General features: G+C 64.6%; 102 protein-coding genes and 2 pseudogenes (1 of these 104 running past the window's edge). 52 read left to right on the plus strand and 52 right to left on the minus strand.

The annotated features are described in order from the left end of the window. Nucleotides 1-158: 158 nt before the first annotated feature. From SPO_RS08035 to dmmC, 4 genes are read left to right on the plus strand one after another with little or no spacing between them, the layout of a single operon-like run. Nucleotides 159-1304, plus strand: a complete 1146-nt coding sequence (locus SPO_RS08035; protein WP_011047316.1) for an aminomethyltransferase family protein — start codon at nt 159-161, stop codon at nt 1302-1304. 44 nt (nt 1305-1348) lie between these two features. Beyond that, nucleotides 1349-1990, plus strand: coding sequence for a dimethylamine monooxygenase subunit DmmA (gene dmmA / locus SPO_RS08040; RefSeq protein ID WP_011047317.1), 642 nt, complete (start codon nt 1349-1351; stop codon nt 1988-1990). Beyond that, a complete protein-coding gene (locus SPO_RS08045) occupies nt 1987-2973 on the plus strand; it encodes a PDR/VanB family oxidoreductase (RefSeq protein ID WP_011047318.1) in 987 nt (328 codons plus the stop codon). The genes dmmA and SPO_RS08045 overlap by 4 nt, the downstream gene beginning before the upstream one ends. 11 nt (nt 2974-2984) lie before the next feature. After that, nucleotides 2985-4052 carry a dimethylamine monooxygenase subunit DmmC gene (gene dmmC, locus SPO_RS08050; protein WP_011047319.1) on the plus strand — a complete coding sequence of 356 codons (1068 nt, stop codon included), beginning with the start codon at nt 2985-2987 and terminating at the stop codon, nt 4050-4052. Between the two features lie 51 nt (nt 4053-4103). Here dmmC and SPO_RS08055 read toward each other — a convergent pair whose 3' ends face one another. Further along, nucleotides 4104-4733, minus strand: coding sequence for a helix-turn-helix domain-containing protein (locus tag SPO_RS08055; RefSeq protein WP_193385774.1), 630 nt, complete (start codon nt 4731-4733; stop codon nt 4104-4106). Nucleotides 4734-4894: 161 nt separating this feature from the next. On the opposite strand from SPO_RS08055, the gene SPO_RS08060 reads away from it, so the two are divergent. Next, nucleotides 4895-5884, plus strand: a complete 990-nt coding sequence (locus SPO_RS08060; protein ID WP_011047321.1) for a GlxA family transcriptional regulator — start codon at nt 4895-4897, stop codon at nt 5882-5884. Here SPO_RS08060 and SPO_RS08065 read toward each other — a convergent pair whose 3' ends face one another. From SPO_RS08065 to SPO_RS08095, 7 genes are all read right to left on the minus strand, one after another. Beyond that, nucleotides 5885-6445 (minus strand): sarcosine oxidase subunit gamma, encoded by a 561-nt coding sequence (locus SPO_RS08065; RefSeq protein ID WP_011047322.1) that lies wholly within the window; start codon nt 6443-6445, stop codon nt 5885-5887. Further along, on the minus strand, nt 6438-9389 hold the full coding sequence (locus tag SPO_RS08070) for a sarcosine oxidase subunit alpha family protein (protein ID WP_011047323.1): 2952 nt from the start codon (nt 9387-9389) through the stop codon (nt 6438-6440). The genes SPO_RS08065 and SPO_RS08070 overlap by 8 nt, the downstream gene beginning before the upstream one ends. After that, nucleotides 9386-9673 carry a sarcosine oxidase subunit delta gene (locus SPO_RS08075; RefSeq protein WP_011047324.1) on the minus strand — a complete coding sequence of 96 codons (288 nt, stop codon included), beginning with the start codon at nt 9671-9673 and terminating at the stop codon, nt 9386-9388. The genes SPO_RS08070 and SPO_RS08075 overlap by 4 nt, the downstream gene beginning before the upstream one ends. 13 nt (nt 9674-9686) lie before the next feature. After that, nucleotides 9687-10937 (minus strand): sarcosine oxidase subunit beta family protein, encoded by a 1251-nt coding sequence (locus SPO_RS08080; protein ID WP_011047325.1) that lies wholly within the window; start codon nt 10935-10937, stop codon nt 9687-9689. A gap of 118 nt (nt 10938-11055) precedes the next feature. Next, the gene (locus SPO_RS08085) at nt 11056-11439 is read right to left on the minus strand and encodes a carboxymuconolactone decarboxylase family protein (RefSeq protein WP_011047326.1); all 384 of its coding nucleotides are present in this window, start codon (nt 11437-11439) and stop codon (nt 11056-11058) included. Between the two features lie 64 nt (nt 11440-11503). After that, nucleotides 11504-12595: an aromatic ring-hydroxylating oxygenase subunit alpha gene (locus SPO_RS08090; protein ID WP_011047327.1), complete on the minus strand. Its 1092-nt coding sequence runs from the start codon at nt 12593-12595 to the stop codon at nt 11504-11506. A gap of 5 nt (nt 12596-12600) precedes the next feature. Beyond that, the gene (locus tag SPO_RS08095; RefSeq protein ID WP_011047328.1) at nt 12601-13488 is read right to left on the minus strand and encodes a MurR/RpiR family transcriptional regulator; all 888 of its coding nucleotides are present in this window, start codon (nt 13486-13488) and stop codon (nt 12601-12603) included. 71 nt (nt 13489-13559) lie between these two features. Here SPO_RS08095 and SPO_RS08100 point away from each other — a divergent pair, with 71 nt between their 5' ends. From SPO_RS08100 to SPO_RS08125, 6 genes are read left to right on the plus strand one after another with little or no spacing between them, the layout of a single operon-like run. Next, nucleotides 13560-16016, plus strand: a complete 2457-nt coding sequence (locus tag SPO_RS08100; RefSeq protein ID WP_011047329.1) for an FAD-dependent oxidoreductase — start codon at nt 13560-13562, stop codon at nt 16014-16016. Further along, nucleotides 16013-17095: an alcohol dehydrogenase family protein gene (locus tag SPO_RS08105; protein WP_044028113.1), complete on the plus strand. Its 1083-nt coding sequence runs from the start codon at nt 16013-16015 to the stop codon at nt 17093-17095. The genes SPO_RS08100 and SPO_RS08105 overlap by 4 nt, the downstream gene beginning before the upstream one ends. Continuing rightward, complete coding sequence (locus SPO_RS08110; RefSeq protein ID WP_011047331.1) at nt 17092-18198, plus strand: mandelate racemase/muconate lactonizing enzyme family protein; 1107 nt, start codon at nt 17092-17094, stop codon at nt 18196-18198. Before SPO_RS08105 ends, SPO_RS08110 begins: the two co-directional genes overlap by 4 nt. Further along, nucleotides 18195-19298, plus strand: a complete 1104-nt coding sequence (locus tag SPO_RS08115) for a mandelate racemase/muconate lactonizing enzyme family protein (protein WP_011047332.1) — start codon at nt 18195-18197, stop codon at nt 19296-19298. Before SPO_RS08110 ends, SPO_RS08115 begins: the two co-directional genes overlap by 4 nt. Nucleotides 19299-19302: 4 nt before the next feature. Further along, complete coding sequence (dddQ, locus tag SPO_RS22175) at nt 19303-19908, plus strand: dimethylsulfonioproprionate lyase DddQ (RefSeq protein ID WP_011047333.1); 606 nt, start codon at nt 19303-19305, stop codon at nt 19906-19908. Continuing rightward, on the plus strand, nt 19905-21179 hold the full coding sequence (locus SPO_RS08125; RefSeq protein ID WP_011047334.1) for an aspartate aminotransferase family protein: 1275 nt from the start codon (nt 19905-19907) through the stop codon (nt 21177-21179). The genes dddQ and SPO_RS08125 overlap by 4 nt, the downstream gene beginning before the upstream one ends. A gap of 184 nt (nt 21180-21363) precedes the next feature. Here the strand turns inward: SPO_RS08125 and SPO_RS08130 are convergent, their stop codons facing one another. The 6 genes from SPO_RS08130 to SPO_RS08155 are packed head-to-tail and all read right to left on the minus strand — an operon-like array spanning nt 21364 to nt 27888. Next, the gene (locus SPO_RS08130; RefSeq protein WP_011047335.1) at nt 21364-22197 is read right to left on the minus strand and encodes an FAS1-like dehydratase domain-containing protein; all 834 of its coding nucleotides are present in this window, start codon (nt 22195-22197) and stop codon (nt 21364-21366) included. Nucleotides 22198-22222: 25 nt separating this feature from the next. Further along, the gene (locus SPO_RS22180; protein ID WP_011047336.1) at nt 22223-23560 is read right to left on the minus strand and encodes an MmgE/PrpD family protein; all 1338 of its coding nucleotides are present in this window, start codon (nt 23558-23560) and stop codon (nt 22223-22225) included. Then, nucleotides 23557-24402, minus strand: coding sequence for a fumarylacetoacetate hydrolase family protein (locus SPO_RS08140; RefSeq protein WP_011047337.1), 846 nt, complete (start codon nt 24400-24402; stop codon nt 23557-23559). Before SPO_RS08140 ends, SPO_RS22180 begins: the two co-directional genes overlap by 4 nt. Continuing rightward, nucleotides 24399-25334, minus strand: a complete 936-nt coding sequence (locus SPO_RS08145) for a ketopantoate reductase family protein (RefSeq protein WP_011047338.1) — start codon at nt 25332-25334, stop codon at nt 24399-24401. The genes SPO_RS08140 and SPO_RS08145 overlap by 4 nt, the downstream gene beginning before the upstream one ends. Then, the gene (locus tag SPO_RS08150) at nt 25331-26839 is read right to left on the minus strand and encodes a trimethylamine methyltransferase family protein (protein WP_011047339.1); all 1509 of its coding nucleotides are present in this window, start codon (nt 26837-26839) and stop codon (nt 25331-25333) included. Before SPO_RS08150 ends, SPO_RS08145 begins: the two co-directional genes overlap by 4 nt. Continuing rightward, nucleotides 26836-27888: an Ldh family oxidoreductase gene (locus tag SPO_RS08155; protein ID WP_011047340.1), complete on the minus strand. Its 1053-nt coding sequence runs from the start codon at nt 27886-27888 to the stop codon at nt 26836-26838. The genes SPO_RS08150 and SPO_RS08155 overlap by 4 nt, the downstream gene beginning before the upstream one ends. Before the next feature lie 114 nt (nt 27889-28002). Here SPO_RS08155 and SPO_RS08160 point away from each other — a divergent pair, with 114 nt between their 5' ends. After that, on the plus strand, nt 28003-28929 hold the full coding sequence (locus SPO_RS08160; RefSeq protein WP_158454165.1) for a LysR substrate-binding domain-containing protein: 927 nt from the start codon (nt 28003-28005) through the stop codon (nt 28927-28929). On the opposite strand, the gene SPO_RS08165 is transcribed toward SPO_RS08160, so the two are convergent. From SPO_RS08165 to SPO_RS08185, 5 genes are read right to left on the minus strand one after another with little or no spacing between them, the layout of a single operon-like run. Further along, complete coding sequence (locus SPO_RS08165; protein ID WP_011047342.1) at nt 28892-30574, minus strand: amidohydrolase; 1683 nt, start codon at nt 30572-30574, stop codon at nt 28892-28894. The two genes, SPO_RS08160 and SPO_RS08165, sit on opposite strands and share 38 nt — an antisense overlap. Before the next feature lie 56 nt (nt 30575-30630). Further along, nucleotides 30631-31650, minus strand: a complete 1020-nt coding sequence (locus tag SPO_RS08170; RefSeq protein WP_011047343.1) for an extracellular solute-binding protein — start codon at nt 31648-31650, stop codon at nt 30631-30633. A gap of 18 nt (nt 31651-31668) precedes the next feature. Further along, on the minus strand, nt 31669-32472 hold the full coding sequence (locus SPO_RS08175) for an ABC transporter permease (RefSeq protein ID WP_011047344.1): 804 nt from the start codon (nt 32470-32472) through the stop codon (nt 31669-31671). After that, entirely contained in the window at nt 32465-33376 is a 912-nt protein-coding gene (locus SPO_RS08180) for an ABC transporter permease (protein WP_011047345.1), read from the minus strand. The genes SPO_RS08175 and SPO_RS08180 overlap by 8 nt, the downstream gene beginning before the upstream one ends. Before the next feature lie 3 nt (nt 33377-33379). After that, nucleotides 33380-34480, minus strand: a complete 1101-nt coding sequence (locus SPO_RS08185) for an ABC transporter ATP-binding protein (RefSeq protein ID WP_011047346.1) — start codon at nt 34478-34480, stop codon at nt 33380-33382. Between the two features lie 162 nt (nt 34481-34642). On the opposite strand from SPO_RS08185, the gene SPO_RS08190 reads away from it, so the two are divergent. The 6 genes from SPO_RS08190 (at nt 34643) to SPO_RS08215 (ending at nt 39818) form a co-directional block, all read left to right on the plus strand. After that, a complete protein-coding gene (locus SPO_RS08190; protein ID WP_230981786.1) occupies nt 34643-35392 on the plus strand; it encodes a helix-turn-helix transcriptional regulator in 750 nt (249 codons plus the stop codon). An 83-nt stretch (nt 35393-35475) separates the two neighbouring features. Further along, nucleotides 35476-36690 (plus strand): TsoY family (seleno)protein, encoded by a 1215-nt coding sequence (locus SPO_RS08195; protein ID WP_044028114.1) that lies wholly within the window; start codon nt 35476-35478, stop codon nt 36688-36690. Nucleotides 36691-36729: 39 nt separating this feature from the next. Beyond that, on the plus strand, nt 36730-38019 hold the full coding sequence (locus tag SPO_RS08200; RefSeq protein WP_011047349.1) for an NAD(P)/FAD-dependent oxidoreductase: 1290 nt from the start codon (nt 36730-36732) through the stop codon (nt 38017-38019). A gap of 12 nt (nt 38020-38031) precedes the next feature. Next, nucleotides 38032-38406 (plus strand): DUF5368 domain-containing protein, encoded by a 375-nt coding sequence (locus SPO_RS08205; protein ID WP_011047350.1) that lies wholly within the window; start codon nt 38032-38034, stop codon nt 38404-38406. 173 nt (nt 38407-38579) lie between these two features. Beyond that, the gene (locus tag SPO_RS08210) at nt 38580-39014 is read left to right on the plus strand and encodes a hypothetical protein (protein WP_011047351.1); all 435 of its coding nucleotides are present in this window, start codon (nt 38580-38582) and stop codon (nt 39012-39014) included. Between the two features lie 129 nt (nt 39015-39143). Then, on the plus strand, nt 39144-39818 hold the full coding sequence (locus tag SPO_RS08215; RefSeq protein ID WP_011047352.1) for a Crp/Fnr family transcriptional regulator: 675 nt from the start codon (nt 39144-39146) through the stop codon (nt 39816-39818). 32 nt (nt 39819-39850) lie between these two features. On the opposite strand, the gene SPO_RS08220 is transcribed toward SPO_RS08215, so the two are convergent. Further along, entirely contained in the window at nt 39851-40741 is an 891-nt protein-coding gene (locus tag SPO_RS08220) for a LytTR family DNA-binding domain-containing protein (RefSeq protein ID WP_011047353.1), read from the minus strand. 431 nt (nt 40742-41172) lie between these two features. On the opposite strand from SPO_RS08220, the gene SPO_RS08225 reads away from it, so the two are divergent. From SPO_RS08225 to SPO_RS08235, 3 genes are read left to right on the plus strand one after another with little or no spacing between them, the layout of a single operon-like run. Beyond that, the gene (locus tag SPO_RS08225) at nt 41173-44184 is read left to right on the plus strand and encodes a Hint domain-containing protein (protein WP_011047354.1); all 3012 of its coding nucleotides are present in this window, start codon (nt 41173-41175) and stop codon (nt 44182-44184) included. Further along, nucleotides 44178-44774 carry a hypothetical protein gene (locus SPO_RS08230; protein ID WP_011047355.1) on the plus strand — a complete coding sequence of 199 codons (597 nt, stop codon included), beginning with the start codon at nt 44178-44180 and terminating at the stop codon, nt 44772-44774. Before SPO_RS08225 ends, SPO_RS08230 begins: the two co-directional genes overlap by 7 nt. Then, nucleotides 44768-45151, plus strand: coding sequence for a hypothetical protein (locus tag SPO_RS08235; protein WP_011047356.1), 384 nt, complete (start codon nt 44768-44770; stop codon nt 45149-45151). The genes SPO_RS08230 and SPO_RS08235 overlap by 7 nt, the downstream gene beginning before the upstream one ends. Before the next feature lie 41 nt (nt 45152-45192). Here the strand turns inward: SPO_RS08235 and SPO_RS08240 are convergent, their stop codons facing one another. Together SPO_RS08240 and SPO_RS08245 are read right to left on the minus strand one after the other, a co-directional pair. Continuing rightward, the gene (locus SPO_RS08240; RefSeq protein ID WP_044028118.1) at nt 45193-45582 is read right to left on the minus strand and encodes a VOC family protein; all 390 of its coding nucleotides are present in this window, start codon (nt 45580-45582) and stop codon (nt 45193-45195) included. A gap of 344 nt (nt 45583-45926) precedes the next feature. After that, nucleotides 45927-46277, minus strand: a complete 351-nt coding sequence (locus SPO_RS08245) for a TfoX/Sxy family DNA transformation protein (protein WP_011047358.1) — start codon at nt 46275-46277, stop codon at nt 45927-45929. Between the two features lie 212 nt (nt 46278-46489). Here SPO_RS08245 and SPO_RS08250 point away from each other — a divergent pair, with 212 nt between their 5' ends. Next, entirely contained in the window at nt 46490-47713 is a 1224-nt protein-coding gene (locus tag SPO_RS08250; RefSeq protein ID WP_044028120.1) for a cytochrome P450, read from the plus strand. Nucleotides 47714-47728: 15 nt separating this feature from the next. Here the strand turns inward: SPO_RS08250 and SPO_RS08255 are convergent, their stop codons facing one another. The 3 genes from SPO_RS08255 to SPO_RS08265 all read right to left on the minus strand — a co-directional run bounded on the left by SPO_RS08255 (nt 47729) and on the right by SPO_RS08265 (nt 51373). After that, the gene (locus SPO_RS08255) at nt 47729-49099 is read right to left on the minus strand and encodes a HAMP domain-containing sensor histidine kinase (RefSeq protein WP_011047360.1); all 1371 of its coding nucleotides are present in this window, start codon (nt 49097-49099) and stop codon (nt 47729-47731) included. Further along, nucleotides 49092-49772, minus strand: coding sequence for a response regulator transcription factor (locus SPO_RS08260; RefSeq protein WP_011047361.1), 681 nt, complete (start codon nt 49770-49772; stop codon nt 49092-49094). The genes SPO_RS08255 and SPO_RS08260 overlap by 8 nt, the downstream gene beginning before the upstream one ends. A gap of 164 nt (nt 49773-49936) precedes the next feature. After that, nucleotides 49937-51373: a DegQ family serine endoprotease gene (locus SPO_RS08265; protein WP_011047362.1), complete on the minus strand. Its 1437-nt coding sequence runs from the start codon at nt 51371-51373 to the stop codon at nt 49937-49939. 851 nt (nt 51374-52224) lie between these two features. On the opposite strand from SPO_RS08265, the gene SPO_RS08270 reads away from it, so the two are divergent. Beyond that, the gene (locus tag SPO_RS08270) at nt 52225-56040 is read left to right on the plus strand and encodes a Hint domain-containing protein (RefSeq protein WP_011047363.1); all 3816 of its coding nucleotides are present in this window, start codon (nt 52225-52227) and stop codon (nt 56038-56040) included. Nucleotides 56041-56129: 89 nt separating this feature from the next. Here the strand turns inward: SPO_RS08270 and SPO_RS08275 are convergent, their stop codons facing one another. Together SPO_RS08275 and SPO_RS08280 are read right to left on the minus strand one after the other, a co-directional pair. After that, a complete protein-coding gene (locus SPO_RS08275) occupies nt 56130-56726 on the minus strand; it encodes a nucleotidyltransferase family protein (protein WP_011047364.1) in 597 nt (198 codons plus the stop codon). 31 nt (nt 56727-56757) lie between these two features. Next, on the minus strand, nt 56758-59166 hold the full coding sequence (locus SPO_RS08280; RefSeq protein WP_011047365.1) for a GcvT family protein: 2409 nt from the start codon (nt 59164-59166) through the stop codon (nt 56758-56760). A 157-nt stretch (nt 59167-59323) separates the two neighbouring features. On the opposite strand from SPO_RS08280, the gene SPO_RS08285 reads away from it, so the two are divergent. Next, nucleotides 59324-60541 carry a DUF2254 domain-containing protein gene (locus tag SPO_RS08285; protein ID WP_051420337.1) on the plus strand — a complete coding sequence of 406 codons (1218 nt, stop codon included), beginning with the start codon at nt 59324-59326 and terminating at the stop codon, nt 60539-60541. Here the strand turns inward: SPO_RS08285 and SPO_RS08290 are convergent. From SPO_RS08290 to SPO_RS23195, 5 genes are all read right to left on the minus strand, one after another. Then, nucleotides 60525-62156, minus strand: coding sequence for a membrane protein (locus SPO_RS08290; protein WP_011047367.1), 1632 nt, complete (start codon nt 62154-62156; stop codon nt 60525-60527). The two genes, SPO_RS08285 and SPO_RS08290, sit on opposite strands and share 17 nt — an antisense overlap. After that, on the minus strand, nt 62153-63460 hold the full coding sequence (locus SPO_RS08295; protein ID WP_011047368.1) for an HlyC/CorC family transporter: 1308 nt from the start codon (nt 63458-63460) through the stop codon (nt 62153-62155). The genes SPO_RS08290 and SPO_RS08295 overlap by 4 nt, the downstream gene beginning before the upstream one ends. Nucleotides 63461-63523: 63 nt before the next feature. After that, nucleotides 63524-64483: a tyrosine recombinase gene (locus SPO_RS08300; RefSeq protein ID WP_011047369.1), complete on the minus strand. Its 960-nt coding sequence runs from the start codon at nt 64481-64483 to the stop codon at nt 63524-63526. A 3-nt stretch (nt 64484-64486) separates the two neighbouring features. Further along, the gene (locus tag SPO_RS08305; RefSeq protein WP_051420338.1) at nt 64487-66037 is read right to left on the minus strand and encodes a hypothetical protein; all 1551 of its coding nucleotides are present in this window, start codon (nt 66035-66037) and stop codon (nt 64487-64489) included. Next, the gene (locus SPO_RS23195; RefSeq protein WP_193385775.1) at nt 66027-66176 is read right to left on the minus strand and encodes a hypothetical protein; all 150 of its coding nucleotides are present in this window, start codon (nt 66174-66176) and stop codon (nt 66027-66029) included. The genes SPO_RS08305 and SPO_RS23195 overlap by 11 nt, the downstream gene beginning before the upstream one ends. Before the next feature lie 78 nt (nt 66177-66254). Here SPO_RS23195 and SPO_RS08310 point away from each other — a divergent pair, with 78 nt between their 5' ends. Together SPO_RS08310 and aroB are read left to right on the plus strand one after the other, a co-directional pair. Further along, complete coding sequence (locus tag SPO_RS08310; RefSeq protein WP_011047371.1) at nt 66255-66842, plus strand: shikimate kinase; 588 nt, start codon at nt 66255-66257, stop codon at nt 66840-66842. Between the two features lies 1 nt (nt 66843). Continuing rightward, nucleotides 66844-67956, plus strand: coding sequence for a 3-dehydroquinate synthase (gene aroB / locus SPO_RS08315; RefSeq protein ID WP_011047372.1), 1113 nt, complete (start codon nt 66844-66846; stop codon nt 67954-67956). 10 nt (nt 67957-67966) lie between these two features. Here the strand turns inward: aroB and SPO_RS08320 are convergent, their stop codons facing one another. Both SPO_RS08320 and ssb read right to left on the minus strand, forming a co-directional pair. Next, the gene (locus SPO_RS08320; protein ID WP_011047373.1) at nt 67967-69037 is read right to left on the minus strand and encodes a site-2 protease family protein; all 1071 of its coding nucleotides are present in this window, start codon (nt 69035-69037) and stop codon (nt 67967-67969) included. 15 nt (nt 69038-69052) lie between these two features. After that, entirely contained in the window at nt 69053-69595 is a 543-nt protein-coding gene (gene ssb, locus SPO_RS08325; RefSeq protein WP_011047374.1) for a single-stranded DNA-binding protein, read from the minus strand. A 209-nt stretch (nt 69596-69804) separates the two neighbouring features. Here ssb and SPO_RS08330 point away from each other — a divergent pair, with 209 nt between their 5' ends. Both SPO_RS08330 and SPO_RS08335 read left to right on the plus strand, forming a co-directional pair. Then, entirely contained in the window at nt 69805-70383 is a 579-nt protein-coding gene (locus SPO_RS08330; RefSeq protein ID WP_011047375.1) for a lytic transglycosylase domain-containing protein, read from the plus strand. A gap of 203 nt (nt 70384-70586) precedes the next feature. Further along, nucleotides 70587-71048: an SDR family NAD(P)-dependent oxidoreductase gene (locus tag SPO_RS08335; RefSeq protein WP_011047376.1), complete on the plus strand. Its 462-nt coding sequence runs from the start codon at nt 70587-70589 to the stop codon at nt 71046-71048. Here SPO_RS08335 and gcvA read toward each other — a convergent pair. Next, a complete protein-coding gene (gcvA, locus tag SPO_RS08340) occupies nt 71036-71965 on the minus strand; it encodes a transcriptional regulator GcvA (RefSeq protein WP_011047377.1) in 930 nt (309 codons plus the stop codon). The genes SPO_RS08335 and gcvA overlap by 13 nt on opposite strands. 108 nt (nt 71966-72073) lie before the next feature. Here gcvA and SPO_RS08345 point away from each other — a divergent pair, with 108 nt between their 5' ends. After that, a complete protein-coding gene (locus SPO_RS08345; protein WP_011047378.1) occupies nt 72074-73270 on the plus strand; it encodes a serine hydrolase domain-containing protein in 1197 nt (398 codons plus the stop codon). Nucleotides 73271-73286: 16 nt separating this feature from the next. On the opposite strand, the gene SPO_RS08350 is transcribed toward SPO_RS08345, so the two are convergent. The 5 genes from SPO_RS08350 to SPO_RS08370 form a co-directional block, all read right to left on the minus strand. Continuing rightward, nucleotides 73287-73865 carry a hypothetical protein gene (locus SPO_RS08350; RefSeq protein WP_011047379.1) on the minus strand — a complete coding sequence of 193 codons (579 nt, stop codon included), beginning with the start codon at nt 73863-73865 and terminating at the stop codon, nt 73287-73289. An 81-nt stretch (nt 73866-73946) separates the two neighbouring features. Beyond that, nucleotides 73947-75347: a selenium-binding protein SBP56-related protein gene (locus tag SPO_RS08355; protein ID WP_011047380.1), complete on the minus strand. Its 1401-nt coding sequence runs from the start codon at nt 75345-75347 to the stop codon at nt 73947-73949. 151 nt (nt 75348-75498) lie between these two features. Beyond that, nucleotides 75499-77280 carry an ABC transporter ATP-binding protein gene (locus SPO_RS08360; protein ID WP_011047381.1) on the minus strand — a complete coding sequence of 594 codons (1782 nt, stop codon included), beginning with the start codon at nt 77278-77280 and terminating at the stop codon, nt 75499-75501. Beyond that, on the minus strand, nt 77277-78152 hold the full coding sequence (locus SPO_RS08365) for an ABC transporter permease (RefSeq protein WP_011047382.1): 876 nt from the start codon (nt 78150-78152) through the stop codon (nt 77277-77279). Before SPO_RS08365 ends, SPO_RS08360 begins: the two co-directional genes overlap by 4 nt. After that, entirely contained in the window at nt 78149-79096 is a 948-nt protein-coding gene (locus SPO_RS08370) for an ABC transporter permease (RefSeq protein WP_011047383.1), read from the minus strand. Before SPO_RS08370 ends, SPO_RS08365 begins: the two co-directional genes overlap by 4 nt. 273 nt (nt 79097-79369) lie before the next feature. Between SPO_RS08370 and SPO_RS08375 the strand changes: the two genes are divergently transcribed. The 5 genes from SPO_RS08375 to SPO_RS23485 all read left to right on the plus strand — a co-directional run bounded on the left by SPO_RS08375 (nt 79370) and on the right by SPO_RS23485 (nt 84740). Continuing rightward, nucleotides 79370-80947 (plus strand): ABC transporter substrate-binding protein, encoded by a 1578-nt coding sequence (locus SPO_RS08375; RefSeq protein WP_044028124.1) that lies wholly within the window; start codon nt 79370-79372, stop codon nt 80945-80947. A gap of 105 nt (nt 80948-81052) precedes the next feature. Beyond that, entirely contained in the window at nt 81053-82156 is a 1104-nt protein-coding gene (locus SPO_RS08380) for a glycine cleavage T C-terminal barrel domain-containing protein (RefSeq protein WP_011047385.1), read from the plus strand. Between the two features lie 7 nt (nt 82157-82163). Continuing rightward, on the plus strand, nt 82164-83525 hold the full coding sequence (locus tag SPO_RS08385; RefSeq protein WP_011047386.1) for an FAD-dependent oxidoreductase: 1362 nt from the start codon (nt 82164-82166) through the stop codon (nt 83523-83525). A 252-nt stretch (nt 83526-83777) separates the two neighbouring features. Beyond that, on the plus strand, nt 83778-84134 hold the full coding sequence (locus SPO_RS08390; RefSeq protein ID WP_011047388.1) for an FAD-dependent oxidoreductase: 357 nt from the start codon (nt 83778-83780) through the stop codon (nt 84132-84134). A 33-nt stretch (nt 84135-84167) separates the two neighbouring features. Then, nucleotides 84168-84740, plus strand: a complete 573-nt coding sequence (locus SPO_RS23485; RefSeq protein WP_011047389.1) for a hypothetical protein — start codon at nt 84168-84170, stop codon at nt 84738-84740. Between the two features lie 4 nt (nt 84741-84744). Here the strand turns inward: SPO_RS23485 and SPO_RS08395 are convergent, their stop codons facing one another. The 3 genes and pseudogenes from SPO_RS08395 to SPO_RS22475 all read right to left on the minus strand — a co-directional run bounded on the left by SPO_RS08395 (nt 84745) and on the right by SPO_RS22475 (nt 87138). Further along, nucleotides 84745-85317, minus strand: a complete 573-nt coding sequence (locus tag SPO_RS08395) for a hypothetical protein (protein ID WP_044028126.1) — start codon at nt 85315-85317, stop codon at nt 84745-84747. Between the two features lie 24 nt (nt 85318-85341). Then, on the minus strand, nt 85342-85563 hold the full coding sequence (locus SPO_RS23490) for a recombinase family protein (RefSeq protein WP_084790959.1): 222 nt from the start codon (nt 85561-85563) through the stop codon (nt 85342-85344). Nucleotides 85564-86350: 787 nt separating this feature from the next. Further along, nucleotides 86351-87138 (minus strand): annotated as a pseudogene (locus SPO_RS22475) (IS5 family transposase). 183 nt (nt 87139-87321) lie between these two features. Here SPO_RS22475 and SPO_RS22840 point away from each other — a divergent pair. Beyond that, complete coding sequence (locus tag SPO_RS22840) at nt 87322-87729, plus strand: hypothetical protein (RefSeq protein WP_144083981.1); 408 nt, start codon at nt 87322-87324, stop codon at nt 87727-87729. Nucleotides 87730-87852: 123 nt separating this feature from the next. Here SPO_RS22840 and SPO_RS08410 read toward each other — a convergent pair. The 7 genes and pseudogenes from SPO_RS08410 to miaA all read right to left on the minus strand — a co-directional run bounded on the left by SPO_RS08410 (nt 87853) and on the right by miaA (nt 97951). Continuing rightward, nucleotides 87853-88833, minus strand: a pseudogene (locus tag SPO_RS08410) (IS5 family transposase). An 870-nt stretch (nt 88834-89703) separates the two neighbouring features. Beyond that, nucleotides 89704-91791 (minus strand): dipeptide ABC transporter ATP-binding protein, encoded by a 2088-nt coding sequence (locus SPO_RS08415; RefSeq protein ID WP_044028130.1) that lies wholly within the window; start codon nt 91789-91791, stop codon nt 89704-89706. A gap of 133 nt (nt 91792-91924) precedes the next feature. Continuing rightward, nucleotides 91925-93127: an ABC transporter permease gene (locus tag SPO_RS08420; RefSeq protein ID WP_011047392.1), complete on the minus strand. Its 1203-nt coding sequence runs from the start codon at nt 93125-93127 to the stop codon at nt 91925-91927. 14 nt (nt 93128-93141) lie between these two features. Next, the gene (locus SPO_RS08425) at nt 93142-94188 is read right to left on the minus strand and encodes an ABC transporter permease (protein WP_011047393.1); all 1047 of its coding nucleotides are present in this window, start codon (nt 94186-94188) and stop codon (nt 93142-93144) included. 143 nt (nt 94189-94331) lie between these two features. After that, entirely contained in the window at nt 94332-95999 is a 1668-nt protein-coding gene (locus SPO_RS08430) for an ABC transporter substrate-binding protein (RefSeq protein WP_044028132.1), read from the minus strand. Nucleotides 96000-96227: 228 nt separating this feature from the next. Further along, the gene (locus SPO_RS08435) at nt 96228-97034 is read right to left on the minus strand and encodes a helix-turn-helix transcriptional regulator (RefSeq protein WP_011047395.1); all 807 of its coding nucleotides are present in this window, start codon (nt 97032-97034) and stop codon (nt 96228-96230) included. Between the two features lie 41 nt (nt 97035-97075). Then, entirely contained in the window at nt 97076-97951 is an 876-nt protein-coding gene (miaA, locus tag SPO_RS08440; protein ID WP_011047396.1) for a tRNA (adenosine(37)-N6)-dimethylallyltransferase MiaA, read from the minus strand. A 116-nt stretch (nt 97952-98067) separates the two neighbouring features. Between miaA and pyrH the strand changes: the two genes are divergently transcribed. From pyrH to lpxB, 14 genes are all read left to right on the plus strand, one after another. Next, nucleotides 98068-98823: a UMP kinase gene (gene pyrH, locus SPO_RS08445; RefSeq protein ID WP_011047397.1), complete on the plus strand. Its 756-nt coding sequence runs from the start codon at nt 98068-98070 to the stop codon at nt 98821-98823. Nucleotides 98824-98918: 95 nt separating this feature from the next. After that, a complete protein-coding gene (locus SPO_RS08450) occupies nt 98919-99581 on the plus strand; it encodes a hypothetical protein (RefSeq protein ID WP_044028133.1) in 663 nt (220 codons plus the stop codon). Nucleotides 99582-99752: 171 nt separating this feature from the next. Further along, nucleotides 99753-100316 (plus strand): ribosome recycling factor, encoded by a 564-nt coding sequence (frr, locus tag SPO_RS08455; RefSeq protein WP_011047399.1) that lies wholly within the window; start codon nt 99753-99755, stop codon nt 100314-100316. Between the two features lie 10 nt (nt 100317-100326). Next, nucleotides 100327-101058 (plus strand): isoprenyl transferase, encoded by a 732-nt coding sequence (locus SPO_RS08460; protein ID WP_011047400.1) that lies wholly within the window; start codon nt 100327-100329, stop codon nt 101056-101058. After that, on the plus strand, nt 101055-101837 hold the full coding sequence (locus SPO_RS08465; RefSeq protein ID WP_011047401.1) for a phosphatidate cytidylyltransferase: 783 nt from the start codon (nt 101055-101057) through the stop codon (nt 101835-101837). Before SPO_RS08460 ends, SPO_RS08465 begins: the two co-directional genes overlap by 4 nt. A gap of 14 nt (nt 101838-101851) precedes the next feature. After that, nucleotides 101852-103024: a 1-deoxy-D-xylulose-5-phosphate reductoisomerase gene (gene dxr / locus SPO_RS08470; protein WP_044029180.1), complete on the plus strand. Its 1173-nt coding sequence runs from the start codon at nt 101852-101854 to the stop codon at nt 103022-103024. A 4-nt stretch (nt 103025-103028) separates the two neighbouring features. Beyond that, nucleotides 103029-104399 carry an RIP metalloprotease RseP gene (gene rseP / locus SPO_RS08475; protein ID WP_011047403.1) on the plus strand — a complete coding sequence of 457 codons (1371 nt, stop codon included), beginning with the start codon at nt 103029-103031 and terminating at the stop codon, nt 104397-104399. Between the two features lie 99 nt (nt 104400-104498). Beyond that, entirely contained in the window at nt 104499-104624 is a 126-nt protein-coding gene (locus tag SPO_RS23415) for a hypothetical protein (protein ID WP_011047404.1), read from the plus strand. Between the two features lie 129 nt (nt 104625-104753). Beyond that, on the plus strand, nt 104754-107117 hold the full coding sequence (bamA, locus tag SPO_RS08480; RefSeq protein ID WP_011047405.1) for an outer membrane protein assembly factor BamA: 2364 nt from the start codon (nt 104754-104756) through the stop codon (nt 107115-107117). A 46-nt stretch (nt 107118-107163) separates the two neighbouring features. Next, on the plus strand, nt 107164-107697 hold the full coding sequence (locus tag SPO_RS08485) for an OmpH family outer membrane protein (RefSeq protein ID WP_230981788.1): 534 nt from the start codon (nt 107164-107166) through the stop codon (nt 107695-107697). 93 nt (nt 107698-107790) lie between these two features. Further along, on the plus strand, nt 107791-108264 hold the full coding sequence (gene fabZ / locus SPO_RS08490; protein WP_011047407.1) for a 3-hydroxyacyl-ACP dehydratase FabZ: 474 nt from the start codon (nt 107791-107793) through the stop codon (nt 108262-108264). Continuing rightward, the gene (lpxA, locus tag SPO_RS08495; protein WP_011047408.1) at nt 108261-109046 is read left to right on the plus strand and encodes an acyl-ACP--UDP-N-acetylglucosamine O-acyltransferase; all 786 of its coding nucleotides are present in this window, start codon (nt 108261-108263) and stop codon (nt 109044-109046) included. Before fabZ ends, lpxA begins: the two co-directional genes overlap by 4 nt. Before the next feature lies 1 nt (nt 109047). Further along, nucleotides 109048-109842 (plus strand): LpxI family protein, encoded by a 795-nt coding sequence (locus SPO_RS08500; protein ID WP_011047409.1) that lies wholly within the window; start codon nt 109048-109050, stop codon nt 109840-109842. Then, nucleotides 109842-110999 (plus strand): lipid-A-disaccharide synthase, encoded by a 1158-nt coding sequence (lpxB, locus tag SPO_RS08505; protein ID WP_044028136.1) that lies wholly within the window; start codon nt 109842-109844, stop codon nt 110997-110999. Before SPO_RS08500 ends, lpxB begins: the two co-directional genes overlap by 1 nt. Here lpxB and SPO_RS08510 read toward each other — a convergent pair. Together SPO_RS08510 and mnmA are read right to left on the minus strand one after the other, a co-directional pair. Beyond that, nucleotides 110996-111463 carry a GNAT family N-acetyltransferase gene (locus SPO_RS08510; protein WP_051420340.1) on the minus strand — a complete coding sequence of 156 codons (468 nt, stop codon included), beginning with the start codon at nt 111461-111463 and terminating at the stop codon, nt 110996-110998. The genes lpxB and SPO_RS08510 overlap by 4 nt on opposite strands. A gap of 34 nt (nt 111464-111497) precedes the next feature. Further along, on the minus strand, nt 111498-112643 hold the full coding sequence (gene mnmA, locus SPO_RS08515) for a tRNA 2-thiouridine(34) synthase MnmA (RefSeq protein ID WP_044028137.1): 1146 nt from the start codon (nt 112641-112643) through the stop codon (nt 111498-111500). Between the two features lie 130 nt (nt 112644-112773). Here mnmA and SPO_RS08520 point away from each other — a divergent pair, with 130 nt between their 5' ends. The 3 genes from SPO_RS08520 to ligA all read left to right on the plus strand — a co-directional run. Next, complete coding sequence (locus tag SPO_RS08520) at nt 112774-113052, plus strand: DUF1153 domain-containing protein (protein WP_044028138.1); 279 nt, start codon at nt 112774-112776, stop codon at nt 113050-113052. A 98-nt stretch (nt 113053-113150) separates the two neighbouring features. Continuing rightward, complete coding sequence (gene ctrA / locus SPO_RS08525; RefSeq protein WP_011047414.1) at nt 113151-113867, plus strand: response regulator transcription factor CtrA; 717 nt, start codon at nt 113151-113153, stop codon at nt 113865-113867. A gap of 138 nt (nt 113868-114005) precedes the next feature. Then, nucleotides 114006-115083, plus strand: partial view of an NAD-dependent DNA ligase LigA gene (gene ligA, locus SPO_RS08530; RefSeq protein WP_011047415.1) — the 5' portion only. It continues 1142 nt past the right edge of the window; the window shows 1078 of its 2220 coding nt (coding positions 1-1078); it begins with the start codon at nt 114006-114008; its stop codon lies beyond the right edge, outside the window.

Consider the following 115083-nt stretch of genomic DNA (forward strand, 5'->3'; position numbering starts at 1 on the left):
ATTTAACTGAGGCTCAAATTTTTTGCAGGTGCAGAAACTCGACCTGCTCAGCGATTGAGCAAATATTCCCGGTAGGAAATTTTTTTTACGTTTGTGTTGATTTTTATCCGCACATGGGTCTGAATGATGCAAACCGAACAGATCAGGGAGTCACAGAGATGGCGATCATCTACAGAACCTCCGCGCTTGCGCAGCGCCATGCCGAAATCGGCGGCGAGTTGGAGGATTGGAACGGCATGGGAACCGCGTGGTTCTATGACCACACCGACGAGCGGGCCAAGGCCGATTACGAGGCGGTCCGCACCAAGGCCGGGCTGATGGATGTGTCGGGCCTGAAGAAGATCCACCTGAGCGGCCCGCATGCCGCCGCCGTGATCGACCGTGCCACCACCCGCAACGTGGACAAGCTGATGCCGGGCCGGGCGGTCTATGCCTGCATGCTGGACGATCGCGGCCTGTTCATCGACGATTGTGTGATTTACCGGCTGTCGGTGAACAACTGGATGCTGGTGCATGGCACCGGCACCGGTCATGAAAGCCTGGCGATGGCCGCCTATGGCAAGAATGTCTCGATGATTTTTGACGACGACCTGCACGACATGTCGCTGCAGGGGCCGGTCGCGGTGGATTTCCTGGCCAAGCACGTGCCCGGCATCCGCGATCTGGCCTATTTCGGCATCATCCAGACCAAGCTGTTCGGCAAACCGGTGATGATCTCGCGCACCGGCTATACCGGCGAACGCGGATACGAGATCTTTTGCGAGGGGCGCCATGCCATCGCGCTTTGGGATGCGATCCTGGAGGATGGCAAGGACATGGGCATCGTCCCGGTGCAGTTCTCGACCCTCGATCTGCTGCGTACCGAAAGTTATCTGTTGTTCTATCCCGGCGACAATTCCGAGACCTATCCCTTTGCCGACGACACCTGCGGCGACTCGCTGTGGGAGCTTGGGCTGGAATTCACCGTCTCGCCCGGCAAGATCGGGTTCCGGGGCGCGGAAAACCACTATGCCCGCAAGGGCAAGGAGCGGTTCAAGATCTACGGCGTCAAGCTCGAGGGCACCACGCCTGCCGACATGGGCGCGCCGCTGCTCAAGGATGGCGAGGTCGTGGGCGTCGTCACCTTTGGCATGAATTCGGACCTGAACGGCCATAACGTGGGCATCGCGCGCATGCCGGTTGACTGCGCGGTGCCGGGCACCAAACTGACCGTGCGCAACGAGGATGGCACGGAAATCGCCTGCGTCGCCGAAGAGATGCCTTTCTACGACAAGGACAAGTCCATCCGCGCCGCCAAGGGCTGAGGATCACCGGGCAGGCGCCCCCGGAGGCGGGGCGCCTGTTCTTCTTGCGATCGGACCAACAAGGAGACAGCGACGGGATGTCCAAATTTCAGTTTCCACCAAGTATCGCCAGCCGCCCGGTCTATGGCACGCTGGAGCCGCGGCCGGGCAAGGCGCATCTGATGATCGCCGATGCCGAGGGCGCCGAGGCGCTGCTGGATCTGGCGGCCCGCGATGCCGCCCTGTTTGCCACCGCCCATATCATCTTTATCCCCAAGGGCACCGGCGAGACCTATGTCGAGCGGCTGCGCGCGCTGGGACCGGCGCAATTCTATGTGGGGCCAAGCTATGCTGCGTCGGTTCAGCGGATCCGCCGGGTGCTGTCGGATGCCCATATGGGGCTCCAGGTCTATCTGGCCGGAACCGAGGGGCTGATGGGGCAGGCCCAGAACGAGGCGATGCAGGCGGGCATTCCCCATGGCGCGATCCAGACCGAGCATCGCGGCTCGGTCGCGCGGCGGATGCAATGCGTGCATTGCAAGGGCATCACCGAGGATGTGACCACCGATCCCTTTGTCTGTTCCCATTGCGGGCTGAACCTGTTTGTGCGCGATCACTATTCGCGCCGTCTGGCCGCCTTTCAGGGGGTGTGCATCGACGCCGAGGATCCCGGCAATGTCCCCGAACCCGTGGAGCTTTACAAATGAGTGCAGCCCCCCAGAAAGCCAAGGCAGGCGCCGAAAAGATCGAGGTCACCGTCAGCGCCGTCGTGCCGCTCAACCCGCTGGTCACCCGGTTCGAATTCACCCGCCGCGATGGCCAGCCGTTTCCGCCCTTTTCCGCCGGTGCCCATACCGTTGTCGAGATGCGCGATGGCGAGCGGACCCGGCTGAACCCCTATTCGCTGATGTCCGATCCGGGCGATAATAGCATCTATGCGATCTCGGTACGCCGCGACGACCAGGGCAGGGGCGGCTCGCTGTTCCTGCACAACAAGGTCAAGGTCGGCGACCCGATGACCATCACCTTTCCGGTGAACCTGTTCCCGCTGGATCTGCGCGGGCGCAAGCATGTGTTCCTGGCCGGCGGCATCGGCATCACGCCGTTCCTGGCGATGATCGCGCATCTGGAACGGATGGGCGGCGCCTGGGAGCTGCATTACTCCTGCCGCTCGCGAGAGCTGGGCACCTATGTGGACGAGCTGACCTATAAGCATCCCAACAAGGTGCATGTCTATTTCGACGATCAGGATCAGGCCATCGGGCTTGAGGATCTGCTGGATGGCCAGCCGCTGGGCACCCATGTCTATGTCTGCGGTCCCAAGGGCATGATCGACTGGGTCCATGCCACCGCCGCGGCGCATGGCTGGCCCGACGAGAACGTGCATTCCGAGGAGTTCCTGGCCCCGCAGCCCGGCAAACCGTTTGAGGTGCGCCTGTGCAAATCCGACATCACCATCCAGGTGGGCGAACATGAAAGCCTGCTCGAGGCGATGGAACGCTGTGGCGTCGACGCGCCCTTCCTGTGCCGGGGCGGCGCCTGTGGCCAATGCGAAACCGATGTGGTCGACTCCGATGGCGACTTCGTTCATCGCGACCACTGGCTGGACGATGACGAACACGCCAGCGGGAAAAAGATCATGCCCTGCGTCAGCCGGTTCGTGGGCAAAACCCTCGTGCTGGACCGGTAGAGGAGACCGCGATGACGATCCAATTCAACACCGAAACCTTTCGCGACGATTACTCGTTCCGCAATTCGGACTGGGCGATCAAGCGCTTTCCCTTCCCGTTCCACGAAGACAGCTACATGTATTCGGTGAACATGGAGCAGCACCGGGGCGGCCCGGCGGGCTCGGTCTATGAAAAGCGGTTCGACGTGGACGAGCATTACGTCTCGGAAATGGCCGACCGTGCCATCGTGCTGGCCGATGATCCGCTGCGCTGCCAGTCGCTGCCGCATATGACGCTGGCGGGCTGGGACACGCTGGAACTGATCATGGTCTGCAAATCCGAGGATTACCCGGACCTGTTCGAGCTGCACCGCGACGGCGACCGCTGGCGCTGGATCAACAAGCCGATGGGGATCGACCACACCTTCACCTTCCTCGATGAAACCACGCTGCCCTGTGGGCCGCTGGAATACATCACCCGGCAGGCGCAGGGCGATTACGCGGTGCTCGATCAGCGCGGCGACATGCTGTACATGGACGCGGGCATGGTGACGACACAGGCGGACTGGAGCCTGGATTTCGACATCGGCATGGATTTCTTCGAATGGCACGCGCCGGTGCCGCTGGCCCATGAGATGGGGATTTTCAAGCGGGCGCTGAAATTCCTGCTCAACGTCCAGCAGGGCGCGCCGGCACGGCGGCTGAACTGGACCATGACGGTCAACCCGTTGCTCGATACCAGCCCCGAGAACTATCACAAATGGGGGGTGCAGAAGACCACGCTGACGCCCGAGAATATCGGCGCCAAACAGCATCTCAGGGTCGAGTTGCAGACCTTTTACCGGCTGCCGCGCTCAAACGCGCTGTTGTTCCCGATCCGCTGCTATCTGATCGCGTTCCAGGATCTGGTGAGCGTGCCGAAATGGGGCCGCCGCCTGCACCGGGTGGTGCGCGACCTGCCCGAGGAGCTGGCCACCTACAAGGGGTTCATCGCCAACCGTCCGATGATGCTGGACTATCTCAGCCGGTATGACGACGGGCTGCCGACCTCGCCGGGGATCTGGCCCGATCTGGACAGCGAACCGCCGTTGCAGACGTAACGCGCAAGACAGGGCCGGGGTGGGCGATTGCCGCGCCCCGGTTCAGGCGGCTCAGCCCTTTTTCTGCTGCGGATAGCAGATCACCGACAGATAGCGCGTCGGCAATTCCACCAGACGTTCCGGCCCATGCGGCGCATCTGCGTCAAAGAACAGGGTATCGCCCGGCTCCAGCGGATAGATCTCGCTGCCATGCAGGTAGTCGACCTTGCCTTCGAGCATGTAGATCATCTCGATCCCGTCATGCTGAAAGGTCTTGAACGTGTCCGATTCCGTGCTGAGCGTGATCAGATAGGGTTCGACGATGACACCGCTGGAATTTGACCCGATATGGCCAAGCAGGCTGTATTGATGCCCGGCCCGAGTGCCCGCGCGCTCGATCTCCAGGCCCTGGCCCGCCTTGGTATGGATCGCCTCGCGCTTTTCCTCGTAGCCCTTGAAGAACGCGGTCAGCGGCACCGACAGCGCATTGGCCAGGGTCTGCAGCGTGGTCAGCGAGGGCGAGGTGTTGCCGTTTTCGATCTTGGACAGCATCCCGATCGACAGGTCTGTCAGTTTCGACAGTTCGGCCACGGTGATGCCCTGCTGCTTGCGAAAGGCGCGGACCTCGCGGCCGATGGCGACCTCGAGAACCTTCTCGCGTTCCTCGCGAACGCTATGGGGATCTTGCAAAAGCTGTGTCATGCGGAGATCCTTTGCAGCATCCATGGGGTTTCCTCAAGCTCTTCCTGCATTGCGTGGTCGTCAGATCAACTTCAAGCTTAGCCGGTATTCACCACATTGCATAATTTTTTCTCTCCAATAAAATTCCTGATGCGGAATGACAAGTCAAAGGATCGCCCCGAATGACCACGCGTATCGGGTTTCTGCTGTTTCCGGGCTTTCCCATGGCCTGCCTGACCTCGATCATCGAGCCGCTGCGCGCGGCCAACGAGATCTCGATGTCGGACAGTTTCGCCTGGCGGCTGGTATCGGAACTGCCCCGCAAGGTGGTGTCGAGCGCGGGTATCACATTCGAACCCGACGCCAGCCTGGAAACGGTCTCGGCGCTTGACTATCTGGTGCTGCTGTCGGCGCCGGTGGCCCGGTTCGAGAACCCGCGCACCGCCTCGCTGTTGCGCCGGATCGAACGGCACGGCACCGTGCTGGGCGCGATCAGCGGTGGGGTCTTTCCGCTGGTGCGCAGCGGCGTGGTGCGCGACGAGCGCCTGTCGGTGCATTGGTGTTACGAGGCCGCCTTTGCCGCCGAGTTCCCCGAGATTCAGCGCAGCAACGAGGTGATCGAAATCTCGCCGCGCCTGCTGACCGCCTCGGGGGCGGCGGCGGCCTTCGATCTGGCGCTCAGCCTGATCGAGGCGGCACTGGGGGCCAATGTGGCCAACGAGGTCGCCTGTTGGTTCCAGCACCCGATCATGCGCAAGGCGGGGGTGAAACAGGCGCTGCCGATCCATCAGGCGGCCGATGCCGAGGGCGAGATGTCGCCGCTGGTGGCGCGCGCCATCGAGATATTCGCCGAAAACCTGACCACGCCCGCCAGCATCGCGGCGATCGCCGAGCGGTTGCACATCACCCCCCGGCATCTGGAGCGCTGTTTCAAACAGGCCACCGGCCAGAACCCGACCGGCTATTTCCGCCACCTGCGGATGCAGGCGGCGCGTCAGATCGTCATGTATACCAATGACAGCATTGCCGAGGTGGCGACGGCGGTGGGCTATGCCAATGCCAAACCACTGGTGCGCCACTATCGCGACACCTTTGGTCTGACCCCGCAGCAGGACCGCAAGCGGATCAATCTCTATAGGGTCGAGGGCAACCTGCCGGTGCCCTCGGTCTGATCAGAACGCGGCGCGCATCGCCACCACCAGCGCGTGATGCAGCGAGCCCGCGGCCGAGCGTGGCCCCAGCACCGTGATGTGATCGGGGGCGCGACACAGCAGGAAACAGCCCAGATGGTCGATCGCGCTGCGCACCGCCTCGCCACCGGCAAAGGCGCGGGTATTGGCGGGGCAGAGCCGTTCGAACACATCCGCCAGCCGCTCGCCGGTCAGGTCGAAGCGGCACCAGGCATCGGTCTGCTCGGTGACGCTGGCCGCGCCATTGGCGCGGGCGGCCAGCTGGGCGGCCAGATCCTCATGTGTGCTCAGCGGCGCCTCGATCATCCATTGATCGGGCCCCATCCAGAAGGCGCCGGGCGTGCCGGGGCACAGCCGGGCCGGGGCGGGGGGGGCGGCGCCCAGCACCTCGGTCAGCAGGGTTGTCGTCTCGGCCTCGCGGCCCAGCCGCGCCGCGACCGAGGCCAGCGCCGTTTCGGTCACTTCTCTCAGGGTTACCGGCCCATGGCCCTCGACCACCGGGTCGGCGGCGCCCAGCGGCGTTATCGGGTTAAGATCATGCACGCAGACGCTCTCCTTCTGGATCGACGAAATGGGCGCTCACCACCTCGACCTCGTGGTCGAGCCCGGTCAGCGGGCTGACAAGGCGAACGATCTCGCCCTTGCGGCTGTCGCCGGATTTCAGGAAGCCGATGCCGATGTGGCAGCCCAGGCTGGGCGAGTAGCAGGCCGAAGTGACATAGCCCTGGTCATGGGCGGCATCGACCGGGTCGCCCCGGGTCATCAGATGCGACCCGGCGGGCACCTTGTCCTGCGGGTTCACCGGGCGGAACCCGACCAGCTTCAGCGCATCCGCCTCGTTCAGACCCTCGCGTTCGGACAGGGTCGAGCCGATCGCGTCCTTCTTCTTGGACACCATCCGCCCCATCCCAAGGTTGAGCGCGGTGGTGGTACCGTTCAGCTCGTTGCCGGCGGCATGGCCTTTCTCGATCCGCATCACCCCCAGCGCCTCGGTGCCATAGGCGACCACGTCGAATTCCGCGCCCGCCTGCATCATCCGCCGGATCAGCGCGTCGCCATAGCGGGTTGGAACCGCGATCTCATAGGCCAGCTCGCCCGAGAACGAGATGCGGAACAGCCGCGCCCGCAGCCCGCCGCAAACCGTGATCTCGGCGCAGGCCATGAAGGGGAAGCCCTCGTTCGAGAGGTCATGCGCCGGATCGACGATCTTTTGCAGCAGCTTGCGCGCATTGGGTCCGGCCACGGCAAACTGCGCCCAGGCCTCGGTGGTCGAGATCAGCTGCACATCCATGTCCGGGAACAGGCATTGGCGCACGAATTCCATGTGACGATAGACCGGCACCGCATTGGCGGTGGTGGTGGTCACCACGAAATGATCCTCGGCCAGGCGTGCGGCGGTGCCGTCATCCATGGCGATGCCATCCTCGCGCAGCATCAGGCCATAGCGGGTGCGCCCCACCGCCAGCTTGGCGAAAGCGTTGCAATAGACCTTGTTCAGGAACTCGGCCGCATCGGCACCCTGCACGTCGATCTTGCCCAGCGTGGTGACATCGCAGATGCCGACCGACTTGCGGGTCTGGGTGACCTCGCGGTCGACGCTCTGGCGCCAGTGGGTTTCACCGGGGCGCGGGAACCATTGCGCGCGCAGCCACATGCCGACCTCGACAAAGACCGCGCCCTGTTCCTCGGCCCAGACATGGCTGGGGGTCTTGCGGGTGGGGCGGAAATCCTTGTCGCGCGAGCGGCCCGCAAAGGCGCCCATCGCGGTGGGCGTGTAGGGCGGGCGGAACATGGTGGTGCCGACCTCGGGGATCGACTTGCCGGCCACCTCGGCCATGATCGCAAGACCGGCCATGTTCGAGGTCTTGCCCTGATCGGTCGCCATGCCCAGCGTGGTATAGCGTTTCAGGTGTTCGACCGAGACGAAGTTCTCCTGATGGGCCAGTTTCACATCCTTGGCGGTCACGTCGTTCTGCTGATCGACCCAGGCGCGTTTGGCGCCCTTGACGTGCCAGAAGGGGGTGACGTTGACCGGCGCGTCCTCGGCCTGGGGCAGGGCGGCGGATTTCGCCGTGATCCCCAGATCGGACAGCGCCTGCTGCGCCGCCGCTTGCCCCGAGGCCAGCGCGCCATGGGTGCTGAACACGCCCTGCGCCGCGCCCGCCGGGGTCAGGCCCACGGGAAGGGTGCCCCCTGGAACAAAGGCCGCGATCGCCTGGTCCCAGACCGGGCGCCCGCGCTGGTGGCAGGTCAGGTGCACGTTTGGGTTCCAGCCGCCCGAGACGCCCAGCCCGCCGACGCTGAGCGTGCGGGTGGTGCCGGTGGCCAGCGTCACCTCGACCGTGGTCAGGCCCAGACGCCCTTGGGTATTGGTGACGGTGGCGCCGGGGATGGTCTCGTATCCGGTGGTTTCGGGCGCGTCAGCGCGGGTGTCGATCACCACGGCGCTGACCCCCTGCGCGCTCAGATCCTGCGCGGTGCGATGGCCGTCGTCATTGTTGGTGAACACCGCCACCGCGCGCGCGGGTGTTGCCGCCCAGCGGTTGGCATAGCTGCGCAGGGCCGAGGCCAGCATGATACCGGGGCGGTCGTTGTTCTCGAACACGATCGGGCGTTCGGTGGCCCCGGCGGCCAGGATGGCGCGGCGCGAATAGACCCGCCACAGGATCTGGCGGGGCTTGCCCGGCAGCGGCTGGGGCAGGTGGTCGCTGACCCGCTCGACCACGCCATAGATACCGTGGTCAAAGGCGCCGATCACCGTGCTGCGCGTCATCAGCCGCACATTGGGCATGGCTTGCAGGGCTGCGGCGGTCTCGGCGGCCCAGGCCGCGCCGGATTGATCGCCAAGCGCAAAGGTTTCGGCATTGAGCCGCCCGCCGGGCAGGAAATCCTCGTCCGCCAGAATGACCTGCGCCCCCGATTGCGCGGCTGTCAGCGCGGCGGCCAGCCCGGCCGGGCCGGCGCCGATCACCAGAAGGTCGCAATGCAGGAACCCCTTGTCATAGCTGTCGGGGTCGGGCGCATGGCTGAGCGTGCCCAGCCCCGCCGCCTTGCGGATGATCGGCTCGTACACCTTCTCCCAGAAGGCGGCGGGCCACATGAAGGTCTTGTAATAGAACCCGGCTGCAAAGAAGTTCGACAGCCGGTCGTTGACCGCCATCACGTCCCATTTCAACGAGGGCCAGCGGTTCTGCGAATTGGCGCTCAGCCCGTCGAACAGCTCGGCGGTGGTGGCGCGGGTATTGGGTTCCTTGCGGGCGCCCTCGCGCAGCTCGACGATGGCATTAGGCTCCTCGGAGCCTGCGCTCATCGGGCCGCGCGGGCGGTGATACTTGAACGAGCGCCCCATCAGTCGCACATCGTTGGCCAGCAGGGCCGAGGCCAGCGTATCCCCGGCAAAGCCCTGATACCGGCGCCCGTCGAAGGTGAAATTCAGCGGTTTGCTGCGGTCGATCAGACCGCCGTTCAGACGATTGGGGCCGGTCATCTGGAGCGTCCCTCCTTGCGGGCCACGTCGCGGGCCAGTTCGACGGATCTGATCTCATGCGTGGTGGTGTCGCGGGTCACCACCAGCCACGAGCGGTCGCCCTGTTCGTGAAACCACAGCTCGCGGTGCACGCCCGCCGGGTTGTCGCGCAGATAGCCATAGTCGATGAACTGCTCCAGCGCGTCGGGGGCCTGCCAGTCGGGGCGGCGGATCAGGGCGGCGTCGCCCTTGTAGACGAACTCGCTGCTGTCGCGCGGGCCCAGGATGGGATGGTCGATCAACATGTCCGATGCCCTCTCAATGCAGGTTGGGCTGGTTGCCCATGCCCTTTTCGTCGATCATCCGCCCGCGGGCGAACCGGTCGAACCGATAGGCGGTGGCGGTCTTGTGCGGGCTGTCGGTGGCCAGAAGATGCGCATAGGCAAAGCCCGAGGCAGGCGTCGCCTTGAACCCGCCGTAACACCAGCCGCCGTTGAAATAGAGCCCGCCGATATGGGTGCGGTCGATGATCGGCGAGCCGTCCATCGACATGTCCATGATGCCGCCCCAGCTGCGCAGCAGACGGGCGCGGCCCAGCATCGGAAAGATCGCCATGCCGCCCTCGCAGACATCCTCGATCACCGGCAGGTTGCCGCGCTGGGCATAGGAGTTGTAGCCGTCGATATCGCCGCCGAATACCAGCCCGCCCTTGTCGGACTGGCTGCAATAGAAATGCCCCGCGCCAAAGGTGATCACCCCGGGCAACAGCGGTTTCAGACCCTCGGAGACAAAGGCCTGCAACACATGGCTTTCGATCGGCAGGCGCATGCCCGCCTTTTCCATCAGTCGCGAGGAGGAGCCCGCGACACAGGCCGCCACCTTGCCCGCGCCGATCACCCCGCGCGAGGTTTCGACCCCGGTGCAGGTGCCGTGCTCGATGCGGAAGCCGGTGACCTCGCAATTCTGGATGATGTCGACGCCGTGCCGGTCGGCGGCGCGGGCATAGCCCCAGGCCACCGCGTCGTGGCGCACGGTGCCGCCCCGGTGCTGCGCCAGCCCGCCCTTGATCGGGAACCGGGCATTGTCGACATTCAGGAACGGATAGCGCGCCTTGATCTGTTCGGTGCTCAGCAGGTCGGCGTCGGCACCGTTCAGCATCATCGCGTTGCCCCGGCGGATGAAGGCGTCGCGCTGGGCGTCGGAATGGATCAGGTTGAGGATGCCGCGCTGGCTGACCATCGCGTTATAGTTCAGCTCCTGCTCCAGCCCCTCCCACAGTTTCAGCGAGAACTCGTAGAACGGCTCGTTGCCGTCCAGCAGATAGTTCGAGCGGATGATGGTGGTGTTTCGACCCACATTGCCGCCGCCGATCCAGCCTTTTTCCAGGACCGCGATCCGCGCCTGGCGAAACTCCTTGGCCAGGTAATAGGCGGTGGCCAGCCCATGGCCGCCGCCGCCGATGATGACATAGTCATACTGCGCCTTGGGCGCAGCATCGCGCCAGGCCGGTCCCCAACCGCGGTGACCGGTCAGCGCCTCTTTGATGACCCGTAATCCTGAATAGCTCATCGAATCCGACTCCCTTTGCGCCACATTCGCCGGGAATCGGCCTCGAGTCGCGGGCATGGTCGGACCAGTTGGGGTTCAAATCGGACATCGGCGCAGAAAGTCCCGGGTGTCCGCGGACTCAGTCCTCGCTGTCGAGCACCCGCCGGGCGACGCGGAAACACTCCAGCGCCTGCGGCACGCCGCAATAGATGCCGATCACGTGGATGATGGCGCGGATCTCGTCGCGGCTGACCCCGTTGGTGCGCGCGCCCCGGCAATGGATCTCCCATTCATGCATCTTGCCCAATGCGCCGATCATGGCGAGGTTCATCATCGAGCGGGTCTTGGGCTCGATCACGTCGTCACCCCAGCCAAAACCCCAGCACCAGGCGGTCATTGCCTCCTGGAAAGGGCGGGTGAACTCGTCCGCCGCGGCGAGGTTGCGTTCCACGTATTCCGCGCCAAGCGTGGCCTTGCGCTGTTCCAATCCTTTCAGGAACAGGTCTTCGTCGAATGTGCTCATCTTGTCGCTCTCTCTCGTTCTGGTGGTGGCCGAAATCCGGCGCGGATTTCGGGCCGATGTCTTTTCAAGACATCGGCTCTGCCGCAACCGCCTCGCGCATCCATTTCTGCAGGTGCAGGATGGAATGTTCCGAGTTTACGCCGCAACCGGGGTCGACCACCAGCGGCCCCGGCACATAGCCGCGCGAGCGCAGGCCGCGCTGGACCGATTCCACCAGCCGGATATCCTCCTCGACCGTGGTGGCGCGGTCCTGCACCGCCATGCGGCGCACGGTTTCGTTCTCGGCGCCACCCACCGAATACCAGCCGCGCCAGACCACCACCCGGCCCGCATCCACCGCCCGCCAGTGATAGGTGTTCAACAGGTTGCCCGGATAGACCTGGAACGAGAACATCGGCCACAGAAACCAGCTGGAATAGCGGTCGTTGTTGGGGAACCCGCTGTCGATGTCGTAACTCATCTGCCCCAGATCGTTGCATTCGGTCGTGTGGCGCAGGCAATAGCCCTGCGGCTGGATGTCATAGGTCTCGGGCCGGATCACGCCGGTGGAAAAGGTCGGGTGGTTCAGGCTGCAATGGTAGCATTCGGAATAATTCTCGACCGAGACCTTCCAGTTGCAGTCTTCGGGGATCTCGACCCATTCCAACGGTTTCAGATCGGACCAGTTGGGGACAAAGGCCTCAAGCTCGGCCCGCACGTTCGGGAACCAGTGGTCCATCGGCTGCGCCTCGGGGTCGAGGTTGACGAAGACGAAACCGAGAAAGACCTCGGTCCGTATCTCGCTCAGGCAGATTTGCGCGGCGTCGAAACCGGGCACCGATTTGGCGTTGGGCGCTGCACGCAGGTGGCCGGTCAGCTCGTAGGTCCAGGCGTGATAGGGACAGACCACGACACGGGTCGATCCGGCGCCGCTGACCAGCTGATGCGCCCGATGCTGGCAGACGTTGTAAAAGGTGCGGATCACCCCGTCGCGCCCCTTGATACAGAACAGGCTTTCGTCGCCCAGATCGAAGGCGAGGTAATCGCCCGGGTTTTCCAACTGGCTGGCATGGCAGGCAAATTGCCATGTGCGGGCGAACAGTCCGGCCTGTTCGGCGGCAAAAATCGCCGGATCGGTGTAATAGCGCGCCGCAAGCGAGCGGACGGGTTCGGGCATGAGGGTCACTCCGGCTCTTCGGTATAAAGGCCCAGTTGATGGCGCCGCTGGTGGAAGGTTTCGACGCGGGTGACGATCTCGTCGCTGGCCACGGCGATGACAAAGCTGAGCAGGGTTTCCAGCAGTGCGATGGTCGACACCGACGAGGGAAAGAATTGCGGCGTGTCCACCGCCACGACAAACCCGTGCTGCGCGGCGCGGATGATCGGGCTGGCGGGGCTGTCGGACAGGGCGATCACGGTCAGCTCCTGATCGCGGGCAAGGCGCACCGCCTCGACCACCTCGGCCCGATAGGGGCGGCAGGTCATGGCGATCAACACGTCGCGTTGATCGGCCCAGGCCAGATCGTCCACCGCTGTCGAGCCGGGGCGCGGAATGGCGTGGAAATCGGTCATCCCGGTCGAGGCGAGATAGGTGAAATTGCGCGCATTGGCGTTGTTCACGCCGACGCCCAAGGTAAAGACCTGCCGGCTGGCCCAGATCGCCTCGGCCGCCGTTTTCAGCCGCTCGGCGCCAATGCCGGCAAAGGTTTCCTCGACATTGCGCATCGCCGCCTCGGCCATGTCGGCATAAAGCCCGCCCAGATCGCCTGATTTGCGGATCTCCTGTAACCAGCGCGCGCGCTCGGGAAAGCTGACGCCGCCCTGCCGGATCGCCTCGCGAAAGGGGGCGCGGAAATCCTCGTAGCCGTCAAAGCCCACCTGCCGGGCCATGCGGACAAAGGTGTTGGGCTTCACATTGGCCGCCTCGGCGATTTCGCGCACGGTGGACACGCCCACGTCCTGCGGGTTCTCCAGCACATAGCGCGCGGCCTTCTGCGCCTCGGGCGTCAGAGTGTCCCATTCCTCGGTCAGTTGGCGCAAGACGCGGGATGATACATTTGTGTCATTCATGATTGACAGTGATACATATGTCCACTTAGCCTGTCCAACAGTTTTGCGCGCCCCGGTCAAAGGAAATCGCGATGTCCAGGAATGACTTGCCCGCCCATGCACGGGTTGTGATTGTCGGCGGTGGCGTCATGGGGGTTGGCCTGGCCTATCACCTGGCGCACGAAGGCTGGGGCGGCGATACCGTCCTGCTGGAAAAGGCCGAGCTGACCAGCGGCAGCACCTGGCACGCAGCCGGGCAGATCACCCATTCGACCAGTTCGTTCGGTCTCGGCAAATGCGTCGATTACAACATCGGCCTCTATTCCGGAAAGCTTGAGGCAGAGACCGGGCAGGCGGTGACATGGCATGGCTGCGGTTCGTTCCGGCTGGCCTATACCGAGGATGAGATGGACTGGCTGCGCCACACGCTGTCGGTGGGCAGGTCGCTGGGGTTCAACATCGAACTGGTCGGGCCAAAGCGGATCGCAGAGCTGCACCCGTTCTACAATCTCGACGGCGTGCTGGGCGCGTTGCACACACCCGATGACGGGCATGTGGACCCGACAAACGTGACCATGGCGATGGCGGCAGGCGCACGGGCCAAGGGCGTGCGCATCTTCCGCCACACCTGCGCCACCAACATCACGCAAGGGGCGAATGGCGAATGGGTGGTCGAGACCGGAAAGGGCACGATCACCTGCGAACATGTGGTCAATGCGGGTGGCACCTATGCCCGCCAGATGGGCGAATGGTCGGGCTTGCAGCTGCCGATGACCTCGATGACGCACCACTATTTCGTGACCGAACCGGTGCCCGAGTTCCAGTCGCTGGACCGTGAATTGCCGGTCATCCGCGATGACCGCAAGGTCTCGGGCTATATCCGGATGGAGCAGAAGCGCGGCCTGATCGGCATCTATGAAAAGGCCAATCCCAACGCGGTCTGGATCGACGAATGCCCCTGGGATTACGAAAACTGGCTGTTCGATGCTGATTACGACCGGGTCATGCCCTGGCTGGAAGAGAGCCTGAACCGTATGCCGATCTTTGCCGATCTCGGCATCCAGCGCGAGGTGCACGGCGCCATTTCCCACCCGCCCGACGGCAACCCGCTGATTGGTCCGGCTCCGGGGGTGCGCAATTACTGGTGCTGCTGCGGCACCCAGATCGGTATCGGCTGGGGGCCCGGGCTCAGCCGCGAACTGGCGCGCTGGATCGTGCATGGCGCCGCCGATATCTCGATGCGCGATTTCGACCCGCGCCGGTTCGGCGCTTATGCCACCAAGGACTGGCAGGTGATCAAGGCCAGGGAAGACTATTGCCTGCGCCACGAGATCCCGTTTCCCCATTTCAACCGCCTTGCCGGGCGCCCGGTGAAACCCTCACCGCTCTATGATCGGCTCAAGGAAAAGGGCGCGGTATACGAAGAGGTCTATGGCCACGAGCGCCCGCGCTGGTTCGCGCGCGGTATCGAACAGCGCGATCACTATGGTTTTGGCCGAACCCCGGTGCATGACATGGTGGCGACCGAATGCGCCGCCGTGCGCAGCGCCGCCGGGATCATGGATATTTCGGCCTTTACCAAGGTCGAGGTTTCGGGCCCGGACGCGGGCGCGCTGCTCGACAGGCTTACCGCCAACCGTCTGCCACAAAAGCCCGGCGGCATCGCGCTCACCCATATGCTGAACCGGCGCGGCCGGATCGAGCTGGAAACCACCGTGGTCAAGCTTGACGAGGATCGGTTCTATCTCGTTTGCGCCGCCTTCTTCGAACAACGGCTGCTGGATCACCTGGCCGCACATCGGGGCACGGCGGATATCACGGTTCGCAATCTCTCTACCGACTGGGCCGCTCTGGCCCTGAACGGTCCACACGCGCGCGATATCCTGGCCGCCTGCACGGAGGCCGACCTGTCGAACGCACGCTTCAAATGGCTGACGGCTCAGCAGATCACTGTCGCGGGCCACAGCCTTTGGGCCCTGCGCATGTCTTATGCGGGTGAACTCGGGTGGGAACTTCACATCCCCCGCGACCATGCGCTTGCAGTTTATGATGCGCTCTGGGCGGCGGGCCAGCGCTATGGCCTGACCGACTATGGCAGTTTTGCGATGAACGCACTGCGGATGGAAAAGGCGTTCAAGGGCGCAGGCGAGCTGACCAACGAGGTGACTCTGGCCGAGGCCGACGTGCTGCGCTTTGCCCGCACCGACAAGGACTATCTGGGCCGGGACAAGACACTGAACGCCGGCAACCTGCCCTGGGTCTGCGCCTATCTCGAGATCGCGCCCGATGGCCGGTTCGATGGCAATGGCGGCGAGGCTGTCCTGCTGGATGGCAAGGTGGTCGGCTCCACCGCTTCGGTCGCCTATGGGCATACGGTCGGCAAGATCCTCGCCTTTGCCTATGTCAAACCGCAGGTGAACGTGCCCGGAACCGAGGTCGAGGTGATCATCGCCGGAAATCCCCGCAAGGGCCGCATCCTTGGCGCACCGGCCTATGATCCCGACAGCACAAAACCCCGTGCCGACGCGGCGACGGAGCCCGCGCAATGAGCCTGCCCGACACGATGCGCGCCATGGTCACCATGGGGCATGGCGAGCTGGACCGGATCGTCCTGCACGAGGCGTGGCCGGTGCCCCGGCCCGCGCCGGGCGAGGTGCTGATCCGCGTCGGCGCCTGTGGGCTGAACAATACCGACGTGAACACCCGCACGGGCTGGTATTCGAAAGCGGTGCAAGAGGCCACCACCGGCAGCGCCTATGATAGGGTCGATGCACAGGACCCGACCTGGGGCGGCGCGCCGATCACCTTTCCCCGCATCCAGGGCGCCGATGTCTGCGGGCGCATCGTCGCCGTGGGCGAAGGGGGCGACGCCAGCCGGATCGGCGAGCGGATCATCACCGACAATTGGCTGCGTGACCCGTCCGATCCGCAGAACAAGGACACGGCGGGCTATTTCGGGTCGGAACGCGATGGCGGCTTTGCCGAATATTGCACCATCCCCGCAGTCAACGCGCTGGCCATCGACAGCCCGCTGTCGGACGCCGAACTGGCGACCTTTTCCTGCTCCTACTCCACCGCCGAAGGCATGCTGACCCGTGCGCAGGTGACCGGGGCCGACACGGTGCTGGTGCCCGGCGCCTCGGGCGGGGTCGGCGGCGCAGTGGTACAGCTGGCCCGACGGCGGGGTGCCCGGGTGATCGCGCTGGCTTCCGAGGCCAAACACGCCGAGGTCGCGGCGCTGGGCGCCGACCGCGTCCTGCCCCGCGCGCCCGAGGATCTGCGGGCCGCACTGGGGGCCGAAAAAATCACCGTGGTGGCGGATGTGGTGGGCGGGCCCTATTGGCCGATGCTGATCGACATCCTCGAACGGGGCGGGCGCTATACCTGCTCGGGCGCCATCGCGGGGCCTATGGTCACGCTCGACCTGCGTACCTTTTATCTGCGCGATCTGACCTTTACCGGCTCGACCGTGATCGATCCGCAAGCAATGCCGAACCTGATCCGATATATCGAGGCGGGCGAGATCAGGCCCGCGCTGGCCGCGACCTATCCGCTGGACCAGCTGCGCGACGCACAGGCTGCCTTCATCGCCAAGCGACACACCGGCAACATTGTGGTGACCCCATGAAGATAACCCGCATCACCGTCTATCAGGTCGATCTCCCGCTGGAACATCCCTATTGGTTGTCGGGCGGGCGGCTGAAGTTCGAGCTGCTCGACGCGACGCTCGTCAAGCTCGAGACCGACGCCGGGATCACCGGCTGGGGCGAGGGCACGCCCTGGGGCCATACCTATGTGCCCGCCCATGGTCCGGGCATCCGCGCCGGGATCGAGACGATGGCGCCCTTTGTGCTGGGGCTCGATCCGCGCCGGCTGTTGGATGTGGAACGCGCGATGGATATCGCGCTGCCGGGCCATCTCTATGCCAAATCGCCCATCGACATGGCGTGCTGGGACATCGCCGGGCAGGCCGCGGGCCTGCCCATCGCCGACCTCATGGGCGGCGGCAGCCGGACACCCCGGCCGATCGCATCCTCGGTCGGCGCCAAATCGGTCGAGGAAACCCGCGCTGTGATAGATCGCTACCGCCAGCGCGGATATGTGGCGCATTCGGTCAAGATCGGTGGAGACGTGGAACGCGACATCGCGCGTATCCGCGATGTGGAGGATATCCGCAAACCCGGCGAGATCGTCCTTTACGACGTCAACCGGGGCTGGACCCGGCAACAGGCGCTGCGTGTCATGCGGGCGACCGAGGACCTGCACGTGATGTTCGAACAGCCCGGTGAGACGCTGGACGATATCGCCGCGATCCGCCCGTTGCATTCCGCGCCTGTCAGCGTGGATGAGTGCCTGGTCACCCTGCAGGATGCTGCGCGTGTCGCCCGCGACGGGCTGGCCGAGGTGTTCGGCATCAAGCTCAACCGCGTCGGCGGGCTGACCAGGGCGGCGCGTATGCGCGATATCGCGCTGGCGCACGGGATCGACATGTTCGTGATGGCCACCGGCGGCAGTGTTCTGGCCGATGCCGAGGCGCTGCATCTGGCCGCGACCATTCCGGACCATGCCTGCCACGCGGTCTGGGCCTGTCAGGACATGCTGACGGTGGATATCGCCGGGGGCAGGGGGCCGCGCAATATCGACGGCCACCTGCATTTGCCCGAAACCCCCGGCCTTGGCGTGCACCCGGATGAGGACGCCCTTGGCGATCCGGTGGCGGTCTATTCATGAAAATCGCACGCCTCAACCTCTGGCATGTGCCGCTGACCAGCCACACGGCCTATTATATGGCCGATGGCAAGACCTGCGACACCGTCGAAACCGTGGTGATCGCGGTTCAGACGGATACCGGGATAACCGGCTGGGGCGAGGTCTGCCCGATCCCGCATTACCTGCCCGCTTATGCGCGCGGCGTTGCGCCCGCGCTGACCGAACTGGCCCCGGTGATCCTGGGTGCCGATCCGGTCGGGGTCGGGGCGCTGATGGAGCGGGTGGATGCGGTCCTGCACGGTCATCCCTATGCCAAATCGGCGCTGGATATCGCGCTTTGGGACATCACCGGGCAGGTCGCGGGCCTGCCGCTTCATGCCTTGCTGGGCGGGTGGCGGGCGGCGGATATGCCGCTCTATCACTCCATCACCTGCATCGCGCCCGACGACATGGCCCGTATCGCCCGCGAGGCGCAGGCGCAGGGGATCACCCAGTTCCAGGTCAAGCTGGGTGCCTCGGGCGACTGGCAGACCGATGTCGAGCGGCTGGCAAAGGTGCGCGAGGCGGTTGGGCCGGGGCCGCTGGTCTATGGTGACTGGAATTGCGGGGCGACCTCGCTGGAGGCGATCCGGGTGGGCCGGGCCGTGGCGCAACTCGACATCATGCTGGAACAGCCCTGCGCAACGCTGGAGGATTGCGCCCGTGTCCAGCGCGCCACCGGTCTGCCGATGAAGATCGACGAACTGGCCCATGACACCGCCTCGCTGCTGACGGCGCATCGGTTGGGGATCATGGATGCGGTGGCGTTGAAATTGTCCAAGTTCGGTGGTCTCTCGACCACCCGCCGGGCGCGCGACCTGTGCCTGCATCTGGGCGCCCGGATGTGCATCGAGGATACCTGGGGCAGTGACATCACCACCGCCGCGCTGCTGCATCTGGGCGCGGCGAGCGAACCGGGCCGGGTGCTGAATGTCTGTGACCTCTCGGGTTATGTCGCTCCGCGTCTTGCCCCTGATGCGCCGGTGCGCGCAAATGGCCGCATCGCCCCGCCCGAAGGCGCGGGCCTTGGCATCACCGTCGACCGGGGCGCATTGGGCGTACCCGACCTGATACTGGATTGACAGCATGACCCAGACCGACCCCGCCTTTCAAAACCTTCTGGCCGAGTTTCAAGCGCTTCATGCGCGTGAACCCGCTCTGGCCGGTTTCGTGGCCCTTCCCGACAGCCTGACGCCGCAACCGGTCACCCCCGTCCGCATCCCGCCCGCAGCCCTCATGGAGAGTGACCCGGACCTGACGACCACAGCCTATGCCGCCATCCGCGATGCCTTCATAGCTGCCGGCGCGGTGGCCCAGTGGCGCCTGACCTATCAGGGCTCGCGTCTGGGGGCCGATTTCATGGACCGGTTCGCCTGCTACTGCCTGATCGGCGAGGGCGGGCCCTTTGCCAGCGACAGCCTTGCGGCCTATGTGGTCTATATGCCGGCGGGGCTTTACTATCCGTTTCACCAGCACCCGGCCGAAGAGATCTATTTCATCCTTGCGGGCGAGGCCGAGTTCCTGATGGAAGGGCATCCGCCCCGCCGTCTGGGGCCGGGCGATCATGTGTTCCACCCGTCGGGGCACCCGCATGCGACGCGCACATATGACCGCCCGTTCATGGCGCTGGTCCTGTGGCGCGGCGATCTGGAGACCGCGCCTGTGCTGACCTATCCGGAGGGAGAGATATGATCCGACTGAACAGCCAGGCCGATTGGGTCGAACGCGCCCGAGCGGTGCTGCCCGCCGCGGGCTTTGGCAATTTCGACCCCGCCGTTGTGATCGCGCGCGGGCAGGGCGCGCGGGTCTGGGATCAGGATGGGCGCGAATATGTGGACTATCTGATCGGCTCGGGGCCCATGCTGCTGGGCCATGGCGATCCCGAGGTGATGGAGGCGGTGCTGGAACAGCTGCCGCTGGGCACGACCTTTTTCGCGAATAACACCAAGGGGATAGAGCTGGCTGAGGCAATCGTTCAGGCGGTGCCCTGTTGCGAACAGGTGCGGTTCGTCACCTCGGGGGGTGAGGCGGACATGTACGCGATCCGGCTGGCGCGCGCATTTACCGGCAAGCCCCGGATCGTGAAATTCGAGGGGGGCTATCACGGCATGTCCGCCGAGGCGCAGATGAGCCTTGCCCCCGCCCGTGCGGTCAACTTTCCGACCCCGGTGCCCGATAGCGCCGGCATTCCGCCAGGTGTGGCCGATCAGGTACTGGTGGCGCCCTTCAACGATCTCGAGGCGGTGGCCTCGCTTCTGGCCGAGCATGACGACATCGCCGCGATCATCGCCGAGCCATTGCAACGGATCATCGCGCCCGCGCCCGGTTTCCTTCAGGGCCTGCGTGCGCTTTGCGACCGTCATGGGGTGCTGTTGATCTTTGACGAGATCGTCACCGGGTTCCGCCTGTCTTATGGCGGCGCGCAGGAACACTATGGTGTGACCCCCGATATCGTCACCCTGGGCAAGGTGATCGGCGGCGGCTTTCCCCTTGCGGCGCTGGGCGCTTCGGCCCGGATCATGGCGCATTTCGACAAGGGGGCGGTGGGGGGCGAGGGCTGGCTGATGCAGCTGGGCACCCTCTCGGGCAATCCGGTGGCGGCGGCGGCGGGCCTCAAGACGCTCGAGATCCTGCGCCGTCCGGGTCAGTACGCGCGCCTGCGCGATCTGGGCGAACGGTTGATGGCGATGCACGAGCGGGCGCTGGGCGCACAGGGTATCGCGCACCGGTTGTCGGGCGACGCCACCCTGTTCGATGTCTATTTCACCGATGCCGCCTGCACCGATTACCGCACGGCCCGCCATGCCGCGCCCGAGCTGGCGCAGGTGTGGAACGCGGTACTGCGGGCCGAGGGCGTGCTCAAATCCCCGGGCAAGCTCTATCCCTCGCTGGCGCTGGGCGAAGAGGAGCTGGAGAGGACCGAAGCGGCACTGAACCGCGCCGCCGCAGCGGTGACGGGCTAGAGCCGCTGCCACGCAACAGCCGTGCCATGGTGGCGCCAGCGATTGCCCAAGGCCCCATCGCACCGGTTGCCCGGTTCCCCGGCAAAAGGCTCGCTTGTCGCGAACCCGGACAGGGCCGCATCGTCGGCCGATGCCTGCAAACCGGGCAGGTGTTCACGCGCGCGGTTGCATGTCCGTGGGCCCGCTAGAATTCGGCGCTGGCACGCATGGCCAGCGCCCCGTCAGCGCGCCGCGCCCAGAGCGTCAGGGCGTCGCCCTCGGCCCGGCCCTCGATATCAAACGGCGCCGGACCCGCGATCGGGGCAAGCCCCCGGAACGAAAACGCGCGCAGGGGCCGGCCCGCCTGTGCGCAGGCAAGATCGGCCAATAGGGTGGCGGTCAGCGGGCCGTGAAACACCAACCCGTCATAGCCTTCGACGGTGCGGGCGTAATCGACATCGTAATGGATGCGGTGGCCATTGAAGGTGAGCGCCGAGTAACGGAACAGCATCACCTCGGTCGGGGTGATCCGGCGCGAGAATTCGGCGCCATCGGGGGCACGTTCGGGCGTGGGCGCAGGGGCGTCCGGTGTCGGATCCGCGCGATAGACGATGTCATGCTCCTCGGTCAGGGCGGGCGCACCGTCCTGCAACAGCTGGTGCCGGACGGTCACGAAGCAGAGCTTGCCGCTGCGGCCCTCCTTCTCGGTCACCGAGGCGATGGTCGAGCGTTTGCTGGCGGCCCGGCCCAGGATCAGCGGGCGCGCGAACCGGAACCGCCCGCCTGCCCACATCCGGCGCGGCAGCGGTACCGGGGGCAGAAAGCCGCCCTTTTTGGGATGCGCATCGCGACCCAGCTCGCTGGCGCGGCGGGCCTCGAGGAAATAGAGCCAGTGCCAGAGCGGCGGCAGCGCGTCGCCCTCTGCCAGATCCGGGTCGCGGTCGAGCGTGGCCTGAAGAAAGCGCGCGGGCTGAGGGCGCAGCCAGTCCTCGGCGCTTTCCTGTCGGCCCACCCAGTCCTGCAGATTTGTCTCGGTCATCGCTGGGGTCCTTTCCGGTCTCGTCTCAGCCTGCCAGTTGCCGCAGAAAGGCGGCGATATCGGGCGCCTGCGGCCAGCGCAGCATGGCGTGATACTGCGATATCGGGCGTCCGGTGATCTCGTGCCATTTCGCCGCAAGCTGGTCGGGCGGCATCGGGTTCTGTGGCGCGCCCAGCGGATAGGCGCAACTGGCGCTCAACTCAAGCCCGTCGGCAAGGGTCACGGACAGGCGGTCGGGCTGGTCGGGATCAAAGTTCAGCGAGCGGTCACGCACCGGCTCGGCGCGCAATTCGGTCAGCGCGATCAGACGGCGGATCTCGGGCTCGGTCCAGAATTCGGCGGCGCCATCGGCCAGTGTCAGCCCGCCCGAAGCCAGCATCCGCGCGATCGAGGCGGGGGCGGAGAACAACGCCTCGGCCTGATTGCCGGGCTGGTGAAAGGGCAGGATCGCGTGGTGGAAATCGGGCAGGCAGGCCCGGATCGCGGTGATACCGGCGGTCTCTCCACCCAGGCGGATGCGGATTTCGGCCGCCGCCGTCATCAGCCGATGAGTATAGCCGCAGGAGGGCCAGGGCTTGAACGCCAGCCCGTATTGCAACAGACCCCAGGGCGCGCCCAGCCGCTCGGGGATCGCGGCCAACCGGGCCGGGTCATGAGGTGCCAGCAACCCGGCAAAGCCGCGCTGGTCATCCAGCACATGCGGTTGCGCGGTGGCACCCGCCCGGGCCAGCAGCGCCGCCTCGACGCCAGTGCGCGCGGCGAACCCGGCCTGTAGCGGCTTGGCGGTGCTGCCGAATTGCGCGGTATAGCCCAGCGCCTGCGAGACCGAGAGCGCCAGCGCATGTTCCGCCTGATCCTCGCTCAGCGCCAGCAGCCGTGCCACCGCCGCTGCCGCGCCGATGGCCCCCAGCGTGGCGGTGGCGTGAAAGCCGCGTTTGTAATGCTCCAGCGTGATCGCCTCGCCCAGCCGCATGATCACCTCGATCCCGACCGCATAGGCGGCCAGCAACTCGGCGCCGCTGACGGGGCGCAGATGCGCCGCCGCCAGCAGCGCGGGGAACAGGACAACGGTGGGATGGGTGTTGCCGGGTTCTTCCCAGTCGTCCATGTCCCAGGCATGACCGGCGACCGCGTTCACAAGCGCCGCCGTCGGGGCGGGCAGGGTCAGCGCGGTGCCCAGAGCCGGCACCGGGCCGCTGCCCAACGGTGCCAGCGCGGCGCGGCTGCGGGTTGCCGCCGGGCTGTCGGCCCCGGCGAGGATACAGGCGATGCAATCGAGAATGGCGGGGGCGGCGACCGCCTCGACCGCCGGGTCGGGCCGGGCTGTCACGGCAAAGCGGGCCAGATGAGAGGCCGTGTTCATGACGCGCCCACGGTGTTTTTCAGCGTGCCGACACCGCCGACCGTGACCGCCACCCGGTCACCCGAGCGCAGGAAGGCGGGCGGTGTCCGGCTGCCTCCGGTCCCGTCGGGCGAGCCGGTGGCGATGATATCGCCCGCCTCCAGCGGCTGGATATGCGAGATATAGGCGATCAGCTCGGCCAGACCAAAAATCATCCCGGCGCCGCTATCGGACTGCATCGGGGTGCCGTTCACCCGTGTTTCCAGCGTCATCCCGGCAATATCGCCCGCCTCGTCGGCGGTGGTGATCCACGGCCCCCAGCTGCCCGACGCGTGGAAATTCTTGCCCGCATGGACCGAATGTTTCATCCAGCCCCGGACCGAGCCTTCGTTCATCGCCGAATAGCCCAGCACATGGCCCAGCGCGGCCTCGGGCGCGATATGGCGGCCGGGCTGGCCGATCACCGCAACGATCTCGCCTTCGAAATCAAAGCTTTCGGCGGCGGCACCTTGCGGCATTTCCAGCATGGCACCATGACCCACCAGTGTTTGCGGATGGCGCGAGAACAGCACCACATGGCCCGGATCGGGTGGCGCCACGCCCGCCACCGGATAGGGTTTGCGATAGTTCATACCGGCGCAAAGGATCTTGCCCGGCGCGGGGATCGGGGGCAGCCAGACCAGACTGTCCAGCGGCAGTGCCGCGCCGCATTGGCCCGGCAGGCCGGCCACCGGGCGGGTACGCAGATAGTCACGCAGCGTGGGACAGGTGGCGCGCTGCGCGGGCAGGGCGGGATGCGCACCCGCATCGGTGATCACCCCATAGCTGGGCGCGCCCTCAACAAGGAACGAGGCAAGTCTCATGTCCGCTCTCCTCCAAATGCCGCCTCGCGCGCGCGGATCACCGCGCAGAGCGTCTCGTTATAGGGGGTCGCGATCCCCAGCGCGGCGCCCAGCGGCGGGATGGCGCCATTGATCGCCTCAAGCTCGGACCGCCGCCCCGCCTCGTGATCCTGCAACATCGAGGGTTTGGCCGCGCCCACCCGCTCGGCAAAGGCGGTGACATAGGCGACCGGGTTGTCAAAGGAAAACGCCACCCCGTGCGCGCGGCCCACCGCAAAGGCCTCGGCCATGCAGCCCAATGCCACCGCCCAACGCTCGGGGTCGGCGCGCAGATCGGCAACGGTACAGCCAAAGGCGGTGCAGGGGGCCGAGAGCGTGACATTGCACAACAGCTTTTCCCAGATCAGCCGGTCGATATCGGCAAAAGTCTCGACCTCGAACCCACCCGAGCGCCAGATCCCGGCCACCTGTTCCAGGCGCGGATCGTCGCCGCCGGTCATGACGCCCAGCCGGATCAGCTTCATCGCGGTGTGGCGCGCGTGTCCCGGCCCGACCATGGCGGCGCCGAACCCCTCGGCCACACCCAGCAGCACCCGGTCGGCGGGAAGGTGGCGGGCGATGCGCTCGCCCGCGCCCAGGCCGTTCTGGATCGTCAGTACCAGCGCATGCGCGGGCAGGGTGGCCGCGATGGCCCGCGCCGCCGGTTCGACGCCCGCCGCCTTGGTCGCCAGGATATAGAGGTCGCAGGGACCGGCCCAGGTCAGGTCCTCCATCGCTTCGACCTGGCGGGACAGGAGCGTTCCCGATGGCCCGTCCACACGCAGGCCCCCGGCATTGATCGCCGCCACATGCTCGGCCCACATGTCCACGGCCAGCACCTGATGCCCGGCCTCGGCCAGGCGGGCGGCATAGATCGACCCCATGGCGCCGCAGCCGACGATTGCGATTTTCATGCGAGAGGCTCCTGTTCAATGGGCAGGCCGAATTGGTCCGCCAACTCGGCGCGCAGGTCACGCGGCAGGTGGTTGGGCCAATGGCGGTCCAGCAGAGTGGCGGCCCGGGTCGAGGCACGCGCGCCCATGTCGGCACGCGCGCCCAAGGCCCAGTCGCCCAGTAGCGCGCGGTCAGCGATCTCGGGGTAGAGAAAATCGCTGCGCATCCGGGCATAGGTCTCGGGACGGCCCAGGAAATGACCCTCGCCGCGCACCACCTCGGCAATCGCCTCCAGCGCCAGCGTTTCGGGCGTGATCTCGGGCGCGATATTGGCGCGCAGGATCGCGCCCAGCATGTCATTGTCGGCCACCATGGCGCCGAAATGCACCGCCATCAGCCCGGCTTGGCTGCCCGCGGCCTGGGTGATCAGGTTGGCACCGGCCTGAAGCGCGGTGTTGATGGTCAGCGCCTTTTCGTAACCGGACTGGAAATCGGGCAGCTTGCTGTCGGTGGCGCCCGCGATCACCGAACAGGGCAGGTCCCAATGGCGCAGGACCTGTACCGCCAGCCCGGTGGCCATCGCCTGTTCGCCCGCACCCCCCGCCAGCCCGCCGCTGCGCAGATCGGTGATCATCGGGCGCGGGCCCGCGATGCGCGGCGCGCCCGGGTCGAGCGCATGGACAAAGGCCAGCCCCGCCAGCGTCTCGGCCAGGGTCTGCGCCACCGATCCCGCCAGCGTTACCGGGCTGGACGCGCCCAGCTGGCCGAACACGTTGCAATGCACCGGGATGCCCGCGCGCACCGCCTCGGCCATCACCTCGGCGCTTTCGGCGTGAAACCTGAGAGGGGGCACCGCGTGGTTGATGTTGAGCGACAGGAAGGGGCGGGCGCGGAACGCCGCCTCGCCCCCCGCGATCCGGTGGCAGAGCGCGGCAAGCGGCGCCACATGGCCCGGCTCGGTTGCCTGCACCATCACATGTTTGGCAGTGCCCGCCAGCGCGGCGGCGGCGGTGGTCAGGTCAAAGCGCAGCGGATCGGCCACGTCGCCCGCCACCAGCGAGCGGGCGAAGAAATGCACATGATCCAGCGCATCGGCCAGCCGGGCGGCATCGAAGAGATCGGCAAGTCTGGAGGGACGGTAGTCGCCGCTCTCTGCGTCCATCACATTGGGCGCGGCGCCCCCGGTGCCGGCAAAGGCGCGGGTGCCGCCCACGCGCATGTCATGGGTCGGGTCCTGACCGGCCAGCAGCACCCGGCGCGGCATTTCGGCCAGCGTCGCCTCGATCAGGGCGCGCGGATACAGGAGACGACCCCGGTCTAGCCTGCCCCCCGCCGCAAGGATGGCATCGCAGACGACCGGCGGCGCCTCGGCCATGCCGATCGTGGTCAGGATGGTGATCGCGGCCTCGGCCAGTTGCGTGACCGCCTCGGCCGGGACCGGGTGCCAACTGCCACCATGGGCGGCGGTCGCGGGTCGCTCAATGGGGCTGGTCTCGGGGGTGGTCTTGCGCTTGCGTCTGCTCATGTCGCGGATACTCCCAGCCTGTCGGCCAATCTCTCGATCTGTGTCCAGGTGTCGCGTGGGACCGAGACGATCCCGCCCGAGGCCGCCCGGTGCGCGCGTTCGCGCTCGCCCGGGATCTCGACACCGGAACTGCCCGGCGCGGGCGGGCAGCGGCGCAGCTCGTCCAGCACCTCTTCGGCGGCGGCGGCCATGGCGGGGGCCTCGCGGAACCGCTCTGCCGAAAGCGCGATCAGCAGCCAGTTGCATTCGGTGGTCGAGGGGCCCAGCAGCGCCTCGCCCACCAGCTCGCCCAGCAGGGCAAGGCCAAATCCCTTGTGCCCGCCCGCCGGCAGGATGGCGCCCCCGGCAAAGTAATCCTCGGGGTTGCGGGTGGGGTGGCCCGCGGCGTCGATCACGCAGCCCTCGGGCAGCAGAGCACCGGCCGAGCGCGCTGCATAGATCCAGCCGCCCGCGATCTTGGAGGTGGCGAAATCCAGCACCACCGGCCCCCGGTCGCCGCCGGGGATGCCGATGCACCAGGGATTCGTGGGCAGCATCGCGCGGGCGCCGCCATGGGGCGCCACCTGCCGCCAGGTCTGGCGGTTGCCGCCGCCGAGGCAAATGGTCAGGCACCCGGCCTCGGCCGCCGCCTCGGCAAAGGCGCCGTGCCGCCCGGTATGGCCCACATGCCGGATCGAGAGCGCTGACAGACCGCGTGCGCGCGCCTCGTCGCAGCAGGTATCATAGGCCAGGCGCAGGGCGGGGATGCCGATGCCGCCTCCTGCCTCGATGCGTGTCGGGCCGCCGGTGTCGTCGCGCAGCACCTGCGGGCGGCCCGAAGGTGTCAGATAGCCGCTTTCAACCTGGGCGGCGTATTCCAGCACCCGCATCACCCCGTGGCTTTCCACCCCCGACAGGCTCGCATCGACCAGATGCGCGGCCACCTCCTCGGCGATGTCAGGATCGAACCTCAGGGCCTGAAAGATGGCGCTCAGCCGGGTCTGGACCTTTGCGGCGGGCAGGCGGGTCCGGCCGCTGGCAAGGGTCAGCTTGCTGTTGGGGTCCTGCATTCTCTGTATCCTTGTCCGGGTGGGCCCATCCGTCCTGAGGGGAAGCCTAACGGGATGCAATCTTTGAAAACATAGGCTAAAGGGGAAACTTGATGTTTCACTTGATGAACGATGATGGCGCGACCCAGCTTGCCCCTGCACCAGATACAGGCCTTTGACGCGGCGGCGCGGCATCTGAGTTTTACCCGCGCCGCGCGCGAACTTAACGTGTTGGGCCCGGCGGTGGGGCGGCAGGTGGCGCAGCTGGAGGCCGATCTGGGCGTTTCCCTGTTCCTGCGCACAAAGCCGCGCCTGACCCTAACAGACGAGGGCGCACAGCTGGCCCGCGCGGTGGCGGCGGGGTTCGAGGCGCTGCATCAGGGGTTGGCCGAACTGCGCGACCGGTCGGGGCAGGCGGCGCTGGTGGTCAATGCGGCGATCGGTTTCACCAGTTACTATCTGCTGCCCCGGATGGGTGCGTTCCAGTCGCGCCATCCCGAGATCGCGCTTCAGATCGTGACCCGTGACCAGAACCCCGATTACGATCCCGCAACCTGCGACCTGCTGGTGACCTTTGGCACGGCGGGGCTGGAGGGGATGGTGTCGCGGCGGGTGATCCCCGAGCGGCTGGTGGCGGTCTGCACGCCTGCGGTATTGGGCGGGCGGGGGCCGCTCGGCCGGGCCGAGCTGGCGGCAGAGCGGCTCTTGCATCTGAGCGCCGAGAGCCATTTCGACGATTGGCAGCGCTATTTCGAGGGCAGCGGCGTGACCCCGCCCAGCCCGCCCCGGCATGACCGGTTTCACAGTTTCATGGTGCATAACCGGGCGGTGCAGAACGGCATGGGGATCGGGCTCAGCTGGCGGCCGTTCATGGACGACCAGCTGGAAAGCGGCGCTTTGGTGCTGGCCGCGACCCACGAATGCCGCACCACACGCGGCTATTACTGCAACGTTACGCCGCGCGGCGCCGGCAAACCCGGCGCCGAAACCTTCATGACCTGGCTGTGTGAGGCGGACCGGGCGCCTAGCCCGGCCGCTGATAGGTCACCGCGCCATCCATGATCGTCACCATGGCGGCGGCCTGGGTGATGTCATCGGGCGCCAGCGCCGTCAGGTCGTGGCTGAGCACCGCGATATCGGCGGCCATGCCCACCTTGAGCCTGCCCTTGCTGTCCTCGTTGAACTCGACCCAGGCATTGTCGCGGGTATAGCTGGCCAGCGTATCCATCAGCGACTGGCTCTGGTCCGGCCAGTCCGGGCCGAGGTCGAGCGGCGCGATGGCGGCGCGCAGGCTGGGCATCACATCGACCGGGATCACCGGCCAGTCGGTCGAAAACACGACCCGCGCGCCCGTTTCGCGGATGGTCTGCCAGGCATAGGCGCCCACGATCTGGTCGGGATGCAGATATTGCCCCACCGCGCCGGGCGGGAAGACATGGCCGCGCGGCGCATGGCCCGGTTGCAGCGAGGCGACGATATCCAGTTCCGCCAGCCGGGGGATGTCGTCGGGATGGATCACCTCGATATGTTCGATCCGGTGACGGCTGTCGCGCGTGCCATTGGCGCGCCGGGCCGCTTCGAACGCATCGATGGTGCGCCGCACCCCGGCATCGCCGATCGCATGGACCGCGATCTGGAACCCCAGCCGGTCGGCCTCGACACAGCAGGCGGTGAAATGTTCCTGGGTAAAGACCTCGTCACCGGTATTGTCATTGGCACCCAACTCGCCCGGATAGGGCCGCAGCATCAACGCGGTGCCGCTTTCGATCACGCCGTCGATGAACATCTTCAGATGGTTGCAGCGCACCTTGTCGCCGCGATAGGCGGCGCGCATGGCAGGCGCCTCGGCGGTCATCCGTTCGACCGGGTCGGTCCCCTTCATGTGAAACGGCACCTCGCAGCGGCAGAGCAACCGCCCCTCGGCCTCGAGCTCGGTCAGCAGTTCGAGCTGATAGCGGTTGCCATCCATCAGGTGCAGTCCGGTGATGCCCTGCGCCGCGCAATGGGCCAGCCCGCGCGCGATCACGTCCTTGTCGCGGGCGCGTTGGTCTGGAGTGGCGGGCGGTTCGGGGTCCTTGCCGGTGGTCAGGCCCAGCATCTCGCGCCCGCCATGGCGGGTCAGTCCCAGGATCGGCCCATAGGCGCCCGGCTCCAGCAGCTCGCCATTGGCCAGACCGTCCTCGCCCAGCACGATGAGCGAGCCTGCGTCGACCTCGCCGCCCTGCAACAGGCCGGTCGCCTCGAGCGCGGCGGTATTGGCCCAGACGGTGTGGTGATCGGGGGCGAACATGGCCAGCGGGCGGTCGGCCAGAATGCTGTCCAGATCGTGGCGGGTCAGGGTGTGGCCGGTACCGAGGATGTCGTAATCGGCCATCACGCAAAAAACGAGCGCGTCATCGGGATTGGCCTGCGCATAGGGTTGAATGGCCGCGCGCATCGCGTCCAGCCCCTTGACCCCGTAGAGGCTCAGGCAGTCAAGCTCGACCGAGCCGCCGAACAGATGCACATGGCTGTCGATGAAGCCGGGCAGGACGGTGCCGCCGCCAGCGTCGATCAGCCGTGTCTCGGGCCCGGCCAGCGCCAGGATCTCGGCATCGCTGCCGACGGCGGCAATCATGCCGCCCTGGATTGCCAGCGCCTGAGCCTGCGGCCGGGCCTCGTCGAATGTGATCAGCGAGCCATTGTGAATGATGATATCGGCGGGCATCGGAAGCTCCGGTCAGGAAAGGCGGCCCCCTTCTGGGAAAGGGGGCCACAGGTTGGTTACTTCTGCAGTTCGGTCCAGATCGCCGTATACAGCTTGGTCGCCTCGGGCGGGCAGGTCTTGGACACGAAGGCCGCACCTTTCAAAGCGTCAGGTACGACCACTTCGGGCGCCGTTTTCATGTCTTCGGGCATGAAGGCTTCGGACCCCTTGATGCCGTTGGCATAGCGGGCAAAGGCGGACAGCATGGCGGCGTTTTCCGGATCCATGATGAAGTTGAGGAAGATCTTGGCCTCTTCCACGTTCTTGGCATCGCTCAGGATCGCGGCATTGTCCATCCAGACCGGAAAGCCCTCTTGCGGATAGCCAAAGGCGATATCGGGGTTCTGGTTGCGCGCCCGGAATGAGGCGCCGTTCCAGTTGACGCCAGCGGCCAGGTCGCCCTTGGCGTATTTCTCGATATTGCCGTAATCCATCGACAGCCAATGCGGCTTGGCCGCCTGCAGGATGTCGCGCGCCTTTTTCAGAACTTCCTTGTCGGCGGTGCACTGCTCGCCGCCCGCATAGCGGATCGCCAGGCCCATGACATCGTTCATCTCGGGGACCACGTTGATCTTGCCCTTCAGCTCTTCTGGCGGATCAAAGATCAGCGCGGCGGTGTTGATGTCACCGCCATAGACCGAGGTGTTGACGGTAATGCCAACCGTGCCCCATTGCCATGGCACGGTATAGTTGCGGCCCGGATCGAATTCCACATCGACCCATTGTGGGTCCATGTGCTTGAAGTTCTCCATCTGGTTGGGCTTGCTCTCCATCAGCAGCCCTTCGCCCACGAAGATCGGGATATAGGTCCCCGAGGGCACCACGATGTCGAACCCGTGCCCGCCCGCCTTGATCTTGGCCAGCGCGGTGTCGTTGCTGTCGTAATCGGTGATCGTGACCTTGATGCCGGTTTCGGCCTCGAATTTGGCGATCATCTCGGGCGAGGTATAGTTGCCCCAGTTGAAGATGTTGAGTTCGCCCTCGGCAAAGGCCGGTCCGGCCAGAACGAGGGTCAGCGCGGTCAGTGTCTTCTTCATTGTACTCTCCCTTTGGTTTTACTTCCTGATTTTACTGAGCAAAGTGAATGCGATAACCATGGTGACCGAAATGCTGAGCAGCACGGTCGAGATGGCGTTGATCTCGGGCGTGACCACGCGGCGCAGCTGTCCCAGCATATAGGTCGGCAAGGTGTCCTGACCTGCGGATTTCACGAATTCGGTGATCACCACGTCATCCAGCGAAATCACAAAGGCCAGCATCGCCCCGGCCAGGATACCCGGCCACAGCTGCGGCAGGGTCACCCGGCGGAACACCTGAAACGGGGTGGCATAAAGATCGGCGGCGGCCTGTTCCAGGCTCAGATCCATGCCCTGAAGCCGTGCCCGGATCGGCAGATAGGCAAAGGGGATGCAAAAGGCCGAATGCGCGATGATCAGATAGGCAAGCCCGGTATAGCCGGTGGCGACCTTGATCATGGCAAAGAAGATCAGCAGCGCCACGGCCGTCACGATCTCGGGCACCATCAGCGGCTGGTTGATCAGGGCAAATACCGCCGTCTGGCCCCGGAACCGCCGGGTGCGGGTGGTGGCCAGCGCGGCCAGCACCGCAACCGTGGTCGAGATGCCCGAGGCCCAGACCGCGATGATCAGCGAGCGCAGCGTCGCCTCCTGCACCTGTTCGTTGTTCCAGGCCGAGACATACCAGCGCCACGAGGCGCCCTCCCAGATGGCGATCGAGGTGCCGGCGTTGAAGGAATAGATCACCAGCAGGATGATCGGCATGTAAAGCATGGCGAAACAGGCGATGGCGATGGTAGTGAACCCGGTCTGCCTGCGGATGTCGAAGACGCGCTCAGCCATGGGGCGTCTCCTCGTTTCCCGCGACCCGGACATAGGCCAGCAGCGCCACCATCACGATGGCCAGCAGCGTGATCGACAAGGCCGCGCCCAGCGGCCAGTTGCGGCCCTGCCCGAATTGCAGCTCGATCAGGTTGCCGATCATCAGCTGGTTGCCCCCACCCATGACGCGCGGCGTCACATAGGCGCCCAGCGAAGGGACAAAGACCAGGATCGAGCCAGCGATCACCCCCGGCTTGACCAACGGCAGGATCACCTTGCGCAGCACCCGGAACCGGGTCGCATAGAGGTCATAGCCCGCTTCGACCAGCCGGAAATCGAACCGTTCCATCGAGGCATAGATGGGCAGGACCATCAGCGGCAGATAGACATAGACCATGCCCAGCAGGATCGAGAATTCGGTGAACAGCATCTGGATCGGCTCGTCGATGAGGCCAAGCGCGATCAGGACGGTGTTGACGGTGCCTTCGTTGCGGATCAGTTCCAGGATGGCAAAGGTGCGGATCAGCAGGTTGGTCCAGAACGGGATGATGATCAACAGCATCCACAGATCGCGCTGCTTCTTGGGTCGCGTGGCGATGAAATAGGCGGTGGGAAAGCCGAAGGCGAGACAGGCCAGCGTGGTCAGCGCCGACAGTTTCACCGAGCGCCAGAAGATGCTCAGATGCGCGTCCGACCAGCCCAGGGTATCATCGAAAATGTCACGCTGCATGAAGACATTGAACCAGGCATCCAACGAGAACTGCCATTCGACGCCGCCGTAGTCGCCCGGTGTCAGAACCGAATAGACCAGCGTGATCAGCAGCGGGCCGCTGGCGGCGAACAGCAGGATCGCGAGGGCGGGGATCAGCAACAGCCAGCGGTTGCGGGCGGTTCGGCGGGCGATCGTGTCCGGGATGCTCTCCATCGCTCAGTCCCTCAGCACCTGGGCCACCTCGCCCGGGAAGCTGACCGAAACCCTCTCCCCCTTGGCAAAGCGGGTCTCGGTATCGGGGCTGTTCTGCTGGCGCAGGACAAAGGCGGTGCCGTCATCCAGCGCGATGTGGAAATGGGTGTCGGTGCCGAAATAGACCGCATCGCTCAGCACGCCGGGCAACAGGCCGCTGTCCTCGGCTTCCAGGCGGGCATGTTCGGGGCGCACCGCCAGTGTGACCCGGCCGCCGCCGGCATGGCGGGCGGGCGCGGTGATGGTCTTGCCTGACCCCAGCCGCAGCGACACGCGCTCACCCTCGGTGGCGATCACGTCAGCGGGCAGGAAATTGGTGTCGCCGATGAAATCGGCCACGAACCGGTCGGCGGGATGGTCGTAGATGTCGCGCGGAGAGCCGATCTGGCGGATGGCGCCATCGGACATCACCGCGATCCGGTCCGACATGGTCAGCGCCTCTTCCTGGTCATGGGTGACAAAGATGAAGGTGATGCCGGTTTCGGTCTGAAGCCTCTTCAGCTCCAGCTGCATGTTTTTGCGCAGCTTGAAATCCAGCGCGCTCAGTGGCTCGTCCAGCAGCAGCACCCGGGGTTTGGGCGCCAGAGCCCGGGCCAGGGCCACGCGCTGTTGCTGGCCGCCCGAGATCTGGCTGGTCTGGCGGTCGGCGAGATGGGACATCTGCACCAGATCCATCATCTCGGCCACGGTGCTCTTGATCTCGGATTTGGGCTTGCCCAGCATTTCCAGGCCAAAGCCGATGTTCTCGGCAACGCTCATATGCGGAAACAGCGCATAGCTCTGGAAGACGGTGTTGATCTGGCGCTTGTAGGGGGGCAGGTCCAGCAGGCTTTGCCCGAACATGTCCAGCGAACCAGAAGTGGGGTGTTCAAACCCCGCGATCAGCCGCAGGATCGTCGTCTTGCCGCACCCCGAGGGCCCCAGCAGGGTGAAGAACTCGTTATCGGCGATGTCGATGTCGACGCCGCCCAGGGCCTCGACGGGCGGCGTGCCCGGATACACCTTGCGCAACGCACGTGCGCTGATGGCTTTGGTCAAGGATCGTTCCCCCGTCGGTGGCACCATTTTTCTGTCGTGGTCTTTTGCAGCGCTCAGACGATGATTGCGCCATTCGGGGTCGGGAGATATACCCCTCTTGGGTTAGTTTTTTTGGAAATTCGACCCCAGAAGAGGGTAATTCACGCGATGAACCTGACGGATCGAGATATCCTGAGATTGCGCAGGGCAATGAGCAGCGCGGGTACGCCCGAGTTTTTCGCATCCTTCCGGCGGCTGCTGCGTGCGCGGATGCCCTTTGCCACCTTCATCCTGATCCGCTTCGATCCCGGCAAGGCGCCGGTGATGCTGGACGCCTGGTTCGTGTCCAAGCGTCTGCCCAGCGCGGCACTGACCGAGTATCTGGAAAATACCTATCCCTTTGACCCGTTCTTTCAGTTTCGCGACCTGCCGGCCGGGGGCGGGCTGTATCGCCTGCCCGAAATCGCGCCCGACCGGTTCTTTTCCAGCGAGTATTATCTGGAATACTACCGCAAGACCGGGCTCTGCGACGAGGTCGGGCTGTTGGCGCCGCTGCCGACGGGGGGGCGGGCGCACCTGTCGCTCAGCCGGTTCGAGGAGACGGGGCCGTATCGGCGGCGTGAAATCCAGTGCCTGAAGCATCACGCGCCGCTGTTGCTGGAATTGCTGGCCCAGCATGTGACGGCGGTCAGCCCGCAGGTCGCCGTGGCCCCGCCCGCCGCGGCGCCCTCGATCGCCGATCTGATCCAGGTCTATGCCGGTGACACGCTGCATGTGCATCTGACCCGCCGCGAGGCAGAGATCGCGGCGCTGGTGTTGCAGGGCCATTCCAACGGCTCTGCGGCGCTGTCGCTGAACATCGCGCGCGAGACCTGCAAGGTGCATCGCCGCAACCTGTATCGCAAGCTGGAGATATCGTCCCAGCGCGACCTGTTCGGGCTGCTCAAGCACCTGCTGTAATCCCTGGGGCAGTTCGGTGACCAAGTCACCGTCGCGCGGACCCCGGCCATGGCACCACCGCTCTACAGATGTGGAGAATCGCCATGAACAGCTTACCCCAGCGGCCCGCCGACAGCTGGTCGCCGCTTTACTTCCTGGCCTCGCTCGGCGCGGGCGGGCTTGCCGTCACCTTCTTCATGTTCCTGATGTTCTGGGTGCCCCATCCGGGCCGGCCGGTTCCGGTGTTCGAGGATATCCTGGGCGCGTTCCGGAATGGCGGGCTGCCGCTCAAGGCCGCGATCCTTGTTGCCGTCATCGGCATCGCGGTGTTTGCAGTCGTCAACATCCGGTTGCTGGTCTGGAACCTGGCGCAGCTGAGTGCGTTTCGCCGCACCGAGGCCCATGCGCGCCTGATGACCTCGAATGGCGAGACTCAGTTACTGGCGATGCCGCTGGCGCTGGCGATGGCGGTCAATGCCGGGTTCATCCTGGGGCTGGTCTTTGTGCCGGGCCTGTGGGGCGTGGTCGAATACCTGTTCCCGCTGGCGCTGGTGGCCTTTGCGCTGATCGGTGTGATCGCGTTTCGCCGGATCGGCGCTTTCCTGTCGCGGGTGCTAAGTGAGGGCGGCGTGTTCGACGTCACCGCCAATAACTCCTTTGCCCAGTTGCTGCCTGCCTTTGCGCTGGCGATGGTGGCGGTCGGCATGTCCGCACCCGCAGCGATGAGCACGCTGCCGCTGACCGTGGGGGTGTCGATGATCCTGTCGGTGGCGCTGGGCACCTTTGCCGGGCTTTACACGTTGGTTGCGGCGATTGTCGCCTTCGGCTCGATGCTGCGGCACGGCACCGCGCGTGAAAGCGCGCCGACGCTGATGATCGTGGTGCCGATCCTGACGGTGCTGGGCATCATGATGATGCGGCAGGAGCATGGCCTGCACACCACCTTTGCCGCGCATGGCGGCATTGCCGACACGCTGCTGCTGACCACGATGATCCTGGCGGTTCAGAGCGTGTTCCTGATGCTTGGGCTGCTGGTGCTGCGGCGCCAGAACTATGCTGCGACCTATCTGCGCGGCGAGGAGAATTCGCCCGGGGCCTATGCGCTGGTCTGCCCCGGTGTCGCGTTCAGCGTGATGGTGCAGTTCTGGATCAACAAGGGGCTGGTCGGGGCCGGGCTGATTGCCAAGTTCGGCATCGCCTATTGGGCCTTGTCGGCGCTGGCCGTGGCCAGCCAGGTGGCGATGATCGCCCTGATGATCCTGCTGCACCGGCGTCATTTCGCCCGGCGGATGCCCCGGGATGCGGTGCCAGCGCAATAGGCGCGTGCCGCATCGCGGCGCGCGCTGTGAGGAGGGAACATGGACAGAAGACAGTTCTTGAAGGCGGCGCTGGCCGGGGGAACGGCCGCAACGATGGTGTCGCCGCCACAGGCGGCGCGCGCGGCGCCGCTGCGCAGTTCGGCCCGGATCGTCATCATCGGGGCGGGCGCGGCAGGCACCGCGCTGGCGAACCGGCTGGTTCGGCGTCTGGAGGGCGCCGAAATCACCCTGATCGACCCGCGACGCGCGCATCTCTACCAACCGGGACTGACATTGGTGGCAACCGGGCTGCGCCCGCCGGAATATGTCGTCTCAGAGACTGCCGATTGGCTGCCCGGCGGTGTCACCTGGCTGCCCGAGCGGGTGGCCGCCGTGGACCCGCTGGCCAGGACCGTTTCGACCGAGGCGGGATCGACGCTGTCCTATGACTGGCTGGTGGTGGCGCCGGGCCTGATCCTTGATCACGACGCGATCGAGGGTTTCAGTCTCGACATGGTGGGGCAGAACGGCATCGGCGCGCTCTATGCCGGGCCCGAATATGCCGCGCGCACCTGGACGGCGGCCAGCCGCTTTACCCAGGAGGGCGGCACCGGCCTGTTCACCCGCCCCGCGACCGAGATGAAATGTGCCGGAGCGCCGCTGAAACATACCTTTCTGATCGACGATATCGCGCGCCGGGCCGGCAATGCCGGGCAGATGAACATGATCTTTACGGCGCCGCAATCCACGCTGTTCGGGGTGCCCATCGTGGCCGAGAAGGTCCGTATGCTGTTCGGGGATCGCGGCGTCGATACCCTGATGAACCGGACCCTGAGGGCCATCGACGCGGGCGCGAGACGGGCCATCTTTGCCACCGAGACGGGCACCGAGGAGGTCGCGTATGACTATATCCACGTGATCCCGCCGCAGCGCGCGCCGGATTTCGTGGTGCAGTCGGGCCTTGCCTGGGCCGACCGGTGGGGCGATCAGGGCTGGGTGGAATGCGATATGCAGACCCTGCGCCATCTACGCTATCCCGAGATCTTTGCGCTGGGTGATGTTGCCGGCGTGCCCAAGGGCAAGACCGCCGCATCGGTCAAATGGCAGGTGCCGGTGGTCGAGGATCATCTGATCTCCGCCATCCAGGGGCGCGCGGGCACCGCCACCTATTCATGTCCGCTGATCACCCGCATCGGCCGCGCCATGCTGGTGGAGTTCGACTATCACAACAATCTGGTGCCCTCCTTCCCGGGCATCATCGCGCCGCTGGAAGAGCTTTGGATCAGCTGGCTGATGAAGGAGGTGGCGCTCAAGGCCACCTATAACGCCATGCTGCGCGGCCGGGCCTGAGGAGGGCGCGACATGAAAGACCTGACATTCTCCACCCTGATCGCGGTGTTCGAGGAGATCTTTGGCCGGGGCCTGTTCTGGGCCCTGACCGCCGTCGCGGTGCTGGTGACGCTGGCCTATATCTATGTGCTGGTCCGCGACCGCGCGGTGAGCTGGAAGAAGTTCCTGACCGCGCAGCTGTCGATGCCGGTGGGGGCGGTGCTGGCGGTCTGGTTCGTGATGGTGATGACCCGATCGCAGCTGTCCGATCTGGGCGGGCCGGTCGATCTGATCGTGCTGCTCGCCATTGCCGCGCTGGGGGCGGTTGGCATGGCGATCCTGGTCTACACGCTGGAATCGCTTCTGGGCAGCAGGCGGACCCGGGGGAGAGGGCCGGGCGCAACATGACGGTTTCCCGCCCAGGCCATGGGCGGTCTTTGTTCCACATCGCATCGCGGGGCGGGTCTTGCCCGGCCCGCATGCCCCGCCATTCCCGTCCGCGCCCGCGTGCCCTCCAGCACGGGAGCGGGCGGGGATATCCGCCGGACCGGCGGACCTTTTAACCAATCGGAGACCCCCGAATGAAACACCTCCTCCTCTCCACTGTCCTTGTCGCCGCATCCGCGGTCGCCGCCCTTGCCGAAGGCCCGGCCAAGCTGGTCACCGTGGTCACCTCGCCCGATCCGCAGACGCAGTTGATGTCGATGGTGCTGACCATGCAGGCCGCGCAGCAGGGGGCCGAGGCGCATATCCTGCTGTGCGGTCCGGCGGGCGATCTTGCCCTGCGCGAGGCCCCCGCCAGCGCCACCGCTGGCCAGCCGCCCAAGGATATGAGCCCGCAGGGCCTGATGCAGATGATCCGCGCCAAGACCGGCGCGACGGTCGAGGTCTGCGCGATCTACCTGCCGGGCCGGGGTGCCGACGGGTCGGTTCTGCTCGAGGGGGTCGGCGTGGCCAGCCCGGCCGAGATGGCGGCCCGGCTGATGGCGTCCGATACGCGGGTTCTCAGTTTCTGAGCGGACGCCCGCCAAGGGTAACCGGGGCAGGATGTCATCCTGCCCCGACTGGCGAACAGGGCTATCCTGACACGTGGCGCGCGTGATGTCGCGTCGCCGCGATCCGAAACCTTGCGGGGACAGATGGACATGGACGCGTCCTGGATTGACCAGTTCAAGGGCCTCGGCGGCCTGCCCGAACCGCTGCGCGCCGAGCTGGAGGCCGGTAGCCAGATCGTCTCGGTCCCTGCGGGCACCCAGATTTTTGCCCCGGGGCAAAGCGCCGACCACCTGTGGCTGCTGCTTGAGGGGACGGTGAAGGTGCAGCAGAAATCCGAGACCGGGCGCGAGGTCTTCCTTTACCGGGTACACGCGGGCGAAAGCTGTGTCCTGACCACCGCCTGCATGCTGGCCTTCGAGGATCATTCGGCCGAGGGGACCTGCGAGACGGATGTCAGCGCAGTTGCCATCCCGCGCCGGAGCTTTGACGATCTGATCGCCAGATCTCCGGTATTCCGGGAGTTCGTGTTCACCGCCTATTCCCGGCGGATCACCGACCTGTTCACCCTGATCGACGATATCGTGTTCCAGCGCATGGATGTACGTCTGGCCGCGCGGTTGCTGGAACTGGCCGATAGCGACAACATCGTCCGGGCCACACATGCGGTGCTGGGCACCGAACTGGGCACCGCGCGCGAAGTGGTCTCACGCACACTGTCAGAATTCCAGCGCCGCGGCTGGGTCGAACAGGCGCGCGGAGAGCTGCGCTTGATCGGGCGCGATGGGCTGGAGCATCTGGTGAAATCGGCGGGCGGGCACGGATAGGCCGGCCCTGTCAGTTCCGCACGCTTGCGCCCCTAGAACTGTCCCTCTTTTGCGGGCTCGGTCCGGGCAGCGCCCATTTGCGCCCTGCTGCGCAAGGCTTCGCGAAAGGCGCGCGCCCGGCTGCGGGCGCCGGGAATGGCGGTCTTGTCCTTGAGGATCAGTTTCAGCCCGCCATCCCGCTTGGGCTGCACCTGCTGCACATGGTCGAACGCCACCCAATAGGATTTGTGCACCTGCATGCCCGCGGTCTTGTCCAGCGCCTTGACCAGCGAGCCGAAGCTTTGGCGCACATGCGATTTTCGGCCGCCATGATGGACAAAGACGTAATGCTCGTCCGCCTGAATCAGGGTGATGTCCTTTGCGGCGATGGTCTCTCCGTCCAGCATCAGCTTGGGGTCGGGGGCGGGGCGCGGGATGCCGGCAGGGGCCGGCCGCTGGTTGCGCGCCCGCGCCAGCAGCGGCAGCACCACCACGGCAAACAGCAGTTCGAACCCGAGATGGACGGCAAAGGCCAGCAGGACGATCATCGCCGCCGCCATCGGCGTCCAGATGTCCAGATCAAAGACCCGGGCATAGATCCACAACATCGGGATATCGTTGCACAGAACGCCCAGCAGACCGATCAGTGGCACCGGCAGGTCGATACCATCCCGGGTCATCCGGCCAAGCCGGATCAGGACCAGACTGAGGCACAAGAAAAAGACCCACAGAAGCGCCCCCATCCCCAGCCCCAGCGCAATCGCCGCCAGCCAGCTGACCGGCACGTCCAGCATGAAGATGGACAGGGTCCGAACGATACTGGCCGAGAACACGATAATGAACACGGCGATCGGGCAGGTCATCATCATCAACGCCGCGCGGCGGTCGAGCGAAACGGTATCGCCATTCAGAAAGCGGAGCGTCAGCGGTTTGGTGAGCTTCATCTTTGCGGCACAAATATCTTGTTCAGGGCGCGGTGGCGCCCTGGCGGGTCGGGTTTCGGTGTCACGTTTAAGGCTGCTCGTTACGTCACTGGAATACCTAGATAATCACGACGCGATGACATGCCAGTCACGTTCGTTTGAGAACAAGGCGCGCGATCGTATCCGAGTCGCCGGGCGACGCCACCGGTCATGATCATGACCGGTGGCAGAGTGTCGTTTCACGACGCGGCAAAGTGCTGAACCCACCGGTCATGACGGATGGGCTGTTGTGCTGCCAGGCGGTGCCTAGCCTTTGCCGGGCGCACTGGGTGGGGGCTCAGATCGCGCCAGCGCAGTCAGTGCCGATGTTTCCGATGTGAGGCGCCCGAACCGGGCGGCTGTTGTGTCCCGATCGGCACTGACCCGCTGGGGGCTTACAAGGAAGATTATCCATGCGGAACTCCATTTGGCTTTTTCTTGGCGCAATCGCGCCCGAACGGGCAATGCAGACCGTGCCTGCCCGGCTGAGCGGGGAAACTTACGAACCCGAGGGGTTTGTGCGCGTCACGCGCGATGTCGCCGCGCCCGAGACGGTTGTGCCGATGAAGCTGACCTATTCGGGGAACGGCGGCGATCCGGTCACGGCCGAGACATCGGGCGCAGTGCCGGTTTCGGTCGAGGCGACCTTTGCCCGGGGCGCCTCGCGCGAAATCGCCGGGGGCACGCTGGTCTCGCTGTCCAATGGCGATTTGTTCTATGCGCCTCCAGCGGGTGACCCGATTGCCTCTGCCCCGGCCCAAACCGGGACTGGCGGTTTCCGCCAGATCGAGACCCTGCGCCTGACCGGCGCCGGGGACCCGGGCGCGGTCACCCTGGCGAGCCTTGGATTTGTGCCGGAAACCCCTCTGGTCGCAGCGGACAAAGGGCCGGACATCATCGAGGAGATCGACCCGCGGGGGTTGCTGTCGGACGGAACGATCAGCGGCACCGGTTTGGCGGACCGGATCAACATCAGGTATCTCGGTGACCGCGACGGCGATGTGGTCGACAATCTCGACGCCATGGGCCTTAACGGCGAACTGCCAGAGAGCGATGATGACCTGATCGACGCCCTGGGCGGGAACGACACGGTCGAGTCCGGGCGCGGCCATGACACGGTGATGGGCGGCGATGGAGACGACTCGATCGACGGCGGTGCCGGCGCCGACAGGCTGTTGGGCGGCGAAGGGGCGGATACTCTGGACGGCGGCATCGGCGCCGACCCTTTGACGCCGGTCTATCAACAGGTCACCTCGGTCAACCAGATTCTGGACGGCGTGAACAGCCGACCGGATTTCGGGGTGACCACGACGACCAATGTGACGAATGTGCAGTTTTTGTCTTCGGGCAACGTGATCAACGGATTTCATATCGGAGTTGATGTCTCCATAAGCGGCGCCAACAGCCTTGCCCGAGAGATTCACAGCCATCTAGCGTCGTCACAGGTGGCGGGTGCCCGTATCGTTCTGAACAATCTTGAAACGACTGAAAGAGTGACTGTCTCAATTGATGGCCAGGTGATCGACCTGAACACGGCCATCGCGAGCGGAACCGTGGAGTTTGACGGCGCGGGCGTATACGTACTCGATAGTCTGGGACGCATTGTCGGGACCACCGACGACGACAGCGTGACGATGAATGTCGAGTTGACGCTGGCATTGAAGCAGCCGTTGACGCGCCTTGATATCGACTTTGAAAGCCTTGTTCCCTCCTCGGGCACAACGGGCGCCGTTTATGCCCTGTCCTTTGACACCAACCCGGTGGTGGCGCCGCGCGTGTCCACCGCAAACGACACGCTCTTTGGCGGTGTGGGCAATGACCTTCTCATTGGCAATGATGGCGACGACTCGCTGATCGGCGGTGACGAAAGTGACACGCTCGATGGCGGTTCAGGCGCTGACACCCTGTTCGGTGACAATGAAGGCATCACGAGCGCTCGCGCTGACGGCAATGACCTTCTGTTTGGCAATGATGGCGACGATTCGCTGATCGGCGGAGGGGGCAGCGACACGCTCGATGGCGGCTCGGGCGCCGACACCCTGGATGGTGGCGATGGCAACGACTCGGTGCTTGGCCAGGCTGACGACGACTTGGTGATCGGCGGTCGGGGAAACGACACGCTTGATGGTGGTTCAGGCGCTGACACCCTGGACGGCGGCGTTGACAACGACTCGGTCCTTGGTGGTATCGGCAATGACATTCTGTTTGGCCAGGCTGGCGACGACACGCTGATCGGTGGCGATGGCAACGATTCGATCCTGGGCGGCATCGGCAATGATTCCCTGCGCGGCGGCAACGGCGACGACACCCTGTCCGGGAGCGATGGCAACGACACGCTGATTGGCGATTCTGGCAGGGATTCGCTCGTGGGCGGTGCCGGTGACGACTCCCTGCAAGGCGGTGCTGACGCTGACACCCTGGTTGGCGGCACCGGCAATGACAGCTTCTTTGATGGTGGTGGCGACGACCTTGTGCTCGGCTCCGAAGGCGATGATCTTTTCTTCCTCGGAGGGGGTCATAACACGATCGGCGATTTCGGCTTTGACAGCGGGCTAAAGAACGACGGGAACCAGAGCAACAACGATTTCGTCAACCTGGCGATCAACTACAACCGAACCAGCTATGACGCGGCGGTTCTTAACGGCGATATAGACCCGAGCGTGATCCGCAACCCGCTGGAGTGGTTGCGCGCCGATCACGCGGATGACGGCGTGCTCAACGATCTCGCCGCGGGGTGGACCGCGAACAGCACTCTGACGCTCAGCAATGGCGGCGCGCCGGTCGATCCCGGCCAGCTGACCTTCGATACCACCAACGTGACCTGTTTCTGCCGCGGCACGCTGATCGCCACCGCCGGGGGCGAGATCCCGGTCGAGAAGCTGCGCCCGGGCGACCGGGTGATCACCCGCGACCGGGGCTATCAGCGCATCCGCTGGATCGGCGGCACCTCGCGCGAGGCGCCAACAGCGGTTGCGCCGATCCGAATTCGCACCGGGGTGTTGAAGAATACCCGCGACCTGCTGGTCTCGCCCAATCACCGGATCCTGATGATGGGCCCTATGGTCGAGTTCTATCTGGGGCATAGCGAGGTTCTGGTCGCGGCCAAGTTCCTGGTCGATGGCCGGGCCATCGTGCAGGAGCCGCCGGGCCGGGTGGACTATTACCACATGCTGTTTGACCAGCACGAACTGGTGCTTTCCGAGCAGGCCTGGAGCGAGAGCTTTCATCCCGGCCGGGTCGGTTGGTCGGCGCTGTGTGACGAGACGCGCGCGGAAATCCTCGACCTGTTTCCAGAGCTCGACCGCGAGTACGGCGATCTGGAGAACTCGACCGCGCGCTATGTGGTGGACCGCCACGAGGCGCTGGTCCTGCAACAATCGCTGGGCGCCTATGGCATTCTGCAAAGGGAGATGATGGCATGTTGAACCGGGACCAGGCGCAGCCTCGCCGGCAGATCCCTGACACGGCAGAGCAACACAGGCTGCCCGCCGGATACGGCCGGGCCTATGCCGTCACCGGCGAAGACGATCCGCCAACATCCTCGCCCCGCGTGGCGGGCGCGGTGCTGCTGTTCCTGGGTGGTGTCCTGGGGGCCTGCGCCGCCGGGGTGGCGATCCTGACGGGCGAGGGGGTGGGGCGGGCTGTGCTGCTCTACTTCGGGGTCTCGCTGGTGCCCTTGGCCGTGATGCTGGTGCTGTCCCTTGTCGCGGGCCGGAAACGGCGCCCTCCCGGACCGGGCGTCGCGGTCGACTGCGATGCGACCGGTGCGGCGCGCGCGGCGTTTGTGCGCAACCGGCGCCGCCGTATCCTGATCGGGTTTGTGCTGCTGGGCACTCTTGCCGCGTTCACGCTGACTGAAAGCGCGGTCATCCGGCAGGGGATCGTGCTGCTGTGCGCCGGGTTACTGCTGCGCCGGTCACTGGTCGGGCGCATGCGCAAGCCGTCCGGCGTGCCCACTGCCCCTGATCGCGACCCTGACACGGCAACGCCTGAGGCGGGCAAGACCGCATGGTGATGGAAATCCATCGCGAGCGCGCAGCCATCCTGGGGACCAAACGCAACGAAGACGATGCTCGCGTGTTCGCCCGCGTCAGACTTCGATTCAGCCTCGCCGGACAACAATCCGCCGAGACGAGCGCAATCGTGGTCAGTGTCGCGGTCACCGCCGAGCGGAACCAGCCCTGGCGCCGGACCCGTCGCCAGATCCTGGCCAGCGCCTGGCACTGGCTTGAGCGCTATTTCGATGGTGCCAGTCTGGAGGCAGGAGACAGAAACCTGTTTTCCGACGTGTTCGAGGAACAGCCCTGGCAGAAAGGGTCCAGCCTGTCGCCGACGCAGGAACGGGGCCTGCAACGGGACCTGCGCCGGATCGCGCGAGAGCACGCGGTCTGACGGGTGATGCGGCACGGCAGCGGGTGCCGTGCCGCACGGGATCAGGCGGAAAACCCACCGTGTACGATTTCCAGCTTGTTGCCCCAGGGGTCGCGCAGATAGGCGGCAAAGACTCCCGGAATCGGATAGGCTTCGCGTGGACCGGGCGCGCCTTCGTCCGTCGCTCCGGCCGCCAGACCGGCGGCATGACCTGCTGACACCGCGTCGCGGCTGGGGGCGGCGAAGGCAACATGCGCGCCATTGCCCGCGCTGGCCGCTCCGCCGTCAAAGGGCGACAGCAGCAGGAACGCGACACGCTCTCTGCCATAGGCGGCAAATCCCTCGCCCGAGGCGAGACAACTGATGCCGAGGTTCGACAACAGGTCGGTATAGAAGTTCTGTGCGGCCGCAACGTCGGGCACGCCAAGGCTCAGGTGGTCGATTGTGGTCATGGTTGTCCTCACTAGGTTGTCCAGAGTGATCGGTCGGACCGGGTCCGCCGAGCGGGGCCTGTGGCAGGCCGGGTCCGCCACCTTCGATTGCCGCAGAGCGTCTCGTGTTGGAAGACCAACGCGTCCGGAGTTTCTGCCGGATCGTCCACTGTCTCCGGGTGCGACCGGATCACTGCAACTGGCTGTCTGTCGATCCACGCCGATCGATGCCGCCGCGCGCCTTGAAGGCGCCGTTGCGTTCCTGTTGGCGCTCAAGGCACAGTTTCATCCCCGGATCGCCTGGCGCCGCGGCCCGGTGTGCTCCTCCTTGCGGTCGGCATCTCGCCCGCCGGCGCGCGCCGGGGCTAGCTCTGCGCGATCAGATCCTCGGAGCGGACCCGCACGCCCAGCGCGTCCAGCTCGGCCACCAGCCGGCTTGCCGCGGCGGGTTTCGTTGCCGCCTTAATTGCGTCGAAACGCGCGCGCAGGTCTGCCTTCTCCTTGCCCTTGCAATCGTTCCAGGGCCGCCCCTGCAAGCCCATCACCAGCACGTAATAGCCGATGAAATGCGGCCGGGTGCCGGTGGCCAGCAGGCGGGCATAGGCGGCATCGGCGCCCAGCGCGCGCAGCTCCTCGGCCGAGTGGATACCGGCGCGGGCGCAGGCTTCGTCCATGGCGGGGCCAAGATTGCGGATCGAGGAAACGGGATCGGTCATGGCGCCACACTAGCCCCGGCCGCGCGCCATGTCACCGGCCCTTGTTACCGATGCAGGGAACCCTGCGCGCGAGCGCCGCAGGCGGCGATCTGGAATGCGGGCGCGCGCCTCTCTATCGTGTGACGTAGACCGCCACGGCCCGGGTGATCCTGCAACCGCCCGGGCCGGGAGAGCGACGGGGAGCGGCGAGGCAGTTCACGGGGAGGAATGTGATGAGCGAAACGGTAATGCAAACCCAGATCGGCAAGCTGGACCTGACGGCGCCGCCGCCCGGGTTTCTGGAAAATCCGTTTCCGTTCTATGACGCGCTTCTGGCCCATGCGCCGGTGCTGGCGCAGCCGGACGGGTCGGTGCTGCTCAGCCGGCACGCGGATCTGGACCGCATCTATCGCGACACGACGCTGTATTCCTCGGACAAGAAGGCGGCGTTTGGTCCCAAGTTCGGGGTCGGCTCGCCGCTGTTTGAACATCACACCACCTCGCTGGTGTTCAACGACCCGCCGCTGCACACGCGGGTGCGCAAGATCATGACCTCGGCGCTGACGCCGCGTGCCATCGCGCGGATGGAACCGGGGCTGTTCGAGACGGTGGATCACCTGCTGGAGGCGATGGCCGGGCGCGACCGGGTGGACCTGATCGCCGATTTCGCCTCGACCATCCCGATCCAGATCATCGGAAACCTGCTGGATGTGCCGATGGACGAGCGCGGGCCGCTGCGCGACTGGTCGCTGATCATCCTGGGCGCGCTCGAACCGAAGCTGAGCGCCGAGCAGTTGGCGCAGGGCCAGCAGGCGGTGACCGAGTTCAAGACCTATCTCGAGGATCTGGTGGCCCGGCGCCGCGCCAGGCCGGGCGACCCCGAAACCGATGTGCTGACCCGGCTGATCCGGGGTGAGGGGGCCGATCAGCAGCTGTCGGAAATTGAGCTGCTGCAGAACTGTATCTTCATCCTGAACGCCGGGCACGAGACCACGTCGAACCTGATCGGCAACGGGCTCGCCTTGCTGCACGACTATCCCGAGGAACGCGCCCGGCTGCTGGCCGATCCCTCGCTGCTGCCATCGGCTGTCGAAGAGATCCTGCGCTTTCGCTCACCCAACCAGCTGGGCAATCGCGAGACCACCGCCGAGATCGAGCTGGACGGGCGGCGCCTGCCCAGGGGAACCAACCTGCATCTGTGCATCGGGGCGGCCAATCGCGACCCGGCGGTGTTTGACGATCCGACCCGGTTCGACATCGCGCGCAAGCCAAACCGGCATCTGGCCTTTGCCGGCGGGCCGCATGTCTGTGTCGGGCTGACGCTGGCCCGGCTCGAAGGGCGGATCGCGCTGGGCCGGCTGCTCGAGCGGTTTCCCGACTATTGCCTGTTGGAGGGCCGTGTGCCCGGCGGGCGCATCCGGTTTCACGGCTACGCCGAGTTGCCTGCGCGCCTGTGAGCGGGCAGGGCCGGCTCAGGCGCCGCGCGGCAGGGTCAGGCGCGCCTCAAGGCCCGGCGCGCGGTTTTCGGCCTCGAAGCAGCCGCCATGCATGCGGGCGATGGCGGCGACCAGCGCTAGGCCCAGACCCGAATTGCCGCCCGTGCGCGACGGGTCGAGCGTGACGAATGGCTCGGCCAGGCGCGACAGGTCCTCCTCGGGGACGCCGGGACCATTGTCGCGCACAGCCAGCACGATGTCCGTGTCGGTTTCGGAGACTGTCAGCGAGACCCTGCTGTCGGCAGGCGCATAACGCAGCGCATTGTCGAGCAGGTTGGACAGCGCCTGTGCCAACAGGGCAGGGTGGCCGGGCAGGGGCGCGGCCTCGGCCTCGACCGTCAGCGTCACGCCGGTCTCGGCGGCGAGCGGTTCATAGAACTCGCCCAGATTTCGGGCCAGTGCCGCCAGGTCCACCGGCTCGAATTCCTCGCGCCCCAGTCCCGCCTCGGCGCGCGAGATTTCGGTCAGTTGCGAGAAGACCCGCAACAGGTGATCCACCTCGGCCAAAGCGCGGGCGCCGTCGGCGCCGCGCTCGTCAGGGTCGCGGTCGGGGTCGGTCAGCGTCTCGACCCGCTGGCGCAGCCGCGACAGTGGCGAGCGCAGGTCATGGGCGATCGAATTCGAAGTGGTGCGCAGGTGGCCCACCAGCTCCTCGATCCGGTCCAGCATTTCGTTCAGGGTTGCCGCCATGCGGTCGAACTCGTCCCCGGTGCCGCGCAGCGGGATGCGGCGGCCCAGATCGCCCGAGACGATCTCTCCGGCGGTGCGCGAGATGTCCTTGAGCCGCGAGAACACCAGCCGTGTCAGCAGCCAGCCGGTCAGCAGGCTGAGCGCCAGTGCCGCCAGCAGCGCCAGCCCGACCGAGCGCAGCAGCACCCGGTCGAATTGCCGCCGGGCCGAGGCGTCGCGCCCCACCAGCAGCCCCTCGCCGCCGGGCAGGCGGATCGAGGCGGCGGAGACCGGTACGCTCTCGCCGGATTCGGTGCGGATCAGATCCAGTTCGATCCAGCCGCTGCCCGCGGTCACACCGGGCGGCCAGCGCACCAGATTGCCCGCCAGCACCGCACCGCCGCGATCGGTCAGCAGGTAAAGCGCGTCGCGCTCGCTGGCGTCCTGGCTGCGCCGCTCGATCGCGGTCAGCAGGCCGATGACACCCAGCCGCTGGTATTCATCCGCCAGCCCCGCCAGCTCGGCAGTCACGACCGAGCGGGTCTCGCCCGCGATGGTCCGGTTGGCGGTGACATAGACCAGCGCCAGCACCGCAACCGTCATCGCCGTGCTCAGCACCATGCTGAGCAGCACCAGCCGGGTGCGGGCGTTTCGCATCAGGACCAGCGGCTTAGCCATCGGAGATCATGTAGCCCGCGCCGCGTACCGTGGTGATCAGCGGCACCTCGGCGCCCTCGTCGATCTGGCGGCGCAGCTTCGAGATATGCACGTCGACGATATTGGTGTTGGGGTCGAAATGGTAATCCCAGACCCCCTCCAGCAGCATGGTGCGGGTGATCACCCGGTTCTTGCGGCGCAGGAAGAATTCGAGGATCTGGAACTCGCGCGGGGTCAGGGTGATCTCGCGCCCGGCACGGGTCACCTTGCGGCGCATCAGGTCCATCTCCAGATCGCGGCAGGCCAGCACCGTGGCCTCTTGCGTGTCCTGCGGGCGGCGCAGCAGTGCCTCGACCCGGGCCAGCAACTCCTGAAACGAGAACGGCTTGACCAGATAGTCGTCGGCCCCGGCACGCAGCCCCTTGACGCGCTCGTCCACCGCGCTCATCGCCGTCAGCATGATTACCGGAGTGTTCAGCCCCGCGGCGCGGACCGACTTGATCAGTGCCAGCCCATCAAGCCCGGGCAGCATCCGGTCCAGCACCATCGCGTCAAAACCGCCATCGGTGGCGTGATAAAGCCCCTCGCGCCCGTCCCCGGCACATTCCACGGCAAAGCCTTCCTCGGCAAAGCCTTTGGCCAGGAACTCGCGAGTTTCGGCGTCATCCTCGACGATCAGCACACGTCGGCTCATCTCAATGGTCCTCTTTTGTGATGGATATACAGGGGCTGGGCAGCAAATGCACGTGCCGGGCGCGGATGGGACGCGCCCGGCAGATCCGGGTCCGAAAGGCACTGAACGCGGCCCGGATCCAGACCCGGCGCGCCGGGGGCGCCGCCGGGTCAGCGACCTGTGGGTCAGGTGATCTTGACCGCGAGGAAGATCTGGTTGCCGCCCCGGTTGATCAGCATCAGCGCCGGATCGGTCTTTTCGCTCTCCAGCGCCTTGGCCAGTGCTGCCGGGCTGATGGTATCGCTGCCGCCCAGCCGCAGGATCACGTCGCCCGGGCGCAGGCCGGCGCGGGCGGCGGGGCCATCGGGCGCGATATCGGTGATCAGCACACCACCCGTGTCGCTGTCCAGCCCGGCGCCCTTGCGGGCCTCGGCGCTCAGCGGGGCGACCGTCAGGCCCAGGCCGGGCGCGTCGGCGGGGCTGTCGGCGCTGGCCGGGATCACCTCGGCGCTGGCCTGATGGGTGCCGATGGTGACCGCGATATCCTGCGCCTTGCCATCGCGCATCACCCGGATACTGGCGCGGGTTCCTGCCTCGGTCGCGCCCACCAGCCGGGGCAGGTCGGCGCTGGTGCGCACCGGCTTGCCCTCGAAGGCGACGATCACGTCACCGGGGCGCAGGGTCCCGTCCGAGGGGCCGTCGGCCACGACCTCGGACACCAGCGCGCCGGTGGTCTGATCAAGCCCGAGTGCGGCGGCGATATCGGCGCCAAGGTTCTGGATCGAAACGCCCAGCCAGCCGCGATCGACCTGACCGTCCTCGCGCAGGTCCGAGATTACGTGATCGACGATGTTCGAGGTGACGGCAAAGCCCAGTCCCACCGAGCCGCCCGAGGGTGAATAGATCACCGAGTTCACGCCAACGACCTGACCGGCCATGTTGAACAGAGGTCCGCCCGAATTGCCCTTGTTGATGGCGGCGTCGGTCTGGATGAACTCGGCATAGGGTCCGTCCGAGATATTGCGCCCCTTGGCCGAGACGATGCCGGTGGTCACGGTCGAGCTGAGCCCGAACGGGTTGCCCACGGCCACTACATCCTCGCCCACGCGGATGGCGTCGCTGTCGCCCAGCGAGACGGCGGGCAGCGCCTCGCCCGCCTCGATCCGCAGCAGCGCCAGATCGGTCAGCGGGTCGGTGCCGACCACCTGGGCGGTGAATTCGCGGTCATCGCTGAGGCGTACGGTCACCCGGTCGGCGCCGTCCACCACATGATTGTTGGTGACGATATAGCCCTCGGAATCGAGGATGAAGCCCGAGCCGAGCCCCTGACGCGGGCCGCTATCGGGCATCGGCATGCCGCGCGGGCCGCCGAACTGGTGAAAGAACTCCTCGAACGGGGTGCCCTCGAAGGGAGAGGGCTGGGCGCCGGTCGGGCGCGGCGCCGCGTTCTGGCTGGCCAGCACGGTGACCACGCTGGGGGCGACCTGTTCGACCAGATCGGCCAGCGCCTCGTCGGCGCTGACCGGCAGGGCCGCGCTGCTCAGCAGCAGCGCACCCAGGGCGGGGGCGGCGGCCCAGGCGGGCAGCGAGGGGGTCAGTTTGCGGGACATGCGAATGCTCATCTTGGTCTCCTGTCTCTGGTCCGGTCCGGGCCGGGTTCGAGACAGAGATAGCCGCGCATTCTGAGGCCGGGCTGAGCCGGGGATTAAGATATGTTAATCCGATGTCGCCACCGAAGAGGCCGGTTCCGCGCGCCGGGCGCCAGACGGCTGTGGATAAATTGAGCTTGATTCGAGCAAAACTTGCGTTTGATTGTCTCTGATCCTTCACAGAAGACGGTTCGGCACAGCGATTGGACACAGGTCCCCGGTCAATTGCGGCGAAAATGAGGCAAGGGTTCCGGGCGATCAGCTGAAGGCCACGGGTTGCGTACTGTTCTGAAAAACGAAACAAAACCCGGCAAAGGGTCACGCTGCCCACCCAAGCTTTTCGAGACGGGACGAGAAAAACAAGGGGAAAATCGGGCGGTCGCGTATCAGTCTGCTGAAACAATTCTCAACCACAGGTGGAGTCACTACACCCCCAAGCCAAGCCTGATCGGGGCGCCGTCGCGGAATAGGGCGAATTTTAGACCTTTTTTCGCTTTGTCCGTCACAAAGCCTCCGGTAATTATAGATGCAGCCCAACTGGGGGGGCGATGTCTGTTGGTCACGGGGGCGACCGCACAACTTGGCGTCTTGGAAGACGTGAGAAGGATGCGCGTTCGCGCAACGGCTTGTGTGTCGTTTGTGGCGAAGATCTGATCGGTGCGCTGTTGCGTATCGAAACGACGCTGCTTGGCGTTTCGCCAACTTTCTCCGCCTGATCGGGATCACAAGCGGTGTAGTCGCAATTGACCCTGTACATCGTCCAGCAAACGTAGGTTTTCGCGTGGGGACGCGGTCGGTGCAGGTGTGCCGGGAAGGAGATTGGTATGGCGACGAACTTTGACAATCCGTATTCGGCCAACCTGATTGGTCTGTGGGATTTCCGCCCAGGTGCGGAAAACAACGACACCGGCCTGGGGGACGGGATCGCTCAGGATGGCACGCCGGTGAACGGCGCGGATTTCGGTGCGGGCTGGATGTATACCGGCCAGCCCGATCAGCGGATGGACGTCGATGACGGCGATGACGATCAGTTCGATCTGGACGAAGGCTCGCTGATCACCTCGTTCCGCGTCTTCGGCCATCCGGGCGATGGCCCCTATACGGTGGTCAGCCGCGGCGCCGAGGATTCCGGCAATGTCGATGACGGCGCCGGCACCACCCCGGGCGCCGACAGCGGCTATTTCGAAGTGCGCGTCACCAATGACAGCAAGATCGAGGTGCTGCACCGCTCGAACGGGGTCGAAGAGATCCTCAGCACCGGCGCCAACTTCTATAACATCGGCGATATCGTCACCGTCACCTATGCCTGGTCCGACAACGGCCTGGACATGCGCGTGGTGAACGAGACCCAGGGCACCGAGACCACCGTGTCCAGTGACCAGACCGGCATGACGCTGGATGTCACCACCGGCGATGAACAGAGCTTTGCCATCGGCGCCCGCGAGGCGACCGAGGGCGATTTCGACCAGAACTTCTTTGGCGGCGTCGACTATGTGGCGGTGCTGGACAAGCCGGTGATCGGCCAGCCCAACGGGATCGTTGACGGCACCCCGGGCAATGACACCATCGACCTGGGCTATACCGGCGACCCCGAGGGCGACGTGATCGACGGCGGCGACGCGGTCGACCCGACCCATGGTCCAGATGACGATGTGGTCGACGGCGGTGCCGGCGATGACAGCATCGACGCGGGCGAGGGCGACGACACCGTCTATGCCGGCAGCGGCAGCGACACCGTCAATGGCGAGGCGGGCGACGACCTGCTGATCGGCGACGGCAATGCGCCCGGCGGCGGCGCCGGCGGCAGCACCCGCGAGGTGTTCGAATGGTTCCGCGCGCCCGATCCGGACGATGCCAGCGACGTGGATGACGGCGACGATCTGAGCGGCGGCTTCACCCAGAACACCGGCGGCGTCGATGTCTCCTTCTCGGTTCTCAATGCGGACCCGGGTGTCACCACCGTGTTCACGACCGAAGAGCAGTTTGTCGGCAATATCGACAGCAACGGCCCCGATGCCAGCGACGACAGCGCCATGGAATCCGAGCTGAACGGCCAGACCAACACTGCTGGTTACCAGCTGGCGTTCTCGGAGCCGGTCACCAATGTCTCGTTCCGCATCAACGATATCGACGGTGACGGACAGGCGCGGGTGCAGGCCTTTGATGCCGATGGCAACCCGATCACGGTGAACATCGCCGGTGGCCTCAACGTCACCGAAAGCGATACCGATGGTGTCGCGGGCAACGAAACCGCAACCGGCGACGGCGGCTATGCGGGGGCCAACAACTCGAACTATTCGATCCTGGTCACCATTCCGGGGCCGGTCGCACGGCTGACCATCGAACACAGCCAGGACGGCGCGAACCCCAGCGAGATCAGCGTTTCGGATGTCTATTTCGATGTCCCGAATGCAGATACCGGTGTGGACGGCGATGACAGCCTGACCGGCGGTGAGGGCGACGATACGCTGATCGGCCAGGGCGGCGACGACACGCTGACCGGCGGCGACGGCAATGACAGCGTCGATGGCGGCGATGGTGACGACGTGATCGACACCACCGGCAGCCTGTCGGGCAATCTGCCCGACCGCGGCTTCCCCTCGTATAACGGTCTGCCCGCGGTACCGGCGGATCCGGTTGTCGATGACGACCGCGATACCGTCGATGGCGGTGACGGCAATGACGTGATCATGACCGGTGACGACACCGACCTGATCACCGGCGGCGCTGGCAACGACTCGATCGACGGCGGCCTGGATGACGACACCATCGAGGGTGGCGACGGCGCCGACATGATCGTTGGCGGCGAGGGCGCGGACTCGATCCTGGCCGGCAGCGGCGACGACGTGGTCTATGGCGGTCTCGACCCGCGCTTCCCCGACAATCTGAACATCCGCGACGACGGCACCGATGGCCCCGCCGACCCCGAGACCACCAACGGGCTCGATTTTATCGACGGCGGCGAGGGCAACGATACGCTGTATGGTCAGGATGACGACGACACCATCCTGGGCGGCAGCGGCGATGACCTGATCGATGGCGGCATCGACGAGGACAGCATCGAAGGCGGCGACGGCAATGACACCCTGCTGGGGCGTCATGGCGAGGACGAGATCCACGGCGGCAGCGGCGATGACGTGATCCTGGGCGGCACCGAGGCCGACCGTCTGTTCGGCGGCGATGACCGTGACACCATTGGCGCGGGTATCGGCGACACGATCGTGGGGGGCGAAGGCGGCAACGACTTTGACGTGGCCATCGCAACCGGGCTGGCCGTGGTCGACTATGACCCGACCGATCCGACCGGCGAATCCGGCACCATCACCTATTACAACCCCGATCTGACCGTGGCCGGCACCGCCGAATTCTCGGAGATCGAGAATGTGCTGGTGGTCGGCAACCCGGGTGGAAGCCCGACCCCGCCTCCGGGCAGCGGTCCGACGCCTCCGCCCAGCTATGACGGCATTGTTGACGGCACGCCCGGCAACGACACCATCGACCTCGGCTATACCGGCGATCCCGAAGGCGACCTGGTGGATGGCGACGATGCGGTGGCGCCGCTGGTCGACGAACAGGATGTGGTTCTTGCCGGTGACGGCGATGACCTAGTGCGCAGCGGTCTGGACACCGATGTGGTGTTTGCCGGTGACGGCAATGACACCGTCTACGGCGAAGAGGGCGGCGATGCCATCGACGGCGGGGACGGCAACGACTCGCTCGACGGTGGCGCGGGCCGCGACATCGTCTTTGGCGGCGAAGGTGACGATACCCTGTCGGGCAGCAATGAGAACCCCGACGATGGCGGTGACATTCTGGGCGGCGGCTTTGGCGACGACCGGTTTGTCAATGTCGGCCAGGGTGAGGTCATCATCGGCGGCGAAGATGCCGACGGGATGGACGAGGACGTGCTCGACCTGACCAATGCGGCCGTTCCCGGTGGCAGGGTCACCGTCGAATACGACGCGGGTGACCCCGAGGCGGGCATCGTGCGCTACTTCGATGCGGGCGGCGCCGAAACCGGCACGACCACCTTCAGCGAGATCGAAACGGTCATCCTGCCCTGCTTTACCCCGGGCACCAAGATCGCGACCCCCAAGGGCGAGCGTCTGGTCGAGGACCTGGAAGTCGGCGACCGGGTGATCACCCGCGACAACGGCATCCAGGAAATCCGCTGGGTCGGGTCGCGGACGCTGAGCGGTGCCGAACTGGCGCGTGCCGGTCACCTGAACCCGGTGCTGATCCGTCAGGGTGCGCTGGGCGGCGGCCTGCCCGAGCGGGACATGATCGTCAGCCCCAACCACCGGATCCTGGTGGCCAATGACAAGACGGCGCTTTACTTCGAAGAGCGCGAAGTTCTGGTCGCGGCCAAGCACCTGATCGGGCTCGAAGGGGTCGATATCGTCGAGATCTCGGAAGTGACCTATATCCACTTCATGTTCGACCAGCACGAGGTGGTGCTGTCGGACGGGGCCTGGACCGAAAGCTTCCAGCCGGGCGATCTGTCGCTGGCCGGTCTTGCCGATGCGCAGCGCGACGAACTGCTCGAGCTGTTCCCCGAGCTGAAGACCCGCGAAGGTGTCGAGGCCTATGCCGCCGCGCGCCGCTCGCTGAAGAAACACGAAGCCCGCCTGCTGATGTAACAGCGGGCTTCGGCCTCCCCGAATATGCAGCTTGAACCGCGCGGTCTCGGGGCGCGCGGGCAGGGCGGGGCGCGGTTTTCGCGCCCCGCCTATTGCTGTCTGGCGCGCCAGTCCGCCCAGGCCTCGGGCGTGTCCAGATCGGTGCGGGCATGTTGGCCCGGCAGGGGAACCAGCGCCACCCGGTCGGCATGATCCCGTACCAGAGGCTGCGCGCCCTGATCGCCCCTCAGCGCCAAGAGCTGCGGAAACAGGCAGCGGTGGAAGACCACCGGATGTCCCGGCTGCCCATCCTCGGTCGCGCCGCGCCAGATGAGATTTTTCTGCGAAAAATCAACCGCGCGCCTCACGGTGTTCAAGTCACTTTCGGTCAGGTCCGGCAAATCGGCCAGCAGGATCATCGCCGCCGGCGCCTCGGGCGGCAGGGCGGCAACCGCGCGGCGCAGGCTGGCATTCATGCCTTCGGCAGCATCGGGCACCTCGACGATATCAAGCGTCAGGCCCACCAGCGCGCCATGGCGCGGATGCGGGGCGGGTGGCAGCGCGGCGATGACCGGAGCCACAGGAATGGCCCGCAGCGCCGTGCGCCGCAGCAACGGCATGCCGTCGATTTCCTGCATCAGCTTGTCGGCCCCGCCCATGCGGCGGGATTGGCCTGCGGCCAGAAGGAGGATGGGAATTATGTCCATGCCGCCACTCTGGCCGCTGGCGCGCGGCTTGTCACCCGCGCATGCGCGCGCCATCCGCGTCAAAAAGCGGTTGGCTGATCACCCGCGCCCGGCGCATCTGGCCCAGGATCTCGATCTCGACCTCCAGCCCATCGGCGATGCGCTCGACCGGCAGAAAACCCAGCGCGACCGATTTGCCCGCGTGATGCGAATAGCCACCCGATGTGCAGAAGCACACCACCGCGCCGTCCAGCCAGATCGGTTCATAGGCGTTCACATCGGCGTCCTCGGCATCGACCTCGAAGGCACAGAGCCGGCGGGCAGGGCCTGCGGCGCGCTCGGCCTCGGCTGCCGCGCGGCCGATGAAATCGGCGTTCTTCTTGAACGAGATGAACCGGTCTAGCCCGGTTTCGGCGGCGGTGTAGTCGGGTGAGAATTCGCGCAACCACGAGCCAAAGAACTTGTCCAGCCGCAGGCTCATCATCGCGCGCATGCCAAAGGGGATCATGCCATGATCCTGCCCCGCCTGCCACAGGGTCCACCACAGCTGACGCTGTGCCATCGAATCGCAATAGATCTCGTAGCCCAGATCGCCGGTATAGCTGACACGCTGCACGATGCAGTCGGTCATGCCGACCACCATCCGCCGCACATCCATGAAGCGTAGGTTGTCCACGTCGTCGCGGGTGCAGGCGGCCAGTACCGCCCGCGCATTTGGCCCGGCAATCTGGAAGCCGTTGCGTTTGTCGCTGATATTCTCGATAGTTATACCGTCTTCCTGATGCTGCTCGAACCAGCGCATGTGGTAGTCCTGCGAGCCGTATGAGGCGGTCAGCTGGAATTCCGTCTCACCCAGGCAGGAGACGGTGAAATCGCCGATCAGCTTGCCCTTGGCGCTCAGCATCGGGGTCAGCGACAGCCGACCCGTTGCCGGGATGCGGCCTGCCATGATCCGGTCGAGCCAGGCCCGCGCCCCTGGCCCGCTTACCAGGTATTTGCCGAAATTGTGCAACTCGTTGATGCCGACGCCCGCGCGCACGCCCCGCACCTCGCGACCGGTGGCCGCAAACGCATCCGAGCGGCGGAACGAGGGGGTCTCATAGGTCGGCTCGTCGCCTTGGGCAAAGTAGTTGGCGACCTCGAGCCCGAATTGCTGGCCCCAGACTGCGCCCATATCCGAGAAGATATCATACATCGGCGTGGTGCGATTGGGGCGGGCGGCGGGCAGTTCCTCGTTCGGGTAAGAGACGCTGAAGCGTTTCTGATAGTTCTCGATCACCTTGGGCCGGGTATAGCCGGGGCTGATCCAGCGGCCGAACCGGGCCACGTCCATCGCGGTGACATCGCGCTCGGTCTCGCCCTCGATCATCCATTGCGCCAGCATCAGGCCGACACCGCCGCCCTGGCTGAACCCCGCCATCACGCCACAGGCCGACCAATAGTTTCGCAGGCCAGGCACCGGCCCGACCAGAGGGTTGCCATCGGGGGCAAAGGTGAACGGGCCGTGGATCACCGACTTGACCCCGGCGCTGGCCAGGACGGGAAAGCGTTTATACGCAAATTCAATGCTTTCCTCGATCTTGTCAAAGTCGTCGGGCAGCAGTTCGTGGCCAAATTCCCAGGGCGTGCCATCCACTGCCCAGGGCTTGCAGGGCTGTTCATAGAAGCCGATGCACAGCCCGCGCCCCTCTTGGCGCAGATAGCTTTCGCCCGCCGGATCCATCACATGCGGGTGCTCGCTGTCGCGCTCATAGATCTCGGCAATGTCGTCGGTGACGATATACTGATGCTCCATCGGGTGCAGCGGCAGATAGACGCCCGCCATCGCCCCCACCTCGCGCGCCCAGAGGCCACCGGCGTTGACCACATGTTCTGCGTGGATGGTGCCCTTGTCGGTGACCACATCCCATGTTCCGTCCGGGCGCTGGTTGGTCTCGCGCACCATGCAATGGGTTTCGATGGTGGCGCCGCCCATGCGGGCGGCCTTGGCATAGGCATGGGTGGTGCCGGATGGGTCCAGATGCCCGTCAAGCGGGTCGTAGAGCGCGCCGATGATGCCATCCAGATTGGTGATGGGCGCGATCCTGGCAATCTCTTCAGGGCCCACGATCTCGGTCTCCAGCCCCATGAACCGGTGCTTGGCGCGTTCGGCCAGCAGCATGTCGAACCGGTCGCGATTGTCCGCCAGCGTGATGCCGCCCACATGGTGCAGCCCGCAGGACATGCCGGTGATCTCTTCCAGCTCTTTATAAAGCCGGATGGTATAGCCCTGCAGCGCGGCCATGTTGGTATCGCCGTTCAGGGTGTGAAAGCCGCCCGCCGCATGCCAGGTCGAGCCCGAGGTCAGTTCCGAACGCTCGATCAGCATCACGTCCGACCAGCCGAGCTTGGTCAGGTGATAAAGGACGGAACAGCCGACGACACCGCCGCCAATGACGGCCACACGGGTGGTGGTTTTCATTTCAGTCTCCGATACTCTAGGGACAGGTCTGACCTATCAGTCACGGCAGATTTGGGACGTGATCTTGCCGCAAAGCGACGGGATGTGTCGCAAATGAAATCTGTATCGGGTTCGAGAGGGCAATTTGCGAGATAAGTTCCTGAATATCGCCCGGCGCATGCTGCGGCTGCTGTACGTGCGGATCATCCTGATCGCGGCGCTCAGCCTGATGTCGGTGCCGTTGGCGGCACTTTTGGGCGATCTGATCCCGCCCGGTCTGGCCGACCGCATCGGTGCGGCGGCGGTGGACCCGATCCTGGCGACACTGGCGACCAGCATGCTGGCCGTGACCACCTTTTCGCTGACGGTGATGACCGGCGCCCATCGCGCTGCCTGGTCGCAATGGGGGCCGCGCACCCATGTGATCCTCAAGGATGACACCGCCACCCATTCGATCCTTGCGGTGTTTGTCGGCGCATATCTGTTTGCCATGTCGGGCATGGTGCTGCGCCGGACACCGATCTTTGGCGAACAGGAGAGCGTGGCTCTGTTTGCCATGACGATGGTGGTTATCGCGCTGATCGTGGTGTCGATCATCCGCTGGATCGCGCATCTGGAGGATCTGGGCAGTTTCGGCGAGACCCTGGCCCAGGTTGAACGTCGCACCGCGGTGTCCCTGCGCGCCTTGGCGCGGACGCCCTGTTACGGGGCGCATGCGCTGACAGAGGAGATCGCGTTGCCCGAGAATGGGCAGGTGATCGGCGCGCGAGGGCCCGGATATGTACAGCAGATCTTTGTCGAGAGTTTGCAGCAGCTTGCCAGCCAGGCCGAAGGCCGGATCTATGTCACTGTTTCGGTCGGCGATTACGTGCAGGAGGGGCAGGAGCTGGCCCGGTTCGATACCCGCGAGGTGAGCGAAGAGGATGCCTCCGCTGCGCGCCGCGCCTTTGCGATCGAGGGTGCGCGCACATTCGTGCAGGATCCGCTCTTTGGTCTTTCGGTGATGGGCGACATGGCGTGCCGGGCCCTGTCGCCGGGCATCAACGATCCGGCGACCGCCATCACAGTGATCGACCGGTTGTCTTCGCTGCTGTTGCTGGCAGAGCCCGAGAGGGGCGCGCGCGACGCCCCCGATTGCGACCGCATCTGGTTGCGTCCGCTCCCGGCAGAGGCCCTCTTTGCCGAGACCTTCGACCGGATCGCCCGCGACGGTGCTTCGGTGATCGAGGTGCAGCTTGCCGTGCAGCGGGCGCTTGCGGCGGTATCCGCGCGCGCGGAGGGCGCCTTGCTTCAGGCTGCCCGCCGTTCAGCTGCGCGCAGTCTGGCCCGGGGGCTAGAAGGGTTGAGCGGTGCCGAGGATCGCGAACGATTGCAACGCGCTAGTCTCGGCTCTTGAACCGGCTCTGCTGTACCAGCCAGACGGTCAGCAGGGGCGCCAGCACGGTGATCGCGGCCACCGTCATCAGCAGATACCCAAGCTGCGCGTAATCGGCTGGAACCGTCACCGTGCCATCGGCGCCGCGGACCTCGCGGGTGATCTGGAACAGCTGGTTGAGATATTTGGTGCCCAGGCTCGAGGCCGACAGCGCCAGATTGGTGAACGAGGCCATGACGGCAAAGAAGGTCGCCTTGAGGTTCGCGGGCGCATTGCGGGCGATCCAGGCCAGCATGGGGATCATCGCCACCTGGCCCAGCGGCGATTCCACCGCCGTGTTGATCACCGCGATGAAGCGCGCATCGACCACCCCGCCGGTCATCGCCGCGGTCCAGTGATGGACGCCATAGTACAGCCCGATCCCCGGCAGCGACAGCACGCCAGAGGCGAGCGTCAGCAGGATCACGATATCGGCGATGGTCTTCGAGGCGATCAGCGGCCGCAGCACCACCATCCCCACCAGCGTCAGCACCGTGGTGATGAGATAGAGGAGCGACAGGAACTGCTGGTCAAACCCCAGCACGTCGATATCGAACCAGGTGGCCCCGGCGCCGTTCAGCGGCACCGCGCGGAACACGAAGACGATGATGGCGGTGCCGATCAGCGCCCGCGCCTGGGCGCGATCCAGATTACGCACCAGTTGCCGCATCAGGGTCAGCACGATGGCCATCGACCCGGCGAACACGATCTCTTGCGAAAACGGCAAGTCCAATAGCCCGACTGTCAGCGTCATCGCGACAAAGATCGCGCCGCCGGTGAAATACCAGTGGTTCAGCCGCACCTTCTCGCCCTCGGGGTCGAATGTGGCCAGTGCGCGCACCCGGTCCATGCCTTGTGCGATCAGCCGCGCGATGGCCTGTCGTTTCTGCCAGGCAGCCAGCAGAACGCCCGAGATCGAGATACAGGGAATAAGCAAGGCCAGCGCGTAGATACGGCCATAAGCGGCGGCCTTTTCGGCGGGTGACAGCGCCTCGATCCCGTCGAACAGAATGATGTTCAGAGCGGCAACGGCGCTGGCGCCGCCGATCAGGGCAAAGCGCCCCAGCGTCTGCATGGTGGTGTGCTGGGCGCGCTGCACTTCGGGTGGCAGCTCGGCGCCTTGTGCGTCGTGGCGCGGCACCGCCTCGACCGACATGGCATCGGCCACCGCGTCTTGCACCACGTATCCGCAGGGGGCCAGGATCACCGCCAATACGTACCAGGCGGTCACCGACATGATGGCGGGCATCCAGTCTGCGCGGGTGGCCAGCCCGTACATGATGGCGAAACTGGCCGCGATCAGCGCCGCGCCCAGATAGATCAGCCAGGCCTTCCAGCGCCAGATCAGGTCGACCAGATGGCCCAGCGGCATCTTCAGCGCCCAGGGCAGCCCGGCCCAGAACGCCAGCCCGGCGATGAAGGCCGCCGAGACATCCAGGTATTCCTTGACGAAGAACGTGCCCACCACCGCCGTCAGCCCCTGCGCGCCGGCGGCGAAATAGACCATCAGCGGCGGCAGGAACGACCAGCGCATCTGCCGGCCCAGATCCAGGATGACCGCGTCGAACCAGCCCCAGATCCGGACCGCGCGGCTCATAGCGGGCGGATCTTGAGCCCGGTGATCCGGTTGCCCTCGCGGCCCGTCACCTCGAACCGGAAGCCGTGAAAGGCAAAGACCTGCCCCACGGTCGGGATCATCTGTGCCTCGTGAATGACCAGCCCGGCGACCGTATTGGCCTCGTCATCGGGCAGCGACCAGTCCATCGCCCGGTTCACGTCGCGGATGGTCATGGCGCCATCGACCAGGAACTGGCCATCGTCGCTGCGGGTCACCGGCATCTCGGCGGCGGGGTCGAATTCGTCGGTGATCTCGCCCACGATCTCTTCCAGGATATCCTCGAGCGTGATCAGCCCCCGCAGCGAGCCATACTCGTCCACCACCAGCGCGAAATGGCTGCGCATGCGCAGAAAGGCGCGCATCTGGTCGTCCAGCGTGGTGGTCTCGGGCACGAAATAGGGGGCGTTCGCAACCCGGCTGATGTCGAAATCCTTGAGCCGCGCGGTATGGCCCTCGCTGCCGCCGACCTGCGCATACATGGCGCGGAACAGGTCCTTGGCATGGACCACGCCGATGATGTTCTCGGGCTCGCCGCGATAGACGGGCAGGCGGGTATGGGGGCTTTGCAGGCAGTGTTCCAGAATGGTCTCGGGCTCGGCATCGGCGTCCAGCATCACGATGTTCGAGCGATGCAGCATGATTTCCTCGACCGTGCGCTCGGCCAGGTCAAGCGCGCCCAGGATGCGGTCGCGGTCCTCTTTTTCGACCACGCCTTCGGAATGGCCGAGATAGAGCGCGCCCGCGATCTCTTCGCGCACCGCCATGATGTGGCTGTCGGGGTCGATGCGCACGCCAAACAGCCGCAGCACCCCGCGCACCAAGAGCCGGACCAAGGCCACCACTGGCGAAAACACCATGACCACCACGCCGATGATCGGCGCCACTGCGGCGGCGGCCTTTTCGGAATTGGTGATGGCATAGGTCTTGGGCAGCACCTCGGCAAAGATCAGCACCAGAAGTGTCATCACCAGCGTCGCCAGCGCCACGCCGCTTTCACCAAAGGCACGGGTGAACAAGGCGGTGGCCAGCGAGGCCGCAAGGATATTGACCAGGTTGTTGCCCAGCAGGACCGAGCCGATCAGCCGCTCGTTGTCATCGGTGATGGCCAGCGCCTTCTGGGCACCCTTCGATCCCTTGTCGGCCTGGCTGCGCAGCTTGCCGCGCGAGGCGGCGGTCAGCGCGGTCTCGGACCCCGAAAAGAAGCCGGAGAGAATGAGCAGGAGCAGGATCGCGCCGGTTGTGATCCAGAAGGCGCTGTCGAGCGCGGGGGCTGAGGGGTCCATCGGTCCTGAAAACTTGTTTCGCTGTCATCCGTTATGGGGTCGGCGGGGGGCACGATCAAGGGCTCACTCGGTTTCGGGCTTGTCACCGCGGGCCAGCGGGTGGTGATCGAGCACCAGTTCGGTCAGCCGCGCGTCCAGAACATGGGTGTATATCTCGGTGGTCGAGACATCGGCATGGCCCAGCAGGGTCTGGATGGTGCGCAGATCGGCGCCATTGGCCAGCAGATGGGTGGCAAAGGCGTGGCGCAGAGTATGGGGGGTGACCGTGTCGGGCGAGACCCCGCCTGCAACCGCCAGTTCCTTGATCAGCAGATAGAACCGGTGCCGGGTCAGATGGCCAGATTTCCCGCGCGAAGGGAACAGATGCGGCGAGCGGGCGATGCCGCGCCGGGCGCCGTCCTCTTCGGCGGCGTCGCGCACCGTCAGCCAGGCCGCCAGCGCGGCGCGCGCGGGCGGGGACAATGGAACCATGCGTTCCTTGCCGCCCTTGCCGCGCACCAGCAGCATGCGCGGATCGCCCCGCGCCGCTGTTGCCGGCAGCGAGACCAGCTCGCTCACCCGCATGCCGGTGGCATAGAGCAGTTCCATCAGGCAGGTATTGCGCAGCCGGTCGGCGCTGGTGCGGCCGGTCTGGCGGGCGGCCTCGAGCAGGCGGTCGACCTCGATCACCTCAAGCGTCTTGGGCAGCGATTTCAGCCGCCCGGGCCCCTTGATCTGGATGGCGGGATTGTCGGCGCGCCAGCCCTCGTCAAAGGCAAAGCGATAAAGCTGCTTGATCGCCGACAGCCGCCGCGCCCGGGTCGCGCGTGCCAGCCCCTGCGCGTCGCAATCGACCAGATAGGCCTCGACCGTGTCGCGCTCGGCCCCGTTCAGCGTGGCGCCGCGCCGCTCCAGCCAGTCGGTGAAATCCTTCAGGTCGCGGCCATAGGCCAGCAGCGTGTTGTTGGCAGCCCCCAGTTCCGCCGCCTGCGCATCGAGAAAGGTCGAGATCCATTGATGGGGATGGGTGGGGGCGGCGGGCATCGCTCAGCTCCGCGTCAGCAGCATCAGCTGCAACGCGGCGCGCCGCGCGGTGTCTTCCAGCCCGACACGGCGGAACAGTGCCAGCGCCACGCCCAGATCGTCATGATTGCCGGTGGCGCCGCTGCCGAACCGGTCCATCGCCTCGAGGATGGCCTCGCCCAGATGGCCGCCGTTCAGCATCGCCTCCATCTCGGGGGGCAGGGCGGTGTCGCTGTCGAACCCGTCGGCAATGGCCCCGGCCTGGGGCGTCGGAGGCGTGACGGTGCGCGGAACTCCGCGTGCGAGAGCGGCAAGAAAGGCAACATCCGCTCCGGTACCCGCCGGGGTCAGGGCCGCTTCTTCGTAGCCGGGCGACAATAGCCGGATGCGCCAGGCCAGCGCCGCCGCCTGCGGCGCGTCGAGCGCGGGCAGTGCATCGGCGAAAAGCTGGGCAAAGGGTACTTCGAGCCGCGCCTGCCGCATCGCCGCCCAGGCGTGGGGCAGGGTCTTGGCCACCGCATCGGCGCTGCCGCTTTGCAGGGCGGTCTCGAACCGCTGCACCGCTTCGACCCGGTCCCAGATGCCGCCCGAGGCGGCCGGGCTGCGCTGGGTATAAAGACCCAGCAGCTGATTGGGCGTCAGAGCGCCGATGCGGGTCAGCCGTTCGGCCGCCTCGAGCTGGGCCTTCCAGCCCGCCAGATCACGCAGGTCGGCATTGGCAAAGGCACGCGGCAGGCCGGCGGTGTTCAGCGGCTCGCCGATTGCCTCGAACAGGCGGAAGGTCAGCGGATCGGGGCGCGCGGGTGCGGCAGGCGGTGGCAGATCCTCGAAGATCTCGGGGCTGAGGAACCGGTCGAGCAGCGCCAGCGTCGCTTGGGGCAGCAGCTCCAGCGCATGGGCGGTTTCCAGCGTCAGCGCCGCCGAGGTCCAGTCGCCCCGCCGCGCGGTGCAAAAGATCAACGCGCCGTAATCGGTGGCCAGATGCGGGCTGGCGGCCAGCGCGGCGCAGCTGCTGTCCTCGTCCCCGGTCAGCAGGGTCGCATCGAACCAGCGCCGGAACCGCTCTTGCGAGGCGGTCGGGCCGGCCAGCTGGATCAGCGCCTGCGCCGGGTCCACCGCGCCCAGCTGCATCAGCCGATCCACCCGCGCCAGCAGCACGGTCTCGGCGGCCTGACGGCTGGCATAGGGGGGGCGGGTTTCGGACAAGAGCAGCGTATAGAGCAGGGTCTGCATCGCCGGGTTGTCGCGCACCGGTACCCGCATCAGCCGTTCGGCCAGCAAGACCGGGTCGCTGCCCTGCCACAGGTCCAGCGGCAGGCCGGTCACCTTGGTCGAGACCAGCCCCAGCGGTACCGGCAGCGCCTCGAGCGGGGTGACCTCGATCTGCGGGGTCAGTCCGCTTTCGGTCACCGGCGGTTCCAGCAGCACGGTGCCGGGCAGGGTTTCGGGCGCCGGGTTGGCCAGCCAGTCGATCACCGACAGCGGCGCCTGCTGGGCGAGGCCCGCAACCGGCAGGCACACGAGAAATGCCGCCAGCCTGACGCGTTTCGGGATAGACCTGTCCCTAGTCCGCATCCAGAACCACCGGCAGGCGCTGTTCGGTCTGCGGAGCCGAGAAATCGACCCCGAAGAACGGGCCCAGATACGCGTATCCAATCAGCCCGATCGCGGCGAGACAGATGATGTAGACCAGGAATTTGATCAGACGACCCATGATTTCACACTGCCTCTTTCATTCTTTTGCCCAAGTTATAACTGGCCTTTTTCACAAGATCACGTCATTCAGAGGACAATGAGCAAAATTGAGCATAACTCGGCCAAAACAATAGATGGTGGCGCTGCCGCGCTGCACAAGACCGTCGTCATGGTTGGCATGATGGGGGCGGGTAAAACCGCCGTGGGCCGGGCCCTGGCACAGCGTCTGGGCGTGCCCTTTCTGGACAGCGACGCCGAGATCGAAAGCGCCGCAAACATGTCGATCCCCGAGATTTTCGAGCGTGATGGCGAGGCGTTCTTTCGCGACCGCGAAAGCCGGGTCATCGCCCGCCTGCTCGAGGGCGCGCCCTGTGTGCTCTCCACCGGCGGCGGCGCCTTTCTGGCCGAGGCGAATCGCCGGATGATTTCCGAACATGGCGTGTCGGTCTGGCTCAAGGCCGATCTGACGGTGCTGTGGAACCGGGTCCGGCACAAGGACACCCGCCCGCTGCTGCGCACCGCCGATCCGCGTGCGACCTTGCGCGCGCTTTATGAGGCGCGGGTGCCGCTTTATTCCGAGGCCGATCTCTGCGTGATTTCCGATGGCGAGACCTCGATCGAGCAGATGGTTGACCGGGTGATCGCGGCGCTGGCAACGCGCAAGGATGTATTGGAACTGAGCTGACATGATGAAGACGGTGCATGTGGCGCTGGGGGCGCGCAGCTATGATGTGGAAATCGGGCCGGGCCTGATTGCCGAGGCGGGCGCGCGGATCGCGCCCCTGCTGGCGCGCAAGCGGGTTGCGGTGCTGACCGACGAGACGGTGGCCGCCCTGCATCTGGAAGCGCTGCGCGAAGGGCTGGCCGCTGGCGGTGTCACGATGGAGGCGCTGGCGCTGCCGCCGGGCGAATCCACCAAGGGCTGGCCGCAGTTCGAACGCGCCGCCGACTGGCTGCTGGACCAGAAGGTCGAGCGCCGCGATGTGGTGGTGGCCTTTGGCGGCGGGGTAATCGGCGATCTGGCGGGCTTTGCCGCCGCCGTGCTGCGCCGGGGGGTGCGGTTCGTGCAGATCCCGACCTCGCTTCTGGCGCAGGTGGACAGTTCGGTGGGCGGCAAGACCGGTATCAATGCGTCCCACGGCAAGAACCTGATCGGCGCCTTTCACCAGCCCTCGCTGGTGCTGGCCGATACTGCGGTGCTGGGCACGCTGACGGCGCGCGATTTCCTCGCTGGCTATGGCGAGGTGGTGAAATACGGGCTGCTGGGCGATGCGGCGTTTTTTGACTGGCTCGAAGGGCAGGGCCCGGCGCTGGCGGCAGGCGACATGGCCGCCCGGGTCGAGGCGGTGACCCGTTCGGTGCAGATGAAGGCCGATATCGTCGCCCGCGACGAGACCGAACAGGGCGACCGGGCGCTGTTGAATCTGGGCCATACCTTCTGTCACGCGCTCGAGGCGGCGACCGGCTATTCCGACCGGCTGTTGCATGGCGAGGGGGTGGCGATCGGCTGTGCGCTGGCATTCGAACTGTCGGCGCGGCTGGGCCTGTGTTCGCAAGAGGACCCAAGCCGGGTGCGCGCGCATCTCAAGGCGATGGGGATGAAGACCGATCTGACCGATATCCCCGGCGATCTGCCGACAGCCGATGTGCTGGTCGACCTGATGGCACAGGACAAGAAGGTGGTGGACGGGCAGTTGCGCTTTATCCTGGCGCGCGGCATCGGTCAGGCCTTTGTCACCTCGGACGTCCCGCGCGAGGCGGTGCTGACTGTACTTGAGGATGCGCTGGCAAGTTGCTGAAAAGGGGCGTTTACCGCCCTTGAATCACCATCAGCTCACCCACGTTCTCGCGGGTGACATAGCCCAGCATTCGCCCGTCGGCCGAGGTGACGGCCACCGCGGGCGCCCCCTGATAAAGCGCGTCCAGCACCGTCTCCAGCCCGCTGGCTAGCGGCACCTGCGGGATCTCGCGATCCATCACCGTTTCCGCTGGATCCGAGCGCGGATGATCCGCCGCCAGCGCCGCGAACAGCCGTGCCCGTGTCACGAATCCCAACAGATGCCCCTCGCCATCCAGCACCGGGAATTCGTGCTGGGTGGTGTGCAGCACCGCCTGCGCGGCGGTGGCCAGCGTGTCGGTCGGGCCAAGCGCTTCGAACCGGGTGATCATCGCGTCGCGCGCCAGCAGGCGGCGGGTCACCGCGCGCATGGCGACATCCTGCGCCTCCGCATTGGCGGCGATAAAGACAAAGACCGCGATCAGCACCAATACCGGATTGCCGCCGCTGAGACCGGCAAAGCCGAAGAGCAGCGCCACCAGCTGCCCGGCGGCGGCGGCGATGCGGGTGGCGCGCACCCGGTCCATCGTCAGGCTGAGCGCGGCGCGCAGCACCCGCCCCCCATCCATCGGAAAGGCCGGGATCAGGTTGAACACCGCCAGGAACAGGTTGACCATCGCCAGCCGGCCCAGGAAATCGGGCTCGGCGCTGTCGATGGCGGCCAGCGTTTCGAACCGAGTGTCGACGCCGACAAGGGTGAGTGCCGCCCAGATCGCCACATTCACCGCTGGACCAGCCAGAGCCACGACGATTTCCTGCCCGGGTTTTTCGGGCATCCGGTCCAGCCGGGCCAGCCCGCCAATGGGCAGCAGCGTGATATCGGGGGTACGGATGCCGTATCGGCGCGCGGTCAGGGCGTGACCGTATTCATGCGCCACCACACAGGCAAACAGGGCCAGCACAAAGGCGGTGTTCTCCACCGCGCTGGGCCAGCCGCCCATCTGATAGGCCGAAACGCCGATCCAGCCGATGAGCAGAAAGAAGGTGACATGGACCTTCAGTTCCGAGCCGAAAAGGCGGCCGAGCGTGAAGGACCATGTCATGATATGTCTCCGGTCTTAGAACGGGATCTCGTCGTCGTCGATGCCGCCCGATGCGGGGCCGCGTCCGCGTCCACCCCCGCTGCTGCTGCCGCCACCCGAGGGGCCGCCGCCATAGGGATCGCCCGCCGGGCCGCTGTCGTAACCGCCGCCATAGCTGTCGCCGCCGCCCTGACCGCCGCCAAAGCCGCCGCCACCGCCGCCTTCGCCGCGCCCGTCGAGCATCACCAGCGTTGCGCCAAACCCCTGCAGCACCACCTCGGTGGAATAGCGGTCCTGGCCGGACTGGTCCTGCCATTTGCGCGTCTGCAACTGGCCCTCCAGATAGACCTTGGACCCTTTGCGCAGATATTGTTCGGCAACGCGGACCAGACCTTCGCTGAAGATGGCGACCGAATGCCATTCGGTCCGTTCGCGCCGCTCACCCGTATTGCGATCCTTCCAGTTTTCCGAGGTGGCAATGCGCAGGTTGCACACCTTGCCCCCGTTCTGAAATGTCCGCACCTCGGGGTCGCGGCCCAGATTTCCCACCAGAATGACTTTATTGACCGAGCCAGCCATGGGTTCCCCGTCTCCTGTTCTTGTTGCATCTTGTCTTGTGATCGGCCCGAATCTCGCCGACCCGTCCCGACAGACCCTACACGCGCGTGCGGGCAGAGGGAAACCGCTAGCAAGGTTTTGCCGGTTCAACCGGCCCGCGCGGGCAGGGTTTTCTTCGCCGTCAAACCGGCTATAGTCCCGCGCGAGGGGTTAGGGACAGGTTCATACCGATGCGCAGGCTCTTTTCCGGTTTCATCGCGGCGGCGGTTGCCGTCACCGCCATGCCTGCGGGTGCGGACATGTTCTCGACCAAGAACCGGCGCGACCTGTTCCAGAAACAGGCGCGGCTGCTCGATACACGGGGCGCCAGCCAGTACGAAAGCTCGACCCGCCTGCAACCGCCCACCGCCCAGACCACGCCGACCCGGCGCTATGCCGGCAAGTACAAGGGCGAATATCTGCAAATGGCCCGCGATGCGGCCCGGCGCCACAATATCCCCGAGGATCTGTTCCTGCGGCTGGTGCAGCAGGAAAGCGGCTGGAACCCGCATGCCAAATCGCACAAGGGCGCGCTGGGACTTGCCCAGCTTATGCCGGGCACCGCGCGGGCGCTGGGGGTCGATCCGGGCGATCCGTACGAGAACCTCGATGGCGGCGCCCGCTATCTGTCGCGGCAATACCGCAAGTTCAAATCCTGGCGCCTGGCGCTGGCGGCCTATAACGCCGGCCCCGAAGCGGTCGAGAAATACGGCGATGTTCCGCCTTATGAAGAGACCAAGAACTACGTCAAGGTGATCTGGGGCAGCTGATCGGGCCGCTCCGGCTCGGAAACCGCTCTTTACCGGGCATTCGATCTGGTCCCGCTGGGAGGCAGTTTCGAGACCTTAAGGTGCTGGCATTATGTTTGGCGGGCCTCATCCCAGTGGTTCCAGTTGGCCAAAGGGTAACCACTCATCGGGTGAATTTCGGAAGACGCCAAGCTCGCAGATCACGACAAACAGGAGTGATATAGATGCTGGTTGACGGTCTTTCCGCGTTGGTTACTGGTGGGGCTTCCGGGTTGGGACTGGCCGTGGCCGAGGCTTTGACAAATGCCGGCGCCAAGGTCGCCTTTCTGGACCTGAATGAAGAGAAGGTGTCACAGGTGGCCGATCAGATCGGCGGCGTTGGTATCGCGTGCGACGTTTCCGACCCGGGTGCAGTGTCCGACGCATGGGCAATAGCCTGCGGGCACAACGGGCAGATCCTCATCGATGTGAACTGCGCAGGTATTCCAGGTGGTATGCGGTTTGTTGGGCGTGACGGTCCGGTGGATATGGCCACCTTTGCTCGGGTCATCGCTGCCGACTTCATAGAAGCGGTCGGCGTCAAGACAAAGGACGCGGCCCGAATGATGGCGCTGGTGCCTTTGACCGAGAGCGGCGAGCGCGGGATCATCCGCCTCGATCCGGGCCTTCGGCTTCAGCTGCGATAGGTCTCGCGGTTTCGCCTGTTTTCCGGGTCGCTCTCAGCCGTTTCGATCAACCAGTCCCGGAATTTCTGGGCGTCGGGATGATCGCGACCCGTTTCTGGCGAGATAAGGTAAAAGGCTTCCTGCAAGGGCGCTTCGATATTGAATGGCTCGACAAGGCGGCCTCGCTCGATCTCGATGCCGAGCATCGAGGACCGGGCCAAAGCCACCCCGCCACCGCGCGATGCAAACTCGAATGCCAACAGCGAGGTGTCGAATTGCAGCCCCTGACCTGAATTGATGCCACTGACCTTTGCATACCTGAACCATTCGGCCCAGCCTTCCTCATAGCCAAGCACATGCAGGAGCCGGTGGTGGGCAAGGTCCGCCGGCTTTCTGATCGCATGTTCGCCTTCCAGAAGGGATGGTGCGCAAACGGGCTTGATCACTTCCCAGGTCAGTCGATCAGCCTTGTAGCCCGGCCAGCGCCCCGTTCCGTACTGGATGTCGAGGTCAAAACGCTCGTTGTCAAACTGGTCGCCCCAGACGCTGGACACCAGACGGACCTCGGTTTCAGGATGACGGTCAAAGAAACCCTGCAGCCGGGGTGCGATCCAGTTGACGGAATATCCGACCGGCGCGCGCACCGTCAGCACCTCGGAGCGCCGGAGACCGAAAACCTCTTCGGTGCCCGCCGCCAGACGTTCGAAACCGTCGCGGACCTTGGGCAGATAGGCCGCGCCGACCTTGGTCAGCACAAGGCTGCGGGGTTTGCGCTCGAACAGGGGTTCGCGCAGGTAGTGCTCCAGCAGTTTCACCTGCTTGCTGATCGCGGCCTGGGTCAGGTTCAGCTCCTGGGCGGCATTGGTGAAACTCAGATGCCGCGCCGATGCCTCGAAGGCGCGCAGCCAGGTCAGATGGGGAAGGCGTCGGGTGCTCATGGCCAACTCATGCATGAATATTGTTTGGTTATAGGGTGATTATAGGTCGCTTGAAAGCCTTGGTGGAACAGGCGCAGGATAGGGCCGGACGCTACCGGAGGTGCCGCCTTGCCGATCGACAGCAAACAGGGTTTCGACCCGCAGCGCCTGCGGCGCATCTCGAACTGGATGGAGGCCCATGTCCGCGAGGGGCGGCTGAGCGGTCTGGCCGTCCAGATCGCAAGACGGGGGGAAATCGCATTTTCCGAACGCAGGGGGTATGCCGATACGGCGACGCGCCAACCGGTCGCCCCCGATACGATCTGGCGCATCTATTCGATGACCAAGCCGGTCACCTCTCTCGCCCTGTTGATGCTTTACGAGGAAGGCGCGTTCCAGCTGGATCAGCCGGTTGCCGATTTCCTGCCGGCTTTCTGCGATCCCCGGGTCTGGAAGGGGCCGGGCCATGCGCTGGACGCGACCGAGCCGGCGCGACGCCAGATCACCATCCATGACCTGCTGACCCATCAGGCCGGTATCATCTATGGCGACCGGCAGGGGAACGCTCTGGAACAGGCCCTTTCGGCAGCCGGGCTCGATTTCGACCGTGATCTTGTCACCATGGGGCAGGCCGTCGATGCGCTGGCCGGGTTTCCGCTGGCCTTTCATCCGGGCGAGCGCTGGTTCTATGGCCTGTCGACCGATGTTCTGGGCCATCTGGTCGAGGTCATCAGCGGGCAACCGCTTGGCGCCTTTCTGAAGACCCGAATCCTTGACCCTCTCGGCATGAAAGACACCGGGTTTTCGGTGCCTGCGGACAAGGCCAGCCGGGTGGCCACGCTCTATGACCACAGCTCCGGGGGCTTTATCCCATCGGCGAACCAGGACCGTTGCCTTGCGCCGGTGACGCTTGAGAGCGGCGGGGGTGGGCTGGTGTCGACGATGGCGGATTACCAGCGTTTTGCGACGATGCTGCTCGGACGCGGTGCCTTTGACGGGGGCAGGCTGCTTGGCCGCAAGACCTTTGATCTGATGGTGTCGAACCACATGGGCGGCGATCTGGCCAGCCGGGGGCAGGCGCATTTCAGCGAAACCACATTCGAGGGGATCGGGTTCGGCCTTGGCGTGTCGGTGATGCTGGACCCGGCGCGGGCAATGATCGTCGGCTCGCCGGGCGAGTTCGCCTGGGGCGGCATGGCCTCGACGGCCTTCTGGGTGGACCCGGTCGAGGACATGACCGTGATCCTGATGACCCAGTTGATCCCATCCAGCGCTTATACGCTGCGCCGTCAGCTTCGTGTGCTGAGTTACCAGGCGCTGGTTTGAGCGCGCGCGCGGCCCCTTAGGCCATGACCAGCGCGATGACCCCCACAAGGATCAGGCTCGCCGCCCAGACGAGATCGAGGTTGAACCAGCTTTTCGACAGGAACTTCAACCCCAGCCAGCGATAGACGCCAAAGGCCAGCGCGCCGCCAGCCGTCATCATGGCAAGGCTGTGCAGCAGCGCCACCCCAAGGGCAACCGTGGTGTTCGAGGTCATCAGCACACTGGCGGCGGCATGGCCTGCGTCGGTTTCGATGGTCTTGCAGATGCCAAGGTAGATTGGCACCAGCATCAGCCCCGCACCATGGGCTAGGGCCGCAAGGAACGACCAAAGCGCCAGCTGGGTTGGCCGGACTCGGGCCAGAAACCGGGGGTGGCGGCGATTGATGGTCAGGTAGATACCGAGAGCGATGACCAGAAGCGCCGCCCCGATCTGGATCTGGCGCTGGTAGTCGACCAGCCACAAGAGCACGGTGAACGGCAGCAGGATCGCCAGCATCGACAGCAGATGCCCGCCGGCCAAAGCCGCCAGCGCTCGCCAGAGGCGGCCGGGTTTGCGTTCCATCAGCGCGGCAGAGACGGCCAAGGGCCAGCCCATGCCGGGGTTCAACCCGTGATACACTCCGGAAAAAACGACGGCCCACCACAGGGCCGCCGTTGATGTTGCAGGTTCCACGCCTCAGACGGAGGGGTAGCAGAAACTGTCGGTGGAGCAGTCTCCGCCTTCGAGCCGGATCTGGTGGCTGCGATAGCCTGCGGGGAAGTCCACCCAGAAGTCCTTGTCCAGCGTGAGCCCGCCATTTTCGCCCACATTGGCCATGACCATGGCCGCACCCCGGTCGCCGGGATAGAACTGTTCGTCCCAGGTAGAGTAGAGCGAATTGGTCCAGTAGACGCGCTTGCCGTCGCGGCTGATCTCAACCATCTGCGGGCCATAACCAAAGGTCTTGCCATTGGGGTGAGGGGTCTTCTTGACGATGCCGCCGATCTCGACCTTGCCGGTCAGAACCGGGTTCATCGGGTCCGAGACATCGTATTGATGCATCTCGCCCAGACCCCAGCAGGCGACGTAGAGGTACTTGTCGTCCAGGCTCAGGTCGATATCCGTTACCAGCGGCGGGCAGGCGCCAAACCCCTTGAGCAGATCGGGCAGGTCATCGGCATCCGCCGGAACCGGGTCGATGGTGATGGTCTTTTTCGCCTCGAACGTGCCATCGTCCTTTTGCCACCAGGTAAAGATCGCCCCTTGCAGATTGGTAGTATCCACCACCACGCCGCAGAAGCCATAGTCCTTGGACGGGTCATGGGCAGGGCGGATCTCCAGCGCCATCTGGTGATTGGCGCCAAGGTCGATGGTCTGCACGTTCTTGCGGTCGCGCAGCTTCCAGAAGTGGATCTTGTGGCCGTATTTGTTGGACAGCAGATCCTCGGGCACGATGCCGTTTTCGAACTGCGGCGGCAGGCCCCATTCCGAGCTGACCATGTAATCGCGCGGCAGGTTCCACCAGAAATCGTAATGCTTGGTCTGCTCGCCGCGGTCCATTTCGTAGCGGCCGAGGATTTCGAAGGTTTCGCAATCGAGGATAAAGATACCCGGAGGGCCGTCGGTGCCGTCTTCGCCGCCGCCGCCCAGGGTCGAGACATAGATGCCTTCGGGGCCGCAGTGGATGGTGTGCGGGCGCGAATAGCCGGTCTTGGCAAAGACTTCCTCGGGCTCGATGATCTTGTGAATCTTGGCCTTGAGCGGTTCCTTGACGTCGACGATATAGATCCGCGACGACCGGATGCCGGGGATGATCAGGTAGCGGCGTTCCAGAAAGGCGTGGCCGGTCAGGGGGGAAAGAGCCGAGGAGCAGGCGTTCCAGCCGAAATGGTGAAACTCGTCGCCCTTGTTGGGCATGATCAACTGGTGAACGATCTGTCCGAATTTCTCCGAGGTCGGATCAACGTCGACGACAGCCAAGCCGTCGGGTTTTGACGCATCGGGGCTGAGCATCAGAGTGAAGGCCAGTTTCTCGACCGGCCCCTCCATGGCCAGCTTGGCCGACGGATAAAATGTCGGATCGGGTCTCAAGGTCATGGTATTTCCTCCCGTTTGTATTGTTATATCAATATATTATCGTAACTTCCTTAAGTCTGTTTCTGGGCATCCCAGGCTTGTGCTCAGGAGTTGTCTTTGCGGCCCGTGCCGCCGACCCTATCACGAAAGCCGGTTCGGGTCAGCCGTTTGGTCAAGGCAGTTTGGCCTCCTCCAGATGACACGCGATGGTCAGCCCGCCCGGCAGGTCGCGGGGGGGCGGTGTGATCCTGTCGCAGGTGCCGGCAATCACATGAGTGCACCGATTGGCAAAGGGACAGCCCCTTGCCCCGATGACGACGCTGCCGGCGCTGGCGGCCTTGGCCTCGCCGGTATCGGCGACGCCCTCCAGCCAGCCCTGTCGCATCTCGGGGACCGAGGAGAGCAGCAGTTTGGTGTAAGGGTGAAAGGGCGGGCTGAAGACGGCTTTTGACGGTCCCTTTTCGACCACCCGCCCGGCATATAGAACCACCACCTCGTCGGCGAATGACGCAACGGTCGAAAGGTCGTGGCTGATGAACATGTAGGCGACGCCCAACTTGTCCTTGAGCGATTTCAGAAGTTGGATCACGCCCGCCGCAACGACGGTATCGAGCGCCGACGTGACCTCGTCACAAAGGATCACCTTGGGGTCCGCGGCCAACGCGCGCGCCAGGTTGATCCGCTGCTTCTGCCCGCCCGACAATTCGCCCGGGAAGCGCGAGGCAAAGCTGCGCGGCAGGTCGACAAGTTCCAGCAGGTCACCCACCTTGTCCGCGCGCGCGCGCCCCTTGAGCCCCTGATAGAACTCCAGCGGGCGGCCCAGGATGTCTCCGATCCGCTGGCGCGGGTTCAGCGCCGTGTCGGCCATCTGGAACACGATCTGGCAGTCCCTGAGCGTATCGCGGGGGCGGTCCTTGACGCTGGGCGCGGCGATCTTGCCATCGAGCTTGATCTCGCCCTCCCGCAAGGGTGTCAGGCCGGCGACGACGCGCGCCAGCGTACTTTTCCCGCAGCCGCTTTCACCGATCACGCCGACGACCGAGGCGGCGGGCACATCGACCGACACATCCGACAGAATGGTCAGCGCCCCGTAGCCTGTCGTGATGCTTCGCACGGAAATAACAGGCGCTTGAGCCGCGCTTGCGTCAACGTGGTCGACCAGATGCGGCGCGGGCCGGACGGCATCCATCAGGGTACGGGTGTACTCGTGCTGCGGGTCATGCAGGATCTGGGCGGTCGGTCCTTCCTCGACCATTTCACCGTTTTTCAGCACAAGAATTCGGTCTGCCACCTGCGCCACGACCGCCAGATCGTGAGTGACATAGATTGCCGCCGTACCCTGATCGCGGATGATGTCCTTGAAGGCTTTCAGCACCTCGATCTGTGTGGTCACATCCAGCGCCGTTGTCGGCTCGTCCAGGATCAGCAGGTCTGGCCCGCAGGACATGGCCATTGCCGCCATCAGGCGTTGCAACTGCCCGCCCGAGACCTGATGCGGGAACTTGTCGCCCACGGTTTCGGGGTTGGGCAGATCCAGCTTGCGGTATAGATCGACGGCGGTGGCGGTCAGGGTCGCGGCATCGCCCGCGCCATGCCAAAGCGGCGCCTCGATCACCTGCCTGCCGATCCGCAGCGCGGGGTTGAAGCTGGCCGCCGCCGATTGCGCGACATAAGATACTTCGTCACCGCGCAGTGCGTGGCGGTTGTGCGGAGACAGTTTCATGATGTCCCGCCCGTTCAGCCAGATCTCGCCGCCCGAGATGCGGCAGCCGGGACGGGCAAAGCCCATCGAGGCCAGCGAGATCGTGGATTTTCCCGACCCGCTTTCGCCGATCAGGGCCAGCACCTCGCCCTTGGCCACGTTCAGTGACACGTTCTTGACGATCGGGACGTAAGCGCCACCGGGCGGGCGCCCCTCGACGCGCAGGTTCTTGATGGTCAGGATGTCGCTCATTGGTCGATCTTCTCCAGAACGGTTTCACCTTGCTGGCGCTGCTGGAACCAGTCGACAAGCAGGTTCATGGCCACGGTCAGCGAGGCGATACAGGCGGCGGGGATCAGCGCGGCAGAAGAGCCGAGGAACAGCCCGCCCACGTTTTCCTGCACCATCAACCCCCAGTCGGCGGCGGGTTCCTGAACGCCCAGTCCCAGGAAAGACAGACCCGACAGGAACAGGATCGAGAAGGTGAAGCGCAGGCCGAATTCGGCGATCAGCGGGGCCATGGAGTTTGGCAGGATCTCGCGCGTCAGGATCCACCAGGTGCCTTCGCCCCTTGCGCGTGCCGCCTCGACAAAATCCATCACACCGATGTCATAGCCAAGCGCGCGCGACACCCGGAAGACACTGGTCGACAGGACCAGTCCGACAGTCAGCACCAGAACCGTGATCGAGGTGCCGAATGCGCCGATCACCACCAGTGCCAAGAGGGTCGAGGGGAAGGCCATGAAGGCCTCGACGATGCGGCTGACCACGATGTCGAACCAGCCCTTGAGGATCGCGGCGGCAAAGCCCAGCGTCACCCCGAAGGTAAAGGAAATGACCGTCGTGATCAGCGCAAGCAATAGCGTCGTGCGCACGCCGTAGATCAGGCGCGAGAAGACGTCGCGCCCCAGTTTGTCCGTCCCCAACAACCCGCCTTCGCCGATTGGAGCAAAGGTCGTGCCCGAGATGATCTCGGCCTCGCCATGCGGGGCGATCCATGGTCCGAACAGGGCAAGGATCAGCCAGAACAGCAGGACGGACCCCGCAAGAACGGCCGTCCAGGTCAGGCGCAGGCCCGCAAAGACCGAGGCGCGCGGTTTGGCAATTTCGGTTGCATCGCTCATTTCGGGTACCTCAGGCGCGGATTGGCCATGATGGACAGGACATCGGCCAGCAGGTTCAACAGGATGTAGACGGCGCCAAAGATCATGGCGCAGGCCTGGATCAGCGGGATGTCCCGCAGCGTGACGCCATCGACCAGCAGACGGGTCAGACCTGGCACGCCAAACACGGTTTCGACGATGATCACGCCCGAGACCATGTAGCTGAGGTTCAGGGCGATTACGGTCAGGATCGGGGACAGCGCATTGGGCAGCGCGTGCAGCACCACAAGGCGGCGTTTCGGCAGGCCCTTGAGCGCGGCCATCTCCATGTAGGGAGATGTAAAGATGTTGATCACCGAGGAGCGCGTCATCCGCATCATATGCGCCAGCACCGCAAAGCTGAGCGTGGCAACGGGCAGGGCCAGCGCGCGGAAGTTCTGCCAGAAGTCGAAATAGGGCCGGGTGTTGGCCGAGGCCGAGAACCATTTCAACTCGACTGCAAAGACCTTCATCAGGATGAGGCCGATAAAGAACTCGGGCACCGCGATCAGCGCGAGCGTGGTCATGGCCAGGGTCTTGTCGACCTTGCCACCGGCGCGCATCGCCGACCAGAGACCCAGCGCCAGCGACAGCGGAACCGAGATCGCCGCCGCCAGCAGCGCCAGTCGAAGCGTGTTCCACATCCGGCTTTCGATCATGTCGGCCACCGGCCGCTTGGTCGCAAGCGAGGTGCCCAGATCGCCCTGCACCATCCCGCCCAGCCAGTCGAAATAGCGCACGATCGCGGGGCGGTTCAGGCCCATCTCCTCGCGCAGCGCGGCCAGCGCCTCGTCCGTGCGGCTTTGTCCCAGGATCGCTTCGGCCACGTCGCCGGGAAGGATCTCGGTCGCGCCGAAAATGATGATGGATGCCAAGAGCAAGGTCAGCAAACCCTGCGCCAGGCGCGTCAGTATGATGCGATACACCTCGTTCCTCCCTCAAGGCTGATCGCAGTTTCGGGGCAAGCGCGGATTTGAACAAACAACGATAGAAGACAAGATGGGGTCGTTTTGGTTATGGCTGGGGCATGCTGCCCTGTTTTCCGTGCTTTCTTCACCGGGGCGACGCTGGTCGGGAGGTGTGGCATAACTCCAGTTATGGCTAAGTCATGATATCGGTTGTTTGTGCCGCGTCCGAGCGCCCCGCAATCTCTATGCAATAGCGGGGCAGCCCGTCATCGGTCATCTGGGAGGAAAGACATGTCCGACATCGACAGCCTGGTACGGCAATACAAGGCCGGCGCGCTCAGCCGCCGGGGGTTCTTCAAGCGGGCGGGCGCCTTTGGTCTGCTGGTGCCGGCGGCAAGCGGCATCCTTGCGATGGCCGGACCGGCCTTTGCCGAACAGCCCAAGCGCGGCGGCTGGTTGCGGATCGCGCAGGGCAACACCGACGACACGGCTGAACCAGTGCGCATGACCGACACCGCTGACGCGGTCTATGGCAATGCCATCTATCAGCGCCTGACCCGTCTGCTGCCCTCGCTGGAGGTCGAAGGCGACGCAGCAGAGGAATGGAGTGTTAACGACGCGGCGACGGAGTGGACCTTCAAGCTGCGCTCGGGCCTGACCTTCCACAACGGGCAGAGCGTGACCTCGGCCGACGTGGTCGAAAGCCTGTCGCGCCATATCGCCGAAGGCTCGGAATCGCCGGCCAAGTCGTTGCTGTCGGCGGTCACCGCGCTGGAGGCGCCGGACCCGATGACGGTCAAGATCACCCTGAGCTCGGGCAATGCCGATCTGCCGGTGATCATGTCCGACTATCACCTGTCCATCCATCCCGAAGGGTTCACCGATTTCGCCCACGCCATCGGCTCGGGCCCGTTCAAGGTGATGGAGTTTATCCCCGGCGAACGCATCGTGCTTGAGCGGTTCGAGAACTATTACGAAGAGGGCAAGCCCTATCTCGACGGCGTCGATTTCATTCCGGTCCCGGATGCCAATGCGACGCTCAGCGCGCTTCTGGCCGATGATGTCGATATCATCTACGACGTGCCCGCCTTTGCCGCCGATCAGCTGAACACGAACAGCAGCGTCACGCTGTTTAACGTGCCAAGCGGCAGCTTTACCAACATGGTCATGATGGTTGATCGCGCGCCGACGAATGACCCAAATTTCCGCAAGGGCGTCAAGCACGCGCTCGACCGCGAACTGGTGCTGAGCCAGGTGTTCAAGGGCATCGGCACGATCAGCGCCGACACGCCGATTGGTCCGACCTACAAATACTGGTGCTCGGATGTGAAACCCGCCGAGTATGATCCCGACAAGGCGAAGTTCTATTTCGACAAGGCAGGGCTGAGCGGGTTCGACCTCTACACATCGGAAACCGCCGGTGCCTCGGCCAACGATATCGCGCTGACCTTCCAGCAGTCGGCCAAGGGCGCGGCAGAGGTGAATGTGATCAAGACGCCCTCCGATGGTTACTGGTCGCATACCTGGATGCAAAAGCCGATGACCATGTCGGGCTGGAACGCGCGACCCACGGTCGATGCCTTCCTGTCGATCGCCCATATGAAGGGCGGCAGCTGGAACGAGACCATGTGGGGCACCGACGAGACCGACGCGATGATCGTTGCGGCGCGTGCCGAGTTGAACGAGGACAAGCGGCGTCAGATGTATTGCGACCTGCAACACATGATGAACGAGGACGGCGGTTTCGTGAACGCGGTGTTCCAGAACCAGCTGTCCGCGGCCAATACCCGCGTGAAAGGCTATGCACCGCACCCGGTCGGCTCGCTTGGCGGGTTCTTCTCGGTCGGCCGCGACATCTGGCTCGCATAAGCCGGTTTACTCTCCGTCAGCAACGACCGCTGACTGACGTTTGGCCGCCGGTCCGACCGGACCGGCGGCCTTTTCCGTGTCTCCACCTCAACTGCCGGTGCACTCATGTTCTCGATCTCGCCATCCACGCGCCTGCGCCCGTCGCCCTTTTACGAGGCCACGCTGGCCGACGGCGTCTGCGCCATGACGACCTACAATCAAATGCTGATGCCTACCTCTTACGGGCATCCGGAAGAGGAGTATTGGCGCATCATCAACGGCGTCTCGATGTGGGACGTGGCGGTGGAACGTCAGGTGCAGCTAATGGGGCCGGATGCCGGGCGGCTGGCGCAGATTCTGGCGCCGCGAGATCTTTCGAAATGCAAGATCGGGCAGGGCAAATATGTTCCGCTTTGCAATCATAACGGCGTGCTGATCAACGATCCGATCCTGCTGAAGCTGGACGAGGACCGCTATTGGCTGTCCATCGCCGACAGCAACATCTGGTTCTGGGCCGAAGCCATCGCGCGCGAGCGCGGTCTGAAGGTCGAGGTGAGCGAGCCGGACGTGTCGCCCCTGGCGGTACAGGGACCAAAGGCGGAAACCGTTGTCGCCTCGATCTTTGGCGATTGGGTGCGCGACCTGAAATACTTCTGGTTCCGCGAGACAGAGATCGACGGAATCCCCGTGGCGGTGGCCAGGTCGGGCTGGTCCAAGCAGGGAGGATTTGAGATCTACCTGATGGATGGCACCAAAGGCACCGCACTCTGGAACATCGTCAAGGAGGCCGGGCAGCCGCAGGGTATCGGGCCCGGCAACCCCAACTGGTGCGAACGTGTCGAAAGCGGGTTGGTCTCTTATGGTGGCGACTCGGATGGGCAGACCAATCCGTTCGAGGTTCGGATGGGCAAATATGTCGATCTTGATCTGCCTGACGACACCATCGGGATCGAGGCCCTGCGCCGCATCGCCGCCGAGGGACCGAAACGGCATCAGCTGGGTGTCGTCCTGGACAATTCGGAACCGGTCAAGGCGGAGTTCACCTGGAACGACATCGACATGGACGGTATGCGCATTGGCGACATGACCACCTGTGTCTGGTCCTACCGCATGAACAAAAACATCGGCTTCGCGCTTGTGGCGACCTCGGCAAGACCCGGTGACCGGGTCGTCGTAAGGCGCGCGGCCGGAGCCGTCGAAGGAACCCTGTGCGACCTACCATTCCTCTGAGGGCAACATGACTGTCATCACGGAACCCGCCCGGCAGACGCCGGTCATCCATAATACGGACGTGCTTGTGGTCGGATCCGGCCCCGGGGGGCTTGCTGCGGCGCTGGCGGCGGCGCGGGCCGGGGTCGATGTCTGCCTGGTGGAACGCTTTGGCTGTTTCGGCGGCAATATTACCGTTGTCGGGGTCGAGGGCTTTGCCTGGTATCGCCACGAGGCCACTGTCGAGGCAGGCGGCATCGGCCGCGAATTCGAGGACCGCGCGCGCGAGATGGGCGCCGCCGTGCCCGAAAGCCAGTCGCTCAGCTACGAGATCGACAGCGAGGGCTTCAAGCTCGTCGCTGACCGGCTGGTTGAGGAAGCGGGCGTCCACGGCATGCTGCACCGCCAGTTCGTGGCCCCGGTGATGGAGGGCGACCGCGTCGCCGGGATCATTGTCGAATCCAAGGCGGGGCGCGAGGCGATCCTGGCCCGTGTCGTGATCGACGCGACGGGTGACGCCGATGTGGCGCACCGGGCCGGTGCACCAACCCTCAAGACACCCGCCGAACACATGCAGGCCGCCAGCGTTATGTTCCACCTGGCCGGTGTGGACAAGGCAGCCTTCATGGCCGAGGTGCGCCGCGACCCGCAGACCTACAAGGACTGGTCCACCGGCGAATGGACGGTGGAAACCGACGGGAAAGAGGACGACATGTTCTCGCCCTTCCTCAAGAAACCCTTTGCCAAGGCCATCGAAGAGGGCGTGATCCCGCCGCATCTGAACACCATCGCCGGTACATGGGGCGCGATGCATGACACGGGTGAACTGACCTACATGAACCTCGTGCATCTGGCGGGGGTGGACGGCACCGATCCCGACAGTCTGACGCAGGGCGAAATCGAAGGCCGCCGCCAGGCCATGCTGGCCATCGAGGCGCTGCGCCGCTTCATGCCGGGCTGCGGCGGCGTGCGGCTGCGCAACTTTGGCATGACCATCGGCATCCGCGACACCCGCAAGATCCGTGCCGCCTATGACATGACGGAAACCGACGTGCGCCAGCAGGGACGGTTTGACGACAGCATCGGTATCTACCCCGAGTTCATTGACGGCTATGGTGTGCTGATCATCCCGACCACCGGTCGCTACATGCAGATCCCCTACCGGGCGGTGCTGCCGGGCAAGGTCAAGGGCCTGCTGGTGGCGGGCCGCGCCATCGGCGGCGACCGGATCGCCCATGCGGCAACCCGCAACATGGCCTGCTGCGCCGTGGCGGGGCAGGGCGCGGGCGTGGCTGCGGCGCTCGCAGTAAAGACGGGCTGCGATGTGGCGCAGGTGGACATGGCAGGGGTTCAGGCCGAACTGCTCCGCCAGGGCGTGAGGATCGCCTGACCATGACAGAGCCGATCCGCGAATTCGAAACCGATCTGCTGGTGCTGGGTAACGGGCCGCCGGGTTCGTGGCGGCACTCACGGCGGCGCGGTCGGGGCTTCGCTTTCGGCTGATCGAGGCCGGACCCAGGATCGGCGGCATCTGTGCCGGACCAAGGGGCAGGCTGTCAGCCACGGTGCCCACCGCGGCTGAGGTTCGTCCCTGCGCGCTGGAAACCTTCGCCCCCGAGGTTCGCACGACCATGAGGCCGCGATGCTGGTGATGTTCGACAGGCTGGATCAGGCGGGTGTCATCCTGCATCTCGATGCAATCTCCGGCCCTCCCGCAAGGGCTGGCATCCGGATCGGCGTTGTGTCGGCGCAAGGCAGACTGGGGCAGCTGCGGTTTCTTCCGCGCGTGGTGATCGACTGTTCCGGCAAAGGCGATCTGTCCGCGCGCATTGGCGTGCCCTATACCTTGGGAGACGAGCGGGGCAACATGATGGCAGTCAGCCGGACCTTTCACATGGTCGGTGCCGATCCGCAGGCCGTCTTTACCAGGGGTGACCCCTGTTTCCGCCACACACGGCATTACCAAGGGAGGTTGCCCTCCGATTTGTACAAGCTCTAGCTGACGCATGGCTTCCACCCGGGCACCGGCCCGATGGCCGTCGCCCGTGCCACGCAGGAGCGCCGCCGCCGCTGCCACCAGGTGGCGCGCTTTCTGGTCGAGGATGTGCCCGGCTTCCGGGCCGCGCAGAGGTGGGGGCTTGTCCCGGCCGTTGGTGGGCGTGAAACCCGACGTCTCCAGATGCTATATCGCATCCTGCTGGGTACTTGCTACCTGCCGGGTGATCTCAGACAGCAGATCGATGCATTCGACGATCACCATAACCATCGTCGCTGTCACGAGAGCCCGCAAAACCTAGCGCCCGCAAACGTCTACTTTGGGCATGGGCAAACCATTCTGAAAAAACGAGAAAGGGTCAAACGAATGGCACTCGAAACACGACGCTTGCTGCACCGCAAGTCGCCTGCGCGATCAAAACAACCGGATGGATCAGCCCCTCTCCGAGCTTCGGCGGCCATCTGTCCCAAAACCCCTGACGACGGACAATCCGGGACCCAGATCCGGCATAGGCGGCACTTTCTTGCGAGTACAGAAAGAGCACCACATCCTGTCCAGGAAAAAGACAAGGCACGCTCGGGCTGTGCGTGTGTTGACGGTCCCAAGTGACCGTTTAAGAGTTGGCCGCTGCAAAGGCATCGAATCCACACGTTTCAACAATACTTGAGTTCATTGTTGCAGCTTTATCGATATAAGCCTGATATACGCTCGTAATTCTATCAGATGTGTCAGCGTAAGCGACGGAACCGCCATCGATCCTCATCGAGAGGTTCTGGCTTGCCCCATCGATGACGATCGGTATTACTTGAGAAAATGAGGATTGATAACCTAGGAAGTGCACGTTGGAACAATCATACCTTATACCGTTCTCCCAGTACAATGATGCCAACGTAGCCGCTAAGTTAGTCAGAAAGAAGAATATTCCTTGGCCGATACCTGTGTCGATAAACTCTATGGGGAAATACAAAAAAGCAAATGCGAGTAAAATAACCGCAAAGGCTGTAATGTAAGAAAAGCTCAACCTCATAAATATTCGTTCCAATCTATTTGTTGAGAGTTCGCTTTGGCTGACGAAATTGATCTGATATTCCGTGAGTGAATCCCTTTTGTCAACATGACCTAGATACGACTTTTGATCGTTGTTTTCTTTCGGATACCTGAACGAAAGCGACACCGCGAACGGCATTGCATCACCGCCGGGCTCCTTCCGTCATGAAATCAAAGCTGAAATCCCGATAGCGTTGGCACAGCGCGTCAAACTTGAGAAAAAAATGCAGTGCCTATCAAACATCTTATCCAACCCTCGACAATCCGTTCTGGTTGTGTTTCTCTGCGCCGAGAATAGGCGCTCTGCCCCCGCCGCCGCCGGCGCGTCGGTCTGAGCGTCAAGATTTTGGTCTGTGGTTGAAACGCGAGCATATCCGATGATCATGCCCCATGATGACAAAAACCTTCCAAAACCCCAAACGTTTTGTCACGGTTTCTTGAAACGGCTAGCAGCTTGATCACTCGTGCGAAGATTGAGCGTGACAAAAAAGACCGTTTGTGCTTTAGAGAGTACTTGAATCAACCAAATTTGATAAACAGGATAACGAGCTTGGCTTTCAGAGCGCTTCTTTTCTTTGCTTTTTTTATTCTGTGTGTTGTTTCTGGAATAAATTGGTTCTTTGCTATTTTTACATCTTTTTTAGTTTTGACGCTATTTATGGTGGCCAACTTTGCTTCCTGCGGGTTCCAGTCAAAGCCGTTGAAAGCGATAGTCTTTTCATTGGTTTTTACATTACTTCCGGCAATAATTTTTACAGTTATGGGTCAAACCACATCTCTCACTCAAAGAATTGGAGGGAGAGATATCTTCATAGGCGGAAGCCTGACATCAAGCGGCGCGATAAGCCTTTCGATTTCATTTTTTGTTGTATCCGTAATAGTTTACACGTCACACACACTGTTCCGATGGATAATAAATAGGGGTTGAGAATGCCGCCTTATGAATTCCAGTCAGATGGGTCCGTAGTTGTTTCATTCTCTGAAAATGGTACGTCAGTAGCAATACCAAATTCGCCATTTTTCCAAATGGATGATACAGCCAATGATTGGCACGAATATACTGTGACTGGCACAGCAGTTCCATATAGCGAATTTACACTGGAAGATATTCAACTCGCGCTTTTACAACAGTCTGCACCTGAATGGCGTGATTTGAGAATTCAGGACCTAGGTCATGTCGACAAATGGCGCACGCAGAGCCGGATTGACGCTATGTCGATGAACCCGAGGTAGCTTTCGGCAGTTTTGTCGTAGCGGGTGGCGACACGGCGGGCGTTTTTGAGCTTGTTGAAGCAGCGCTCGACCATGTTGCGGAGGCGGTAAAGCCCATGATCCACACCGACGCGCATCTTTCGGGCTTTGCGCATCGGTATTTGGGTCAAAATATCCCGCTCACTCATACTTTTTCGAATGCGATCAGCGTCATAGCCCCGATCTGCCAACAGCACACGCGGTTCGGGCAAGTTGTCATCCATCACCAGATCAAACCCCAGATAATCGGATGTTTGCCCAGGCGTGATGTTTGTTCTCATTGGCGGCCCGTGCGCGCTGACGCGGAGGTGGATCTTGGTCGTAAACCCACCTCTTGAACGGCCAAAACCCTGTCGCGGAGTCCCCCTTTTGCGCCGGCGGCCTGATGATGCGCGCGGATCACTGTGCTGTCGATCATTGGCAGAGCGTCTGGCACCGCCCCGCTTTGGTTCGACGCTTCAAGAATGTCTTCCCACAGACCCGCCAATGTCCAACGCCGAAACTGCCTGTAAACGCTTGGCTATTTGCCGAACTCTTCTGGCAGGTCGCGCCAAGGTGAACCGGTTCGCGCGATCCGGAAAATACCGTCCAGAACAAGGCGGTGATTGTTTGGCTTGCGGCCATTCAGGGCGCGGAACGCAAGAATGAAGTGTTGAAATAGCGACCATTCATCGTCGCTCATAAGGTGTCGAGGCAAGCTGGTCTCCATAGCAGATACCAGCTTGAATCACGGTAAGGCGTCCGGGTGAATCCCTTTTGTCAACATGACCTAACATCTTGATCACTCGTGCGGAGATTGAGCGTGACAAAAACGACCGTTTGTTTATGATGTTTGAGAAACTCGTGAGCAGGATTTCGGTACACTAAGGATGTTAAAAAAGCAACGGTTCTGGTGGCATCGGCACTAGCGGTTTTAATGTTTGATCGCATCAGATATGAAGTGACTTTTGATCAAAATCGTAATTTCTTAAATGAAGCTATTTCAAGTGGCGGAGCACTTCCAAAAGAATCGGAAAACCATTTCCTCTTGCTAAGCATTTGCAACAACTTAGAGATTTTTCTATTTGTTGTTATGATTGCTTGTGGGATGCTTTTTATCAATACTGGAAATTTTCTACGATCCCTGATCGTCTCTTCTGTGATTTGCGTAATAGGAGCGATTGTCGGCCATACTTTTTCGCGACTAGAGCCTATAAGAGTTGAGTTTTTTCAATCTTTCCTAGTTGCGACAGCCGCCACAGCGCTCATAGCGTTAACGCTTCAGTTCCTGAAGAAAGGAAATAACGATGGAGCCCCTTGACGATTTGATCGGTGAAGCAATTGATTTTGCTATTGATTCACCGAACTTGCCAAGCGACATTCGCTTCGCCCTCCGAACGGCATTGTTGTAGAACTCACGCCTGAGGCGTGGCCGCCCCTTACCCTACTGAGGTCCTGCCACGCGGACGATCTCGGCGGTGCCGAGTGCGTTGAAGCGGTTCATGAGTGCGATGCGGACGTGGATTTCGGCGGTCTGGCGCTCGGGGTCGCGGGCAGCGATGCGTTCGCCGAAGGCCTTGAGGCAGCGTATCTTCGCTTCGATGCGGCTGCGGACGTGGTATCCTGTCCATCGCTTCCAGAAGGCTCGGCCATAGTACCGGGTAGCCCGCAGAGTTTCGTTTCTGGCAATCGCGGCTGGGCAGTCTTCCCTCCACGACCGACCATTCTTGCGGATCGGGATGATCGGGACCGCCTCGCGCGCGAGGATCGCTGTATGACAACGTCTTGTGTCGTAGGCACCATCGGCCGTCACGGTGCCGATATTTTCGCCCCCGGGGATTTGCTCCAGCAGGTCTGGCAGGACCGGGCTGTCGCCGTCTCGGCTGGGAGTAAACTCCACCGCCCGGATGTCGGAGGTAGCGGTATCCATCGCCAGATGGACCTTGCGCCCCTCTCATTGATTGCTTTGCAATCAACTGCCGGGCAGTGATTGACGGCGGCCCTGAACACCGTGCTTGCGGGCCTGCCATTCACCGTCACCGAGGAGCTTGATCCCGGTGCTGTCTACGAGCAAGTTGAGCGGCCCATCGGCGCGCCGATACGGGATTTGGACGGCCAACGTCTTTTGCCGTCGGCAAAGCGTCGTGTAGTCAGGCACCTCCCAATCCAGACCCGCCATCTTGAGCAAGCTGGCCACCATCCCAGTCGTCTGCCGGAGCGGCAGCTTGAACAGCACCTTGATCGACATGCAGAACTGGATCGCCGCGTTCGAAAAGACCGGCGGTCGCCCCGGTCGTCCCTCATGCGGCGCGAACCAGGTCATGTCCTTGTCCAACCAGATCAACAGCGACCCGCGATTTCTGAGCGTGGCAGTGTAACTCGACCAGTTGGTCGTGCGGTAGCGGCCGGGTGATGGCTTGCTCATGCAGACCGTCTAACCACATGGTTTCGCGATGTGAATCCTACAGTGGCAGAGTTCTGCAACAACGCCGTATCGATCCAAGAGTCACAAACAGCCAAGCGGGTCTGATGCTACAAGCCTCAAAGCCTGCGTCAAATATCCCGCCTGCGTTTGCAGATCACCCTGACTTGCCAAACGTGGCTACCAAGCTCAACCGCAAGCAGCGCAAAGCGATGGAAGCCCGCAAACGCAAACCGGCACGGGTCAAGTTACGTAAGCTGCACTGATTCAGCTCAGCCCAACAGCAAGCAGGGGGATTACTCCTCCTGTCCTTGCCTCTTTCGACGCTTACAATCGGTGATGCAGAACCGTGGCATAAAAAGGCGCTGCGCTGCTCCTTTTGACGCCAGAACCCTGCACAGCCGTATGACGCTCAGGCGAAAGCGGCGGCGGGAAGCAGGGGAATTTCAAAGCCCAAACAGATCAAAAGGGAATGCCGTCACCTTTGGCGGCATCTGCAAGCGCCTTGGCCTTTGTGTCACGCCAACCTTTGACCACATCAACGCAGCCCTGCGCCGTGATCAAATCCATGTCGAGCCTGCCGTCCAAGCACGCAGCAGAAAGCGTGTACTGAAGGGGGTTGATGCGTCGTGGTGGCGTAGGGGGGTGAAAAAAACGACCGTTCTTGCCTCTCTGATCTCCAAAGGCTGGCGCAAGCACCGTCTTGGGCAACGTGTGCCCAACCCGTCAGGTCACCTCTTTTCCGACCATCTTGCATACAGGACGGGTTTGCCCGACAGGCAGCAGGGTCATGATCCGAATGGGGACGGGGCAGAACCGCATTGCCCCAATTCATGAGCGGGCAGGGTGCCCCCGCCCGTTGGGATCAGGCCGTCACTCTGCGGCGATTTTGATGACGGGGCCCATTCTGGCCAGCACCTCGTCGCTCAGGTGGCATTTCACCTGATGGCCGTCGCCCAGCTGGCGCACCGGTGGCACGTCCTTGTCGCACAGGCCGCCGGGCACTTCGGATTTCCAGCGGCAGCGGGTCTGGAACGGGCAGCCCGGCGGCGGGTTCATCGCCGAGGGGATGTCGCCTTCGAGCACGATATGTTCCTTGATCACCGAGGTGTCGGCGATCGGCACCGCGCTCAGCAGCGCCTCGGTATAGGGGTGGTAGGGCGGGCTGAACACCTGGTCGGTGGTGCCCAACTCGACCACATGGCCCAGGTACATCACCATCACCCGGTCGCTGAGATAGCGCACGATCGACAGGTCATGGCTGATGAACAGCAGCGTCGTCTTCTGCTCGCGCTGGATCTCCATCAGCAGGTCGGTCACCGCCGCCTGCACCGACACGTCCAGCGCCGAGACCGGCTCGTCCGCCACCACGATGCGGGCGCCGCCGGCAAAGGCGCGGGCGATGCCGACGCGCTGTTTCTGGCCGCCCGACAGCTGTCGCGGCATCCGCTCGGCAAAGGCGCGCGGCAGTTTCACCAGGTCGAGCAGTTCCAGCATCCGCTGCTGGCGCTCGCCATCGGTCTTGCCGATGCCGAAGATTTCCAGCGCGCGGATGATCTGGCGGCCCACGGTCATCGACGGGTTGAGCGTGTCGAACGGGTTCTGGAACACCATCTGCACATCCGAGACGGTCTTGGTGTCGCGCTCCTCGATCGGGATCTGCTCGATGCTGCGGTTGTCCAGCAGGATATGGCCGTCGGTGGCGGTTTCCAGCCCCATCAGCACCTTGGCGAATGTGGACTTGCCGCAGCCCGACTCGCCGACGATGGCCAGCGTCTCGGATTCGCGCGCCTCGAATGACAGGGTCTCGTTGGCCTTGACCACCTTCTTCTCGCCGCCGCCGAACAGGGCGTTGGCCGAGACCTCGTAGTATTTCTTGAGGTTGTCCATCTTCAGGACCACCTCGCCGATCTCGCCCTTTTCCTTTTGCGCCGCGAGCATGATCGGCGCGTTCCAGTCGATCTCGCGGAACTTCAGGCAGCGGGTGTGGTGGCGGTCATTGCCCGGCACCGCCTCCATCAGGATGTCCTGCGCATCGCAGCGCCCGGCCTCGAAATAGTCGCAGCGCGGCCCGAAGTTGCAGCCGGGCGGGCGCTCGTGCGGCAGGGGAAAGTTGCCGGGAATGGCCACCAGCGGGCGGCTGTTCTTGTCGGCGCCCGGCAGCGGGATCGAGCGGAACAGCGCCTGGGTATAGGGGTGCTGCATCTCGTCGAACACATCCTTGATCGAGCCGCGCTCGACCGCCTCGCCGGAATACATCACGCAAAGCCGGTCGCAGGTCTCCAGCACCAGGCCCAGGTTGTGGCTGATGAACAGCATCGAGGTGCCGTATTTCTTGCCCAGGTCCTTGACCAGCTCGACCACGGCGGCCTCGACCGTCACATCGAGCGCGGTGGTGGGCTCGTCCAGGATCAGCAGCGCCGGTTTCGACATCAGCGCCATGGCGATGACGATGCGCTGCTGCTGGCCGCCCGACAGCTGGTGGGGATAGCTGTTGAGCATCCGCTCGGGGTCGGGCAGGCGCACGTCGCTCACCACTTCCAGCGCGCGTTTGCGCGCCTCGTCGGCAGACACGCCTTCGTGGATCATCGGCACTTCCATCAGCTGCCTGCCGATCTTCATCGCCGGGTTGAGGCTGGCCATCGGCTCCTGATAGATCATCGCGATCTCGTTGCCGCGAATGTCGCGCAGCTCCTCGGCGCTCATCTGCGCCAGGTCGCGACCCTTGAACTTGATGGTGCCGCCCACGATGCGGCCGTTCTTGCCCAGGTCCTGCATCACCCCCAGCGCCACGGTGGACTTGCCGCAGCCGGATTCCCCGACCAGCCCCACCGCCTCGCCGGGCTGAACGGTGACCGAGAAATCCATCACCGCGGGGATCTCCCGCAGCCGGGTGAAAAAGGAAATCGACAGCTTGTCGATCTCCAGGATCGGCCCGTCATATTCCGCCATCTTGCTCATGTTCTTGTCTCCCTGTCGGAGCGCAAAGAAAGCCTTCTTCCTCTTGCTCCAAATATCCCGGGGGGTCGCTATCTGCGGCGCCACTGGTTCGAGCCCAGATGGCGACGGGGCTGGCCCCCCGGCTTTGATCACGTCAGTCCTTCAGGCTTTCCTCGCGCAGACCGTCCGCCAGCAGGTTCAGACCCAGAACCAGCGAGAGCAGCGCCAGCGCCGGCGGCAGGGCCGGGTGCAGGTAGATCGACAACAGCTTGCGCCCCTCGTTGATCGTGCTGCCCCAGTCCGGGCTTTCCGGCGGCAGGCCCAGGCCAAAGAAGCCCAGCGTGCCCAGAAGGATGGTGGTATAGCCGATGCGCAGACAGAAATCGACGATCAACGGCCCGCGCGCATTGGGCAGGATCTCCCACAGCATGATGTACCACGGGCCTTCGCCGCGGGTCTGGGCGGCGGCCACATAGTCGCGCGTCTTGATGTCCATCGCCAGACCCCGCACGATACGGAACACCGTGGGCGAGTTGACGAAGACCACCGAGACAAAGACCACCAGGATGCCGCCCGGAATGTCGAACGGGTCCAGCACCGAGGGCAGGCCGGGAATGCTGCGCACCAGATAGCCGTTCTCTGAAATCAGCGCCAGATAGAGCCACAGGGCAAAGCCCAGCACTCCGATCAGCAGCGGCGTGCGGAACGCGGGCTGGGTGCGGTAGCGCGAGTTGAGCAGCACGCACAGAAAGACGATCGGGAACATGAACAGCACAATGGCCATCATGGTGGGCAGGCCGGTCGCCACGATCTCGGGCGTGACCAGCAGGTAGAACAGCAGGATGACCGGAAAGGCCAGGATCAGGTTGGCGAGGAAGGACAGGAACGTGTCCAGCCGCCCGCCATAGTATCCCGCCGGCAGGCCCAGCGTGATGCCGACCATGAAGGCGAACAGCGTTGCCAGCGGCGCGATCTGCACCACGATCCAGGCGCCTTTGATCACCCGACTGAACACGTCGCGCGCCAGGTTGTCGCCACCCAGCAGATACCAGGCATAGTCGCCTTCCGCGGCGCCCGCCAGCGGCGTGCCGGGCACCTTGTTCTTCATGCCCGAGACCTGGCTCAGCGGGTCATGGGTGATGATCATGTCCATGGCGCCAAAGATGCCGACAAAGACCCAGAACATCACCAGCGCAAAGCCGATCATGCCGATCGGGCTGTCAAACAGCTTGCCATAAAGACCCAGCCGCCGCTTGAACGCGATCGACAGGGCAAAGAGCAAGAGCAGCGCGATCCAGACCGAAGACAGCTGATAGAGCACGCGGATGATGATTTCGAATGTACCGAGAGGTTCCATGTCCCGTTCCTCCCTTACGAAATGCGGATGCGCGGGTTGAGATAGACATAGCCGATATCCGAGATCAGCTGCGTGATCAGAACCACGAAGACCGAAACCACCGATACCGCCAGCAAGAGCTGGATGTCGTTATTGCCCGCCGCCTCGACCAGAACCCAGCCGAAGCCCTTGTAGTTGAACAGGCTCTCGACGATGACGACACCGTTGAGCAGCCAGGGGAATTGCAGCATGATCACCGTGAACGGTGCGATCAGGGCGTTTCTCAGCGCGTGCTTGAGCACGATATTGGGGAAGGACACGCCCTTGAGCCGCGCGGTGCGGATATATTGCGCCGTCATCACCTCGGTCATCGAGGCGCGGGTCATCCGCGCGATATAACCCATGCCATAGAGCGCGATGGTCAGCACCGGCAGGAAGAAGTTCTCGAATGTCGGCTGCTCCATCGCCTGGGTTGCGGTGCCCTTGAACCATTTCAGCCCCACCGTCGACGAGGTGAAGACCGCGATGAAGATCACGCCCGAGACATATTCCGGCGTTGCCGTGCTGAGGATCGAGAAGGTCGACAGTGACCGGTCGGTGCGCGAGCCCTCGCGCATGCCCGCCAGCACGCCCACGATCAGGGCCGAGGGCACCATCAGGATCATCACCCACATCATCAGATACAGCGTGTTGCCCAGCCGTTTCCAGATGATCTCGTCCACATCGGCCTTGAACCGGGTGGAATAGCCCCAATCGCCCTGAACGATACCGCAGAACCGGGGCGTCTCTTCCGGGGTCAGCCCGGGGCGCACGCAGGTTCCGACGAACTGGCCGTCATTGAGGGTGTTGGTAAAGCCCGGCATCACACCCAGCCAGCGGCCATATTTGGTGAGCAGCGGGTCGCTGTAACCGCGATTGTCGAGCCAGGTCTGCACCTGCTCGTCGCTCATCCGCTGGTTGCCCTGGGTTTTCGCCAGTTTTTCCAGGTTGGGGTACAGGTTGGTCAGGAAGAAGACGATGAAGGTCAGGCACAATGCCGTCAGCAGCATCACCCCGAACCGCCGGAGAATGAAAAGTCCCATGTTAGCCCCTGTTGGTCAGGCTGGTCCGCAGCTCTCGCGCCCTTGGTGTCGGCGTCTTCACCCCGGCACGGGGCGCGGGGCAATGCTGCGGCTGGAGGAGCGCGCCCAAAGGCGCGCTCCGGTCGATATCGGGTGGTGGCCGATCAGGCCGCCCAGCCCCACTTGTAGTGGTGGTGTTCAAAGGCGATGTGCATGTCGGTGCCCACCAGACCCTCTTTCATGTGGCGGTAGAGCGCGCGCCAATAGGGCTGGATGGTCACGCCCTCCTCCTGGATCAGGGCCTGGCCCCGGGCCACCACTTCACGCCGCTTGTCGGCATCGGCCAGCGCCAGTGCCTCGGACAGGATGGCGTCGAACTCGGGGTTGGCCCAGCCGAACTCGTTCCAGGCCTCGCCCGAGCGATAGGCCAGCGCCCAGATCTGCACGCCCAGCGGACGGTGGTTCCAGTTGGTCGAGCTGAACGGGTACTTGGTCCAGTCGTTCCAGAAGGTCGAGCCGGGCAGAACCGTACGCTTGACCTTGAAGCCAGCGTCGCGCAACTGCGCGGCCACCGCATCGGTGGTGTTGCGGCGCCAGTCGTCGTCGATCGAATGGATCTCGTGTTCGAAATCCATCATCCCGGCTTCTTCCATCAGGGCCTTTGCCGCTGCAGGATCGTGCTTGCGCGCGGGCAGCTCGGCATATTCCGGGTGGCTCGGGCCGACATGGTGGTTTTCGGCCGGCGCGCCGCGCCCTCCATAGCCCAGTTCCAGACAGATGGCGTTGTCCACGGCAAGCGAGATGGCCTGACGCACGCGCTTGTCGGCATAGGGTTTCTTGCCGTCGACCTCGGCCAGCTGGTTGGGCCGCACCACCACGGTGCTCATGGTCACCACTTCGGACTTGGCATAGCCTAGGCCATCCATCACGTCGATGAATTCACCGACGGATTCGTGCAGCATGTCGACTTCGTCGGATTCCAGCGCCGACAGCCAGGCCGACGGGTCGGTGCCATAGTCGATATACTCGATCCGATCCAGCGCCGGACGGCCGAACACCGCTTCGCCCCACCAGGTGTGGTTCTCGTTGCGCACCAGTACGCATTTCACGCCCACTTCCAGCAGTTCGATCACATAGGGGCCGGTGCCCACATTGTTGGTCAGATCGCTTTCGCTGAACGAGCTGTGCACGATGGCCGCCGGATAGTCCGACATGCCCGCGATCAGCGAGATGTCCGAATTGGGCAGGTTCAGGCGCACGGTGTGGCTGTCGACCACTTCGATGGCGCCGTCGATCGCCTGACCGGAATCGGCATCGATCAGGCTGGCGAAACGGCCCGCCATCGAGTTGGTTTCCGAGCTCTTGTCGCACCAGCGGGCAATGTTGCGCGCCACGTCCTCGGCGGTGAAATCATCGCCGTTGTTCCACTTGACGCCCTTGCGGACATTCAGGGTGTAGACGGTGGCGTCGTCGTTGATCTCCCAGCTTTCCAGCAGGATGCCGCGGAAGGTCCCGTCCGAGTTGTACTCGACCAGATATTCCATGGTGCCGCGGGTCTCGTTGCCCAGTTCGGACCAGTCATAGGTGCGCGGATCCTTGAGTTCGCGCACGTTCATCTGAACGCGCAGGGTGCCGCCCTGCTTGGCCTCGGAGGCTGCGGCCGGGGTCGGTGCGGTCAGCCCGATCAGCCCATAGGCGGCAGCCGCGCTGACGCCCAGGCCAGTGGCGCGGGTCAGGAATTCACGGCGGCTCAGCTTGCCGTCGCGGAATTCCTGCGCATGCATTTCGGCAGCCCAGTGTACCGGCTGCTGGCGAGTTTCGTATGTGGTCATGAAAGTCTCCCTGTGACTCTTTCGGTTAGCGGTCGGTCCGCGGACCGTGCTGCGCCCGGTGCGCCGCTGCAGGCCTGGTCCCGTCCGATGGAATTCTGGCGTCCCCATGCACCCATTCCGCAACAGATTCCGGCCTGCGTCAATGATTGCTTTCGTCACAACTCAGTCAAAAAGCGACATCGCCATGTCGAAAACCTTCATATGTTCATTGAAAATGGACAGAAGTGTCTATTTGGGCTGGACGCTGCGGCGCAGCGCTCCCGGGGTGAGTCCGGTGCGGCGGCGAATAAAGCGGCCAAAGACCGCTGAGCTGGCGAATCCCAGATGTCGCGCGATATCGCCGAGGCCTGCCGGGCTGGTGCAGATCAGCCCGCGCGCGGCGTGCTCCAGCCTGTTGTGCAGCAACTCGGATGCGCCCAGCCCGGTGGCGGTCTTGCACAGACGGGTCAGATGGGCGGGTGAGACGTCGATCGCGGCGGCATGCTCGGCCACGGTGGCGCCACTGTCAAAGGCCTGAACCAGCCGCGCGCCATAGCGGCGCGACAGGTCGCGGGCGCGCTCGCCTGGGCGGGGCAGATCGTCGTGATCGCTTTGTCGGCGCAGCCAGACCGCCGCCAGCTGTGCCCAACTTTCCATCGCGGTTGCGCTCAGCGCCCGGGTGCCGCTCTGCTCGCGCGAGAGCGCGTCGAGCAGGCCGGTCAGCTCGCCCTGATCCGCGGCCGCACGGATGCGCAAAAGCAGGGGGCGCGTGGGCAGCGGGATCGCGCTGGATGCCGGGATCAGCAGCGCCTGCCCCAGACAGCCGCGCCCGGGGTCCAGCGCCATCAGATGGCGCGCCGGCACGAACAGCGCGTTATGGGTGCCGAACCCGATCCGTCCTCCATCCAGCAGCCCGGTGCCCTGACCGCGGGTGATCCACAGCAGCAGGTGGTGGCCCCTGTCATGGGCCAGCTGCACCTGCCAGCGCCCCAGCGGCATCAGCTGCGCCAGGGTCGACAGGCGGATTTCTGCTATCTCGGCGGGGTCATGGGCCATGACATGCGATCCTGCCAGCGCTTGTGGTCAATGCCAACCGCTCAGCCGCCTACGGGCAGGCGATGCCAATCGCCCATGCGGGCGCGGAACCAGCTGCGTTGCCGCTTGGCATATTGGCGGGTGGCGATGCTGGCGCGCTCGCGGGCCGCGTCCAGCGTGATCTCGCCGCGCAGATGCGCCATCAGCTCGGGCACGCCGATCGCCTTGAAGGCGGGCAGGGCCGGGTCGTATCGCGCTGCCATAGCGGCCACCTCGTCCAGCGCGCCCTGATCCAGCATCTGGTCGAAGCGGCGCGCGATGCGATCCCACAGCCACAGCTTGTCCACCTCAAGCACCAGCGGCACCGTGCGCGCCAGCGGCAACGGCGGCGGTGGGGTGTCCGCCTGCCACAGATGCAATGCCCGCCCGGTGGCGCGCTCGACCTCCCAGGCGCGCTGCACCCGGGCGCGGTTATTTCGATCCAGCCCGGCGGCAGTGGCCGGGTCGATCCCGGCCAGCAACCTGTCGAGCGGCAGGGTGTCCGCCTCGGCCCGGACATCGGGCGGGGTGGCGGGGATATCGGCCATGCCCTCGGTCAGCGCGGTGAAGTAAAGCCCGGTGCCGCCCACGATGATCGGCCGCGCGGTCCCGTCCAGCAGCGGTGTCACCTCGCGCAGCCAGTGCCCGGCGGAATAGGGCGCATCATAGGGCAGATGGCCGTACAGAAGATGCGGCGCGCGCGCCTCCTCCTCGGGCGAGGGGCGCGCGCTGATCGCGCGCCAGCAGTCATAGACCTGGCTGGCGTCGGCATTGACGATGACGCCGCCGAACCGCTCGGCGATTTCCAGCGCCAGCGCCGATTTGCCCGAGGCGGTCGGACCCGCGATCAGCACCGGCGCACCCTCGGGGATCGGGGGCAAGGCGGCGCCTACAGCCATGACCGCGCGCCCCTGTTCATCTCATTTGCCCGACAGGGGCCATGCCGCATTGAACCCATCGGGGTTTTCCTCCATTTTGCGCCGGAAAATAGACCGGTGCCAAAGCGGAGCGCAACATGACCTCGTCCACATCCCCCGAAACCCCGTCCGATCCCTCGCAAACCAGGTATAAACGCGTGATGCTGAAGATCTCGGGCGAGGCGCTGATGGGGGATCAGGGATTCGGCCTGCATCCGCCCACCGTCAAACGGATCGCCCATGAGATCAAAACCGTGCATGACATGGGGGTCGAGATCTGCATGGTGATCGGGGGCGGCAACATCTTTCGCGGCCTCAGCGGCGCCGCCCAGGGGATGGAACGCACCACCGCAGACTACATGGGCATGCTCGCCACGGTGATGAACGCGCTGGGGATGCAGGCCGCGCTCGAAGGTCTGGGCGTGTTTACCCGGGTGATCTCGGCGATCCGGATGGACGAGGTGGCCGAACCCTATATCCGCCGCCGCGCCGTGCGCCACCTGGAGAAGAAACGGGTCTGCATCTTTGCCGCCGGCACCGGCAACCCCTATTTCACCACCGACACCGCCGCCACCCTGCGCGCCAATGAAATGGCCTGCGAGGCGATCTTCATGGGCAAGAACGGTGTTGACGGGGTCTATGACAAGGACCCGGCGCTGCATGACGACGCGGTGCGCTATGACGAGATCAGCTATGACGAGGTGCTGGCCAAGCGGCTCAAGGTGATGGATGCCTCGGCCATCGCGCTGGCGCGCGACAACAACCTGCCGCTGATCGTCTTCTCGCTGGATACCGCCGGTGGTTTCCGCGGCATTCTGGCGGGCGAGGGCACCTATACCAAGGTGCAGGGCTGACGGTCCTGCCTGATACCAGAAAGACCTCTGGCGGCCAAAAACTTGACACGATCTGCCTGTAGTTGTGCTGCCATTGCGATGGTGGAGCGTGTGTTTTGCAAGACGACGTATTTCTGAGCGTGCGCCGGATTGTCGGCGAGGTCATGGATATCGACCCCGCAGACCTGACCGGCGACACGCGGTTTTCCGATCTGCCGCTGGAATACGAAGAGGATTTTCACGATATCTACGAGCGGTGCTGTCAGGCGCTGAACGTGCCGCTGCCGGCGATCCTGAACACGATGCCGGTCTATCGTCAAAGGATCGGTGAGCAAATGATGAACGGCTGGCGTTTGCTGGCGCCCTTTTTTGCGCGGGCGGATCGGTTGCTTGCCGAACATGACGTGCGGATGGAATGCGAGACGCTGGACAGTCTGGCCGAGACCATGCGCCAGGGGCGCTATGTCTCGAGCGGTCAGTTCTGGCCGCGCGCGAATCCGCCCAGAAGCAAGCGCTATGTCCTTGGCTGGCTGGCGGGCTTGATGGGGGCAACCGTGGCGGTGCCCTATGCGCTCACCTTTCTGCCCTGCCGCCTGATCTGTATCTATTGGGGGTTCTCGACCTTTACGCAGATGCAGAACATGCTGCCCGTTGCCTTTGCCATTTTCCTTTTTGTTCTGGTGGTTACCATTGCGCCGGGCGTGTATGGGCTTTACCTCAATCCCAAGGCTCCGTTCCGGCAGCGCAGGCAGGTCGCGGCCAGGCACAGACCGGACTAGGCCGGGCTGGCGGACGGGCGAAACCGGTTTGCGCCCGTCCTTTCCATCCCCGATAATCCGGGTCCAGGGGGACGGGTTCGGGCTCAAATCCGGGGGCGTAACCTGCTATACAACCCAATCGGGATGGCTTAAGACCCAAGAAACAGGACCTCAAGCAGAGGAGAGAGCAGCATGTCTGACGATTTCGAACTCGACACCGACGATCTCAAGCGCCGCATGGATGGCGCGATGGCCAACCTCAAGACCGAATTCGCCTCGCTGCGCACCGGTCGCGCCTCGGGCTCGATGCTCGAGCCGATCCAGGTCGAGGCCTATGGCCAGATGACCCCGATCAACCAGATCGGCACCGTCAACGTGCCCGAGCCGCGCATGGTCACCATCAATGTCTGGGACAAGTCGATGGTGGGCAAGGTCGAGAAGGCGATCCGCGAAAGCGGGCTGGGCATCAACCCGCAGCTCAACGGCACCATCATCATGCTGCCGATCCCCGAACTGAACGAAGAGCGCCGCCGCGAGCTGACCAAGGTCGCCGGTCAATATGCCGAACATGCCCGCGTCGCCATCCGCAACGTGCGCCGCGACGGCATGGACCAGATCAAGAAGGCCAAGGCCGATGGCATCTCGGAGGACGACCAGAAGTTCTGGGAGGCCGAGGTGCAGGAACTGACTGACAAGATGATCAAGGTGGTCGATGCCGCGCTTGAGACCAAGCAAGCCGAAATCATGCAGGTCTGAGCCGGAACAGATGGCCAAGGACCCCGTCTCCGCGCCCGGCTCTGGCCCGCGCCACGTCGCCATCATCATGGATGGCAATGGCCGTTGGGCCCAGGCACGGGGGCGTCCGCGCCTGTTCGGGCACCATGCCGGTGCCCGCCGCGTGCGCGAGGTGGTCGAGGCCTGCCCCCAGCTGGGCATCAAATACCTGACCATATTCGCCTTTTCGACCGAGAACTGGAAACGGACCCAGGTCGAGGTGGCCGGGCTGATGAGCCTGTTCCGTCGTTATATCGCCAAGGAAACCCGGGCGCTGCATGCGCGTGGCGTTCGCGTGCGCTTCATCGGCGACCGGGTGCGGCTGGATGCCAAGCTGATCGCGTTGATGGACACGCTCGAGGAACAGACCCGCGAGAACGATGGCGTGCAGCTGACCATCGCGCTCAACTATGGTGGCCGCGACGAGGTGGCCCGTGCCACCCGCCGCCTGGCCCGCGATGTGGCCGAAGGCCGGCTGAAACCCGAGGACGTGGACGAGGAGACGCTGCCGCGCTACCTCGACACGCGGGTGCTGCCCGATCCCGATCTGGTGATCCGCACCAGCGGCGAGGCGCGAATCTCGAACTTCCTGCTGTGGCAGTCGGCCTATTCCGAATACGAATTCATCGACACGCTGTGGCCCGATTTCACTGCCGAGGAACTGGCCCGGCTGTGTCAGAGCTATGGGAGCCGCGACCGCAGGTTCGGCGCGGTCACTGTATGAGCGGGGGGCGCTGGTCCGACCTGACAGCCCGTCTGGGCTCGGCCGTGGTGCTGGCCGCGGTCGCCGGGGTCGAGCTGTGGCTGGGCGGTTTGTGGTTCGAAAGCTTCATCGCCATCGTGACCGGCCTGATGGTGTGGGAACTGATGCGGATGATCGCGCCCGAACGGCGCGGGGCGGCTGTGCAGATGGCGCTGCTGACCGGCTTTGCGGTGCTGCTGGCCTATCATCTGCCGCCGCTTTACCGGCTGCCGGTGCTGATGGCGCCAGCGCTGGTGGGTGCGGGGCAGGTGGACCGGCACAAGGGGATATACGCGATCTTCGCGCTTTGGATCGCCTTTGCCGGGCTTGGCTTTATCTGGATACGCGAGGTCATGGGCCTCGACTGGATGCTGTGGCTGGTGCTGGTGGTTGTGGCCACCGATGTGGCGGGCTATTTCGTGGGCAAGCTGATCGGCGGGCCGAAGTTCTGGCCGCGCGTCAGCCCGAAAAAGACATGGTCGGGCACTGCGGGCGGTTGGATCGCCGCCGCGCTGGTGGGCGCCGGGTTCGCCCTGCAAGCCGGGCTTGGCGCCAGCCTGCTGATCCTGTCGGTGCTGGCCTCGATGGCCAGCCAGGCGGGCGATATCGCCGAAAGCGCGCTGAAGCGAAAGATGGGGGTCAAGGACAGTTCCAATCTGATCCCGGGCCATGGCGGCTTTCTCGACCGGTTTGACGGGATGATGGGGGCGGCGGTCTTTGTGCTGCTGGCCGGGCTGCTGCGCGCCTTCGGAGGCCTGTGATGGGCGCGACAGCTTTGCGCAAGGTCTCGATCTTCGGGGCCACCGGATCGATCGGGCAGAACACCATCGACCTGATCGCCCGCGATCCCGACGCTTACGATGTGGTGGCGCTGAGTGGCGGCGCCAATATCGCGCAGCTGGCCGCGGATGCACGGCGGCTGCGCGCCGATGTGGCGGTGACGGCCTTTCCCGAGCGTCTGCACGACCTGCGCGCCGCCTTGGCGGGCAGCGGGGTCGAGGCGGCGGCGGGTCCGGCGGCCCTGGTCGAGGCGGGGGCGCGCCCGGCGGATTGGGTGATGTCGGCCATTGTCGGCGCGGCGGGGCTGGCGCCCGGTCTGGCGGCGCTGAAACAGGGCGCCACGCTGGCGCTGGCCAACAAGGAAACGCTGGTTTGCGCGGGGGCCTTGGTACTGGAGACCGCGCGCCGCCATGGCGCCCGTCTGCTGCCGGTGGACAGCGAGCATTCGGCGGTGTTCCAGGCGCTCGTGGGCGAGGATATGGAGGCGGTTGAGCGGATCGTCATTACCGCATCCGGCGGGGCATTCCGCGACTGGCCGCTGGAGCGGCTGGCCAGCGCCACCGCAGAGCAGGCGGCGCAGCATCCCAACTGGGACATGGGCCAGCGCATCACCATCGACAGCGCGTCCATGTTCAACAAGGCGCTGGAGGTCATTGAAACGAGGGAGTTTTTCGGGATTGATCCGGATCGAATCGAGGTCATCGTGCATCCTGAATCCATGGTGCATGCACTGGTTGGCTTTCGCGATGGCGCGCTGATGGCGCATCTGGGCGCGCCCGATATGCGCCATGCGATCGGCTATGCGCTGCATTGGCCCGAGCGGCGCGATCTGCCGGTGGCGCGGCTTGATCTTGCGGCGCTGGGGCAGCTCAACTTCCGCGCCCCCGACGATGCCCGCTATCCGGCCCTGCGGCTGGCACGCTGGGTGATGGCGCGGGGCGGGCTGTCGGGGGCCGTGTTCAATGCCGCCAAGGAGCGCGCGCTCGACCACTTCATCGCCGGGCGCATCGGATTTCTCGACATGGCGGGGCTGGTCGAGGCTGTTCTGGACCGGTTTGAGGCCGATCCGGGCCTCATTGATGCCCCAATGACACTTGATACTGTGACGCAAACAGACCATCTCGCCCGGCAAAGGGTGGACGCAGCGATGGCAAAACGAGCAGGGTAAGATTTTGGACGTTATTGGACTGATACCGCAATTCGGCAACCTTCTGTACACCATCGCGGCCTTCGTGGTGGCCCTGTCGGTCATCGTCGCGGTGCATGAATACGGCCATTACATCGTCGGGCGCTGGTCCGGCATCCATGCCGAGGTGTTCTCGATCGGGTTCGGCCCGGTGCTGTGGAGCCGGGTGGACCGGCGCGGCACCCGCTGGCAGATCGCGCTGCTGCCCTTTGGCGGTTACGTCAAGTTTCTGGGTGATGCCAATGCGGCCTCGGGCAAGGATGGCGACAGCATGGCCGAGATCTATCGCCGCAACCCGGACGACCTGCGCCGCACCATGCATGGCGCGCCGCTTTGGGCGCGGGCGGCGACCGTGGCGGCGGGGCCGCTGTTCAATTTCGTGATGTCGATCCTGGTGTTCGCGGCCATCTTCATGACGCGCGGTGCGCCGATCGAGCCGCTGACCGTGGCCGAGATCCACCACCTCCCCGGGATCGAGACCGGCCTGCGCCCCGGCGACACCATCCTGTCGGTGGGCGGCGTGCCGCTGCCGGGATCCGAGTTTGCCAGCGATGCCGAGGAAGGCGCCGCCTGGCGCAGTTTCGAAAGCGCGCTGCCGCTGGCGCCGCAGCTTGACTATTCGGTGATGCGTGACGGCTCCGAGGTGACCGTGAGCGGCCCGCAACTCTATCCGGCGCTGGTCGGGGCGGTGGTACCGCGCAGCGCGGCGCAGGATGCCGGGCTGCAACCCGGCGACGTGATCCGCGCCATCGACGGCGAAGAGATCGCCGCCTTCCGCCAGCTCAAGGACATGGTCGAGGGGTCGGACGGCAAGCCGCTGGTGCTGGACGTCTGGCGCGAGGGCGAGATGCTGCAGCTGCTGCTGGTGCCGCGCCGCACCGACAGCCCCAAGCCCGAAGGCGGTTACGAGACCAACTGGCGCATCGGCGTGGCCAGTGGCCAGGCCTTCGAGCCGGCGACCGAAACGCCGGGCCCGCTGGCGGCGCTGGCCACCGGGGTCAGCCGCACCGGCGATATCGTGTCCTCCTCGCTCTCGGGCCTCTGGCACATGATCGCGGGCCAGATTTCCACCTGCAACATCTCGGGACCGGTGGGCATTGCCCAGGCCTCGGGTGCGGTGGCCAGCCAGGGCGCGCAAAGCTTCATCGCTTTCATCGCGGTGCTGTCGACGGCGGTGGGCCTGTTGAACCTGTTCCCGATTCCGGCGCTGGATGGCGGGCATCTGGTGTTCTACGCCTACGAGGCAGTGGCCGGCAAACCGCCCAGCGACAATGTGCTGCGGGTGCTGATGGCGCTGGGGATCACGCTGATCCTGTCGCTGATGCTGTTCTCGCTCAGCAACGATCTGTTCTGCTAAGCGGGCCGCAAATCTCAACAAAGCGTGAATGCGCCCAAGTCTCGCCACATTCGGGCACTAACCTGAGTGGGACGTGGGAAATTCGCAGGAGCGTGAAAGATGCATGTCTTGCAACATTCGTATCGTGGTCTTGGCCTCGTGATGCAGCTGAACTGGGATCGTATCCTGTTTGTCGGCGCAATCGCGGCGGCGCTGTTTCTGGGGGCGTTTCTGGGCAGTCTCTGACCCATATCCTCCCGAGTGTGTACGAGACGCGGCCTTCATGGCCGCGTCTTTCGTTTTGGGCTTTTGACAACCCCGGCCAATCCCGGTACTGACAGACGAAAGTCTGCTGAAAACTGGGTTGATAACAAGATGCATAACGGGAGAGGCGCAGGTACATACTGCGGCGTCGGCGTTTCGAGCCGCCATATGTTGTTGAATTCCGTCTCGGCAATTTTCCTTGCCACGGCAATGACCTTTGCCGCCCTGCCGCAGGATGCGCAGGCGCAGGATTACCGGTTCAATACGGTCCAGGTCGACGGCAACCAGCGGATCGAAACCTCGACCATCATCTCCCGGATGGGAATCGAACGGGGCAAGACGATCTCGGCGGGCGCGCTCAACGATGCCTATCAGCGTTTGCTTGACAGTGGTGTTTTCGAAACAGTCGAGCTGATTCCGCGTGGCAATACGCTGGTGGTCAAGGTGGTCGAGCATCCGACCATCAACCGGATCAACTTCGAGGGTAACCGCCGGGTCAAGGACGAGACGCTCGAAGGTGCCATCGGTTCGCAATCGCGCCGGGTCTTCACCCCCGAGCAGGCCGAGCGCGACGCCGCCACCATCGCCGAGATCTATTCGACCCAGGGCCGGGTCGCCGCCACCGTGGTGCCCCGCATCATCCGTCGCAGCGACAACCGCGTCGATCTGGTCTTTGAAATCTCCGAAGGCGACACCATCGAGATCGAGCGCGTGAGCTTTGTCGGCAACCGCGTCTTTTCGGACCGGCGTCTGCGCCGGATACTGGAGACCAAGCAGGCCGGGTTCCTGCGGACCTTCATCCGTTCGGACACGTTCATCGCCGATCGGATCGAATTCGACAAACAGGTGCTGCGCGATTTCTATCTGTCGCGGGGCCATGTGGATTTCCGCGTCAACAGCGCCAATGTCGAATTCACCCGCGAGCGCGACGCCTTCTTCCTGGTCATGGATGTGACCGAGGGGCAGCAATTCTCGTTTGGCAAGATCACCACGGTCAGCGAAATTCCCGGTGTCGAGGCGCCGGCCTATCAGGATGTGCTGAAGATCAAGCCGGGCGTGGTCTATTCGCCCAGCCTGGTCGAGAACTCGATCGCCCGGATGGAGCGGCTGGGTCTCAAGAACGGGGTCGATTTCCTGCGGGTCGAACCGCGCATCACCCGCAATGACCGCGATCTGACGCTGGATATCGAATTCGCGCTGGTCAAGGGGCCGCGCATCTTTGTCGAACGCATCGACATCGAGGGCAACACCACCACGCTGGACCAAGTGATCCGCCGCCAGTTCCGCACCGTCGAGGGTGATCCGTTCAACCCGCGCGAAATCCGGGAAAGCGCCGAACGTATCCGCGCACTGGGCTTCTTTGGCGATGCCAATGTCGAGACCCGCGAAGGCTCGACCCCGGCACAGGTCATCGTTGACGTGGATGTCGAGGAGAAGCCGACCGGCTCGCTCAGCTTCGGCGGCAGCTATTCGGTTTCGGACGGTTTCGGCGTGGCCATCGGCCTGACCGAGGACAACTGGCTGGGTCGCGGCCAGCGGCTGGGCCTGACCCTGTCGACCGCGCAGGATGCCGAGCAGTATGTGCTCTCGTTCACCGAGCCGCAGTTGCTGGGCCGCGATCTGCGCTTTGACATCGACCTCGGCGTGGCGAACACCAATTCCAGCTTTGCCAGCTATGATACCGAGCGGGCCTTCTTTGCGCCGGGGATCACCTTCCGCCTGGGCGAGCTGTCAACCTTGCAACTGCGCTATCGCTGGGAGGCCAGCGAGATGGTGCAGCGGACCGCGACCACGGTCAGTGGCGCGGTGATCGCCAGTGAAATCGCGCAGGGCAAGAAATCCTCCAGCGCGCTGGGGTTGACCTATACCTATGACAGCCGGATCGGTGGCCTGAACCCCAATGCGGGCGTGTTGTTCGAGGTCGGCGTCGATGCCGCTGGTCTGGGTGGCGACAACGAGTACTTCAAGACCTCTGCCAAGGCCATCGCCCAGACCCGCGTCTGGCACGAAGAGATCACCCTGCGGGCCTCGCTCGACGTGGGTGCGTTCACCTGGCAGGGCTCGGGCTTCAGCCGGGCGATCGACCGTTTCGTGATCGGTCCGAACACCTTCCGCGGGTTTGAACCCGCCGGTGTCGGCCCGCGCGACCAGTCAAACGGTGTCGATGACGCGATCGGCGGCAACTATTACGCGGTGGCCCGGTTCGAGGCCGAGTTCCCGCTGGGCCTGCCCGAGGAACTGGGCCTGCGTGGCGGCCTGTTCTACGATGTCGGCAATGTCTGGGACGTGAGCGATGTGAACACCGCGGGCGGCACCATTGTCGGCGCCGACGGCTCGTTCCGCCATGTGATCGGCTTCTCGCTGCTGTGGACCACCGCCTTTGGCCCGCTGCGCTTCAACTTCTCCAAAGCGCTCAAGAAAGAGACCTTTGACAAGGAACAGTCCTTCGACCTGACCATTCAGGCGCGGTTCTGATCTCGTCATGCGGCCTTGGTGCTCAGGGCGGACAGTGCGGGGCCTCATGGGGGCCCTGCTGCTGTTTCTGGCCCTGCCATCGCTCGCCGCCGCGCAACAGCTGGGCCTGCCACGTCACGAAGTGCTGACGATCTCAGGCGAAATCCTGTTCGTGAAATCCGCCTATGGCCGCCGCATCATCGACGAGATCGAGGCCGAGGGCGCGCTGCTGGCCGCAGAGAACGAGCGGATCGTGGCCGAGCTGAGCCGCGAGGAGCAGGAACTGACCCAACGCCGGACCGAGCTGGAGCCGCAGGCGTTCCGGGTGCTGGCCGAGGCTTTTGACCGCAAGGTGCAGGCCCATCGCGAGAACCAGGCCGCCAAGCGTCAGACATTGGAAGCGCGCGGCGAAGAGGCGCGCGCCACCTTTGTCGACCTGGCCCGCCCCATCCTGGCGGCGTTGATGCGCGATACCGGTGCCAGCGTGATCCTGGAGCGCTCGACCGTGTTTCTCAGCCTCGACACCACCGACATCACCGCGATCGCGATCAGCCGCATCGACGCGGCCATCGGCGATGGCAGCGCCCTGCGCCGCGATTAGGGCTGGCCCCGGCGTCCGATCGGCGTCGCTTGCCGATTGCGGCCAGTCTTGCTAATCCCGGATCAAGACCGACAAGAACAGGAACAGTGCAGCATGACCACCGAGACCAAGAGTGCCGATATCCAGCTGATCCAGCGGATCCTGCCGCACCGCTATCCGTTTCTGCTGGTGGACAAGGTCGTCGAGATCGACGGCTACAGCTCGGCCGTTGGGATCAAGAACGTGACCATGAACGAGCCGCATTTCCAGGGCCATTTCCCCGGCACCCCGATCATGCCCGGGGTCACCATCGTCGAGGCGATGGCGCAGACCGCCGGTGTGATGCTGGGTGTGGGCATGGATATCATCGACAGCGAGCTGCTGATCTATTTCATGAACATCGACAACTGCAAGTTCCGCCGCAAGGTGGTGCCGGGCGATGTCATGAAGATGCATGTGGAAACCCTGCGCGGCAAGATGGGCGGCAAGATCTTCAAGTTCCGTGGCACCGCCACCGTCGAGGGCGAGGTCGCCGCCCAGGCCGAATTCTCGGCCTATGTGGACCTGACCGGAGAGAAAAGCACATGAGCCAAATTCATCCTAGCGCCATCATCGAAGAGGGCGCGCAGATCGGCGCGGATTGCGTGATCGGGCCGTTCTGCATTGTGGGGCCAAAGGTGGTTCTGGGCGACCGGGTCGAGCTGAAAAGCCATGTGGTCGTCACCGGCGACACCACCGTGGGCGAGGATACGGTGATCTTCAGCTTTGCGGTGATCGGCGAGATCCCGCAGGACAAGAAATTCGGCGGCGAGGAGACCCGCGTCGTGATCGGCGCCCGCAACCGTATTCGCGAACATGTGACCGTGAACGCAGGCACCGCCGGGGGCGGCGGTACCACCCGGATCGGCAATGACTGCCTGCTGATGGCGGGCTGTCATGTGGCGCATGACTGCCAGCTGGGCGACCGGGTGATCATGGTGAACCATGCCGGCGCGGCGGGCCATTGCGTCGTCGAGGATGACGTGATCATCGGCGGCATCTCGGGCCTTCATCAATGGGTCCGGGTCGGGCGCGGGGCCATCATCGGCGCGCTGACCATGGTGCCCAACGATGTCATTCCCTATGGCCTGGTGCAGGCGCCGCGCGGCGAATTGGACGGGCTGAACCTGATCGGGTTGAAACGGCGTGGCGTGGCACGGTCCGACATCACCCAGCTGCGTGCCGCCTTTCAGATGCTGGCCCAGGGCGAGGGGACCTTTCAGGATCGCGCCCGCCGCATGGGCGAGGAGTTCGACAGCGACTATGTGCGCGAGATTGCCGAATTCATTCTGGGTGACACCGACCGCTCTTTCCTGACCCCGGGCAAGTGACATGCTGGCGCTGATCGCAGGGACCGGGGCGCTGCCCGAGGAACTGGTCGCCCGCCTGTCCGAACCGCCGCTGGTCTGCGCGATGGAGGGCTTTGCGCCCGAGCGGTTGGCGGTGGATATCCCGTTCCCGATCGAGCATCTGGGCTCGCTGGTGGCGGACCTCAAGGCGCGCGGGGTAAGTGAGATCTGCCTTGCGGGCGCGGTGGGGCGCCCGGCGGTGGACCCGGCCCGGATCGACGCCGCGACGCTGCCGCTGGTGCCGGTGATCCAGCAGGCGCTGACCTCGGGCGACGATGGCGCGCTGAGGGCGGTGATGGGCATCTTCGAGAACGCCGGGCTGACGGTGCGCGCCGCGCATGAGATTGCCCCCGATCTGCTGATGCCCGCCGGATGCCCGACCAAGGCCCAGCCAGAGCCTGCGGAGCTGGCCGATGCCCGGCGCGGCGCCGAGATCGTGGCCGCCATGTCGGCGGCCGATATCGGTCAGGCCTGTGTGGTCCATCGCGGACAGGCGCTGGCGGTCGAAAGCGTGTTTGGCACCAACTGGATGCTGGGCAGCCTGGGCCAGCGCCCCGATGCGGGGGGCGGCGTGCTGTTCAAGGCCCCCAAGCCCGATCAGGACCGGCGTGCCGATCTGCCCACCATTGGCCCCGATACCGTCACTGCCGCCGTGGTGGCGGGGCTCTCGGGTCTGGTGATCGCGGCGGGGGGCGTCATCGTGCTGGAGCGCGACCGGGTGATCGCGGAATGCGACCGGCTGGGCCTGTTCCTGTTTGTTGCCGGGCCGGACGCCTGATGCGCGTCTTCATCCTTGCCGGCGAACCCTCGGGCGATCGTCTGGGCGGGGCGCTGATGGCCGGGCTGCGCCAGCTCTGTCCCGATGTGCAGTTTGACGGGGTCGGCGGCCCGGCGATGGAGAGCGAGGGGCTGAGCAGCCGCTTTCCTATGGCAGAGCTTTCGATCATGGGTCTGGTCGAGGTGCTGCCGAAGTATTTCCACCTCAAGCGCCGCATCGCCGAGACCGCGCAGGCGGTGCTGGCGATGCGTCCCGATGTGATGATCACCATCGACAGCCCCGATTTCAGCCTGCGGGTGGCGCGGCTGGTCAAAGACGCGAGCGATATCCGCACCGTGCATTACGTGGCGCCCAGCGTCTGGGCCTGGCGGCCCGGGCGGGCCGACAAGATGGCCAAGGTCATCGACCATGTGCTGGCGCTGCTGCCCTTTGAGCCGCCCTATATGGAGCGGGCCGGGATGGAGTGCGACTTTGTCGGCCACCCGGTGGTGACCGAACCCGAGGCGACCGGAGCGGATATCGCCGCGCTTCGAACCGAACTGGGGCTGGGCGCGGCGCCGGTGCTGCTGGCACTGCCCGGCTCGCGGCGGGGCGAGGTCGAGCGTCTGGCGCCCGTCTTTGGCGCGGCACTCAGGCGGTTCCTGCCGGAGCATCCCGATATGCGGGTGGTGGTGCCGGTGGTGCCGCATGTGGCCGATCAGGTGGCGCAGCAGGTGGCCGAGTGGCCCGGTGCGCCGGTGCTGGTCGATCCGCGCGGGCTGGCGCCTGCACAGGCCGCCATGCGCAAGCGCGCGGCTTTTGCTGCTGCTGATCTGGCACTGGCGGCCTCGGGCACCGTGTCGCTGGAACTGGCGGCGGCGGGCACGCCGATGGTGATCGCCTACAAGGTGAACTGGCTGACCCAGAAGATCGCCGAGCGGATGGTCACCATCGACACGGTGACGCTGGTCAATCTGGTCAGCGAGACGCGGGTGGTGCCGGAATGCCTGGGCCCTGCGTGCACGCCCGAAAACATCGCGGCGCGACTGGCGGCGGTGCATGCCGACCCTGCCGCGCAGGACGCGGCGATGCGCCTGACGATGGAGCGACTGGGCCGGGGCGGCACCCCGCCGGGTCTGCGCGCGGCGCAGGCGGTGCTGGACCGGTTGCCGGGCTAGCCGCCGACATTGCTCCGTTCAAGTTCCAGATAAACGCTGTCCGCCCATTCCCCGGCGATCTGGATCGTTCGGCTGGCCCGATGGGTCTCGACAAAGCCAAGCTGGTGCAACAGCGCCAGCGAGGCGGCGTTGCGCGGGTCGACGTCGGCCCGGATATGATCAAGCGGCAGGGTCGCGAACAGATGTGGTATCAGCGCTCTCAGGGCTTCGCGCATCAGCCCCTGGCCCCAGCGGTCGCGGCGCAGAAAGAAGCCAAGCTCGGGCACGTCCCACAGCCCCGCCTTGCCGATGGCCTCGCCGTCCTCAAGCAGCACATATTCGCGGCACCTTTCCGGCGGTGCGGCCAGCGTTCCGGCAACCCAGCGTTCGGTCTGTGCCAGATCGGTATGGGTCTCGCCAAAGAAGCGCATCGCCTCTGGATCGCCAAAGACGGCATGCAGGGCAGGGGCATGCTCTGCCCGCATTGGGCAGAGCGTCAGGCGCGCGGTTTGAAGGGACTCAATATCCACGCCAGATCCAGCCGCCGCCAAAGATGCGGCTACCGTCGCTTTCATAGAAAACGCAGGCCTGTCCGGGCGACACGCCCTCCTCGGGCGTCAACAGTTCCACCTCGGCCTCGGTCTCGCTGATCGGGCGCACGATCGCCTCGCGCGGGGGGCGGGTCGAGCGGACCTTGACCGACAGATGCCATTCGGGGCGCGAGGTAAAGGGCGCGTCGCCCAGCCAGTTGATCTCGCGCACCGGGATGGTGCGGGTGGCCAGCAGCTCCTTGGGGCCGACCACCACCTGTTTCCTGTCCACGTCCAGGCGCACCACATAAAGCGGCTCGCTGAGGCCGCCGATGCCCAGGCCGCGGCGCTGGCCGATGGTGTAGTGGATGACGCCCTCGTGGCTGCCCAGCACGCGCCCGTCGGCATGCACGATCTCGCCCGGTTCGGCGGCACCCGGGCGCAGTTTCTCGATCACGCTGGCATAGTTGCCGTTGGGCACGAAACAGATGTCCTGACTGTCGGGCTTGTCGGCCACGGCCAGACCGTATTGCGCCGCCATTTCGCGGGTCGCGTCCTTCGAGGGTAGGTGGCCCAGCGGGAAGCGCAGATAGTCGAGCTGTTCCGGCGTGGTCGAGAACAGGAAATAGGATTGGTCGCGGTTGGCATCCTCGGCGCAATGCAGCTCGGGCCCGTTCGGACCCATCTTGCGCTGGATGTAATGGCCGGTGGCCATGCAGTCGGCCTCGAGATCGCGGGCGGTCTCCAGCAGGTCCTTGAACTTCACCCGCTCGTTGCAGCGGATGCAGGGGACCGGCGTGGCGCCGGCCAGATAGCTGTCGGCAAACTCGTCGATCACCGCGTCCTTGAAGATGTTCTCGTAATCCAGAACGTAATGGGGAAAGCCGCGTTCCTCGGCGACGCGGCGGGCATCGTGGATGTCGATGCCCGCGCAACAAGCGCCCTTCTTGGCAAGCGCGGCGCCGTGATCGTAAAGCTGCAGGGTGACCCCCACCACGTCATAGCCCTGATCGGCCAGATAGGCGGCCACGACCGAGCTGTCGACTCCGCCCGACATGGCAACGACCACCCGCGTTTCCGAGGGTGGTTTGGCAAAGCCAAGCGAGTTCAGCGGCATTTCGGTGTCCAGCGCCATCCGGGCAGCTCCTGACGATTAAGGAAGACCGGCAGAATATAGGAAAATACGAACTACTCTCAAGGGGCGGTTTCACCCGGCATTAAGTAGGCTGTCGCCAAGGTTACCCTGACACAAGAAGGGATAGGTGATGTTCTTGCGAAAGGTTGAAGGCCCCCGATCCGTCACGCTGCCGGATGGCTCCATCATGACGCGGGCGGATTTGCCCCCGGCCAACACACGCCGCTGGGTCGCATCGCGCAAGATCGCGGTGGTGCGAGGCGTGATCTATGGGCTGATCACGCTGGCAGAGGCCAAGCAGATCTATGGTCTGAGCGATGAGGAGTTCAACAGCTGGGTTTCCGCCCTGGCCGAACACGGAAAAGATGCATTGAAGGTGACCGCGCTAAAAAAGTATCGACAACTTTAGGTTGATCTTCCATAATGTGAATATCGGTAACGGCAGATTAACCTTTATTCGTCACGGTTAATTCCAGTACGGAATAGCGTTTAAGGCGGAGAACTGAGATGCGCATACTTTTAGTCGAGGATGATCCGACGACGTCCAAGAGCATCGAACTGATGCTGACCCATGCCAATCTGAACGTCTATGCGACCGATCTCGGCGAAGAAGGCATCGACCTGGCGAAACTTTACGACTACGATCTGATCCTGCTCGACATCAATCTGCCCGACATGAACGGGCATGAGGTGCTGCGCCAGCTGCGCATGTCGCGGATCGAAACCCCCATCCTGATCCTGTCGGGCGTCGACGATACCGAGAGCAAGATCAAGGGCTTCGGCTTTGGCGCCGACGATTATCTGACCAAACCCTTCCATCGCGAGGAACTGGTGGCGCGCATTCATGCCATCATCCGCCGCTCGAAGGGGCATTCGCAATCGGTGATCCGCACCGGCAAGATCTCGGTCAATCTGGATGCCAAGACGGTCGAGGTCGAGGGCCAGCCGGTGCATCTGACCGGCAAGGAATACCAGATGCTCGAACTGCTGTCGCTGCGCAAGGGCACCACCCTGACCAAGGAGATGTTCCTGAACCATCTCTATGGTGGCATGGACGAGCCCGAGCTGAAGATCATCGACGTGTTCATCTGCAAGCTTCGCAAGAAGCTGAGCAATGCAACCGGAGGAGAGAATTACATCGAAACGGTCTGGGGGCGGGGCTATGTGCTGCGCGATCCGCAGGCCGACGGGTTGCCCGATCCACGGATCGCGGTCAACGCCTGAACAGCCAGTCGCGAGTCCAGCGCGGCACCACCACTCACGCAGACTGATCTGGACCTGACCATGGCCTCGCCCTATCACTGGTCGCAAAGACCAGACAGACCGGGCGGGGCCATGACAGTTTCAGAACCCATCGAGACAATGACCGAGGCAGAGGCCGCGCAGGAGCTGGCGCGGCTGGCGGGGCTGTTGGCACAGGCCAATCTCGCCTATCACACGCTGGATGCGCCCGAGATTTCGGATGCGGATTATGACGCGCTGAAACAGCGCAATGCCGAGATCGAGGCGCGATTCCCCCACCTCAAACGTCCCGACAGCCCCAGCGAGCAGGTGGGCGCCCGCCCGGGCGAGGGATTCTCCAAGGTCTCCCATGCGGTGCGGATGATGTCGCTGGGCAATGCCTTTGACGATGCGGATGTGGCGGATTTCGACCGCTCGATCCGCAAGTACCTGGGGTTGGATGTCGAAACAGCGCTGGCCTATACGGCCGAGCCCAAGATCGACGGGCTGTCCCTGTCGCTGCGCTATGAACAGGGCGTGCTGGTGCAGGCAGCGACCCGGGGCGATGGCGAGGTGGGCGAGAATGTCACCGCCAATGCCCGCACCATCGCTGATATCCCCGCCCGGATCGAGGGCGCGCCCGAGGTGCTGGAGGTGCGCGGCGAGGTCTATATGAGCCACGCGGATTTCGCCGCTCTCAATACCCGGCAAGAGGCCGAGGGCGGCAAGCTGTTTGCCAATCCCCGCAATGCCGCCGCCGGCTCGCTGCGCCAACTCGACGCTGCGATCACCCGGGCGCGGCCTTTGCGATTCTTCGCCTATTCCTGGGGTGAGCTCTCGGAACCGCTGGCAGAAACGCAAATGCAGGCCATCGAACGGCTGGCCGGCCTTGGCTTTCAGACCAACCCGCTGACCCGCCGCTGCGCTGATCTGGACGCGATGATCGCGCATTATCGCGATATCGAGGCGCAGCGCGCAACGCTGGGTTATGACATCGACGGTGTGGTCTACAAGCTGGACGATCTGGGGCTGCAGGCGCGGCTCGGCTTTCGGTCGACCACGCCGCGTTGGGCGATTGCGCATAAATTCCCCGCCGAACTGGCCTGGACCCGGCTTGAGGCGATCGACATTCAGGTGGGCCGCACCGGCGCGCTCAGCCCGGTGGCACGGCTGACCCCGGTCACCGTGGGCGGTGTAGTGGTGTCGAACGCCACACTGC

The sequence above is a fragment of the Ruegeria pomeroyi DSS-3 genome (assembly GCF_000011965.2).
In the GTDB taxonomy this organism is placed as follows: domain Bacteria; phylum Pseudomonadota; class Alphaproteobacteria; order Rhodobacterales; family Rhodobacteraceae; genus Ruegeria_B; species Ruegeria_B pomeroyi.

Coding starts and splice junctions, on each gene's coding strand:
- SPO_RS08360 (WP_011047381.1), bottom strand. CDS start 77,280: ATGAGCGACATCCTGACCATCAAGAACCTGCGCGTCGAGGGGCGCCCG.
- SPO_RS08215 (WP_011047352.1), top strand. CDS start 39,144: ATGGACGCGTCCTGGATTGACCAGTTCAAGGGCCTCGGCGGCCTGCCC.
- SPO_RS08375 (WP_044028124.1), top strand. CDS start 79,370: ATGTCCGACATCGACAGCCTGGTACGGCAATACAAGGCCGGCGCGCTC.
- SPO_RS08260 (WP_011047361.1), bottom strand. CDS start 49,772: ATGAGCCGACGTGTGCTGATCGTCGAGGATGACGCCGAAACTCGCGAG.
- ctrA (WP_011047414.1), top strand. CDS start 113,151: ATGCGCATACTTTTAGTCGAGGATGATCCGACGACGTCCAAGAGCATC.
- SPO_RS08330 (WP_011047375.1), top strand. CDS start 69,805: ATGCGCAGGCTCTTTTCCGGTTTCATCGCGGCGGCGGTTGCCGTCACC.
- pyrH (WP_011047397.1), top strand. CDS start 98,068: ATGACCTCGTCCACATCCCCCGAAACCCCGTCCGATCCCTCGCAAACC.
- SPO_RS08105 (WP_044028113.1), top strand. CDS start 16,013: ATGAGCCTGCCCGACACGATGCGCGCCATGGTCACCATGGGGCATGGC.
- SPO_RS08365 (WP_011047382.1), bottom strand. CDS start 78,152: ATGAGCGATGCAACCGAAATTGCCAAACCGCGCGCCTCGGTCTTTGCG.
- SPO_RS08130 (WP_011047335.1), bottom strand. CDS start 22,197: ATGACCGAGACAAATCTGCAGGACTGGGTGGGCCGACAGGAAAGCGCC.
- SPO_RS08055 (WP_193385774.1), bottom strand. CDS start 4,733: ATGACACAGCTTTTGCAAGATCCCCATAGCGTTCGCGAGGAACGCGAG.
- SPO_RS08150 (WP_011047339.1), bottom strand. CDS start 26,839: ATGAGCAGACGCAAGCGCAAGACCACCCCCGAGACCAGCCCCATTGAG.
- bamA (WP_011047405.1), top strand. CDS start 104,754: ATGCATAACGGGAGAGGCGCAGGTACATACTGCGGCGTCGGCGTTTCG.
- SPO_RS08045 (WP_011047318.1), top strand. CDS start 1,987: ATGAGTGCAGCCCCCCAGAAAGCCAAGGCAGGCGCCGAAAAGATCGAG.
- SPO_RS08520 (WP_044028138.1), top strand. CDS start 112,774: ATGTTCTTGCGAAAGGTTGAAGGCCCCCGATCCGTCACGCTGCCGGAT.
- SPO_RS08075 (WP_011047324.1), bottom strand. CDS start 9,673: ATGTTGATCGACCATCCCATCCTGGGCCCGCGCGACAGCAGCGAGTTC.
- SPO_RS08155 (WP_011047340.1), bottom strand. CDS start 27,888: ATGCAGGACCCCAACAGCAAGCTGACCCTTGCCAGCGGCCGGACCCGC.
- SPO_RS08500 (WP_011047409.1), top strand. CDS start 109,048: ATGCTGGCGCTGATCGCAGGGACCGGGGCGCTGCCCGAGGAACTGGTC.
- SPO_RS08205 (WP_011047350.1), top strand. CDS start 38,032: ATGAAAGACCTGACATTCTCCACCCTGATCGCGGTGTTCGAGGAGATC.
- SPO_RS08200 (WP_011047349.1), top strand. CDS start 36,730: ATGGACAGAAGACAGTTCTTGAAGGCGGCGCTGGCCGGGGGAACGGCC.
- SPO_RS08285 (WP_051420337.1), top strand. CDS start 59,324: ATGCTGCGGCTGCTGTACGTGCGGATCATCCTGATCGCGGCGCTCAGC.
- SPO_RS23490 (WP_084790959.1), bottom strand. CDS start 85,563: ATGATCATCGGATATGCTCGCGTTTCAACCACAGACCAAAATCTTGAC.
- SPO_RS08090 (WP_011047327.1), bottom strand. CDS start 12,595: ATGCCCGAACCCGTCCGCTCGCTTGCGGCGCGCTATTACACCGATCCG.
- SPO_RS08385 (WP_011047386.1), top strand. CDS start 82,164: ATGACTGTCATCACGGAACCCGCCCGGCAGACGCCGGTCATCCATAAT.
- SPO_RS08320 (WP_011047373.1), bottom strand. CDS start 69,037: ATGACATGGTCCTTCACGCTCGGCCGCCTTTTCGGCTCGGAACTGAAG.
- aroB (WP_011047372.1), top strand. CDS start 66,844: ATGATGAAGACGGTGCATGTGGCGCTGGGGGCGCGCAGCTATGATGTG.
- SPO_RS08420 (WP_011047392.1), bottom strand. CDS start 93,127: ATGGAACCTCTCGGTACATTCGAAATCATCATCCGCGTGCTCTATCAG.
- SPO_RS08070 (WP_011047323.1), bottom strand. CDS start 9,389: ATGACCGGCCCCAATCGTCTGAACGGCGGTCTGATCGACCGCAGCAAA.
- mnmA (WP_044028137.1), bottom strand. CDS start 112,643: ATGGCGCTGGACACCGAAATGCCGCTGAACTCGCTTGGCTTTGCCAAA.
- SPO_RS08140 (WP_011047337.1), bottom strand. CDS start 24,402: ATGAGACTTGCCTCGTTCCTTGTTGAGGGCGCGCCCAGCTATGGGGTG.
- SPO_RS08275 (WP_011047364.1), bottom strand. CDS start 56,726: ATGGACATAATTCCCATCCTCCTTCTGGCCGCAGGCCAATCCCGCCGC.
- frr (WP_011047399.1), top strand. CDS start 99,753: ATGTCTGACGATTTCGAACTCGACACCGACGATCTCAAGCGCCGCATG.
- SPO_RS08100 (WP_011047329.1), top strand. CDS start 13,560: ATGTCCAGGAATGACTTGCCCGCCCATGCACGGGTTGTGATTGTCGGC.
- SPO_RS08125 (WP_011047334.1), top strand. CDS start 19,905: ATGATCCGACTGAACAGCCAGGCCGATTGGGTCGAACGCGCCCGAGCG.
- SPO_RS08175 (WP_011047344.1), bottom strand. CDS start 32,472: ATGGCTGAGCGCGTCTTCGACATCCGCAGGCAGACCGGGTTCACTACC.
- SPO_RS08350 (WP_011047379.1), bottom strand. CDS start 73,865: ATGGGCTGGCCCTTGGCCGTCTCTGCCGCGCTGATGGAACGCAAACCC.
- SPO_RS23195 (WP_193385775.1), bottom strand. CDS start 66,176: ATGGGTCGTCTGATCAAATTCCTGGTCTACATCATCTGTCTCGCCGCG.
- SPO_RS08355 (WP_011047380.1), bottom strand. CDS start 75,347: ATGACCTTGAGACCCGATCCGACATTTTATCCGTCGGCCAAGCTGGCC.
- SPO_RS08485 (WP_230981788.1), top strand. CDS start 107,164: ATGGGGGCCCTGCTGCTGTTTCTGGCCCTGCCATCGCTCGCCGCCGCG.
- SPO_RS08235 (WP_011047356.1), top strand. CDS start 44,768: ATGGTGATGGAAATCCATCGCGAGCGCGCAGCCATCCTGGGGACCAAA.
- SPO_RS08220 (WP_011047353.1), bottom strand. CDS start 40,741: ATGAAGCTCACCAAACCGCTGACGCTCCGCTTTCTGAATGGCGATACC.
- dmmC (WP_011047319.1), top strand. CDS start 2,985: ATGACGATCCAATTCAACACCGAAACCTTTCGCGACGATTACTCGTTC.
- SPO_RS08170 (WP_011047343.1), bottom strand. CDS start 31,650: ATGAAGAAGACACTGACCGCGCTGACCCTCGTTCTGGCCGGACCGGCC.
- SPO_RS08305 (WP_051420338.1), bottom strand. CDS start 66,037: ATGCGGACTAGGGACAGGTCTATCCCGAAACGCGTCAGGCTGGCGGCA.
- SPO_RS08145 (WP_011047338.1), bottom strand. CDS start 25,334: ATGAAAATCGCAATCGTCGGCTGCGGCGCCATGGGGTCGATCTATGCC.
- SPO_RS23485 (WP_011047389.1), top strand. CDS start 84,168: ATGGCCGTCGCCCGTGCCACGCAGGAGCGCCGCCGCCGCTGCCACCAG.
- SPO_RS08180 (WP_011047345.1), bottom strand. CDS start 33,376: ATGGAGAGCATCCCGGACACGATCGCCCGCCGAACCGCCCGCAACCGC.
- SPO_RS08160 (WP_158454165.1), top strand. CDS start 28,003: ATGGCGCGACCCAGCTTGCCCCTGCACCAGATACAGGCCTTTGACGCG.
- SPO_RS08185 (WP_011047346.1), bottom strand. CDS start 34,480: ATGGTGCCACCGACGGGGGAACGATCCTTGACCAAAGCCATCAGCGCA.
- lpxB (WP_044028136.1), top strand. CDS start 109,842: ATGCGCGTCTTCATCCTTGCCGGCGAACCCTCGGGCGATCGTCTGGGC.
- SPO_RS08195 (WP_044028114.1), top strand. CDS start 35,476: ATGAACAGCTTACCCCAGCGGCCCGCCGACAGCTGGTCGCCGCTTTAC.
- SPO_RS08380 (WP_011047385.1), top strand. CDS start 81,053: ATGTTCTCGATCTCGCCATCCACGCGCCTGCGCCCGTCGCCCTTTTAC.
- SPO_RS08510 (WP_051420340.1), bottom strand. CDS start 111,463: ATGCGGGCAGAGCATGCCCCTGCCCTGCATGCCGTCTTTGGCGATCCA.
- SPO_RS08085 (WP_011047326.1), bottom strand. CDS start 11,439: ATGAGCACATTCGACGAAGACCTGTTCCTGAAAGGATTGGAACAGCGC.
- SPO_RS08430 (WP_044028132.1), bottom strand. CDS start 95,999: ATGACCACATACGAAACTCGCCAGCAGCCGGTACACTGGGCTGCCGAA.
- lpxA (WP_011047408.1), top strand. CDS start 108,261: ATGAGCCAAATTCATCCTAGCGCCATCATCGAAGAGGGCGCGCAGATC.
- SPO_RS08415 (WP_044028130.1), bottom strand. CDS start 91,791: ATGAGCAAGATGGCGGAATATGACGGGCCGATCCTGGAGATCGACAAG.
- SPO_RS08230 (WP_011047355.1), top strand. CDS start 44,178: ATGTTGAACCGGGACCAGGCGCAGCCTCGCCGGCAGATCCCTGACACG.
- SPO_RS08310 (WP_011047371.1), top strand. CDS start 66,255: ATGAGCAAAATTGAGCATAACTCGGCCAAAACAATAGATGGTGGCGCT.
- fabZ (WP_011047407.1), top strand. CDS start 107,791: ATGACCACCGAGACCAAGAGTGCCGATATCCAGCTGATCCAGCGGATC.
- SPO_RS08225 (WP_011047354.1), top strand. CDS start 41,173: ATGCGGAACTCCATTTGGCTTTTTCTTGGCGCAATCGCGCCCGAACGG.
- SPO_RS08110 (WP_011047331.1), top strand. CDS start 17,092: ATGAAGATAACCCGCATCACCGTCTATCAGGTCGATCTCCCGCTGGAA.
- SPO_RS08115 (WP_011047332.1), top strand. CDS start 18,195: ATGAAAATCGCACGCCTCAACCTCTGGCATGTGCCGCTGACCAGCCAC.
- SPO_RS08465 (WP_011047401.1), top strand. CDS start 101,055: ATGAGCGGGGGGCGCTGGTCCGACCTGACAGCCCGTCTGGGCTCGGCC.
- ssb (WP_011047374.1), bottom strand. CDS start 69,595: ATGGCTGGCTCGGTCAATAAAGTCATTCTGGTGGGAAATCTGGGCCGC.
- SPO_RS08395 (WP_044028126.1), bottom strand. CDS start 85,317: ATGCCGTTCGCGGTGTCGCTTTCGTTCAGGTATCCGAAAGAAAACAAC.
- SPO_RS08240 (WP_044028118.1), bottom strand. CDS start 45,582: ATGACCACAATCGACCACCTGAGCCTTGGCGTGCCCGACGTTGCGGCC.
- SPO_RS08035 (WP_011047316.1), top strand. CDS start 159: ATGGCGATCATCTACAGAACCTCCGCGCTTGCGCAGCGCCATGCCGAA.
- SPO_RS08250 (WP_044028120.1), top strand. CDS start 46,490: ATGAGCGAAACGGTAATGCAAACCCAGATCGGCAAGCTGGACCTGACG.
- SPO_RS08245 (WP_011047358.1), bottom strand. CDS start 46,277: ATGACCGATCCCGTTTCCTCGATCCGCAATCTTGGCCCCGCCATGGAC.
- SPO_RS08280 (WP_011047365.1), bottom strand. CDS start 59,166: ATGAAAACCACCACCCGTGTGGCCGTCATTGGCGGCGGTGTCGTCGGC.
- gcvA (WP_011047377.1), bottom strand. CDS start 71,965: ATGAGCACCCGACGCCTTCCCCATCTGACCTGGCTGCGCGCCTTCGAG.
- SPO_RS23415 (WP_011047404.1), top strand. CDS start 104,499: ATGCATGTCTTGCAACATTCGTATCGTGGTCTTGGCCTCGTGATGCAG.
- SPO_RS08290 (WP_011047367.1), bottom strand. CDS start 62,156: ATGAGCCGCGCGGTCCGGATCTGGGGCTGGTTCGACGCGGTCATCCTG.
- SPO_RS08300 (WP_011047369.1), bottom strand. CDS start 64,483: ATGCCCGCCGCCCCCACCCATCCCCATCAATGGATCTCGACCTTTCTC.
- SPO_RS08335 (WP_011047376.1), top strand. CDS start 70,587: ATGCTGGTTGACGGTCTTTCCGCGTTGGTTACTGGTGGGGCTTCCGGG.
- SPO_RS08460 (WP_011047400.1), top strand. CDS start 100,327: ATGGCCAAGGACCCCGTCTCCGCGCCCGGCTCTGGCCCGCGCCACGTC.
- SPO_RS08435 (WP_011047395.1), bottom strand. CDS start 97,034: ATGGCCCATGACCCCGCCGAGATAGCAGAAATCCGCCTGTCGACCCTG.
- SPO_RS08270 (WP_011047363.1), top strand. CDS start 52,225: ATGGCGACGAACTTTGACAATCCGTATTCGGCCAACCTGATTGGTCTG.
- SPO_RS08060 (WP_011047321.1), top strand. CDS start 4,895: ATGACCACGCGTATCGGGTTTCTGCTGTTTCCGGGCTTTCCCATGGCC.
- SPO_RS08165 (WP_011047342.1), bottom strand. CDS start 30,574: ATGCCCGCCGATATCATCATTCACAATGGCTCGCTGATCACATTCGAC.
- SPO_RS08265 (WP_011047362.1), bottom strand. CDS start 51,373: ATGAGCATTCGCATGTCCCGCAAACTGACCCCCTCGCTGCCCGCCTGG.
- SPO_RS08295 (WP_011047368.1), bottom strand. CDS start 63,460: ATGGACCCCTCAGCCCCCGCGCTCGACAGCGCCTTCTGGATCACAACC.
- SPO_RS08255 (WP_011047360.1), bottom strand. CDS start 49,099: ATGGCTAAGCCGCTGGTCCTGATGCGAAACGCCCGCACCCGGCTGGTG.
- SPO_RS08390 (WP_011047388.1), top strand. CDS start 83,778: ATGCTGGTGATGTTCGACAGGCTGGATCAGGCGGGTGTCATCCTGCAT.
- SPO_RS08190 (WP_230981786.1), top strand. CDS start 34,643: ATGAGCAGCGCGGGTACGCCCGAGTTTTTCGCATCCTTCCGGCGGCTG.
- miaA (WP_011047396.1), bottom strand. CDS start 97,951: ATGGCTGTAGGCGCCGCCTTGCCCCCGATCCCCGAGGGTGCGCCGGTG.
- dddQ (WP_011047333.1), top strand. CDS start 19,303: ATGACCCAGACCGACCCCGCCTTTCAAAACCTTCTGGCCGAGTTTCAA.
- SPO_RS08425 (WP_011047393.1), bottom strand. CDS start 94,188: ATGGGACTTTTCATTCTCCGGCGGTTCGGGGTGATGCTGCTGACGGCA.
- SPO_RS08080 (WP_011047325.1), bottom strand. CDS start 10,937: ATGAGCTATTCAGGATTACGGGTCATCAAAGAGGCGCTGACCGGTCAC.
- SPO_RS08095 (WP_011047328.1), bottom strand. CDS start 13,488: ATGAATGACACAAATGTATCATCCCGCGTCTTGCGCCAACTGACCGAG.
- SPO_RS08210 (WP_011047351.1), top strand. CDS start 38,580: ATGAAACACCTCCTCCTCTCCACTGTCCTTGTCGCCGCATCCGCGGTC.
- SPO_RS22180 (WP_011047336.1), bottom strand. CDS start 23,560: ATGAACACGGCCTCTCATCTGGCCCGCTTTGCCGTGACAGCCCGGCCC.